The 84,732-nt window shown below is 64.7% G+C and carries 80 protein-coding genes, 2 pseudogenes and 1 riboswitch (1 of these 83 running past the window's edge); of the genes and pseudogenes, 43 read left to right on the forward strand and 39 right to left on the reverse strand.

The genetic code is table 11. The features are described from left to right. The 3 genes from recA to H8A95_RS01365 form a co-directional block, all read left to right on the forward strand. Nucleotides 1–372: the final stretch of a recombinase RecA gene (recA, locus tag H8A95_RS01355; protein ID WP_229181452.1), read on the forward strand. 717 nt of this gene lie to the left of the window's left edge; the window shows 372 of its 1,089 coding nt (coding positions 718–1,089); its start codon lies off the left edge, out of view; the stop codon is at nt 370–372. A 202-nt stretch (nt 373–574) separates the two neighbouring features. Further along, nucleotides 575–1,558 (forward strand): hypothetical protein, encoded by a 984-nt coding sequence (locus H8A95_RS01360; protein ID WP_229181453.1) that lies wholly within the window; start codon nt 575–577, stop codon nt 1,556–1,558. Between the two features lie 83 nt (nt 1,559–1,641). Next, the gene (locus tag H8A95_RS01365; RefSeq protein WP_229181454.1) at nt 1,642–2,640 is read left to right on the forward strand and encodes a hypothetical protein; all 999 of its coding nucleotides are present in this window, start codon (nt 1,642–1,644) and stop codon (nt 2,638–2,640) included. 9 nt (nt 2,641–2,649) lie between these two features. On the opposite strand, the gene H8A95_RS01370 is transcribed toward H8A95_RS01365, so the two are convergent. The 4 genes from H8A95_RS01370 to gcvT form a co-directional block, all read right to left on the reverse strand. Next, complete coding sequence (locus H8A95_RS01370; RefSeq protein ID WP_229181455.1) at nt 2,650–3,081, reverse strand: acyl-CoA thioesterase; 432 nt, start codon at nt 3,079–3,081, stop codon at nt 2,650–2,652. 200 nt (nt 3,082–3,281) lie between these two features. Continuing rightward, nucleotides 3,282–6,155, reverse strand: coding sequence for an aminomethyl-transferring glycine dehydrogenase (gcvP, locus tag H8A95_RS01375; protein WP_229181456.1), 2,874 nt, complete (start codon nt 6,153–6,155; stop codon nt 3,282–3,284). A 22-nt stretch (nt 6,156–6,177) separates the two neighbouring features. Next, complete coding sequence (gene gcvH, locus H8A95_RS01380; RefSeq protein WP_074124812.1) at nt 6,178–6,543, reverse strand: glycine cleavage system protein GcvH; 366 nt, start codon at nt 6,541–6,543, stop codon at nt 6,178–6,180. 19 nt (nt 6,544–6,562) lie between these two features. Beyond that, nucleotides 6,563–7,708, reverse strand: a complete 1,146-nt coding sequence (gcvT, locus tag H8A95_RS01385) for a glycine cleavage system aminomethyltransferase GcvT (protein WP_229181457.1) — start codon at nt 7,706–7,708, stop codon at nt 6,563–6,565. Nucleotides 7,709–7,850: 142 nt separating this feature from the next. After that, a riboswitch (glycine riboswitch) is annotated at nt 7,851–7,943 on the reverse strand. A 201-nt stretch (nt 7,944–8,144) separates the two neighbouring features. On the opposite strand from gcvT, the gene alaS reads away from it, so the two are divergent. Continuing rightward, entirely contained in the window at nt 8,145–10,820 is a 2,676-nt protein-coding gene (gene alaS, locus H8A95_RS01390; RefSeq protein ID WP_229181458.1) for an alanine--tRNA ligase, read from the forward strand. A gap of 11 nt (nt 10,821–10,831) precedes the next feature. Next, nucleotides 10,832–12,082 (forward strand): cyclic nucleotide-gated ion channel, encoded by a 1,251-nt coding sequence (locus tag H8A95_RS01395; protein WP_229181525.1) that lies wholly within the window; start codon nt 10,832–10,834, stop codon nt 12,080–12,082. Between the two features lie 51 nt (nt 12,083–12,133). On the opposite strand, the gene H8A95_RS01400 is transcribed toward H8A95_RS01395, so the two are convergent. From H8A95_RS01400 to H8A95_RS01410, 3 genes are all read right to left on the reverse strand, one after another. Further along, complete coding sequence (locus tag H8A95_RS01400; RefSeq protein ID WP_229181459.1) at nt 12,134–12,643, reverse strand: DUF3455 domain-containing protein; 510 nt, start codon at nt 12,641–12,643, stop codon at nt 12,134–12,136. A 31-nt stretch (nt 12,644–12,674) separates the two neighbouring features. Then, the gene (locus tag H8A95_RS01405) at nt 12,675–13,889 is read right to left on the reverse strand and encodes an NADP-dependent isocitrate dehydrogenase (protein WP_229181460.1); all 1,215 of its coding nucleotides are present in this window, start codon (nt 13,887–13,889) and stop codon (nt 12,675–12,677) included. 217 nt (nt 13,890–14,106) lie between these two features. Then, nucleotides 14,107–15,834, reverse strand: a complete 1,728-nt coding sequence (locus H8A95_RS01410; protein ID WP_229181461.1) for an alpha/beta hydrolase family protein — start codon at nt 15,832–15,834, stop codon at nt 14,107–14,109. 340 nt (nt 15,835–16,174) lie between these two features. Here H8A95_RS01410 and H8A95_RS01415 point away from each other — a divergent pair, with 340 nt between their 5' ends. Then, entirely contained in the window at nt 16,175–17,374 is a 1,200-nt protein-coding gene (locus tag H8A95_RS01415) for a TrmH family RNA methyltransferase (protein WP_229181462.1), read from the forward strand. Nucleotides 17,375–18,037: 663 nt separating this feature from the next. Next, nucleotides 18,038–19,543, forward strand: a complete 1,506-nt coding sequence (locus H8A95_RS01420) for an adenylate/guanylate cyclase domain-containing protein (RefSeq protein ID WP_229181463.1) — start codon at nt 18,038–18,040, stop codon at nt 19,541–19,543. 95 nt (nt 19,544–19,638) lie between these two features. Here the strand turns inward: H8A95_RS01420 and H8A95_RS01425 are convergent, their stop codons facing one another. The 3 genes from H8A95_RS01425 to H8A95_RS01435 form a co-directional block, all read right to left on the reverse strand. Next, entirely contained in the window at nt 19,639–20,409 is a 771-nt protein-coding gene (locus H8A95_RS01425) for an SDR family NAD(P)-dependent oxidoreductase (protein WP_229181464.1), read from the reverse strand. Between the two features lie 34 nt (nt 20,410–20,443). Beyond that, nucleotides 20,444–21,670: an ABC transporter substrate-binding protein gene (locus tag H8A95_RS01430; RefSeq protein ID WP_229181465.1), complete on the reverse strand. Its 1,227-nt coding sequence runs from the start codon at nt 21,668–21,670 to the stop codon at nt 20,444–20,446. Nucleotides 21,671–21,904: 234 nt separating this feature from the next. Continuing rightward, nucleotides 21,905–22,366 carry a PACE efflux transporter gene (locus H8A95_RS01435; RefSeq protein WP_229181466.1) on the reverse strand — a complete coding sequence of 154 codons (462 nt, stop codon included), beginning with the start codon at nt 22,364–22,366 and terminating at the stop codon, nt 21,905–21,907. Nucleotides 22,367–22,452: 86 nt separating this feature from the next. On the opposite strand from H8A95_RS01435, the gene H8A95_RS01440 reads away from it, so the two are divergent. The 3 genes from H8A95_RS01440 (at nt 22,453) to H8A95_RS01450 (ending at nt 25,551) form a co-directional block, all read left to right on the forward strand. Continuing rightward, entirely contained in the window at nt 22,453–23,343 is an 891-nt protein-coding gene (locus H8A95_RS01440) for a LysR family transcriptional regulator (RefSeq protein WP_229181467.1), read from the forward strand. Nucleotides 23,344–23,436: 93 nt separating this feature from the next. Beyond that, entirely contained in the window at nt 23,437–24,165 is a 729-nt protein-coding gene (locus H8A95_RS01445; RefSeq protein ID WP_229181468.1) for an SDR family oxidoreductase, read from the forward strand. A 111-nt stretch (nt 24,166–24,276) separates the two neighbouring features. Then, the gene (locus H8A95_RS01450) at nt 24,277–25,551 is read left to right on the forward strand and encodes a tetratricopeptide repeat protein (protein WP_229181469.1); all 1,275 of its coding nucleotides are present in this window, start codon (nt 24,277–24,279) and stop codon (nt 25,549–25,551) included. Nucleotides 25,552–25,596: 45 nt separating this feature from the next. Here the strand turns inward: H8A95_RS01450 and H8A95_RS01455 are convergent, their stop codons facing one another. Continuing rightward, nucleotides 25,597–26,814 (reverse strand): GGDEF domain-containing protein, encoded by a 1,218-nt coding sequence (locus H8A95_RS01455; protein WP_229181470.1) that lies wholly within the window; start codon nt 26,812–26,814, stop codon nt 25,597–25,599. Nucleotides 26,815–27,030: 216 nt separating this feature from the next. Here H8A95_RS01455 and H8A95_RS01460 point away from each other — a divergent pair, with 216 nt between their 5' ends. Continuing rightward, nucleotides 27,031–28,065, forward strand: coding sequence for a DUF21 domain-containing protein (locus tag H8A95_RS01460; protein WP_229181471.1), 1,035 nt, complete (start codon nt 27,031–27,033; stop codon nt 28,063–28,065). Here H8A95_RS01460 and H8A95_RS01465 read toward each other — a convergent pair. After that, a complete protein-coding gene (locus tag H8A95_RS01465) occupies nt 28,062–28,724 on the reverse strand; it encodes a TetR/AcrR family transcriptional regulator (RefSeq protein WP_229181472.1) in 663 nt (220 codons plus the stop codon). The two genes, H8A95_RS01460 and H8A95_RS01465, sit on opposite strands and share 4 nt — an antisense overlap. 255 nt (nt 28,725–28,979) lie before the next feature. On the opposite strand from H8A95_RS01465, the gene H8A95_RS01470 reads away from it, so the two are divergent. The 4 genes from H8A95_RS01470 (at nt 28,980) to cynS (ending at nt 32,198) form a co-directional block, all read left to right on the forward strand. Further along, nucleotides 28,980–29,522 carry an OsmC family protein gene (locus H8A95_RS01470; protein ID WP_229181473.1) on the forward strand — a complete coding sequence of 181 codons (543 nt, stop codon included), beginning with the start codon at nt 28,980–28,982 and terminating at the stop codon, nt 29,520–29,522. 36 nt (nt 29,523–29,558) lie between these two features. Further along, entirely contained in the window at nt 29,559–30,683 is a 1,125-nt protein-coding gene (locus tag H8A95_RS01475) for an acyl-CoA dehydrogenase family protein (RefSeq protein ID WP_229181474.1), read from the forward strand. Between the two features lie 48 nt (nt 30,684–30,731). Then, nucleotides 30,732–31,610: a sulfurtransferase gene (locus H8A95_RS01480; RefSeq protein ID WP_229181475.1), complete on the forward strand. Its 879-nt coding sequence runs from the start codon at nt 30,732–30,734 to the stop codon at nt 31,608–31,610. A 99-nt stretch (nt 31,611–31,709) separates the two neighbouring features. Beyond that, nucleotides 31,710–32,198: a cyanase gene (gene cynS / locus H8A95_RS01485; protein WP_229181476.1), complete on the forward strand. Its 489-nt coding sequence runs from the start codon at nt 31,710–31,712 to the stop codon at nt 32,196–32,198. Between the two features lie 38 nt (nt 32,199–32,236). Here the strand turns inward: cynS and purB are convergent, their stop codons facing one another. The 3 genes from purB to H8A95_RS01500 form a co-directional block, all read right to left on the reverse strand. Beyond that, nucleotides 32,237–33,667, reverse strand: coding sequence for an adenylosuccinate lyase (purB, locus tag H8A95_RS01490; protein WP_229181477.1), 1,431 nt, complete (start codon nt 33,665–33,667; stop codon nt 32,237–32,239). A gap of 204 nt (nt 33,668–33,871) precedes the next feature. Next, on the reverse strand, nt 33,872–34,762 hold the full coding sequence (locus tag H8A95_RS01495) for a hypothetical protein (protein WP_229181478.1): 891 nt from the start codon (nt 34,760–34,762) through the stop codon (nt 33,872–33,874). 368 nt (nt 34,763–35,130) lie between these two features. Next, nucleotides 35,131–35,955 carry an isocitrate lyase/PEP mutase family protein gene (locus H8A95_RS01500; protein ID WP_229181479.1) on the reverse strand — a complete coding sequence of 275 codons (825 nt, stop codon included), beginning with the start codon at nt 35,953–35,955 and terminating at the stop codon, nt 35,131–35,133. A 113-nt stretch (nt 35,956–36,068) separates the two neighbouring features. Here H8A95_RS01500 and H8A95_RS01505 point away from each other — a divergent pair, with 113 nt between their 5' ends. Then, nucleotides 36,069–37,013, forward strand: a complete 945-nt coding sequence (locus tag H8A95_RS01505) for a LysR family transcriptional regulator (RefSeq protein ID WP_229181480.1) — start codon at nt 36,069–36,071, stop codon at nt 37,011–37,013. A 30-nt stretch (nt 37,014–37,043) separates the two neighbouring features. Here H8A95_RS01505 and H8A95_RS01510 read toward each other — a convergent pair whose 3' ends face one another. Beyond that, nucleotides 37,044–37,367, reverse strand: a complete 324-nt coding sequence (locus tag H8A95_RS01510) for a DUF1476 domain-containing protein (RefSeq protein ID WP_229181481.1) — start codon at nt 37,365–37,367, stop codon at nt 37,044–37,046. A gap of 348 nt (nt 37,368–37,715) precedes the next feature. Here H8A95_RS01510 and purC point away from each other — a divergent pair, with 348 nt between their 5' ends. The 6 genes from purC (at nt 37,716) to H8A95_RS01540 (ending at nt 41,957) form a co-directional block, all read left to right on the forward strand. Then, complete coding sequence (gene purC / locus H8A95_RS01515) at nt 37,716–38,483, forward strand: phosphoribosylaminoimidazolesuccinocarboxamide synthase (RefSeq protein WP_016843454.1); 768 nt, start codon at nt 37,716–37,718, stop codon at nt 38,481–38,483. A gap of 9 nt (nt 38,484–38,492) precedes the next feature. Continuing rightward, a complete protein-coding gene (purS, locus tag H8A95_RS01520; protein WP_029083848.1) occupies nt 38,493–38,735 on the forward strand; it encodes a phosphoribosylformylglycinamidine synthase subunit PurS in 243 nt (80 codons plus the stop codon). A 13-nt stretch (nt 38,736–38,748) separates the two neighbouring features. Further along, entirely contained in the window at nt 38,749–39,330 is a 582-nt protein-coding gene (locus tag H8A95_RS01525) for a hypothetical protein (RefSeq protein WP_229181482.1), read from the forward strand. Nucleotides 39,331–39,334: 4 nt separating this feature from the next. Further along, nucleotides 39,335–40,036 carry a phosphoribosylformylglycinamidine synthase subunit PurQ gene (gene purQ, locus H8A95_RS01530; RefSeq protein ID WP_229181483.1) on the forward strand — a complete coding sequence of 234 codons (702 nt, stop codon included), beginning with the start codon at nt 39,335–39,337 and terminating at the stop codon, nt 40,034–40,036. Nucleotides 40,037–40,041: 5 nt separating this feature from the next. Continuing rightward, nucleotides 40,042–41,019: a tripartite tricarboxylate transporter substrate-binding protein gene (locus H8A95_RS01535; RefSeq protein WP_229181484.1), complete on the forward strand. Its 978-nt coding sequence runs from the start codon at nt 40,042–40,044 to the stop codon at nt 41,017–41,019. 200 nt (nt 41,020–41,219) lie between these two features. Beyond that, entirely contained in the window at nt 41,220–41,957 is a 738-nt protein-coding gene (locus H8A95_RS01540; protein ID WP_229181485.1) for a tetratricopeptide repeat protein, read from the forward strand. Nucleotides 41,958–42,093: 136 nt separating this feature from the next. Here the strand turns inward: H8A95_RS01540 and H8A95_RS01545 are convergent, their stop codons facing one another. Beyond that, entirely contained in the window at nt 42,094–43,071 is a 978-nt protein-coding gene (locus H8A95_RS01545; protein WP_229181486.1) for a DMT family transporter, read from the reverse strand. A gap of 95 nt (nt 43,072–43,166) precedes the next feature. Continuing rightward, complete coding sequence (locus H8A95_RS01550; protein WP_229181487.1) at nt 43,167–43,541, reverse strand: winged helix-turn-helix transcriptional regulator; 375 nt, start codon at nt 43,539–43,541, stop codon at nt 43,167–43,169. 107 nt (nt 43,542–43,648) lie between these two features. Between H8A95_RS01550 and H8A95_RS01555 the strand changes: the two genes are divergently transcribed. Then, complete coding sequence (locus H8A95_RS01555; RefSeq protein WP_229181488.1) at nt 43,649–44,362, forward strand: glutathione S-transferase family protein; 714 nt, start codon at nt 43,649–43,651, stop codon at nt 44,360–44,362. 127 nt (nt 44,363–44,489) lie between these two features. On the opposite strand, the gene H8A95_RS01560 is transcribed toward H8A95_RS01555, so the two are convergent. Continuing rightward, nucleotides 44,490–46,724, reverse strand: coding sequence for an alkaline phosphatase family protein (locus H8A95_RS01560; RefSeq protein ID WP_229181489.1), 2,235 nt, complete (start codon nt 46,722–46,724; stop codon nt 44,490–44,492). Nucleotides 46,725–46,995: 271 nt separating this feature from the next. Continuing rightward, on the reverse strand, nt 46,996–47,487 hold the full coding sequence (locus tag H8A95_RS01565) for a PaaI family thioesterase (RefSeq protein WP_229181490.1): 492 nt from the start codon (nt 47,485–47,487) through the stop codon (nt 46,996–46,998). A gap of 162 nt (nt 47,488–47,649) precedes the next feature. Between H8A95_RS01565 and purL the strand changes: the two genes are divergently transcribed. Beyond that, nucleotides 47,650–49,869, forward strand: a complete 2,220-nt coding sequence (gene purL, locus H8A95_RS01570; protein ID WP_229181491.1) for a phosphoribosylformylglycinamidine synthase subunit PurL — start codon at nt 47,650–47,652, stop codon at nt 49,867–49,869. Between the two features lie 98 nt (nt 49,870–49,967). On the opposite strand, the gene H8A95_RS01575 is transcribed toward purL, so the two are convergent. Then, nucleotides 49,968–50,228, reverse strand: coding sequence for a GlsB/YeaQ/YmgE family stress response membrane protein (locus H8A95_RS01575; RefSeq protein WP_163159026.1), 261 nt, complete (start codon nt 50,226–50,228; stop codon nt 49,968–49,970). Nucleotides 50,229–50,514: 286 nt separating this feature from the next. On the opposite strand from H8A95_RS01575, the gene H8A95_RS01580 reads away from it, so the two are divergent. After that, a complete protein-coding gene (locus tag H8A95_RS01580) occupies nt 50,515–51,030 on the forward strand; it encodes an energy transducer TonB (RefSeq protein ID WP_229181492.1) in 516 nt (171 codons plus the stop codon). 23 nt (nt 51,031–51,053) lie between these two features. Here H8A95_RS01580 and soxR read toward each other — a convergent pair whose 3' ends face one another. After that, nucleotides 51,054–51,491, reverse strand: a complete 438-nt coding sequence (soxR, locus tag H8A95_RS01585) for a redox-sensitive transcriptional activator SoxR (RefSeq protein WP_229181493.1) — start codon at nt 51,489–51,491, stop codon at nt 51,054–51,056. Between soxR and H8A95_RS01590 the strand changes: the two are divergent. Then, nucleotides 51,490–53,819, forward strand: a pseudogene (locus tag H8A95_RS01590) (efflux RND transporter permease subunit); the annotation flags it as partial. The gene soxR and the pseudogene H8A95_RS01590 overlap by 2 nt on opposite strands. Before the next feature lie 3 nt (nt 53,820–53,822). Here the strand turns inward: H8A95_RS01590 and H8A95_RS01595 are convergent. Further along, a complete protein-coding gene (locus tag H8A95_RS01595) occupies nt 53,823–55,007 on the reverse strand; it encodes an acyltransferase family protein (RefSeq protein WP_229181494.1) in 1,185 nt (394 codons plus the stop codon). 188 nt (nt 55,008–55,195) lie between these two features. On the opposite strand from H8A95_RS01595, the gene H8A95_RS01600 reads away from it, so the two are divergent. Further along, entirely contained in the window at nt 55,196–55,369 is a 174-nt protein-coding gene (locus tag H8A95_RS01600) for a DUF1328 domain-containing protein (protein WP_163159033.1), read from the forward strand. Between the two features lie 127 nt (nt 55,370–55,496). Here the strand turns inward: H8A95_RS01600 and H8A95_RS01605 are convergent, their stop codons facing one another. Continuing rightward, a complete protein-coding gene (locus H8A95_RS01605) occupies nt 55,497–55,856 on the reverse strand; it encodes a DUF427 domain-containing protein (protein ID WP_229181495.1) in 360 nt (119 codons plus the stop codon). A gap of 184 nt (nt 55,857–56,040) precedes the next feature. Between H8A95_RS01605 and H8A95_RS01610 the strand changes: the two genes are divergently transcribed. Continuing rightward, the gene (locus H8A95_RS01610) at nt 56,041–56,277 is read left to right on the forward strand and encodes a BolA family protein (protein ID WP_021077843.1); all 237 of its coding nucleotides are present in this window, start codon (nt 56,041–56,043) and stop codon (nt 56,275–56,277) included. Between the two features lie 30 nt (nt 56,278–56,307). Further along, nucleotides 56,308–57,489 (forward strand): low temperature requirement protein A, encoded by a 1,182-nt coding sequence (locus tag H8A95_RS01615; RefSeq protein WP_229181496.1) that lies wholly within the window; start codon nt 56,308–56,310, stop codon nt 57,487–57,489. A gap of 12 nt (nt 57,490–57,501) precedes the next feature. Here the strand turns inward: H8A95_RS01615 and H8A95_RS01620 are convergent, their stop codons facing one another. Genes H8A95_RS01620 through egtB form a run of 3 tightly spaced genes read right to left on the reverse strand, consistent with a single transcriptional unit; the run spans nt 57,502 to nt 60,199 of the window. After that, nucleotides 57,502–57,900 (reverse strand): DUF4345 domain-containing protein, encoded by a 399-nt coding sequence (locus tag H8A95_RS01620; protein WP_229181497.1) that lies wholly within the window; start codon nt 57,898–57,900, stop codon nt 57,502–57,504. Between the two features lie 23 nt (nt 57,901–57,923). Then, nucleotides 57,924–58,892 carry an L-histidine N(alpha)-methyltransferase gene (gene egtD / locus H8A95_RS01625; RefSeq protein WP_229181498.1) on the reverse strand — a complete coding sequence of 323 codons (969 nt, stop codon included), beginning with the start codon at nt 58,890–58,892 and terminating at the stop codon, nt 57,924–57,926. A 53-nt stretch (nt 58,893–58,945) separates the two neighbouring features. After that, nucleotides 58,946–60,199, reverse strand: coding sequence for an ergothioneine biosynthesis protein EgtB (gene egtB, locus H8A95_RS01630; RefSeq protein ID WP_229181499.1), 1,254 nt, complete (start codon nt 60,197–60,199; stop codon nt 58,946–58,948). A gap of 293 nt (nt 60,200–60,492) precedes the next feature. On the opposite strand from egtB, the gene grxD reads away from it, so the two are divergent. The 4 genes from grxD (at nt 60,493) to H8A95_RS01650 (ending at nt 64,051) form a co-directional block, all read left to right on the forward strand. Continuing rightward, nucleotides 60,493–60,825 carry a Grx4 family monothiol glutaredoxin gene (gene grxD / locus H8A95_RS01635; protein ID WP_016843475.1) on the forward strand — a complete coding sequence of 111 codons (333 nt, stop codon included), beginning with the start codon at nt 60,493–60,495 and terminating at the stop codon, nt 60,823–60,825. After that, a complete protein-coding gene (locus H8A95_RS01640; RefSeq protein WP_229181526.1) occupies nt 60,822–61,373 on the forward strand; it encodes an O-acetyl-ADP-ribose deacetylase in 552 nt (183 codons plus the stop codon). The genes grxD and H8A95_RS01640 overlap by 4 nt, the downstream gene beginning before the upstream one ends. A gap of 49 nt (nt 61,374–61,422) precedes the next feature. Next, a complete protein-coding gene (locus H8A95_RS01645) occupies nt 61,423–62,706 on the forward strand; it encodes a serine hydrolase domain-containing protein (RefSeq protein WP_229181500.1) in 1,284 nt (427 codons plus the stop codon). An 82-nt stretch (nt 62,707–62,788) separates the two neighbouring features. Further along, entirely contained in the window at nt 62,789–64,051 is a 1,263-nt protein-coding gene (locus H8A95_RS01650) for a serine hydrolase domain-containing protein (protein ID WP_229181501.1), read from the forward strand. A 116-nt stretch (nt 64,052–64,167) separates the two neighbouring features. On the opposite strand, the gene H8A95_RS01655 is transcribed toward H8A95_RS01650, so the two are convergent. The 5 genes and pseudogenes from H8A95_RS01655 to murI form a co-directional block, all read right to left on the reverse strand. Then, nucleotides 64,168–65,235, reverse strand: coding sequence for a threonine aldolase family protein (locus H8A95_RS01655; protein WP_229181502.1), 1,068 nt, complete (start codon nt 65,233–65,235; stop codon nt 64,168–64,170). 92 nt (nt 65,236–65,327) lie between these two features. Then, nucleotides 65,328–65,945 (reverse strand): 30S ribosomal protein S4, encoded by a 618-nt coding sequence (rpsD, locus tag H8A95_RS01660; RefSeq protein WP_229181503.1) that lies wholly within the window; start codon nt 65,943–65,945, stop codon nt 65,328–65,330. Between the two features lie 319 nt (nt 65,946–66,264). Then, a pseudogene (locus H8A95_RS01665) lies at nt 66,265–66,655 on the reverse strand (cupin domain-containing protein). Between the two features lie 284 nt (nt 66,656–66,939). Next, nucleotides 66,940–67,722, reverse strand: coding sequence for an HpcH/HpaI aldolase family protein (locus tag H8A95_RS01670; RefSeq protein WP_229181504.1), 783 nt, complete (start codon nt 67,720–67,722; stop codon nt 66,940–66,942). Nucleotides 67,723–67,780: 58 nt separating this feature from the next. Further along, on the reverse strand, nt 67,781–68,578 hold the full coding sequence (murI, locus tag H8A95_RS01675; protein WP_229181505.1) for a glutamate racemase: 798 nt from the start codon (nt 68,576–68,578) through the stop codon (nt 67,781–67,783). Between the two features lie 181 nt (nt 68,579–68,759). Between murI and H8A95_RS01680 the strand changes: the two genes are divergently transcribed. Then, nucleotides 68,760–69,323 (forward strand): cytochrome b, encoded by a 564-nt coding sequence (locus H8A95_RS01680; protein WP_229181506.1) that lies wholly within the window; start codon nt 68,760–68,762, stop codon nt 69,321–69,323. Nucleotides 69,324–69,409: 86 nt separating this feature from the next. Beyond that, nucleotides 69,410–70,435 (forward strand): agmatine deiminase family protein, encoded by a 1,026-nt coding sequence (locus H8A95_RS01685; RefSeq protein ID WP_229181507.1) that lies wholly within the window; start codon nt 69,410–69,412, stop codon nt 70,433–70,435. A 62-nt stretch (nt 70,436–70,497) separates the two neighbouring features. Here H8A95_RS01685 and H8A95_RS01690 read toward each other — a convergent pair whose 3' ends face one another. The 3 genes from H8A95_RS01690 to H8A95_RS01700 all read right to left on the reverse strand — a co-directional run bounded on the left by H8A95_RS01690 (nt 70,498) and on the right by H8A95_RS01700 (nt 73,954). Next, nucleotides 70,498–71,670 (reverse strand): M20 aminoacylase family protein, encoded by a 1,173-nt coding sequence (locus H8A95_RS01690; protein WP_229181508.1) that lies wholly within the window; start codon nt 71,668–71,670, stop codon nt 70,498–70,500. Between the two features lie 243 nt (nt 71,671–71,913). Continuing rightward, the gene (locus H8A95_RS01695) at nt 71,914–72,567 is read right to left on the reverse strand and encodes a response regulator (protein ID WP_229181509.1); all 654 of its coding nucleotides are present in this window, start codon (nt 72,565–72,567) and stop codon (nt 71,914–71,916) included. Between the two features lie 16 nt (nt 72,568–72,583). Then, nucleotides 72,584–73,954: a histidine kinase gene (locus tag H8A95_RS01700; RefSeq protein WP_229181510.1), complete on the reverse strand. Its 1,371-nt coding sequence runs from the start codon at nt 73,952–73,954 to the stop codon at nt 72,584–72,586. A gap of 249 nt (nt 73,955–74,203) precedes the next feature. Here H8A95_RS01700 and H8A95_RS01705 point away from each other — a divergent pair, with 249 nt between their 5' ends. The 7 genes from H8A95_RS01705 to H8A95_RS01730 all read left to right on the forward strand — a co-directional run bounded on the left by H8A95_RS01705 (nt 74,204) and on the right by H8A95_RS01730 (nt 79,927). Continuing rightward, complete coding sequence (locus H8A95_RS01705; RefSeq protein ID WP_229181511.1) at nt 74,204–74,971, forward strand: MotA/TolQ/ExbB proton channel family protein; 768 nt, start codon at nt 74,204–74,206, stop codon at nt 74,969–74,971. After that, nucleotides 74,968–75,657 (forward strand): hypothetical protein, encoded by a 690-nt coding sequence (locus H8A95_RS01710; protein ID WP_229181512.1) that lies wholly within the window; start codon nt 74,968–74,970, stop codon nt 75,655–75,657. The genes H8A95_RS01705 and H8A95_RS01710 overlap by 4 nt, the downstream gene beginning before the upstream one ends. Continuing rightward, the gene (locus H8A95_RS01715) at nt 75,650–76,255 is read left to right on the forward strand and encodes a hypothetical protein (RefSeq protein ID WP_229181513.1); all 606 of its coding nucleotides are present in this window, start codon (nt 75,650–75,652) and stop codon (nt 76,253–76,255) included. The genes H8A95_RS01710 and H8A95_RS01715 overlap by 8 nt, the downstream gene beginning before the upstream one ends. A gap of 625 nt (nt 76,256–76,880) precedes the next feature. After that, complete coding sequence (locus tag H8A95_RS43700; RefSeq protein WP_274617361.1) at nt 76,881–77,015, forward strand: hypothetical protein; 135 nt, start codon at nt 76,881–76,883, stop codon at nt 77,013–77,015. Then, entirely contained in the window at nt 77,012–77,605 is a 594-nt protein-coding gene (locus H8A95_RS01720) for a TetR/AcrR family transcriptional regulator (RefSeq protein ID WP_229181514.1), read from the forward strand. Before H8A95_RS43700 ends, H8A95_RS01720 begins: the two co-directional genes overlap by 4 nt. A 106-nt stretch (nt 77,606–77,711) precedes the next feature. After that, the gene (locus H8A95_RS01725; protein WP_229181515.1) at nt 77,712–78,452 is read left to right on the forward strand and encodes a metallophosphoesterase family protein; all 741 of its coding nucleotides are present in this window, start codon (nt 77,712–77,714) and stop codon (nt 78,450–78,452) included. A gap of 20 nt (nt 78,453–78,472) precedes the next feature. Beyond that, nucleotides 78,473–79,927, forward strand: coding sequence for a serine/threonine protein kinase (locus tag H8A95_RS01730; protein ID WP_229181527.1), 1,455 nt, complete (start codon nt 78,473–78,475; stop codon nt 79,925–79,927). A gap of 13 nt (nt 79,928–79,940) precedes the next feature. On the opposite strand, the gene rpe is transcribed toward H8A95_RS01730, so the two are convergent. After that, the gene (rpe, locus tag H8A95_RS01735; RefSeq protein WP_229181516.1) at nt 79,941–80,642 is read right to left on the reverse strand and encodes a ribulose-phosphate 3-epimerase; all 702 of its coding nucleotides are present in this window, start codon (nt 80,640–80,642) and stop codon (nt 79,941–79,943) included. Between the two features lie 251 nt (nt 80,643–80,893). On the opposite strand from rpe, the gene H8A95_RS01740 reads away from it, so the two are divergent. After that, the gene (locus H8A95_RS01740) at nt 80,894–81,733 is read left to right on the forward strand and encodes an EF-hand domain-containing protein (protein WP_229181517.1); all 840 of its coding nucleotides are present in this window, start codon (nt 80,894–80,896) and stop codon (nt 81,731–81,733) included. A gap of 191 nt (nt 81,734–81,924) precedes the next feature. Here the strand turns inward: H8A95_RS01740 and H8A95_RS01745 are convergent, their stop codons facing one another. The 3 genes from H8A95_RS01745 to H8A95_RS01755 form a co-directional block, all read right to left on the reverse strand. Further along, entirely contained in the window at nt 81,925–82,920 is a 996-nt protein-coding gene (locus H8A95_RS01745) for a P1 family peptidase (RefSeq protein WP_229181518.1), read from the reverse strand. A 231-nt stretch (nt 82,921–83,151) separates the two neighbouring features. Further along, a complete protein-coding gene (locus H8A95_RS01750) occupies nt 83,152–84,270 on the reverse strand; it encodes a branched-chain amino acid ABC transporter substrate-binding protein (RefSeq protein ID WP_229181519.1) in 1,119 nt (372 codons plus the stop codon). A 165-nt stretch (nt 84,271–84,435) separates the two neighbouring features. Further along, on the reverse strand, nt 84,436–84,732 hold a 297-nt coding region (locus H8A95_RS01755), incomplete at its 5' end, for an ATP-binding cassette domain-containing protein (RefSeq protein WP_476727251.1).

Below are 84,732 nucleotides of genomic sequence, written 5' to 3' on the forward strand. Positions count from 1 at the left end.
GGCGCGATCAAGGAGCGCGACGAGGTCGTCGGCAACACCACCCGCGTCAAGGTGGTGAAGAACAAGCTGGCGCCGCCCTTCAAGCAGGTCGAGTTCGACATCATGTACGGCGAAGGCGTCTCCAAGATGGGCGAGATCCTCGACCTCGGCGTCAAGGCCGGCATCGTCGAGAAGTCCGGCGCCTGGTTCTCCTATGACAGCCAGCGGCTCGGCCAGGGACGCGAGAATTCCAAGGCGTTCCTGAAGGCGAACCCCGACATCACCGCGAAGATCGAAGCCGCGATCCGCCAGAACTCCGGCCTGATCTCCGAGCAGATCCTCGCCGGCGCGCCCGAGCGCGACGCCGAGGGTGAGGAGCCCACGGAGGAGTAAGTCTCAAGCATGATCCGGAAAAGTGCGAAGCGGTTTTCCGAAAAGATCATGCTCAAACGATCACATCATTTCGCTGCAAGCGGGCGCTGAGGACGTTGAGTTGCCGACGTCTTTGGCGCCCGTTTGGTTTTGTGCGGCGTTCGTAAGGTTGTTGGTCCTCATCTTGCGGTGCTGACGCCGTTGCGCGTAGCCGGAGAGTATCGTGACAAGTCTGATCCTTGCGACCAGCGATCTCGCGAGCTATCGCCTGAGGCAGGCGGGCAGGGCGGATATCGTCGTCGGGTTGAGGCCGCGCTTCGTTTGGGGGCCAATGCCCTCATCAGCTGAGCTTACGCGCTTGCTGGCCGCACGCTCCGCAAGCCATGCCGATTTCGACACCCACTGGCTCGACTTCGCGAGTGCAAGATGGCTGGGCTCGATCGGCAATGACGTCGGTCTCGTCGAGCTGTGCGAGCGTTGCGACGGCATCGAGGTATGGGCTGATCCGCAGCCGAATGATCAGTTGGTCCTGTTCTGGTTGCTCGATGTGCTCCGGCCGCACCGGCACATCGTCTCGAAGCTCAGTCTGGTCCAGACCGATGTCGAGATCGCCAGGTACCCAGGCAAGAACTCGGCGAAATGGCGGTTGCCTGCACTTGCGGTGACCGATGACCGGTTGGAATTGGCCGCTCGCGCCTGGAACGCCTATCGCGCACGGACTCCCGAGCCTTGCTTCGACCTTCTCATGCACGATCTGTCCGCCATACCGCAGCTCCGTGCGGCGCTCATCGCGCTGCTCGAAGAGCTTCCCGGGCGGGAAAGCGGCCTCGGCGCGACCGAGCTGCGGATGCTGGAGCTCGTCGCCGAAGGCGAGACCAAGCCGGGGGTCCTTTCGAGTGAGTTGAACAGAGAACGCGGCGTGTTCGATTTTCAGGAAGCAGACCTGATGCTGGATGGTCTCGCCTATTGTCGATCGCCGGTCCTTGCTGGTTTGCCTACAGCGCGCGCTGGGGCGGATGATTGGAAGGCGCATCAAGAACGAATGTTCAGTCGGCTGTCGGTCACCGATTTTGGCCAGGAGGTGCTGGATGGCGAACTTGACTTCAGCCAGTACAACCCGATCCACCGCTGGTGGGGTGGCACGGAACTGACCAACGAGCGGCTGTGGCGCTGGGACGCTGAGAGCCGCACGCTGATCGTTCCATAGGTTGGATCGACGCGCAGGGCGCGCAAAATTGTCGTCCAGCGAGAGTCTGAGACTTGAATAGACGCGACCCGAGATGAACCGTCATGAGCCGACTTATTCTCACATTCACGGATAGCGGGGCAGGAGGCTTGAAGGCTGCGCGGCTTGCCGATTGCGTTGTTGGCATCGAGCAGCAGTTCGTCTGCGGACGATTGCCGACATCAAGCGAGCTCGACGCCTTGTACGCGCCGCGCGCGGCTTCGCATGGTGCCGAGCCTCACTGGCTGGATAATCTCACCGGAGGATTGGTTGAGGATGCACGCGGCCGGGGCCTTGGACTAATCGAATTTTGTGAACGTTTCGACGCCGTCGATCTGTGGGTCGATCCCGATCCGAACTCGCAACTGCAATTGGCCTGGCTGCTGGACTACCTGCGTCCGCATGTAGGCGTTACATCCAGGCTTGCGATACTCCAGACGGATCACATCATCGGCGCGCAGCAACCGACCGGGTTGACCGCCTGGCAGCCGCGCCTCGCTCCCATCCGTGGTGATCATCTCGAAGCCGCCAGCGCTGCATGGACAGCCTGGCGCGCATTGACCCCGGAGCTCTGGTTCAATTTGCTGGATCAGGGTCTAGGTGCGCTTCCGCGATTACGGAATTCAGTCGTCGCGCTGCTGGAAGAGCTTCCATCGCTTGGCTCCGGGCTTGGCGCGTCGGAAATGCGGATGCTGGAGTTGCTGTCGGCTGGGCATGACCATCCGTACGACTTGTTCCCGGGACAAGAGAAACCCAACGAGCGGCAGACGTTCGGCTATTGGGAGATCGGAGCCTTGCTGGATGGACTGGCTCGTTGCCCGGTACCGGCCATCGGAGGCCTCGATGAGGGGCCATTCGATCTCGACATGCATGAAGACCCTGACCGCCACCAACGCTACAAGCGAAGCCGGCTTGCGCTGACCGGCCTCGGCCAGGCGATCGTCGATGGCGCCGCCGACTTCAGCCAGTACAATCCGGTCCATCGCTGGTGGGGCGGCACGGAGCTGACCAATGACCGGCTATGGCGCTGGGACGTCGAGAGTCGCAGCTTGGTCGCTCCGTAAGGCGTATCACTACGCCAGCGCCTTTTCCCGGCTCGCGATCAGCGCACGCAAGTCTTCCGTCACCGCGACCGACTGATGCGTCTTCTGGTCGGTGGCGACCCAGATGATCTCGCCGGTCGCGCGCAAACCGTCGGAGCCCTTGGCGAAGATCGCAAGCGCGAGGTTGATAGAGGAACGGCCGATCCGCGCGACACGCACGCAAACCTCGATGTCCTCGTCGAACCGGATCGGCGCCTTGTATTCGACGACCGATTTCACCGTGTGAAAGTCGACGCCGGTCCGCGCCACCTCGCCGAGATAGTCGTAGCCGAGCGCGCGGAAATACTCGGTGATCGCCGTATCGAAGTAAGTCAAATAGTGAGCGTTGAACACAACGGCCTGCGCGTCGACTTCGGAGTAGCGGACGCGGAACGGGAAATGAAACCAGAATTCCTCGCGCATGTTTCCTCCTGCCGCGGGCGGCGCTGTTTGTTCTCGTTCGTTCCGCGATCCACTTTTTGCGATCGCGGCGTGCGAGCCGCGGTTTCGGCGGATCGGCGGAGACGACGAATTCTTTTCGTCGCGGCTGACGGGGTGAGCCACGGGGCTCACCCCAGATTTGGGCATCCCGGACGGTGCATGCGTCGGGGAGTTTGCGGCCGCTACTCCGCCGCCTGCGCGTAATCCTCGATCGGTGGGCACGAGCACACCAGATTGCGATCGCCGTAGACGTTGTCGACGCGGCCGACCGGGCTCCAGTATTTGTCGGACCGTGACACGCCCGCGGGGAAGCAGCCCTCGGCGCGGGTATAGGCCCTGTTCCAGGCATCGTCGGCGATGTCGTGGACGGTGTGCGGGGCGTGGCGCAGCGGCGAGGCTTCGATCTTCCAGCGGCCTTTCTCGACCTCCGCGATCTCGCCCCGGATCGCGATCATGGCGTCGCAGAACCGGTCGATCTCGAACTTCGATTCCGATTCCGTCGGTTCGATCATCAGCGTGCCCGCCACCGGGAAGCTCATGGTCGGCGCGTGGAAGCCGTAGTCGATCAGCCGCTTGGCGATGTCGTCCACGGTGACGCCGCTGGTCGTCTTCAGCGCACGCGGGTCGATGATGCACTCATGCGCGACGCGTCCGCGCTCGTTGCGATACAGCACCGGGAAGTGCGGCTGCAGCCTTGCTGCGATGTAATTGGCATTGAGGATCGCAATCTCAGTGGCGCGCGTCAGCCCTTCACCGCCCATCATCAGGATGTAGATGTAGGAGATGGTCAGGATCGACGCCGAGCCGAAGGGCGCGGCCGATACTGGGCCGATGGCGTGTGCTGTCGCGCCGTCGGTCGCGGGATGGCCTGGCAGATAGGGCGCAAGATGCGCCTTCACGCCGATCGGGCCCATGCCGGGGCCGCCGCCGCCATGCGGAATGCAGAAGGTCTTGTGCAGGTTGAGATGGCTGACATCGGCGCCGTAATCGCCGGGCCGGGAGAGCCCGACCTGCGCATTCATGTTGGCGCCGTCGAGATAGACCTGTCCGCCATGCGCATGCACGATGTCGCAGATCTCGCTGATATGCTCCTCGAACACGCCGTGGGTCGACGGATAGGTGATCATGACAGCAGCGAGGTTGGCCGAATGCTTCTCCGCCTTGGCGCGGAGATCATTGACGTCGACGTCGCCGCGCGCGTCGCAGGCGACCACCACGACATCCATGCCGACCATCGCGGCCGAGGCCGGATTGGTGCCGTGCGCGGAGGAGGGGATCAGGCACACCTTGCGGTGCGGCTCGCCGCGCGCCAGGTGATAGCCCCGGATCGCCAGCAGCCCGGCATATTCGCCCTGCGCGCCGGAGTTCGGCTGCAGCGACACCGCGTCGTAGCCGGTGATGTCGCACAGCCACTGCTCCAGCCGCTTGAACAGCGCGTGATAGCCCTTGGCCTGATCGGCGGGCGCGAACGGATGCAGATTGCCGAACGCCGGCCAGGTCAGCGGGATCATCTCGGTGGTGGCGTTCAGCTTCATCGTGCAGGAGCCGAGCGGGATCATCGCGCGGTCGAGCGCGAGGTCGCGATCACTGAGCTTGCGCATGTAGCGCAAGAGCTCAGTCTCCGAGCGATGCGTGTTGAACACCGGATGGGTGAGGAATGCGCTGGTGCGCCGCAGTTCCTTCGGCAGCGCCTCGCGCGCGGCCGCCTCGATCTCGGCAAAGCTGAGCTTGCCGCCGAACACGCGCCACACCGCCTCGACGGTCTCCGGCGTCGTGGTCTCGTCGAGCGCGATGCCGAGCGTGGTCGCGCCGACGCGCAGATTGATCCGCTCCGCCAGCGCGCGGGAGACGATCTCGATCTGTTTTGCTCCGGCCTCGACCGTCACGGTGTCGAAGAACGCCTCGCTGGTCGGCGCAAAGCCGAGCTTGCGCAGGCCGGCGGCGAGCACGGTGGCGCGGCGATGCACGCCGCGTGCGATATGGGTCAGGCCTTCGGGGCCGTGATACACCGCATACATCGAGGCGATCACGGCGAGCAGCACCTGCGCGGTGCAGATGTTGGAGGTCGCCTTCTCGCGGCGGATATGCTGCTCGCGGGTCTGCAGCGCGAGGCGATAGGCCGGTGCCCCACGCGAATCCACCGAGAGGCCGACGATGCGGCCGGGCAGCGAGCGCTTCAGCGTGTCGCGTACCGCCATGTAGGCGGCGTGCGGTCCGCCATAGCCCATCGGCACGCCGAACCGCTGTGCCGATCCGATTGCGATGTCGGCGCCGAGCTCGCCGGGCGAGGTCAGCAAAGCCAGTGACAGCAGGTCAGCGGCGACGATCGCAAGCGCGCCCTTGGCGCGCAGCGATGCGATCGCTGGCCGGAGGTCGCGCACCGCGCCCGATGTTCCCGGATATTGCAGCAATGCGCCGAGCACGTCGGCGTTGTCGAGCTCGGTCAGGGGATCGCCGACCACCAGCGCCCAGCCCAACGGCGCGGCGCGCGTGCGCATCACCGCCAGCGTCTGCGGATGCACCTCCTTGTCGACGAAGAACACTTTCGCCTTGACCTGCGAGTGGCGCTCGGCGAGCGCCATCGCTTCGGCGGCCGCGGTCGCCTCGTCGAGCAGTGAGGCGTTGGCGACGTCGAGCCCGGTGAGGTCGCAGATCATGGTCTGGTAGTTGAACAGGGCCTCCAGCCGGCCCTGGCTGATCTCGGGCTGGTACGGCGTATAGGCGGTGTACCAGGCCGGATTTTCCAGGATGTTGCGCTGGATCACCGCGGGCAGGATGGTGCCGGAATAGCCTTGGCCGATCAGCGAGGTGAACACCTGATTCTGCGCGGCAAGCTCGCTCATATGCGCGAGCGCCTCGGTCTCGCTCAGCGCGCGGCCGAGATCGAGCGGCGCCTTCTGGCGGATCGACGCCGGCAGCGTCTCATTCATGAGCGCCTGCAGGCTCGCGGCGCCGACCGTCTCCAGCATCGCGTTGACGTCGCGCGGCGACGGTCCGATGTGGCGGCGGACGAAATCGGTGGCGGCTTCGTTGATCGGCTTGAAGGGCGCGTTCATGGGCTGATCCTCGGGTGATCCTTTAGGCGGTGTGCGCGGCGTAGGCGGCTTCATCCATCAGGCCGCCGAGCTCGCCCTTGTCTGATATCTTCAGCTTGAAGAACCAGGCCTTGCCGCCGGCATCCGAATTCACCAGCGCCGGCTCGGCCGCAAGCGCCTCGTTGACCTCGATCACCTCGCCGGTGATCGGCGCGTAGACGTCGGAAGCGGCCTTGACGGATTCGACGACGGCAGCGGCCTCGGCCTTCTTCAGGCTGCGGCCGACCTTGGGCAGTTCGACGAACACGACGTCGCCGAGCTGCGATTGCGCGTAGTCGGTGATCCCGATCGTGGCGACGTCGCCCTCGATGCGGAGCCATTCGTGGTCGGACGTGTACAGCGTCGTCATGGGGTCGATCCTTCAGCGTTTAGCGTTTGTAGGTGTTGGGAACGAAGGGCGTGGCGGCGACTTTCAGAGGCAGCCGCTGACCGCGCACTTCGGCGAAAACGGTGGTACCGACCGCGGAGAGCGCAGTCGGCAGATAGCCCATCGCAACCGGCGCATTGAGGCTCGGGCCGAAGCCGCCCGAGGTCACCTTGCCGATTGGCTCGGCCGAGGTGGCGTCAGCAAACAGCGAGGCGCCTTCGCGCACCGGCGCACGGCCGTCGGGCTTCAGGCCGACGCGGCGGCGGGCGGCGCCATCAGTGAATTGCGCGAGGATCTTGTCGGCGCCCGGAAAGCCGCCGGCGCGGGCGCCGCCGCTGCGGCGGACTTTCTGCACCGACCATTCCAGCGCGCCTTCGACCGGTGTGGTGGTCGTATCGATGTCATGTCCATAAAGACAAAGCCCGGCTTCGAGCCGCAGGCTGTCGCGCGCGCCGAGCCCGATCGGCAGCACGTCGGGATTGTCCAGCAGCGCCGTGACCAGGACTTCCGCCTTGTCCGCGGGCACGGAAATCTCAAAGCCGTCCTCGCCGGTATAGCCGGAGCGCGAGACGAAGCAGTCGATGTCGGCGACACGGCGCGGGCCGGCGTCCATAAATTTCATCGAACTGACATCTGCACAAAGTTTGGCCAGCGCCGATTCGGCCTTCGGTCCCTGCAGCGCGATCAGCGCGCGGTCGGCCAGCGACACGATTTCGCAGGCATCGGAGAGATGCGCGCGCAGATGCGCCTCGTCCTCTTCCTTGCAGGCAGCGTTGACCACCAGGAAAAGGTGATCGCCGAAATTCGCCACCATCAGGTCGTCGAGCAGGCCGCCGTCATTGTTGCTGAATTGCGCGTAGCGCTGCCGTCCCGGCGCGATGCCGACGATGTCCTGCGGCACCAGCTTCTCCAGCGCGAGCGCGGCATCAGCGACCTTGCCGGATTTGGCCTTCAATACGAGCTGGCCCATGTGGGACACGTCGAACAGGCCGGCGTCCTTGCGGGTGTGCAGATGCTCTTTCAGCACGCCGGCCGTGTACTGCACCGGCATGTCGTAGCCGGCGAACGGCACCATCTTGGCGCCGCGCGCCAGATGCAGCGCGTGCAGCGGGGTCTGTTTCAGAGGGGAGTTTTCGTGCGCACGCATCACAGGGCCCTCGCGGTTCCCGCCGGGGACCTATTTCCCCTTGAGAAACCTGCAGAAAGCCCCATCTGTCGCTGTGCCTGAGAGTATTATCCCGTCGGCGGACGCAATCGGGGAGAACCCCAGCGCCTCTTTCCAGATGTCAGACGTCACGCGGTCCTTTTGCCTGAGAGTTTCCGGGGCGGTTGCTCCTTCGGCGCCGGCCCAGGACAGGGCCAGTCTCTCCCGACGTGACTACTTACAGGTAGGACCAAAACACGGCCCCGCCAAGGCTGTCAACGCAGCAGGGGCGACTATCAACGGGCTTTGTGCTGTTGCGGCAAGCCCATGATCCGCCTGCACAGTTTCTGGACACCGCAGCTGGCAATGTCTAAAAGCGTTCGGCCGGAAAATGACGCCTTTTTGCGGCTGGCCGGCCCCTTTTTCCGATTGGATGAACATGAGCAGCGTCAACGACATCAGGTCGACATTTCTGAACTTCTTCAAGGAGAACGGCCACGAGATCGTGGCCTCGTCGCCGCTGGTCCCGCGCAACGACCCGACCCTGATGTTCACCAATGCCGGCATGGTGCAGTTCAAGAACGTCTTCACCGGCGTCGAGAAGCGCAGCTATCAGCGCGCCACGACGTCGCAGAAGTGCGTCCGCGCCGGCGGCAAGCATAACGACCTCGACAATGTCGGCTACACCGCGCGCCATCTCACCTTCTTCGAGATGCTCGGCAACTTCTCGTTCGGCGACTACTTCAAGGAGCGCGCGATCGAGCTCGCCTGGAATCTGATCACCAAGGATTTCGGGCTGAAGAAGGACAAGCTGCTCGTCACCGTCTATCACACCGACGACGAGGCGGCGGGCTACTGGAAGAAGATCGCGGGCTTCTCGGATGACCGCATCATCCGCATCCCGACCTCGGACAACTTCTGGGCGATGGGCGACACCGGCCCGTGCGGTCCGTGCTCCGAGATCTTCATCGATCGCGGCGAGCACATCTGGGGCGGACCTCCTGGTAGCCCCGAGGAGGACGGCGACCGCTTCCTCGAGTTCTGGAACCTGGTGTTCATGCAGTACGAGCAGGTGACGAAGGAGGAGCGCGTGGCGCTGCCGCGTCCCTCGATCGACACCGGCATGGGGCTGGAGCGCATGGCCTGCATCCTGCAAGGCGTCGAGAGCGTGTTCGAGACCGATCTGTTCCGTCATCTGATCGATGCGGCCGCATCAGCGCTCGGCCACGGGCCGAACGCGCAGAACGTCGCGTCGTACCGGGTGATCGCCGACCACCTGCGCTCGTCGGCGTTCCTGATCGCCGACGGCGTGCTGCCGTCGAACGAGGGCCGCGGCTATGTGCTGCGCCGGATCATGCGCCGCGCGATGCGCCATGCGCAGCTCTTGGGCGCGAGCGAGCCGCTGATGCATCGCCTGGTCTGGGCGCTGGTCCGCGAGATGGGCCAGGCCTATCCGGACCTGGTGCGTGCGGAGAAGCTGATCGAGGAGACGCTGCAGCTGGAAGAGACCCGCTTCCGCAAGACGCTGGTGCGGGGACTATCGATTCTCGACGAGAAGAGCGCCGGCCTCAAGAAGGGCGACATGTTCGACGGCGATACCGCATTCACGCTGTACGACACCTATGGTTTCCCGCTGGATCTGACGCAGGACGCGCTGAAGTCGCGCGGCATCAGCGTCGACCAGGCCTCGTTCACCGACGCGATGAACCGTCAGCGCGAGAAGGCGCGCGCCTCCTGGGCCGGATCGGGCGAGGCGGCGACCGAGACCATCTGGTTTCCGCTGCGCGAGAAGCTCGGTGCAACCGAATTCCTCGGCTATGAGACCGAGAGCGCGGAAGGCGTGGTCACGGCATTGCTCAAGGATGGCGCCGAGGTCGAGGGCCTCAAGGCCGGCGAGAGCGGCGCGATCGTGCTGAACCAGACTCCCTTCTATGCGGAGTCCGGTGGCCAGGTCGGCGACATCGGCATCCTCACCGGCGAGGGCGTCAAATTCCGCGTCACCGACATGCAGAAGAAGGCGGGCGATCTGTTCGTGCATGTCGGCACGGTGGAGCAGGGTACGCTGAATGTCGGCACCGCCTTGCAGCTCGAAGTCGACCACGCCAGGCGTTCGTCGATCCGCGCCAACCACTCGGCGACGCATCTGTTGCATGAGGCGCTGCGCCAGGTGCTCGGCGATCATATCGCGCAACGCGGCTCGCTGGTCGCGCCCGATCGCCTGCGCTTCGATTTCGTGCATCCGAAGCCGATCACGCCGGAAGAGCTCGCCCGGGTCGAGGACATCGCCAATGATGTTGTGCTCGAGAATGACGAAGTGACGACCCGGGTGATGGGCGTCGACGATGCCCGCGAGGCCGGCGCGCGCGCGCTGTTCGGCGAGAAATACGGCGACGAGGTCCGCGTCGTCTCGATGGGCAAGAGCGCCCGCGAGCACGGCCAGAACGCGCTCGGCTGGTCGGTCGAGCTCTGCGGCGGCACCCATGTTCGTCGCACCGGTGACATCGGCCTGATTTCGGTGACCAGCGAAAGCGCTGTGGCTTCCGGCGTCCGTCGCATCGAGGCGCTGACCGGACGTCACGCGCGCAAGCATGCCAATGATACGATGGCACTGGCGAAGACCGCTGCGGCCGAGCTGCGCACCACGATCGAGGACGTCCCGGCGCGCATCACAGCCCTGATGGAAGAGCGCAAGAAGCTCGAGCGCGACCTGTCGGATGCCAGGAAGAAGCTCGCGATGGGCGGCGGCGGAGCGTCGTCGAACGGCGCCGCCTCCGGCGTTCGCGAGGTCGGCAACGTCAAGCTGCTCGCCCGCGCGGTCGAGGGCGTCGAGACCAAGGACCTTAAGAGCCTGGTCGACGACGGCAAGAAGCAGATCGGCTCGGGCGTGGTCGCGATCGTCGGCGTCACCGAGGACGGCAAGGCCGGCATCGTGGTCGGCGTCACTGCCGACCTGACCTCGCGCTTCAACGCGGTCGAGCTCGTCCGCAAGGGCTCCGAGGTGCTTGGCGGCAAGGGCGGCGGCGGCCGGCCCGACATGGCGCAGGCCGGTGGACCCGACGGCGCCAAGGCCGACGCAGCGCTGTCGGCGATCGAACAAGCGATGGCCGGCGCCTGACGGAGAGGCTGATCGTGGCGACGGCTCCGTTCAAGCCCACGATCAGCGATCCCGGGCTGCGGGGGCGTCTCTACGAGCTGCTCGAACGCGATGACCTGCCGCAGTCGGGCGGCTCGCGGTTTGCCCGGATCATCATCGCTATCATCGCCGTTGACGTGCTGGCGGCGATCCTGGCCTCCGTGCCCGAGATCGACGCGCAGTTCGGCTGGCTGCTGACGGCGATCGAGATCGCGGCGGTGGCCGCTTTCGCACTGGAATATGCCGCGCGGCTCTGGAGCGTGGTCGGCCACTCCCTGCGCGACATGACGCCGCTGCAGGCGCGGCTGGAATACGCCTTCTCGGCGCTCGGCGTGATCGACCTGCTCGCCTTCCTGCCGTCGGCGATTGCGCTTGCGATCGGTGACAAGACCGCGCTGGTGCTGTTCGGCATGCTGCCGTTCCTCAAGCTGGTGCGCTATTCGACCGCGATGCGCTCGCTGCTGGCGGCGCTGCATGCCGAGCGGCGGACGCTGTTCGGCTGCGTGGTGATCCTGACCGGCGCGGTGCTGCTGTTCGCCTCGCTGCTCTATGCCATCGAGCACAAGGTGCAGCCGGACAAGTTCGGCACCATGCCGCAGGCGATGTGGTGGGCGATCGTGACGCTGGGCACCGTCGGTTACGGCGACGTCGTTCCGGTGACGCCGCTCGGGCGGATCGTCACGGTGGTCGCGATCGTAGTCGGCTTTGCGATGATCGCGCTGCCGGTCGCGATCATCTCGACCGCATTCGCCGACGAGGTCCGGCGCCGCGACTTCGTCGTGACCTGGGGCATGCTGGCGCGGGTGCCGCTGTTCTCGCATCTCAACGCCGCCGATATCGCCGACATCATGCGGTTGTTGCGCTCGCAGACCATCGAGGCCGGCGAGGTGCTGGTGCGGCGCGGCGATGCGGCATCGTCGATGTATTTCATCACCGCCGGCGAGGTCGAGATCGACCTGCCGAACCAGCGGGTGCGGTTGTCGGACGGCGCATTCTTCGGCGAGATCGCACTGCTCCGGCGGACCAGCCGCTCCGGCACGGTGACGGCAATGCGCAAGACCAAGCTGCTGCTGCTCGACGCGCAGGACTTCCATGCTCTGGTCGAGCGCATGCCGGCGCTCGCCGCGCATGTCAGGGAGACCGCCGAGGCGCGGCTCGCCGACCCGCTCACGGCCGGTGGCGACCTGGCTGTCGCCGAAATCGCCCAGGCGCCGCACGAGACCGACGGCGGCATCCGCGATTAGTTTTGACGCGTTTTCTTCACGCGAACCCACTTCGCTCGAAAACGCTTTGGTCTAGTCGCGGCGCACGAACACGTAGTCCGCCGAATACGCCGCGCCCTTTAGCGCGCCGACCTTGTCGCAAGCGCCATTGAGCTCGCCGCCTGAGGTATTGATCCGCTGCACGGTGGCGACGCTCGACAGCAGGCCGTTGCCGCGGTGGGAGATCACCTCGAGCTTCAGCCAGGGAATATCCGCAGGGGTCGCGCCGGGCGCGGTGCCGGCGGTACGGGCAGTCACGGCGCTGCCGTCGACATGCTCCCAGTTCGGACCGGCATAGTGGCGGCCGACCGTGCGGCCGTCGGCGATCAGGGTGGCGACCGGTTCACGGAACGACCAGGCGAGCTTGCCGTCGGTGACCGGCTTGCACTCATAGACCTGCACGCCCTCGGCATGGACTGACAGGACCGGGATCTCGCCGGGCGCCGCGACGGCGTCGGGCAAGGGAGGCATGGGATCGGCGGCGAGGGCCGCCGATCCGGTGAGCAGGAAGGATGCGAGCGCTACGGCTCTGACAAGGGCCATGATGAACGCTCGCTATTGCCGTTCGGCGGCCTCAGGCCGCCATCGCCTTGCCGAGATTCTCGGCAACCTTGTCGAGGAAGCCGGTGGTCGAGAGCCAGCGCTGATCGGCGCCGACCAGGAGCGCGAGGTCCTTGGTCATGTAGCCGTCCTCGACGGTCGCGACGCAGACCTTCTCCAGTGTGGTGGCGAACTTCGCCAGCTCCTGATTGTTGTCGAGCTTGGCGCGATGGGCGAGGCCACGGGTCCAGGCGAAGATCGACGCGATCGAGTTGGTCGAGGTCTCCTTGCCCTTCTGGTGCTCGCGGTAGTGACGGGTCACGGTGCCGTGGGCGGCTTCGGCTTCAACGGTCTTGCCGTCCGGGGTGAGCAACACCGAGGTCATCAGGCCGAGCGAGCCGTAGCCCTGGGCCACGGTGTCGGACTGCACGTCGCCGTCGTAGTTCTTGCAGGCCCAGACATAGCCGCCGGACCACTTCAGCGCCGAGGCCACCATGTCGTCGATCAGGCGGTGCTCGTAGGTCAGGCCCTTGGCCTCGAATTCCTTCTTGAACTCGCGGTCGTAGATGTCCTGGAAGATGTCCTTGAAGCGGCCGTCATAGACCTTGAGGATGGTGTTCTTGGTCGAGAGATAGACCGGGTAGTTGCGCAGCAGGCCGTAGTTGAGCGAGGCGCGGGCGAAATCGATGATGGAGTCGTCGAGATTGTACATCTCCATCGCGACGCCGGCGCCGGGCGCCTTGAACACTTCGCGCTCGATCACGGTGCCGTCCTCGCCGACGAACTTCAGCGACAGCGTGCCCTTGCCGGGGAACTTGATGTCGGTGGCGCGGTACTGGTCGCCATAGGCGTGGCGGCCGATGATGATCGGCTTGGTCCAGCCGGGAACCAGGCGCGGCACGTTCTTGCAGATGATCGGCTCGCGGAAGATCACGCCGCCGAGGATGTTGCGGATGGTGCCGTTCGGCGACTTCCACATCTGCTTGAGGCCGAATTCCTTCACCCGGGCCTCGTCGGGGGTGATGGTGGCGCATTTGACGCCGACGCCGACCTTCTTGATGGCTTCGGCGGCGTCGATGGTCACCTGGTCGTTGGTTTCATCGCGGTATTCCATGCCCAGATCGAAATAGAGCAGCTCGACATCCAGGAACGGGTTGATCAGCTTGTCCTTGATGTGCTGCCAGATGATCCGGGTCATCTCGTCGCCATCGAGCTCGACGACGGGGTTGGATACCTTGATTTTTGCCATGACGGGGAGGCCCTCTTGGGAACGGCGCGCTTTTGACGGCGGGGGTGGAAATACGCCTGCGCTATAGCACCGCCCGGGGACGGGCGAAAGCGCACCGGTTATGCACTTTCAGCCCATCATTTCATCGAGAACCGCCATTCTGATGGCGGCTCTCGGTCCACTTTCTGTGACGGGTTTTCTTCACGCGAACCGGTGCCCACTTCGGCTTGAAAACCCTCTAAAACGGGACCTGCGTCGCGGTCCCGGCCACGATGTACCAGGTCACGAACAGGCCCGCGATCAGTGCGCCGGGCAGGCTCGATCCGGTCCGCCGCCAGGTGAAGGTCGCGATCACGGCGACGATTGCGAGCAGCGGCACGAACTGGATCGCGACGATGGTCGAGAGCGGCACGAAGCCGGGGTCCGGCAGCGGGTTGAAGAGCTTTCCGGTCAGCCACAGCGTGCCGTATTGCAGCACCAGCAACACGATGAAACCGAACGTCAGCGCCAGGATGTTGGTGAGGTAGAGCGTCCCTCGCGGGGCACCCATGGTCGAGAAATTCCGGTGCAGCACGTGCAGCGCCACGACGAAAAACGCCGTGAACGGAATCAGATAGATCAGGAAGATGAGGAACTGCTTCGCGCTCATCAACTTGAGTGCAACGATCCAGAACCTGAAGTCGATCTTGAATGCGAGGTCGGCGAGCCACAGCGCGGCGTAGCCCACCGCAACCGAGGCCACCGCGATCACGATGGATTGACCGACCAGCCTGGCCCGGGTGGTGCGCTTCGGGGCGAACGGCATCAGGGCCAGCGTGATCAGGCCGTTGACGATGGCCCAGATCAGGATCTGGTTGGTGATGCCCTGCGGCAGGAATGCACTCGGGGCCACAAAGGTGCCGCCCAGCGCGAAGGCCGGATAATAGGTCAGCGCCGGGATGAAGGCGGCCAGGATGAACGCCGTGGTCCAGCGCCGGCCCTTGGCCGCCTCATGCGGCGGCATGGTGCCGTCGGCCACCGCCGGCAGCCGCAGGCGGGAGAACATCGGCGCTTCCAGCAACCCGTCGAACGTCCCGATCACCAGCGCAACGAAACCGATGAGGGCGATGAGCGTGGCGATCTCCTTGCGGAACCAGATCTGGTCGTCGACCGGACGCGGCGTGCCGCCCTTCAACGTCTTGGCGAACCAGTCGAGGCTGTAGCCGATCGCCTCATGCGAGATGTGCTCGGCCGGATGGGTCATCGCCGGCGTGTACAGCACCCGCGCCGTGCCGGCGGCCGGATCGCCATAGACCTTGCCCGGCTCGACCGCGCCTTGCGTGCCGAACAGCGCCCAGAGTTTCGGGCTCGTGGTGACGTCGCGGGCGAGGTCGACGCCCCACATCAACTCGGGGAATTCCTCGTATTGGGCGAACACCAGCGCAGTGTTGCGCGGCCAGCTCGTGGTGCCCTCGGCGGCGAATGGTTTGCCGGTGGAGGAGCCCTCGAGGACCATCGACTTGTAGTCGTTGGGCATGGCTGCTGCGGCGGCCAGCACGGTCCAGCCGCCCATCGAATGGCCCTCGAGCCCGATGTTGTCCTTGTCGACGAATGGCAGGCCGCGGAGATAGGCGAGGCCGTCAGGCCCGCCGAAGCCGTTGGCGAAGGAGGGCGGGTCGCTGTAGCCGTGGCCGGTCTGGTCGAGCGCCAGCACCACATAGCCGCGGCGGGCGAACTCGATGGCGAAGCCGTCCTGGGTCTCGCGCGAATTGATATAGCCGTGGACGGCGAGGATGCCGGGCGCCGGGATTTGCGCCGTCGCATTCGCCGGGACATAGAGCAGGGCGCTCATGGTGTTGCCCTTGGCGCCCTTGAACCTGACATCCTCGATCCGGATGCCACCTGCAGTCTGGGTAAAGTGGGCGAGCAGGCCCCCCGCCACAATCAAGATCAGGCCCACAATCGCCAGCGTCCATCTGCCCCGCATTATCGTCCCCCCAAGTGCTTCGACCCCAACTGCCTCGCCGTTCAACCGGCGTCTCAAGCGTGCCTTTACAGCTTCGCTTTGGTTGTGGTTGATAGCCTATCCGAAGGCGAAGCGCGCGCAAGCGGCAGCCTTGGTTCTGCGCGATCGGGATTCCGATTGAGGATTCGCAATCGCCGCTAACCCTGTTATCTCCTTGGAGAAATTGGTCCCGCGCAAAACCGGTGCAAAGCTGGTGGATGCTGCTCGATGCAGCCCTTGGGACCTCCGCATGAGATTTTGAATCAGCCGCTTCGGAAGCTGATTCAAAACCTTCAGATGTTGAATCAGAAAGTGAAGTGAGATGTCCGGCACCGACAAGACCAAGGCAGGGCACGACCTTGCCGGTCCCGTCGTCATCCTGGTCGAGCCGCAGCTTGGCGAGAACATCGGCATGGCCGCACGCGCGATGGGCAACTTCGCGCTGGCCCGGATGCGCATCGTCAACCCGCGCGACGGCTGGCCGAACATCGCCGCCGAGCGTGCCGCCGCCGGTGCCGACCACATCATCGGTTCGGTCGAGCTGTTCGACACCGTCGAGCGGGCGATCGCCGATCTCACGCTGGTGTTTGCAACCACCGCCCGCGCCCACGACCAGGCCAAGCCGGTGGTCGGACCGGAAGGCGCAGCGGGCGAGATCGTCCGCCATGTCGCATCCGGCGGCGGGGCCGGCATCCTGTTCGGGCGGGAGCGCTCCGGCCTGACCAACGACGAGGTTGCGCTCGCCAACCGGATCATCACGTTCCCGGTCAACCCGGGCTTCGCTTCGCTCAATCTGGCACAGGCAGTGCTTTTGATGGGCTACGAATGGTTCAAGCTTTCGACCGCGGGCGCGCTGCCGTTCGCGATGCCCGAACGGTCCGAGCCGGCCTCCCAGCACCAGATGCAGGCCTTCTTCGACAACCTCGTCGCCGAGCTCGACAAGGTCGAGTTCCTGCGGCCGGCCGAGAAGCGCGACACCATGCTGGTCAACCTGCGCAACATCTTCACCCGGATGGACCCGACCAAGCAGGACATGCACACGCTGCACGGCGTGGTGATGGCGATCGCCGAGGGCCGCAAGGGTCCCGCCAAGGGCGGCGTGCTCGACGGCGCCCAGGCCACGCGGCTGCGGGCGCTGCTCGCCGAGCAGGGAGGGGGTGGCGCGGTCGCCGACAATTCCAGCACGGTGCGCGGGCTCGCCCGGCTGCTCCGCCGCAACCCGACCGACGCCGAGCGGATCCTGTGGCAGGCGCTGACCCGCGACCGCCGCTTCGCCGGCCAGTTCAAGCGCCAGACCCCGGTCGGCCGCCACATCCCGGACTTCGTCTCCTTCGTGCACCGGACCGCGATCGAGCTGGTCAATCCCGGCGAGAGCGAGGCCATCGCCGCCGACCGCGCCAAGCGCCGCGCCTGGCTCGAGGCCCGCGACTACCGGGTGATCGACATGCAGGTGGCCGATGTCGAGCGCGACCTCGATGCCGAACTGGCGCGGCTGGAGGCGGGACTTCAGCAAGGGCGGTGAGCTTTCGCAGCTTACTGGTCTGCGGTGCAAGAAAGTGATTGAGGGCACGACTCCTTCCACGTGTCGTCCCTGCGAAAGCAGGGACCCATACTCCGCGGCCCACGTTGTGAACGGGACTCGTCGTCCCGCCATCGCACAACGATGCTCATTCGTGGTTATGGGTCCCTGCTTTCGCAGGGACGGCATCGAATTTGTGGCACGGTCGGTCAGCCAAACGTTAGCATTCTCGCGACATGATCTGTCCGAGCTTTGCTCTTTGCATTTCTGATAAAGCGAAATATTTTTGCGCGCGGGGCTTGCGCCGTCGGGCAACTCAGTGATCGGCGCGTGAGGAAAGCCAACTTAAACCTTGAGTCGGCCTCCGTCGGTCGATCTAATGCCGTTGGACCGCGTGGTGACGCGGTGGTTGGACCTGAAAGCGATTGACCGCTCGTCTCGCTGCGAGTTGCGGGGGCAATAGCGTCCATGACCATTCGAAAGAAATTCTTTCTGCTTGCCGGTATCCTGTTGGCGTTGTTTGGGGCCGTCGTCGGCGCGCTGGCATACACTCAAAAGCTCGATCGCGATCAGCTCGCGAACATCTACCAATATGAGCTGCCGTTATCCAATCTGATCGCTGAATTCGACGTCGATACCGACAGATATGAGCTTCGAATCCTGCGCGTGCTGCGCTCGGACTTCACTCCCGACGAACATAAGGCCGCAGCAGCGGAGATAAAGGCGCTGGCGGACGAAATGCGGAGCACTGTGACAACGAGCGACGCCTTGGTAGCGAAAGCCATTCGGGACACGAGCTACGATGCCGATGATCGCATCGCGCTGGCGCGGATCGGCGGAGTCCTCAAATATCTCGAGCGAAGCCTGGAAGAATTCATTACGGTCGGGGAGACGACGCTGGCTGCGGCCCAGGCAGGCAAGCGCGAGGAAGCTCGACAGACTTCTCTCGGGTTCGCCCGGTTTGCCCAGGCTTTTGGTCCCGACCTCTCGCAAATCCGTCACGATCTAAGCGATCTGACGAGCCGATCGACAAACACGGTGCTTGGGCGACAGCGGCTCAACGCGTATCTGAGCTTCGCGTTGTTCGTCGCGGCTTGCGCTCTCGGCCTCGGCATCAGCGCAGTCGGGTCGACGCGCGTCGTTGCCGGCTTGCGGCAACTCGTTGCGAGTACCAGGGCTGTTGAGGTTGGGGGCGATGTCCAACCGGTCTCGATCCGTACCCGAGACGAGGTCGGCGAATTGGCACAAGCCTTCAATCGCATGCTCGAGGAGCTGCGCGAACGCGACCGGCTGAAGGATACGTTCGGGAAATTCCTCGACCCCAGGCTTGTCAGCCGGTTGATCGCCAGCGGGGCCGATCAGGCCGAGCGACGTAACCTCTCGATCTTCTTCTCGGACATCAAGCATTTTACAGGCATCAGCGAGCAGCTCACGGCCGGAACCATCGTCAATCTTCTCAATGAGTATTTCGGCACAATCGCAAATGTCATTCACGCCAACCGCGGGATCATCGACAAATATATCGGGGATGCCGTGATGGCGTTCTGGGTCGCCCCATTCTCGGCAGGAGACGATCATGCCCGCGATGCGTGCTGCGCCGCCCTTGCACAGCAGCAAGCCGTTGCGGTCCTCCGGTCGCGATTGCCTGAAATAACCGGCATGCGGCGGAATGCGCCCGAACTCGTGATCCGGATGGGTATCGCCACGGGCGATGCCGTCGTCGGGACGATCGGATCAGAGGCGGCGCGCTCTTATACGGTCATCGGCGACAGCGTCAATCTGGCGTCGCGGCTGGAGGGGCTCAACAAGGTGTACGGCACCCTGATCCTGATCAGCGAGGAAACCTATCGGCTTGCCCAAGCCGACATTGAGGCGCGAGAGCTCGACTTCATCACGGTGGCCGGCAAGACAGAGCCGGTCCGCATCTACGAGCTCATGGCGCCAGCCGGACAGCTCGAGCCCGCTCAGAGCGAATTGCGCGAAAAGTTTGCAGCTGTCCTTGTCGCCTATCGCAAGCAGGATTGGGACGGCGCGCTGGCTGCGATCGAAGAGTGCTTGCAGATCGCGCCCGACGACGGACCGGCGCAAGCCCTTTTGCAACGGATCGGACTGTTGCGATCCGACCCGCCGGGACCCGCCTGGGACGGGATTTGGCACCATCTGAAAAAGTAGCGGGGATGTTGGCTTGCGCGTTCGGCAGAAATTCCTTCGCGTAACAGTCCTGATCCCTGACTTCGATTTCCTTCGCCTAAGGGTTCTGCAGAAGATCAGGCGGCGCTGTAGCCGCCGTCGACCACCTGCGATGCGCCCGTCATGAAGGACGCCTTGTCCGAGCACATCCAAACCACGGCTTCGGCGATCTCCTCGGGTACGCCCAGGCGACGTACGGGCACCTTGGCGATGATTTCGTCGTAACGTTCGTCCATCGTCTCCTTCGTCATGGGCGTTTTGATGTAGCCGGGATTGACGCAATTCACGCGGATGCCGTCCTGGGCGTATTCGATCGCGGCCGACTTGGTCAGCCCGACGACACCATGCTTGGTCGCCACGTAGTGGCCCGACGTGGCGAGACCGACCAGCCCGGCGATCGAGGCGGTGTTGACGATCGCGCCGCCGCCACCCTGTTTCAGCATCTGCGCGACCTCGTATTTCAGGCACAGGAACACGCCCATCAGATTCACCGAGAACATCTTCGCCACCGAGGCTTGCGTGAGTTCATGGATGCGCTGGCCGGGCGGGCCGACGGATCGCCCGGCCACGCCGGCGTTGTTGAACGCGCAATCGATGCGCCCAAACGCCGATACCGTGCGCGCTACCATGTTGGCGACCTCAGCCTCGTCGGTGACGTCGCCTCGGATCGCGATCGATTGGCCGCCCGCGGCGTTGATGAGCGCGACCGTCTCATCGATGCCGTCCTTTGACAGGTCGGACACCGCGACGCGCGCGCCTTCGCGCGCCATGGCAATCGCCGTTGCCCGACCGATGCCGGAGCCGCCGCCCGTCACCAATGCAGCCCTGCCGTCCAGAATGCCTGCCATGACAAACTCCTCTCGCGCTTTCTCTCGATTGCGATCACGCCTTCGAGATGCCGCCGTCGATCACCGGCCCCAGGATTTCGTAGCGTTCGCCGTTGAAACGGACCAGCTGCAATTGCTCTAGCGGGTAGTAGTCGGTCGGCGAGGTGTTGACCTTGATGCCTGACAGCAAGAGGTCGGATTCGAAATCCTTCAGGTTCGCCGCCTGCTTGATGATGCTTTCGGACGAGACATCGTCGCCGCACTGCTTGAGCACCTGAACCATGACCTGGCTGACGACATAGGCGGTCGCGGCGTAGATGTCGTTCTTGGCGGCCGCCGGATCGTATTTGTCGAGGAAGGCGCGCCATTTCACAACCGCGGGATCGCCGTCCCAGGTGGCATCGACGGGGTCCTTCATGTAGGCGCTCGAGATGATGCCCTTGGAGATGTCGAAGCCCGCAGCCTTCAGGGTCGAGCCCGCGGACGACGCGTTGTTACCGATATAGTGCGTCGGTTGCCAGTTCAGCTCGGCGATCTTCTTGATGCCTTGCGCTGCGAATTTCGGCGTCGTCATGCTCATGAACACGGTGGCGCCGGCGGATTTGCATCGCACCACCTGGCTGTCGATGGTCGGATCCGAAGTCTCATAGGACAGCTCGGCTACGATCGAGGATGTCTTGGCGCCGAGCCCGTCCTTGAAACCCTTCAACACGTCGCGGCCGAAGTCGTCGTTCTGGTAGATGATGCCGATCTTGGCATCCGGCTGCGTCGCCAGCACGTGCTGCGCGAAGGTGCGCCCCTCGATCTGGTAGCAGGGCATGAATCCCATCGTGTACGGGAAATTCTTGTAGTCGCCGAACTTGGTGGCGCCCGAGGCGATGAAGAGGTGCGGGACCTTCTTCTGGTTCATGTATTTCATGATCGCCGCATTGGTGGGCGCACCGAGCGGCGAGAACAGGACATCGATCTCGTCGCCTTCGACCAGCTTGCGCGCCTGCTCCACGGTCTTGGCCGGGCTGTAGGCGTCGTCATAGGTGATGTACTTGATCATGCGGCCGTTGATGCCGCCTTGCTCGTTGATCATCTTGAAATAGCCGCCGGGCGTGCGGCCGATCGACGAATAGACCGCAGCCGGTCCCGAATAGGCATCGATGTTGCCGATGACGATCTCGGTCTTGCCTTTGGCAATCGCAGGCCTGCCGAGCAGCAGCGTGGCTGACGTGGCAGCAGTACCCTTGATGAGATCGCGGCGGGTTGGCCGGGGTGAACGGTTGCTTGTCATTGCATCCTCCGCTTCTTCTTGTTGGCCGTTTTGGCATTGTTGGCCGTTTGACAGCCTCTGACGGGCATCTCCGCGTCAAGCATTCCATGATGCTTGATCCGGATCAGATCAGTTTAAGAGTGCGGCACGGCGGAACTTGTGTGCAGGCGCTACCTTCAGGAATATTGGCGCGGTGTCAGGGTGCGGAACGGCGCGGCGGATCGAGTGATCCACCGCGCCGAATGCAGAGGCCGATCAGGCCGCCAGGGCCCGGCTCGCCGTGCGACCGTGCGCGCTGAGCTCGCGCACCGGGAAGACGCGGTCATAGGCGATGTTGAACACGAACGCGTAGACCAGATAGAACGCGACGATGGAGATATCCATCATCAGCGCGGCCCACAGCGAGACGCCGAGATACCAGGCGACGAACGGGATCAGCAGCACGATCAGGCCGGCCTCGAACAGCATCGCGTGTGCGACGCGGATCGGCATGGTCTTGGCGACACGGCCGGTGAAGCGGACCAGCGCATGGTCGAAGCCGAGGTTGAACAGCAAGTTCCAGATCGTCGCCACCGTCGCCGAGACGACGCCGATGACGCCCATATGGGCGACCGGCTGATTGAACAGCCAGGCGGCCGCCGGCGTGAAGATGGCGATACCGATCAGTTCGAACAGGACTGCGTGCCTGACCCGGTCGGAGAAGGAACGCATAGACATTTTGAAACCCTTTCTTGTCGTTGTGACCGGATTTCTATCTGATATTGTGGGATCATGAAGTTAGATGATATCTGGAAAAGAGATAGATGACCGTTTCCATGGACCAGCTCGAATCCTTCGTGGCGGCGGCCGAGCAGGGCTCGTTCTCGGGTGCGGCACGGCTCCTGAAGAAGGCGCAGTCGGCGGTCAGCACGCATGTCGCCAACCTGGAAACCGACCTCGGCGTTGCGCTGTTCGACCGGGCCGGTCGCAACCCGGTGCTGACCGAAGCAGGCGCGCGGCTCTTGCCCGAAGCAAAGCTGATCCTCGATCGCCGCGAGCACCTGATCGGTGTCGCCAGCAGTTTCGAGGCGCATGTCGAGAAGCGCCTGGTGGTGGCGATCGACGAGCTCTATCCGGAGAGCGCGGTGGGGGAGTTGTTTGCGGAATTCGCGGAGCGATTTCCCCATGTCGAGCTGGAGCTGCTGTTTCCGATCATGGAGGACGTCAGTCGCCTCGTGCTCGACGGCAAGGCCGATGTCGGCGTGATGTGGCGGCAGGAGCATCTGCCGCCCGAGCTCGGCTTCAAGACCATCGGCTGGGTGCCGTTGCAGCTCGTATGCGGCAAGAACCACCCTCTGGCACATGAGCGGGTCGATTGGGAGGAGCTGAAGCGGCATCGCCAGATCATGGTCACGGTGCGCAACGAAGGCACCGAGCGGCACAGGCTTCGGGTCGCAGCCGAGGTGTGGTGGGTCGAGAGCCATTGGGTGATCCTGCAGATCCTCAAGCAGGGCGTCGGCTGGGCGCTGATCCCGGCCCACATCATGGCGAGTTCGCAGGTCGCCGAGGACCTGGCCATTCCCGAACTGGAGTTCGACGAGGGCGCGCATCCCGTCGCGCTCGAAGTGGTCTGGCACAAGCAGCGGCCGGTGGGACCGGCGGCAAAGTGGCTGCGTCGCCGTTTCGCCACGCGACCGCCGATGCTTCGCATGTGACGGGACAGGCGCGCCGCTCATCGCATGGTGAGCTGACATCGCGGCCGCGATGTGTTGCCATGCCCGCCGCAGTGACCTGACGGGGTGGAGACGATGGCGAAGCAATTGGAAGGCAAGGTCGCGGCCGTGACCGGAGCGGCGTCAGGCATCGGACTTGCGAGCAGCGAGGCGATGCTCGCGGCAGGCGCGCGCGTGGTGATGGTCGATCGCGATGCTGCCGCGCTCGAGGCGCTTTCCGGCAAGCACGGCAATGCGGCGATCCCGCTGGTGCTCGACCTGCTCGACCCGAAGGCCTGCGCGACGCTGCTGCCGCGGGTGCTCGAGAAGGCCGGCCAGCTCGATATCCTGCACGCCAATGCCGGCATCTATGTCGGCGGCGACCTCGTCGATGCCGACACCGCCGCGATCGACCGGATGCTGAACCTCAACGTCAACGTGGTGATGAAGAACGTCCACGACGTGCTGCCGCACATGATCGCGCGGGCGACCGGCGACATCATCGTCACCAGCTCGCTCGCCGCGCATTTCCCGACGCCGTGGGAGCCGGTCTATGCCTCGTCGAAATGGGCGATCAACTGCTTCGTGCAGACGGTGCGGCGCCAGGTCTTCAAGCACGGCATCCGCGTCGGCTCGATCTCGCCCGGGCCCGTGATCAGCGCGCTGCTGGCGGACTGGCCGGCGGAGAAGCTTGAGGAGGCGAAAGCGGCAGGCAGCCTGCTGGAAGCCAGCGAGGTCGCCGAGGTCGTGATGTTCATGCTGACCCGGCCGCGCGGCATGACCATCCGCGACGTCGTGATGCTGCCGACGAATTTCGATCTGTAGGCAACATCGCGCCAATACCGTCGCCGGCGCGCCGTTGTGGCGCAGGCAACGAAAGGTTGTGTTGCGGGCAGGGGCTTTGCTACTAGTCTCCCGGTGGGCGTGGGGGACAAAGTGACAGAACGGATAAAACGTGCATTCGCCGCAAAGGCGATGATGATTGCGCTTGGCGTGTTGTTGGCGCCGATTCCGGCTGCTCGTGCACAACTTCTCCTGCCGGCCAAGTGCGCCGTAGCCGGAAATATCAGCCTGGATGATCGCATTGCAGGTTGCACTGCCTTGATCGACGCGATGTCGACCAATTTGCAAGGGGCGATCTCCGCGCATTTTCGACGCGCCACGCTCTATCTTGATAAGGGCGACGTTGATCGGGCAATCGAGGACTACAATTTCGTCGTCGAGCGCGATCCGAACAATCAGATCGCCCTTCTCCGCAGGGCGTGGGCGTATAAACGGAAGGGCGAGATCGATAGAGCGCTTGCCGACTACGGTCGAGCCATCGAACTCGCTCCAAAAGACACCTACGCATACCTGGGACGGGCTGGCGCCCACTTGATCAAGAAGGATGTTGACAGCGCGATCGACGACTACGGCCGAGCCCTTCTAACCCATCCCGACAATGTGGCTGCGTATGTCGGCCGCGGGCGCGCCTACAATCTCAAGGACGAGCCAGATCGGGCCATAGCTGACTGCAATCGTGCGATCGAGATCAGCCCAGAACGCGGGACGGGGGTGGGCCTCATTTGCCGCGGACACGCTCACATCATCAAGGGCGACATCGAGCTGGCATTGGACGACTTCAATCAAGCTATCCGTTTCAATCCAAAAAATCCCCTGCCTTATGTTGGTCGCGCCAGCATCCTTCGCGCTCGCGGCGACCTCGAACTGGGACTATCCAACATCAAGCAGGCGATCGAGCTGACCCCGAACGATCCTCAACTTCATCGCTGGGTGGGGAGCGCTTACTTTCAAGGCGGGCTCCTGTCGGAAGCGCACGACGAGTTCGTCCGCGCCAGCGAGCTCGATCGGAAGGATGTTTACACACTGCTATGGCTCGACCTCGTGCGCCAGAAGACGGGCCAACCAAGCGGACTTGATGAGGCCTCCGGGCGGCTCGACCAGTCGCAATGGCCGGCGCCGATCGTTCGCTTGTTCCTCGGCGCCACAACGCTGGAGGCGGTTATTAAAGCCGCCGACGATGCCAATCCGGTCAAGGTGAAGGGGCAGCTTTGCGAAGCGCATTTCTATGCCGGCGAGCTGGCGCTGGCGAAAGATGCAACGGACGAAGCCGTGCGGCTGCTTCGCCTCGCCGCGGACGGATGCCCGAGGATCTACTTTGAATGGGCGCCAGCCAATGCCGAGCTTCACAAGCTCGACACAAAGCACTGACGACGTTTTGCCGATCGCTGCGCCGCGTTCCTGCCGGATTTCGCCTCAGGCGGCGCCGCGATCGAGCGCCGGCGTTGGGTCCTTCTTCGTCAGCCGGCGCAGCGCCGCCACATTGGTGGCGACGGAGGCCATGCGGCACTGGGCCTTGCCTTCGGACTTGGCTTCATAGAGCGCGGCATCGGCAACCGCCAGCAGCTCCTCGGCCTCGGTGCCGTGTTCGGGCGACACCGCGACACCGACGCTGACGCCGACCTTTGCGAAGATGCCGTCGGCGAGCCGGTAGGGCATCGTGACGGCCTGGATGATGCGATGGCCGACCGCGAGCGCCTGCTCGGCGGTGACGCCGTTCGCCAGCACCACGAATTCATCGCCGCCGAGCCGCGCGATCACAGCGGTCTCCGGCAAAGCGCGCCGCAGCCGCTCGGCCGCCAGCATCAGCACCTGGTCGCCGGCCGCGTGCCCATAGGTGTCGTTGACCGGCTTGAAATTGTCGAGGTCGAAGAACAGCAGCGCAAACGGTCCGCCATTTCCACGAGAGGCCGCCAGCTTCGCGTTCAGCGCGGCGACGAAGCCGGCGCGATTGCGCAAGCCGGTCAGGGTGTCGTGATGGGCAAGATGGCCGTTCTCGCGCTCGGCGCGCATGGTGGCGATCAGCATTTTGTTGAGGCGGAAGGCCGCGACCGTCATCGCCGTGAGATACAGCGGTACCTGCATGACGACGATCAGGAGCAGCGGTTCGCCGGCAAGGGCCGCTCCCGGTACGATCGGGCCGAGGCTGAGCAGGATCATGGTTCCGGCGAGGCGTGGCGCGCTGAAATTGCGGAAGCAGATGCCGCCGACCATTGCGGCCGCCGACAACGAAGCCAGCAGCGCAACCACCCAGTCGCCGCTTGCGAGGCTGATCAGGATGCCGAAGCCGACGCTGGCGCTCCAGGCGACCGCAAGGACGAGGTGCAGATCGGTCGGGGTCGGCCGCTGCTCGCGCGCCGCGCGATGCGCAACCACGAGCACCGCCAGTCGCGAGAGGCAGATGACGAGTTCGAGGACGACCCAGGTGATGAACAGCGCGGTCGACTCGCGAATCGCAATCACGGCCGCGACTGCGACCGTATTGACCGCGCCGGCCGCGAACACCGGCAGCGAGCCGTAGAGATCCCCGATCAGCGCCGCGCGGATGTCATCCGGCACGCCCGGTCCGGCGTCGGCGAGCCAGCGCGTCACGCCCCAGCGCGGCTGGCTGTATCGTCCTTTTTCGGACTGCATTGTTCTTGCCCCGTACTTTCGGTTGGCAAGAAACCTGACCGGCCCTAACAGGTCTCTAAGGTCGGCCCCCGATCGCGCAACGTGCTTGACGAGCCGTAAAGCCTGGCGGCGCCGCCGCGCCATCCCGAAAGCCGCCCGATCATGGCGTGGTCATTCGGCTGTCACCTCGCTCGACTGTGATGCGCCGAGAAGCCGCAACAGCGAGGCGTGGCATCCATGACGTATCTTGGCATTATCTCGACCTGGATCGGCATCGCCGCCTGCATCCTGCAATCAGCGCTGTTCGCCGGTCTCAATCTTGCAGTGTTCAGCCTCAGCCTGCTGCGGTTGCAGATCGAGGCGGACAGCGGCAACAGGAACGCGGCGCGGGTGCTGGAGCTACGCAAAAACTCCAACCAGATCCTGGCCACCGTCATCTGGGGCAATGTCACCACCAACGTGCTGCTGACGCTGCTGTCGGACTCGGTGCTGGCCGGCGTCGGCGCGTTCCTCTTCTCGGCCTTCGCCATCACGCTGCTTGGCGAGATCTTCCCTCAGGCTTATTTCTCGCGCAACGCGCTGGCGATGACCGCGCGGTTTCTGCCGTTCCTGAATTTCTACCGCGTCGTGCTGTTTCCGCTGGCGAAGCCGACCGCCATGGTGCTCGACTGGTGGCTCGGCTCGGAAGGCATCACCTATCTGCGCGAGCAGGATATCCGGCAGATGATCGCCCGCCACGTCATCGCCGGTGGCGACATCAGCAAGGTCGAGACGACCGGCGCCCAGAACTTCCTCGACTTTGACGACATTTCCGTCTGCGACGAAGGCGAGGTGATCGATCCAGCCAGCATCCTCAGCCTGCCGCTCGCCAATCAGCGCTGCGTGCTGCCGAAATTCGACCGTGTCCCCGACGATCCGTTCCTGCGCCGGATCGATGCGTCGGGGATGAAATGGGTGATCGTGACCGATCCCGCGGGCGAGCCGGTGTTCGTGCTCGACGCCCATCACTTCCTGCGCGATGCGCTGTTCAACCAGCTCGAGAGCGATCCGACCGCCTATTGGCACCGTCCGATCATCGTGCGCGACGCCAGGGCGCGGCTTGGCGATGTGATCGGGCTGATGAAGGTGATGCCCGAGACGCCGGGCGACGACGTGATCCAGCACGATTTGATCCTGGTGTGGAGCGCCCAGAAGCGCATCATCACCGGCTCCGACCTGCTCGGACGGCTGTTGCGCGGGATCGCGACCGTGGAAAAGCGATCGGCGGCCTAGACCGCGACCAGCTGCTCCGCCGCGCCGCCCGCGCGCTTCGCCTTCTTCAGCTTCGCCGGCGCGAACAGATTGCCCGCGGCAAGGCCCGCGGTATCGGCAACGGTCGGATCACACGACACCATGGCGGCGACGATGGCGCCGTCGATCAACAGCGCCAGCTGATGCGCAAGCACGGTGGGCTCGGCCGCGCCCATCTCGCCGGCGAGCTTCTCGATATGCGCCAGCACCACCTTCTTGTGCTTCAGCGCGATGTTGCGGAATTGCTTGGCATCCTTGTCGTGCTCGGCGACTGCGTTGATGAAGGGACAGCCGTAAAAGCGTTCCTCGGCGAACCATGTCTTCAGGGCAGGGAAGATCCGCGAAAGCTTGGTCTGCGGATCGCCGCCGCCGGCCTCGATCGCGCCGATGAACCATTCGCGCCACTGCCGGCCTTCGCTCTCCAGCACCGCATGCACCAGATTGGTCTTCGAGCCGAACAATTTGTAGAGCGTGGTCTTGGCGGTTCCGGCCTCGTCGATGATCGCATCGATGCCGGTGGCGTTGATGCCGTTCTTGCAGAACAGATGCGTCGCCGCATTGAGCAGGCGCCCGCGCGCCGATTCATCGTCGCCGGCGGCGAACGCCGCGGCAGGTTTTTTCTTCGAAAGCGATTTGGCCATGCGCGGCAGTAAATCGGAGCGCGGCAAAATCATCAAGTCGCATCTTCAAGCGCGCATCCATGCGCTGAAAATAATCGCCGCCGCGCGGCATTTGCCGGGCGATTGAGCAGACCGGCGCTGATCAATCCGCAGGCAGCCTCGCTTAAGCGCCTGCGCGATTTCACCTTTTGATTTGGTGGCGGACTGGCACGCTTCGTGCAGGAAACAGACCGTTCGGTATCCTGACCATTTCCATCGCTCCCAGGGAGAAAACTGATGACCGCTGTCGCTCAAAAAACCGCTCTGACCGGCTGCCTCGCGCCGATCGACAAAGGCGGGCTCGAGCAGCTCATTGCCAACGGCAAGGCCAATCCGAAAGTGATCAAGACCTTGAAGTGCAGGACGGTCGCCGAGGGCAAGTTCCGTCACGCCAACTACATCCGCAACCTCGCGCCCTATATCGTCGATGAGCCGCCGGGCCTGCTCGGTGATGATACCGCGCCCAATCCCTCCGAAGCCTCGCTCGCCGCGCTCGGCTCCTGCCTTGCGGTCGGCCTGCATGCCAACGCCGTGCATCGCGGCTGGATCGTCAACAAGCTCGAGCTGGAGCTCGAGGGCGACCTCAACATAACAGCAGTGTGGGGCACCGGCGACGTCAGCGAGAAGCCGGTCGGCTTCACCGATGTCCGCGTCAAGGTCGACATGGAATGCGAGGGTGTCTCCAGGGGCGAGATCGATGCGCTGGTGGCCCATGTGAAGAAATGGTCGCCGGTCGCCAACACCTTCACCCGTCCCGTCAATCTCGAGGTCAGCGCTTAAGCGCCCGACCGGCAATTCAAGGTGCGGAGACCGTCCATGAGTTCACTGGCTTTATCGCGGGTCGCAGCTCGAGATCCCGCACCGACGATTACGGGCGAGGTTGCGCGCCTCGCCCGCCAGGAGCTGGCGCCGCTCGCATCCGCGATCGATGCCGGCTCGGTCTATCCGGGTGAATTCCTGCGCCGGCTCGGCGAGGTCGGGGCGTGGAGCAGCCACGTGCCGCAGGAAGGCCCGGCCGACCTGCGCTGGGCCATCCAGTCGATGGCTGCGATCGGCGAGGTCTGCGGCGCCACCGCCTTCATGGCCTGGTGCCAGAACACGCTGGTCTGGTACGTCGCCAATTCCACCAATGTGAAGCTCGCCGCGCGCTTCGGCAATTGCTTCTCCAGCGGACGTGCGCTTGGCGGCACCGGGCTCTCCAACCCGATGAAGAGCTTCTTCGGCATCGAGCGGCTGAAGTTGAAGGGCCGCAAGGTTGACGGCGGCTACATCGTCCGCGGCGCGCTGCCATGGGTGTCGAATCTCGGGCCCGACCATTATTTCGGCACGATCTTCGAGCGCGAAGACGAGGGCAAGGGCGAGTCCAGTGGGACGGTGATGTTCCTCGCCGACTGCTCGGATCCCGCGATCACACTGACCCCTTGCAAGCCGTTCCTGGCGATGGACGGCACCGGCACCTACGGCGTCCAGTTCCGTGACGCGTTCGTGCCGGACGATCTGATCCTCGCCGAGCCGGCTGCGCCCTTCGTCAAGAAAATCCGCGCCGGCTTCATCCTGCTCCAGGTCGGCATCGGCCTCGGGCTGATGCAGGACTGCATCAACATCATGGACGAGGTCCACGCGCCGCTCGGTCACGTCAACCGCTATCTGCCGCAACAGCCGCTGCAATTCCGCGAGCTCCATGCCGAGTTCGAGAAGGAGGCGATGGCGCTGGCACACGATCCCTACAATGCCGACGACAGTTACTGGCGCCGTGTCGTCGCGCTCAGACTGCGCATCGGCGATGCCAGCGTCGCGGTCGCACATGCCGCGATGCTCCATTGCGGCGCGCGCGGCTACCTGATGAGCCACCGCGCCCAGCGCCGGCTGCGCGAGGCCTATTTCGTCGCCATCGTCACGCCCGCCACCAAGCAGCTGCGCAAGATGCTGGCGGACGGCTGACGAGGAGTTCCGGACCACCACAACTGCAACCACAAACAGGAGAGAGCCATGACGGACGTTCTGATCACCGCCGGCGAACTTGCCGAGCTCGTCACAAAAGAGGCGTGTGTCATCATCGACACGCGGAATCCGGATGCCTATGCGGCGGGCCATCTGCCCGGCGCCGTCAATGTGCATGACATCTTCACGTTCCTTGCGACCTCGACGCCGGAAGGCATCCACGAGCTGAAGACCAAGTTCGCCGATGCGTTCGGTGCCGCCGGTCTCTCCGGCAAGGAGACCGCCGTGATCTACGAGCAGTCGATGAACTCCGGCTTCGGTCAGTCCTGCCGCGGCTACTATTTGCTGACCATGCTCGGCTATCCCAAGATCAAGGTGCTGCATGGCGGTTTCGATGCCTGGAAGGCGGCGGACCTGCCGGTCACCACAGACGTTGCCGTGCCGCTCAAGGCCGGCTTTGCGATCGTGCCGGAGGCCGGCGACATCATGATCGATGCCAAGGCGATGCTGGCGGCGGTCGGCAAGCCCGGCGTCGCGATCCTCGACGTGCGCGATGTCGACGAGTGGATAGGTGAGAGCTCGTCTCCGTATGGCAAGGATTTCTGCCCGCGCAAGGGCCGCATTCCCGGCGCGGTCTGGCTCGAATGGTACCGGATGATGAAGCCGACCGGCGAGGGCCCGCGCTTCAAGTCGAAGGACGAGATCCTTGCCGAATGCGCGACCGTCGGCATCTCGCAGACCACGCCGGTCTATCTCTACTGCTTCAAGGGTGCGCGCGCCTCGAATACGTTCCTGGCGTTGAAGAACGCCGGCGTGAAGGACGTGCGCATGTATTTCGGCTCCTGGAACGAGTGGTCGCGCGACGCCTCGCTGCCGATCGACGAGGGCTTGCCGACCGCTGCCGTCGTAACGGGCAAAGCGGCATAGAATCTGCATGTTTGGCGGCGTCCGACGGCGTAAAATGCCGCCGGACGCCGATCAATGCCGGCGTCGGCACTGCGCGCCGATCCCCAAGGAGGAAGCCTCATGAAACGCGAAGACCTCACCGAAAAGCTGCTCGACATCAAGCGCGAGAAGGGCTGGAGCTGGAAACACATCTGCGAGAAGATCGGCGGCTATTCCGAGGTCCTCATCGTCGGCGCGATCCTCGGCCAGATGAAGCTGACGAAGCCGCAGGCGGCGAATGCCGGCGAGCTGTTCGGGTTGTCGAAGGCCGAGATCGCGATGCTCAACGAGGTGCCGATGCGCGGCACCGGCACGCCGATGCCGCCGACCGATCCCCTGATCTACCGCTTCTACGAGATGGTGATGGTCAACGGCCCAGCCTGGAAGGCGCTGATCGAGGAAGAGTTCGGCGACGGCATCATGTCGGCGATCGACTTCGACATGGCGATGGAGCGCGTCGCCAATCAGAAGGGCGACCGCGTCAAGATCACCATGAGCGGCAAGTTCCTGCCCTACAAATATTACGGCGCCAGCGGCAACGTGCCGGAATACGGGTTCAAGGAGGAGTGAGAGCAGGGCGCGATTGCTTCACGCCGTGCCGCTTAGCCTCACAGAATCGTGCCCGGCGCGTAGCTCGCAGCTTCCGGCTTGGCCTTCGCCAGGGCATCGACCTGCTCGGCGAAGTAGTCGACCTGGGCGGCGGCGTCGCCGGAGTTGGCGCGGCCCTGGTCGAGCACGGCCTGCAGCTCGGCTGCGCTCAAGCCGAGACGCTGGTCGGCGGCGAGGCGCTGCAGCAGATCGTTCTGCACGATCTTGCCGGTGCGGAGGTCGCCGATGGCGGCGACGGCGTGCTCCTTGATCGCCTCGTGCGCGCCTTCGCGGCCGGCGCCCTTCTTCACCGCTTCCATCATCACCGTGGTGGTCAGCAGGAAGGGCAGATAGCGGTTCAGCTCGGTCGCGACGACGGCTTCGAACACCTCCATCTGATCGAGCACGGTGAGGAGGGTTTCGAGCAGGCCGTCCATGGCAAGGAAGGCGTCGGGCAGCATGACGCGGCGGACCACGGAGCAGGAGACGTCGCCTTCGTTCCACTGGTCGCCGGCGAGGCCTGCGGCCATCGCGAGATAGCCCTTCAGGATCACATGCAGGCCGTTGATGCGCTCGCAGGAGCGGCTGTTCATCTTGTGCGGCATCGCCGAGGAGCCGACCTGGCCCTTGGCAAAACCTTCGCTGGCAAGTTCGTGGCCCGCCATCAGGCGGATGGTCTTGGCGAAGTTGCCGGGCCCGCTGGCGAGCTCGGTGAGCACGCTGACCGCACGGAAGTCGAGACTGCGCGGATAGACCTGGCCGACGGCATCGAGCGCCTTCGGCAGGCCGAGGTGAACCAGGATGCGCTGCTCGAGGTCCCGTGCCTTGCCGGCATCGCCATTGAACAGGGTGATCTGGTCGAGGCGGGTACCCACCGCGCCCTTCAGGCCACGCGCGGGGTAGGTCTGCAGCACGTCGACCAGGCTCTGATGCCCCAGCAGCATCTCCTCGCCGGACATGGCGACGCGCTTGCCGAGCGTCGTGACCTGCGCGGCCACGTTGTGGGTGCGCGCGGTGAACGGGATGTCGCGCAATTGCTTCGCGCGCTTCGCAAACCGAATGAGCGCGGCGATGCTCTTGGTCTCGACCAGCTGCAGGGCGCGGTAGACCTGCAGCTGCTCGACGTTCTCCGTGAGGTCGCGGCTGGTCATGCCCTTGTGCAGGTGCTCATGACCGGCCAGATCGCAGAACTCTTCGATCCGCGCCTTGACGTCGTGGCGGGTAATGCGCTCCCGCTGCATGATGGACTTGAGGTTGATCTGGTCCTTGACGCGTTCGTAGCTCTCGATCACGCCATCCGGAACCGGAATGCCGAGATCGCGCTGGCCCTTCAGCACGGCGATCCAGTAGTCGCGTTCGAGGCGCACCTTGCCTTCGCCACTCCAGATCGCGCGCATGGCAGGGGAGGCGTAACGTTCGGCTAGGACGTTGGAAATGTGATCTTGGGACATGATTCCGCTCTCTTGGCATTGCCTGAGGCCGGCCGCAAGTCGCGAGCTGTCATGAATCGTCAGGTCTGATAGCGCCTTGGCCGGACTTGCGGTGTTGGCCCCACCATACCAGATCCTCGAAAGCGCCGCCTCAGCCGATCCGGGGCGGCGCTCGTCGCAATGATCATCGGGATCGGGTAGTTCAGGGCCGCCCGGCGTGCAGCCTCAGAGCGAGAGCGCCACGGCGGCCGGTGCGCAGCTGATGCCCGCGCTGTTCGGCACGGCCAGGTCGCTGGTCCAGTTGTCCTCGCCGTCCGTGGTCTTGTACAGGAACTGGCCGTTGGGTCCCTGGTGCAGGATGTACAGCGTATCGTTGAAAACCACCGGCGCAGCATTGCCGATGTTGCCCGGCGTATCGGGGACCTGGCGGTCAGCTCCCCAGCCTTCGTTGCCGTCGAACCTCTTGAAAAGGAACAGACCGCTGGGGTCGTTGAAGAACAGGTAGATCAGATTCTTGTACAGAGCTGCGCCCGGACCGTTGCTGAGGCCTTCCGTGCCGGCAACCGGATTGCTTCGCCAGGTGCTGCGGTCGAAGGTCGCGTACCAGAAGCGGTTCAAATTGCCGGGTTCGCTGGAGCCAGGCCCACGGCCGAACACGTAGAGCGTGTCGCCAAGCACGACCGCGGCCGGCGTGTCCACATTCTGGTAGGCCACCGAGTTGAGGTGGTTGGTACCGGAGGCGTTGACCTCGGACGCGAAGTCGGTGCCGTCATACGTCTTGTACATCAGGTCCGTGCTGCCGGGATTTGAATAGATCAGATAGATCAGGCCGCCATACACAGCGGCGGCAACTCCAGCGTTCACGCCGGCGGTGCCGGGCACCTGGGCTGCCGCCGTCCACACCTCGCCGTCATAGACCTTGTAATAGAGGGACTGGTTGAGCGGGTAGAACACGTACAGGTTGGCGTTGAATACGACGGCCGCCGGCGTGTTGCTGATCCAGATGTTGCCCGGTACCGGGACGTCGCCGCCCCAAGCCTGACCGTTGAAGACGTTCGAATAGAACAGCGGACTATTTCCGACGCCCTTGTGGAAGGAAAACAGCCAGGTCGGCATTCTGAAAATCCTCCATGGCGACGAAACGCCGCCTCTGATGATCGGTGCGGGGATCGACGTGCGCGGAACGGAATCGAATGGATTTGAACGTGCGCGCGCGAGCGTAGTCTTCTACGCCCGATTCACACAATGGTTGTGTGAAGCTGTTCACTCGCCCCTAAGGGAGAATTCGAATTTCTTTGCGCGGATTGAGAATTTCGGGTGCGAATTGGGGAGGGGTCGTTAGGTCCCACGTCGAGGATTGATCCCGAAACGATGCAGTCTCTTCCCGTCATTGCGCGGAGCGATAGCGACGAAGCAATCCATCTGACCGGTGTGCGGTGACAATGGATTGCTTCGCTTCGCTCGCAATGACGCTGATCGTTGAATTATCCCCGGCTGGCCGTGAACATCTCACGCACCTCCTTCACCGGCGCCATGTCGCGCACGAAGCTGAACGCGCCCTGATCCTTCATCTCGCGGGCGCAGCGCAGGAAGGCGCTGAGCGCGTGGCGCTCCATCGCGCCACCGACGCTGATGCGCTTGACGCCGGCGGCCGCGATCTGCTCGACCGTCAGGGTCGGATCGGCAAAGCCCATCACGAGGTTGAACGGCCGCTTCAATGCCGAGACCACTGTCTTGATCGTGCCGATGTCGTAAAGGCCCGGCGAATACAGCACGTCGGCGCCGGCGGCTTCGAAGGCCTGAAGCCGCTTGATGGTGTCGTCGAGATCCTTGCGCCCCCAGAGGAAGTTTTCTGCCCGCGCCGTCAGCGTAAACGGGAAGGGCAGGGTGCGCGCGGCCTCGACGGCAGCCTGCACCCGCTCGACCGCGAGCGAGAAATCGTAGATCGGATGCTGTGGGTTGCCGGTGGAGTCCTCGATCGAGCCGCCGACCACGCCGGCCTCGGCGGCGCGCGCGATCGCCTTTGCCGCAGTCTTCGGATCGTCGGCGCCGCAATTCTCCAGGTCGGCGTTGACGGGCAGGTCGGTGGCCTCCGATATCACCCGGCAATTCTCGATGATCGCATCGAGGCTGACGGTCGCGCGGCCGAGCGTGTTGGCGAGCCCGAGGCTGGTGGTCGCCAGCGCCTCGAAGCCCATCGCCGCAAGCAGCTTCGCCGTGCCGGCGTCCCAGGGATTCGGGATGATGAAGGCGCCGGGCCGCTGATGCAGCTCGCGAAACCGTGCTGCCTTGTCTGCCTGGGTGCGCATGTGAACTCCTGATGGTTGAGGAAAGCGACTGGCGACAGCGATAGGGCGGTTTCGATCATCAGACAAATTTGTTATTCCTCTCAATGCTATCAGCTTTTTGCATGGGGCGAATGATGGACAGCGACGCGCTCAATACGTTCCTGGTGGTGCATCGGCGCGGCGGCATCTCGAATGCCGCCAAGGCGCTGCATCGCTCGCAGCCGGCGATTTCAAGGCGCATCGCGCTGCTGGAGCAGGAGCTCGGCGTGCCCTTGTTCGAGCGGATCGCGGGCAAGATGCAGCTCAGCGATGCCGGGCGGGTGATGGTGCCCTATGCCGAGCGCGCGGTGGCGGCGGCGCAGGATGCCGAGAACGCGGTGCGCGCGCTCTCGCGCGATAATTCCGGCCCCGTCGCGCTGGCGGTGACCGGCACGCTTGCGGGCGAACGGCTCTCGAAAGTGCTGAAGCGTTTTGCCGCCCGGCATCCTGATGTCGCGCTGACGCTGCGCACTGCGACCAGCGCCGAGGTCAGCGATCTGATCCGGCGCGGCGAGGCGACGATCGGGCTGCGCTACGACCGCGACCGCTCGCGCGATCTCGATTGCGAGGTGCTGTTCGCCGAACCGCTCGGGGTGGTCTGCGCGCCGGACCATCCGCTGGCCGGACGTCGCGTCGGCAAGCTCGCCGATCTCAGGGACGAGCGATGGATCGCCTTTCCCGAAGTGCCGGGACGCCGCGAGATCACCGCCTCGCACGTGTTCGCGTTGTTCCTGACGCACGGGCTCGGCGAGGTCGCCTGGACGCCGGTCGACAGCCTCACGGCGCAGAAGCGGCTGGTCGAGGCCGGGTTCGGGATCGCGCTGCTATCACAGAGCAATGCAGCGGAGGAGCTGCGCGCCGCGACGCTCGCGACGATCCGCGTCGGCAATCTTACTGCAAGTCACGAAGTGGTCGCGGTGACGCGGCATGGCGGCTTCCTCAGCGCCGCGTCGCGACGCCTGCTCGATATCATCCGCGCTGACTTCACCAGGGCGAGGGGCACAAATACGTCGCGCCGGAACGGGGTCCGGCGCGCGTAAAAGTCGAGTTGGAACAGGCGTCGCCGGAACTCAGGTCCCCGCCTTCACCTGTGCCGCAGCCACGGCCAGTAGCTCGTCCATCTTGGCGCGGATGTCGCGCTCGGTGATAGCCTGGCCCTTGGCCGTGAGGTCCTTCAGGACCTTGTGCAGCACGTCCTTGTCGCCGGGTTCCTCGAAGTCGGCGGCCACCACGTCCTTGGCATAGGCAGCGGCGGCGTCGCCTGCGATGCCGAGCTTCTCGGCGGCCCAGAGACCGAGCAGCTTGTTCCGGCGCGCCTCAGCCTTGAACTTCTGCTCCTCGTCGAGGGCGAACTTCTTCTCGAAACCTTCCTCGCGCTTGTCGAATTCGTTCATGGCTGAAGTTCCAATTCCCTGCTGAGTGGCGGGCCTTCCGCGCGTTGCGACAGCCCCGATGCGTGCCTAGATAGGAGGGAGGAATCGGCAAGACAACGAGCCGTTAAGCCGCAGGCAAAACAGGCGGAATCGGTCCTTTTTGATAGGGCGGTATAAGTGCCCCGAAACGGGCACTATCGATTGTACTGGATGGCCCAATCGGATAGGTTGCCAACAGGCATGGTTCTTGTTCTGTTTCCAGTGGATTGTTCGGGTTCCAGGCCTCCGCGGCAGCTCCGTCGTGGGTCGTAACCCAAGTCATCCGGAGCACCCAAATCCATGGATTTCAACAAAACACGGTACATCCCAATGAGCCGTCGACGCCGTATTTATGAAGGCAAGGCCAAGGTGCTTTATGAAGGCCCCGAGCCGGGAACCCTGATCCAGCACTTCAAGGATGACGCGACCGCGTTCAATGCCAAGAAACACCAGGTGATCGAGGGCAAGGGCGTCCTCAACAACCGGATTTCGGAGTACCTGTTTCAGCACCTCAACGACATCGGGGTGCCGACCCACTTCATCCGCCGCCTCAACATGCGCGAGCAGCTGATTCGCGAGGTCGAGATCGTGCCGCTCGAGGTGGTGGTGCGGAACGTCGCCGCCGGCTCGCTGTCGCAGCGGCTCGGGATCGAGGAGGGCACCCAGCTGCCGCGCTCGATCATCGAGTTCTATTACAAGAACGACCAGCTCAACGACCCGATGGTGTCGGAAGAGCACATCACCGCCTTCGGCTGGGCCACGCCGCAGGAGATCGACGACATCATGGCGCTCGCCATCCGTGTCAACGACTTCCTCACCGGCCTCTTCCTCGGCATCGGCATCCGTCTCGTCGACTTCAAGATGGAGTGCGGGCGGCTGTTCGAGAACGAGATGATGCGGATCATCGTCGCCGACGAGATCTCCCCGGACTCCTGCCGTCTCTGGGACATCAAGTCGAACGAGAAGCTCGACAAGGACCGTTTCCGCAGGGATCTGGGCGGCTTGCTCGAAGCCTACACCGAAGTGGCAAAGCGCCTCGGCATCCTGATCGAAAATGAACGGCCGGCCGGAAGCGGCCCTGTGCTGGTGAAGAGCTAAGAGGCAATCGTGAAGGCACGTGTGACTGTTACGTTGAAGTCGGGCATCCTCGATCCGCAGGGCAAGGCGATCGAGGGGGCGCTGAAATCACTCGGCGTCGACGGCGTCGCCAGCGTTCGCCAGGGCAAGGTGTTCGACATCGAGCTCGCCGCGACCGACAAGGCCAAGGCGGAGGCGGCGCTCAAGGCCGCCGCCGACAAGCTGCTGGCGAACACCGTGATCGAGAATTATCGGGTCGAGGTCCTGAGCTAGCCGGGCGAGCCAAATGATAACAGCCGCTCCCGTCTCTGCTGGCAGTGACCGTATCTTCGTCCGATCGCTGTTGGTTGCGCTGCTGACGGTTGCCGGGATCGGCGGTGTCTCGGCGCAATCGGCGCCGCCACCACCCTCGGCTACGACCCAGCAGCCGCCGTTCACGGTCAGCGGGTGGAGCTACGAGCGCCGTGGCTCCGACGTGCACATGTTCCGCTGCGCGCAATCGTCCTGCGGTGCGGGTTCCAAGGTGAGCTACCGGTTTTATACCGGCGGAAAGCAGATGACTCTCGACCAGTTCCGTGAGGGGCAGGAGCAGATCATCAAGGCGCTGGAGCAGCGGACGCCCGGACAGCGCATCACGCTCCTCGGCGTCGATGGCGACAAGGGCACAGCGCCGCGCATGTTCAAGGCGCGGCGCCTGACCGTGACGCCCAACGGCGCAAACGAGTATCAGGTCAGCGGCTTGCTGTTCGGCGGACAAGGCGGCTCCGCCAGCCTGATCAGCTCGGCGCGCGACGAAAAGGCCAGCAACGATAATTACGCAAGATTTGTCGCCGCCGTTAAGCTCGTGCTGGCGCCCAAAACCAGGTGATGCAATGAAATCATCCGTTCTCGTCTTCCCCGGCATCAACCGCGAGCGCGACATGGCGCGCGCGCTCAAGCTTGCATCCGGCAATGAGACTTCGATGGTCTGGCATGCCGAGACCGCGCTGCCCAAAGGCACCGACCTCGTGGTGGTGCCCGGCGGCTTCTCCTATGGCGATTACCTGCGCTGTGGCGCGATCGCGGCCCGCGCGCCCGTGATGGACGCGGTGCGCGACTTCGCAGCCTCGGGCGGGCTCGTGCTCGGCGTCTGCAACGGTTTCCAGATCCTCTGCGAGTCCGGGCTGCTGCCCGGCGTGCTGATGCGCAACGCCGGACTGAAATTCGTCTGCCGCGACGTGCATATGAAGGTCGAGCGTTCCGACACCCCATTCACTCGCGGCTACAATGCCGGCCAGGTGATCCGCGTGCCGGTGGCGCATGGCGAAGGCAATTACGAGGCGGACGAGGAGACGCTGAAGCGGCTCGAGGGCGACGGGCGGGTGCTCTATCGCTACTGCTCACCCGAGGGCGTGGTCGACGAGGCTTCCAACTTCAACGGCGCCGCGCATTCGATCGCCGGCATCGTCAACGAGCGCGGCAACGTGCTCGGCATGATGCCGCATCCGGAGAACCACGTCGAAGAGATCATGGGCTGCACCGACGGTCGCGGCCTGTTCGCAGGACTGGTCCAGCAGTTCGAAAAGGCGGCGTAACGGAAATGCTGGGGCGGTGGTGCCTTGCCGCGGCTGCGGCACTCGTCTTCACGACGGCAGCCAGCGCCCAGGATCTCCCGAAGCAGGACTTCCCGAAGCGCCCGATCACGATGATCGTGCCGTTCACGGCGGGCGGCACCTCCGACGTGATCGCCCGCGCGGTGGCCGACCAGATGAGCGCGGCGCTCGGCCAGAGCATCATCATCGAGAATGTCGGCGGCGCCGGCGGCTCGACCGCGCTGACCCGCGCGGCGCGCGCAGAGCCCGACGGCTACACCATCGCGATCGGCAATGCCGGCACCAACGCCGCGACCTACACCATCTATCCGAAACTGTCGTTCACACCCGACTCCTTCGCGCCGATCGCCGTCGTGGCGAAGACCTTCGGCATCGTGGCGCTGCGCAAGGATTTCCCGGCCAAGGACCTCAAGGAATTCATCGACTACGCGAAGAAGAACCCGGGCAAGGTCAATCTCGGCCATGCCGGCGTCGGTTCCTCGAATTACCTGATCTGCAAGAGCTTCGTGCACGCCGCCGGGATCGACGTGCAGCTGGTCGGCTATCGCGGCGCGGCGCTCGCGCTGACGGATGCGATCGGCAGCCAGATCGATGGCGTCTGCGATGCGGCCGCCTCGGTGTCGCAGGCGATCGACGACAAATTGGTGAAGGCGGTCGTGGTCGGCTCGACCGTGCGGCTCGCCTCGCTGCCGGACCTGCCGACCTCGACCGAGGCAGGCTTGCCGGAGTTCGAGGCGCAGGGCTGGAACGGCCTGTTCGCACCGAAGGGCACGCCGCCGGAGATCATCGCCAAGCTCAACGCCGCCGCACGCACCGCGGTCGCGAGCGAGGCGGTGAAGAAGCGCTTCGTCGATCTGTCGACGGTCGCGCCCGATGCCGACGAACTCGCGCCCGAGGTGTTGCAGCAACTCGTGACTCGCGACGTCGCGAAATACCGCGCGCTGTTGGCGGACGACAAGAAGTAGTGCTCGTGCCGCGTACCAGCGGCGACACGGACCATGAACCTGGTCCGTTCCTTCAGCGACCAATGCAGGGATAGTCGCCTCAAGTTTCACAATCTCTTCACGCTAGCGCAGCCGGCACGGCAACCGGGGATTGTCGCAGCGTGCCGGGCACGGTATGACGGAGGCGATTTGGATGGTCTGTCCGGCTCGCTGGGATTCGCATGCCCGTTGCATTGGCCGTATTGCTGCTCGACATCACGCTGATCTACCACGCCTCGCGGACCGGGCGCCTGCAGCCATGGGCCTTCATCATCCTGATGGTGCCGCTGATCGGCGCGCTCGCCTACATCGTCGTCGAACTCGTTCCGGAATGGTGGGGTGGACCGGGTGCCGCACAGGCGCGCAAGCGCGTCGCCAACCGGCTCGATCCGGAGAAGCGATACCGCGAACTATCCGACCGGCTCGCGACGTCGGATACGATCGCCAACCGCGCGGCGCTCGCCGCGGAGTGCCAGAACGTCGGTCGCTTCGAGGAGGCGGAAAGCCACTACGACCACGTGTTGGGACTGCCGCAGGGCGACGATCCGACCTACGCGCTGGCCAAGGCGCAGGCCCAGTTCGCCCGCAAGCAACCGGCCGAGGCGCTGGCGACGCTCGACGCATTGCGCGAGCGCTGGCCCGATTTTGAATCCGCCGACGGACATCTGCTCTATGCCCGCGCGCTCGCCGAGCTTGGCCGGCTCGACGAGGCCCTCGAGGAATATCAGGCGGTGTCGCAGTATTTTCCCGGCGCCGAGGCGCGGGTCCGCTATGGCCTGTTGTTGCAGCTGGTCGGCCGCACCGCCGAGGCGCGCATCGTGTTCAACGAGCTGTTGATCCAGATGCGGCGCGCGCCGAAATATCTGCGCGACGCGCAGGCCGAATGGCTCTCGATCGCCGAGAAGCAATTGTCGGCCTGAGCCGGGTTAGATGTATGTGACGCGTCATTGCGAGCGCAGCGAAGCAATCCATCGTGCCGCAAGTGGAGATATGGATTGCTTCGTCGCTGTCGCTCCTCGCAATGACGTTGATAGGCTGTGTACAAATTATCCGCTTCTACAGTCTTCGGAACCAGCGCTTAATCGCCTCGGCCGGCACCGTCATGGCCGCGACGCCGGCCATGACCAGCACAAGGCCGAGCGCGAGGTTCGACGGCACGGATTCGCCGAGCAGGATCACCGACAGCGCGACGCCGATCGGGATGCGCAGATAGCCCTGCGCGTTCGTGGTGAGGGTGCCGAGCCGCGTCAGGCACATGTAGAACAGCATCAGGCCGAAGGCGCTGGAGAAGATGCCCATCACGACGGTGGCGACCAGCGCCTGCGGCGTCGGGTGCAGTGTCCAGGGATGGTCGACGATCAGGGCGACCGGCAGCAGCACGGTGCCGCCGAACAGCAGCGAGCCGGCCGCCACCACCATCGGATCGTAATCCGACAGCCGAAGCCCGAAGATCGTCGCGCAGGCGAACGAGATGGTGGCCAGCAGGATCGCGATCTCGGCGACAATCTCCTTGCCGAAGCCCGAGAGCGCGTCGAGGCCGATGATCGCGATCGTGCCGGCGAGACCGAGGATCGCGCCGGCGAGTTTAAGCATCGAGGCCGGCTCGTGCCGCGTAATCGCCCAGGTGATCAGGAAGGCGAAGATCGGTGTCGTCGAGGCCAGCACCACGGTGTTGGACGCCGGCACGTAAAGCTGCGCCCAGGTGATTACCAGGAACGGGATCGTCGAGTTGATGGTCTGCTGGAAGGCGAACAGCTTCCAGGCCTTGATGTCGGTCGGGATGCGGATGCCGCGGATGCGTAAGACAACGAGCAGGAACAAGGCCGCCACCAGTGAGCGCGCCGAGATGAAGGTGACCGGCGGGATCGAGCCGAGTCCGATCTTGGTTAGCGGATAGGTCGAACTCCAGCAGCAGGCGAGCGCCAGCAGCAGCGCATAGTCGCGCCAGCCGCGCGCGCCCGGCGCTGACGTGGACGGAGTGGGCGTGATCGCGGGCGCCGTTACGCCGCCCGTGTTCGCTGTGCTCTTCGGCACCTTGATGTGGCTCCCCGCGCGTTGGCGCGCAAGGAAACTGATACTTCGGGACCTCGGTGGAGGCCAGAGCCAAGTTTTGCGGCGCGTTGCGCGGTTCAATCCCGTAATACGGTATTTGACACGACCGGTTCGGCACCTGCGGAGCTCGAATGTCCGCCGCCATCCGACGTCGTTTCCCACCAGTAGCCGAGCGCGTCGATCAGCGGCACCAGCCGGTGGCCGCCCGGCGTGAGCTGGTATTCGACGCGCAGGGGATAACCTCCGAATTCGGTGCGCTCGACGATACCGGCGTCCTCCAGCTTGCGAAGCTCGAGGCTGAGCATCTTGTGCGAGATGGTCGGGTTGTCCCGGCGCAGGTCGCTGAAGCGCTTGGTGCCCTGCTTCAGATAGTAGATCAGAAGCGTCGGCCAGCGGCCGCTCAGGAGCTGCATGACCTCTTCGATCGGGCAGCGGGAGACGAGAGATTTCATGGCGCCTCGTGGTTACAAAAAGGTGCGTAATTTACTTCACCGATGTGGCGAATAGGGTCCGGCTCCGCTGCGCAGCGTGATCGTCTGACATCACCGGAGACCACATCATGGAACCTATCCTTATCTATGGCTTCCCGTTGGGAAGCTCCATGGGGCTCGTCGCAGCCCTCGAATGGCTGCGCAAGCCCTATCGCCTTTGCCGCGTCGACATGCTCGGCGAAATGCGAGATCCGTCCTATGCGCGGATCAACCCGCGGCACGAGACGCCGGCCTTCGTCACGGACCAGGGCAGGGTGCTGACGGAGAACATGGCGATCGCAGCTTGGCTCGAGGCCCGCGACACCGAGCGCCGCATCAGCTTCGACCTGTTGTCGCCGCAGGCCGACCGCATGCATCAACTGATGGCCTTCGTGAACACCGGCTTCACCGCCGCGTTCAGTCCGCTGTGGGCGGCGCTGGAGATGCAGACGCCGAATCCCGCGATGCAGTCTGCGCTGCGGGAGTGGGGAAAGGGCAGCGTTCTGCAACGGCACGACAGGCTCGAGGAACTGATCGGCGATGCGCCGTTCCTGCTCGGCGACCACCCGACATTGGCGGATGGGCTGCTGATCGGTGTCGCGCGCTGGCTCGATTTTCACGCTGTCGCCGACCGCAATCGCTGGCCGAAACTGGCCGGACTTCGCGCACGATTGGAGGCCGATCCGGCCGTGATCTACGCGACGGCGCTGGAGTCGGGCGAGAGTAGCCCCGGGACAGGCGCCTGTGTCGGTCATGTTCGGCTTGCTGAGGTGATCGATCGCTTCGGCGCGCCGACTGCGTGAGGATTGCCGGCCGTGACCGGGCTGAGCACCGGATCACGGCAGCGGATGGGTGATGGCAGACGGCGCCCAGGCGTGAGCCTGAGCGCCGTCTCGGCCTGAAATCCTGGCGCAAGTTGTGGCGCAGGACCTAGCGCAGCACCTCGCTCAGCACCTCGCCATCGACCTGGTGCGGTGTCGCGCCCAGCATCCGGATGACGGTCGGCGCCACGTCGATATTGCGCATGTGCCGCACTACGGCGTCCTTCCGGATCTGCGGCCCCGCGGCGATGAAGGTCGCGCTCATCACCGGGAGCTCGGGGTCGTGACCGTGGGCGCCGTAGAAGTTCGGCATCGACAGCGCGGTGGTTGCCGAGTTGAACGGTGCGTCGCCCTGGCGCGCGACGCCCGGATTTTGCAAGCCGTCGAAATTGTAGCCGGGCGCCATCAGCGCGAACACGTCGCCATAGTCCTGGCCGACGCTCTTGCTGGTGCATTGTCCGGTTCCGGCGTCGCATTGCAGCGGCCGGGTCTCGACGACGGTGAAGATGCGCTGATCCCTGAGCGAGTAGTTGAAGCGCGCATTGGGGTCGATCGCGTTCTTCACCGCATCGGTGATCTGCGCCACCAAAGCCCGGTAGGTCGCCAGATCGACGGTGCCGCCGAGCTCGCGGTTCTGCAGGTTGACGTAGATGTCGGCGGCAGGACCCGAGGTGCGGACCCCGACCTTGCTGGTGTCGATGCCGGCGTTGCGCAGGATGTTGGTGAGATTGACCGAGCTGTGGAACGGCGCGAAGCCGTGATCCGACACCACGACGACGTTGCTGTCGCGGCCGGCCGCATCGGCAATCTGCTTCACCGCCTTGTCGGCGGTCTGGTAGGCGAAGCGGATGTAGGATGCGTAGCGCTTGACCTTGGCCGGATCCTGGTTGGCGCCGATCGAGTTCGGATCGGTCGGGTTGGTGCCCTGTCGCGGATCGGTCAGCAGGAACTGGTGCTCGGAGCCGTCGGGCTGCTCGATATAGACCATCACGAGGTCGGCGTCGGGATGGGTCTTGATCGCGCGCTCGCCGATATTGGCCTGGTAGCGCACGAAGGTCTTCACCATGTCCTCGTACATCGTCTCGATCTCGACGTCGGGGAAATTGGTGAAGCCCGGGCTCAGGCGCTCCGGAATGCGGAAATCGGCCTGCGGACGCCAAAAGCCGATGTTGTTGTTGATGTCGTCGACATCGGCGAGCACCGGCGCGTTGCGCGGGATGTAGTTGGCGCCGTAGCGGGCGAAGCGCACCACCGAGAGATCGGGCGACAGCGCCGAGACGAAGTAGGCGGCACCGACCTTGGCGCCGCTGCCTTCGAAGAAGAACGGGGCGTTCTCGCCGCCGAACTTGACGTAGGCCGGCCCGGTCGAGGGCGCGTGGAACGGTCCCGCGGTGATGCCGCGGTTTTCGTCGAAGAACACCAGCGTGTCGTAGTTCACCTTGCGGTCATTGGTGGTATCGATTGCGGCGACGCGGATCGAATATTTGACGTCGAGCGTCGAGGCGCTGGTGCAGGTCGCGGTCGCCGCTGCGGAGCACGAGAATGTCTCGATCGGCGCCGAGGTCACCAGCACCGGGCTGAACGAGAAATGGCCGGCAGCCTGCAGCGCCGCGACGATGCCGGGATCGGCCGTGAAGTCGCTGCGCGACAGCGTGAAGCCCTGGGCTCCGATGCCGCCGAACGCGCCGAACGGCACCGTGAAGTCGGTCACGCGGGTGGGCTGCGCCGGCTGCACCACGGTCTTGTTGATGGAGATGTCGGCGCCGTCGCCGCCGGGCCAGGTCGCGGTGACGACCTTCTTGCCCTGCTGCCGTAACTGCACCCACAAGGGCTGTGCCGTCGGGTGCGACGACGGCCCGAGCGGGCTTTCGCTGTAGCCGCCGATCGGCGCGGCAAAGCCGCTGATGCTGCTGGAGATCGGCCCGACGATCGGCTGGAACGTGTTCGATGGGATGTCGTTGTGAACCGCCGTCGAACCGGTCGCGATCGCAATATGCGAGACCGCGGTGAGCGAGGGTGACGCCGTCACGTTCTGCAACGCCACAGCGCCGCGGCGGCTGAGCCGGGCGAGGCCGCCGTCGCGCGGCAGCACGCCTTCCTCGATGAATTTCTGGATGAAATCGGGCTTGGCGCCGTCGAGCGAGATCATCACCACGCGCGGCTTGCGACCATGATGGTCGCCGTCATGGTCTTGATCCTGATCTTGATCGTGACCGCGGGAATCGCCAGCGCCGCGATCACCATTGTCGCCGTCCTGGCCGGCGCGCGCAGGAATTGCAGTCCACGCCAGTGATGCGACAAGCGTCATCGCCGACGTGATGGAAACAAACGTCTTCAATTTCATGAGAATGCCCCAACATCGCTGCGCGAATGCACAAACGGAAACCGTTCAGCAATATTCAGGGGCTTGGCTGACGGGCATGTGACGCGTCCGCGACGCCGCGGCGACAGTGCGGCGTTGCGTCACAACTCGCGTTTGCGTTGCTTCACGCCAAGAACGCGCGTGAACACAATGAACTAACGCTCTGCTTTCGATGCAACCGGTGTCGATGTAACGGCTGGATGACGACGCGTGTCCACAGAGCTCGCGTTTTCGAGCGAAGCGGCCGTGAACTTTACGCCGGCGTCTCCGTTGGCGCCTTCCGCTTCACCCGCTTGATGGTGCCGGAGAAGGTGAACAGCGGCCGCCCGGCCGATGTCAGCATGCCCCGCACGAAGATCAGCGACATGCCGGCACGGGTGACTTCCCCGGTGCATTCGATCAGGTCGCCCTCGCGGGCCGCGTCGAGGAATTCCGAGGCGAACGACACCGTGACGCCGGGGCCCTGGAGCACCGAGCCGGCGAGCGCGAACAGGCAGTAATCCGCGAAGGTCATGAAGCAGCCGCCGTGGACGTTGCCACCGCCGTTGAGGTGCTTCTTGGCGACCCGGAACGCGCACGCGATGCGGCCGTTCTCGTCCATGCGATGGTAAAAGGGACCGGAATGGCTCTCGAAATTGTCCCGCGTCCAGGTCCGCCAGCCGGCGAATTCGCCCTCGGTTTCGACGTGCAGGTCGGGTCGGCGGTTGAATGCGGTCTCTAATGCGGTTTTGGCGCGCTCGTTCACGAAATTTGGCCTTCAATTGTCGGGTTCGGGTCCTTAAATCCGATCCATCCCCATTGTGCAAATCCCGCACCCCGCGGCCAGCTGCCGCAAAGCTCTGGACAGGCCGAAAATGCCCCGTAAAAGGCCTTTTCGCCCCCGTTCGATCTACCTATTAAGGGTCCTATGAACGCGCCCAAGAACGAACCGAAGATCACCCCCGAACTCGTCGCCGCCCACGGGCTGAAGCCGGACGAGTACGAGCGCATCCTCAAGCTGATCGGGCGGGTTCCGACCTTCACCGAACTCGGCATCTTCTCGGCGATGTGGAACGAGCATTGCTCGTACAAGTCGTCGCGGATCCATCTGCGCGGCCTGCCGACCAAGGCCCCCTGGGTGATCCAGGGCCCCGGCGAGAATGCCGGCGTGATCGATATCGGCGACGGCCAGGCCGTGGTGTTCAAGATGGAGAGCCACAACCACCCGAGCTACATCGAGCCCTACCAAGGCGCCACCACCGGCGTCGGCGGCATCCTGCGCGACGTCTTCACCATGGGCGCGCGCCCGATCGCCTGCCTGAACGCGCTGAGCTTCGGCGCGCCCGAGCACCCCAAGACCCGGCATCTGGTGTCCGGCGTGGTCGCGGGCGTCGGCGGCTACGGCAATTCGTTCGGGGTGCCGACGGTCGGCGGCCAGGTGCGCTTCCACACCCGCTATGACGGCAACATCCTGGTCAACGCGATGGCGGTGGGCCTCGCCGACGCCGACAAGATCTTCTACGCGGCTGCCTCCGGCGTGAACATGCCGATCGTCTATCTCGGCTCCAAGACCGGCCGCGACGGCATCCATGGCGCCTCGATGGCCTCGGCCGAATTCGACGATGCCTCCGAGGAGAAGCGCCCGACCGTGCAGGTCGGCGATCCCTTCGCCGAGAAGCTGCTGCTCGAAGCCTGCCTCGAGATCATGGCCGCCGATTGCGTGGTCGCGATCCAGGACATGGGTGCGGCGGGCCTGACCTGCTCGGCGGTCGAGATGGGCGCCAAGGGCGATCTCGGCGTCGACCTCGATCTCGACGCGGTGCCGACCCGCGAGACCGGCATGAGCGCCTACGAGATGATGCTCTCGGAGAGCCAGGAGCGGATGCTCATGGTGCTCAAGCCCGAGAAGGAGAAAGAGGCCGAGGCGATCTTCCGCAAATGGGGGCTCGATTTCGCCATCGTCGGCTACACCACGCCAAGCAAGCGCTTCGTCGTCAAGCATGGCGGCGACGTGATGGCCGATCTGCCGATCAAGGAGCTCGGTGACGAGGCGCCGGTCTATGATCGTCCGCACGTCGCCTCGAACGCGCTGCCTGTCATCCGCGGCCAGGACGTCAAGCCGCCGCTCGGCATCGCCGACGCACTGACCAAGCTGATCGGCACGCCCGAGCTGTGCTCGAAGCGCTGGGTCTGGGAGCAGTACGACCACGTCATCCTGGGCAATACCATGCAGCGCCCCGGCGGCGACGCCGCGGTGGTCCGCGTCGAGGACGGGCCGAAGGGACTTGCGCTCACCGTCGACGTCACCCCGCGCTATTGCGAGGCCGATCCGTTCGAGGGCGGCAAGCAGGCGGTCGCCGAAGCCTGGCGCAACATCACCGCCGTCGGCGGCCGGCCGCTCGCGATCACGGACAATCTCAATTTCGGCAATCCGGAGCGGCCCGAGATCATGGGCCAGTTCGTCGGCTGCCTGAAGGGTATTGCGGAGGCCTGCGTTGCGCTGGACTTCCCGGTCGTGTCGGGCAACGTCTCGCTCTACAACGAGACCAATGGCCGCGGCATCCTGCCGACGCCCTCGATCGGCGGCGTCGGCCTGCTCGACGACTTCACCAAGTCGGCGACGCTGGCCTTCAAGGCGGCGGGCGAGGCGATCCTGCTGGTCGGCGACACCCAGGGCTGGCTCGGCCAGTCGGTTTACCTGCGCGATGTCTGCGGCCGCGAGGAGGGCGCTCCGCCGCCGGTCGATCTCGCCACCGAGAAGCGCAACGGCGACGTGGTGCGGGGCATGATCCGCGCCGGCACCGCGACCGCCGTGCATGACCTCTCCGACGGCGGCCTCTTGATCGCGCTCGCCGAGATGGCGATTGCGAGCGGCATCGGCGCGCAGCTGCTGGCGGCGCCGTCTTCGATCGTCCCGCATGCCTATTGGTATGGCGAGGATCAGGCGCGCTACATCGTCACCGTGCCTGCGGCCGATGCAGGCCTCGTGCTGGCCAAGATGAAGGGTGCCGGCGTGCCCTGCGCACGCATTGGCACCACCGGCGGCGAGGCGATTGCGGTCGCCGGCGAGCCGCCTGTAACGATCGAAAGCCTGTCCCGCGCCTTCGAGCACTGGCTGCCGAACTACATGCACGGCGCTGCCGCCTGATCCGGGAGGATCAGGCGCTGCAACGTCAAGCGAACAGGAGCTCAATAGCGCGATGACCCTGTCATCGCGCTATCGCTTTTTGTTCAAGCACGATCGCTTCAGGTCGCGCCGCGGACCGCGCGCCAGGCAAAGATGATCACGCAGGCGCCGATGAAGCCGGCGACGAGATAGCTGATCCATCCTCCGCCGAGCGATACGCCGAGCAGACCCAACAGCCAGTTCGCCAGCGCGGCGCCGACGATGCCGAGGATGATATTCATGAAGATGCCGGTTCCGGTCTTCATGAACATCTCGGCGAGCCAGCCGGCCAATCCGCCGACGATGATTGCGGCGATCCATCCAACTTGAGGGTCGTTCATCTCGGGACTCCCTAGGGTCAAGCAGTCCGGCCAGCATATCTGAGAATCACGTCACTACATGTGACCAATGGCAGGTTGTGCGCAACTTGTCGCCGCGACCGGGCCGGCGGAATGCGCGCGTGAAGGCCCTGTCGGCCTTGACGGTCCGGAGTGCCATGTGATCTTGCTTGGCACGCTGGGGTTGTTTCGTTCGGGCTATCCCGTTCGTACCCGCCACTGGAGATGCAAGATGCGGCGGGAAGGACTGGGGTCGTGGCGACGGAGGACGATCGCCGCTGCACCGATCATGCTGACGCTGATTGTCCTGACAATGGGATTGTCGGCGCGGGCACAAGACGCCGTCCCGAGTGGAGCAGGAAAAGCAATTCCGGGCTCGCCTGCGTCCCGGGCCCCGAAGGCCGACCTTCCCCCACCACTCAACCTCGGAGGCGCTGCCGATCGACGCGGCGAGCCGAAATCGTCCCAATCCGACGGCAAATGGTCCGACAGGCGGCGCTGGTCTGGTTACGCGTCAGCTCTCAACAAAACGGTGATGGACGCAGTAAACGCGAACAGCGCGGTCAAAACCGCACTCAGCTCCGACTACGTCGAATATGAACTGTGGATCGATCGGACCGGACGCGTCACGCGCGTCCGACCCATCAAGTCGCTCGGCGACAACGAGCTGGACGCCGCGCTGCGTGACGAAGTCCTCCTCAAGCTGAACCTCTCGGCGCCGGAGAGCGATATGCCCATGCCGGTCAAAGGGAAAACCGGGAAGATCAATGGCGGGTTTTGGTCGGGGATATCATTGAAGGACTGAGATCGGCGCCTGTCGAGGGGCGCTTACGGCGCTGTGCGCTTGCGCCTGCTTCGCCGTTCAGCGGCCGTGATCAGGATGCGCGGGCCCGGGCCCTGGGCACCGAGCCGGTCGTCGCCGTTGCGCAGCGGGCAATCGGTCACCGACAGGCAGCCGCAGCCGATGCAGTTGAACAGCTTGTCGCGGAGGTCAGTCAGATCGCTGATGCGCTGCTGCAGCGCTTCAGTCCAGGCGCGCATCGCGCGCTCCCATTCGCGCATGGTCGGGGCGCGATCGAGCGGGATCGCCGCGAAGGTCTGCCTGATCTCCTCCAAAGGAATCCCGGCGCGCTGCGCGATCCTGATGACAGCGATGCGTCGCAGCACGCCGCGCATGTAGCGCCGCTGATTGCCGCCGGTGCGCCGGCTCGCGATCAGCCCCTTGCTCTCGTAGAAGTGAAGGGTGGAAACGGCGAGGACCGGCACCGGCGGCGGAGGCCTGGTGCGGCTCGGCGATGTCGCGACGCTCGAGATCGGCGGCGAGAATTACGATTCCAATGCGCGCGACAGCGGCAAGCCCACCGTCTATATCGCGGTGCAGCCGACCCCCGACGGCAACCCGCTGGAGATCGTCGCCGCCACCGCGAAGGTGATCGAAGATCTCAATCGCGTGGCGCCGCCCGGATTGAAGGTCGCCGACGTCTTCAATATCGTGCACTTCGTCAAGGCCTCGATCTCAGAGGTTCAGCACGCGCTGGTCGAGGCAATCGCGATCGTCGTGGTGGTGATCCTGCTGTTCCTGGGATCGTTCCGTTCGGTGCTGATCCCGGTCGTCACCGTGCCGCTGTCGCTGGTCGGCACCGCCGCGATGATGCTGGCGCTCGGCTTCTCCATCAATTTGCTGACCCTGCTCGCGATGGTGCTGGCGATCGGGCTCGTGGTCGACGACGCCATCGTCGTCGTGGAAAACATCCATCGCCACATCGAGGAAGGCCTGAAGCCGGGCGACGCGGCCCTGATCGGCGCGCGCGAGATCATTGGCCCCGTGATCGCGATGACGATCACGCTCGCCGCGGTCTATGCGCCGATCGGCCTGATGGGGGGACTGACCGGCAGCCTGTTCCGCGAGTTCGCCTTCACGCTTGCGGGCTCGGTGGTGGTCTCGGGCGTCATCGCGCTGACCTTGTCGCCGATGATGAGCGCGCAGCTTTTGGGCGAAGCGACCTCGCACGGCCGGTTTGCCCGCTTCGTCGAGCACCAGTTCTCAAAGCTGTCGCGCGGCTACAGCAGACTCTTGGCTGCCACGCTCAAGATGCGTGCAGCGGTGCTGCTGGTGGCGTTCAGCGTGCTGGCGGCGATCGTGGTGCTGTTCCTCGGCAGCCAGCGCGAGCTCGCGCCGTCCGAGGACCAGGGCTATGTGTTCACCGTGCTCCGCAATATGCCAGCGTGGACTACACCACGCGCTCCTCCGACCAGATCGAGCAGCTGTTTCGCTCGTTTCCCGAATACCACGCGAGTTGGTTCATCAACGGGACCGACGGGCAGAACCATGCCTTCGGCGGCATCACCCTGACCGATTGGGACAAGCGCAAGCGCTCCGCCAACGATATTCAGAACCAGCTCTACGGCATGTCCTACGGCGTGCTCGGCGCCAGCGTGACGCCGTTCCAGCCGGCCGCGCTGCCGGCCGCGACCGGCGGCCTGCCGTTCCAGATGGTGGTGCGCTCGGCGGGCGATTTCTCGACCATCTATCAGGAGGTCGAGACGCTGAAGGGCGCCGCCTGGAAGAGCGGGCTGTTCGCCTTCGTCGACAGCGATCTGGCGTTCGACAGTCCGACGGCGCGGATCACGATTGATCATGCCAAGGCCGCCGAGGCCGGCGTCAGCATGCAGACCATCGCCGACACGCTTGCCGTGCTGGTCGGCGAGAACTACGTCAACCGCTTCAACTTCTTCGAACGCTCCTACGAGGTGATCCCGCAGGTGCGGCAGGCTGATCGGGTCACCCCCGAGGGGCTCGGAAACTTCAACGTGCGCTTGAGCTCGGGGCAGATGTTCCCGCTGTCGACGGTGATCAAGGTCAACGTCAAGCCGGAGCCGAACCGGCTGCCGCAGTTCAATCAGATGAACGCGGCGACGATCTCGGCCGTGCTCAAGCCCGGCGTCACCATGGGGCAGGCGGTGTCGTTCATGCAGGCGCAGCAGCTGTCGCCGGGCATGACCGTCGACTGGCTGTCGGACAGCCGGCAATATGTCCAGGAGGGCAACCGCCTGATCGTCACTTTCGGCATGGCGCTGATCGTGATCTTCCTGGTGCTGGCGGCGCAGTTCGAGAGCTTCCGCGATCCCCTGGTCATCATGGTGACGGTGCCGCTCGCGGTCTGCGGCGCGCTGCTGCCGTTGTATTTCGGCTTCACGACGCTGAACATCTACACCCAGATCGGCCTCGTCACCCTGATCGGGCTGATCTCCAAGCATGGCATCCTGATGGTGAGCTTTGCCAACGAGATCCAGCACCATGAAGGGCTCGACCGGGTCGCCGCGATCCAGAAGGCCGCCGCGGTGCGCATGCGGCCGGTTCTGATGACGACGGCGGCGATGGTCGCGGGCCTTGCGCCGTTGCTTTATGCCGACGGCGCCGGTGCGGCGAGCCGCTTTGCCATCGGCATCGTCGTGGTGATGGGCATGCTGATCGGCACGCTGTTCACGCTGTTCGTGCTGCCGACCTTCTACATCCTGATCGCCCGCGACCACCGCGCAGCAAGCGCACCGCGGCTGGAAAGCGTGGCGGCCAGGGACGAGATCGCGGCGTGACCTCTACAGCACGTAGTTGGCGCCCGGCAGCTTGCGCAGCACGGCAGTCAGGGCCCAACTCAGCGCCACGGTGGCCAAGAAGGCGATCGCAGCCTTTGCGATCGCCGGCAGATCCATGTCGAACAGCCAGTATTGCAGCCACAGCACGATCGGATAGTGCACCAGGAACATGCCGTAGGCATCGCTCTGCATGCGGTCGAGCAGCGTCGGCCCCGATGCCTTCGATTGCAGGAAGTAAGCCAGGATCGCGAACAGGATCGAGGCGCTGAACAGCACGTAGAAGCTGCCGTAGATCGCGAGATACCAGCCCGGCAGCGGATCGGGGTTACCGATGATCTGGCGCTTGATGTAGATCATCATCCACATCAGCGCATAGGGGATCAGCGTGATGCCGGTCCAGAACCAGCGCCTCTCGGTCAGCCGTCCGTGCGCGCTAAGCACGCCGCCCTCGAGGTTTGCCGCGCCGATGCCTGCACCAATGAAGAAGTAGCACGCATACAGCAGCACGCGGCTCGCCTGCACCGAGAACGGTCCGAGCTCAAACCAGTAGTTCTGGCCGTAATGGACCAGCATCGGCAGGTAGGCGGCGGCACTGACGATCACGAGGAACAGCCAGAACTTCGAGGGCCGCTGGAATCCCTTGATCGACAGCCGGTTGATCGGCTCGAGCAGAGTAGACGACACGCGATACAGCACGCTGGCCGTCAAGTCGAAGACCATCAAGACCCAGACGAACCAGATCGGGCCGCTCGGCCACGGCCCGAACATCATGGTCTTCTGCCAGAACTCAGAGAAGGTCAGATCCGGCGTCGCGCGCAGCGCGATCGCGTAATAGGCGATCGGGATCACGGTGACGGCGCAGACCACAAACGGCAGGCCGAGCCGCAGCAGCCGGTCGCGCAGGAAGATCAGCCACGGCTTACGGCCGAGTCCCGGCCAGACGAACAGCCCCGACAGGAAGAAGAACATCGCCATGAAGAAGCTGTCGGTGGCGAGCACCACGCAGTCGAAGCCGATCCACGACGTCGGGTCGGTGTGCCCGAAATGGGTGTAGGGGATCACGGCGTGGTGCAGCAGCACGACCAGCGTCAGGAAGGTGCGTGCACGGTCCAGGGCAAGGTTGCGCTTATGGAGCTTCGGTGCTGCCTGGACGTCGACGGCCGGAGCCGCGTGAGCAATCGATTTCATGGTGCCCCCAGCCGGGTCTGCAGCCTGATGTTGCAGTCGGGAACCCGATTCAGCAAGGCCCAATTGTCCCGATTCCGGGGTATCGAGGTCGGTCATCTCAGCGCATCTGTTTCGTTTTGGAACCGGGGTTGGGGGGCGGACGTTATCGGCGGACGCGCAAAGCGCGCGGGGGCTTTGCGGAGCAAGCAATGACACTGTTGAAATGGGCGCTGATCTTCCTGGCTGTATCGATCGTCGCGGGCTTGCTCGGTTTCACCGGCATTTCAGCCGCCTCCGCCGACATCGCGCGCTTCCTGTTCTACGTGTTCGTGGTGATCTTCCTGGTGCTCTTGATCCTCGGGCTCACGATTTTCAGGGTCTAGCGGCGTTCAGGCCGAACACTTCCGTCGTCATGCCCGGGCCTGGCCCCGGGCATTCACGTTTTTCAGGCTGGGTTGGCGCGCGGCGAAGGGCCGGGCTGGGCCCGGCGCTTACGGCAAGCGAGACGGCCTAGGCGACTTCCTCGATCTTCACCTTGTCCGGATAGAAAGCGAGGTGGCCGGTGATCTCGGTCATGGCCGGGAAAGGCTCATCATAGGTCCAGATCGCATTGTCCAGCGTCTTGCCGTTGGCCTTGATGCTGAAGTAGCTCGCATCCCCCTTGTAGGGGCAGTGGGTGGTCCGCTCGGTGCGGGTCAACAGCTCCATGTTGGCGTCCTGCCGGGGGACATATTGCACGGCCGGATAGCTCGCTTCCTTCAGGGTCAGCGCATGGGTGGTCTCGGCGATGACGACGCCGTCGGCGGTGACGCGGACGCGCTTGCCATTGGGCGTGATCGTGATCGGATGGTCGGGGCCGGGGAGCTTCATGATTCTGCGCCTCTTCTGGTCATTTCGGCGTGATGTCTTGTGACCGATTGATGCAGGTTTAAATCGCTGGGAATGGGAATATAGTGTGCCCAGGGATGACCTAGAAGACCTCAGGCGCTAGGTTTTACCTGCATGGCTGCCGAGCCAGCCATGATTCGAACGACCCTGACGGAGGTGGACTGGGATGCCGATGGACGCCCGTGATATCGAATCGATGATCAAGGCAGCGATTCCTGATGCCGAGGTGACGATCCGTGATCTGGCCGGCGACGGCGACCACTACGCGGCCACTGTCGTTTCCGAGTCTTTCCGTGGCAAGTCCCGGGTTCAGCAGCATCAGATCGTCTACCAGTCGCTGAAGGGCCAGATGGGCGGCGTGCTGCACGCGTTGGCCCTGCAAACCGGCGTGCCGGAAGGCTAGGCCCCGGCCAGCGGGCGGGGGCCTCAGGCGATGGCAGACAATCCGCGCGGTGCGATGTTTCGCGTCATCGTGCCGAACCAGCACAGCCGTGTCACCAATGCCGAGCTGTTCTTCGACCTCGTCTTCGTCTTCGCAGTCACGCAGCTGTCGCACACGCTGCTGCACCAATTTACCCCGCTCGGCGCGGTGCAGGTCACGGTGCTGTTTCTCGCGGTGTGGTGGGTGTGGGTCTACACCACCTGGGTCACCAACTGGCTCAATCCCGACCTGACGCCGGTCCGCCTGCTGCTGTTCGTCCTGATGCTGGGCGGGCTGTTGCTGTCGACCTCGATTCCAAGCGCCTTCGAGGGCCGCGGGCTGTGGTTCGCCGGGACCTATGCGGCGATGCAGGTCGGCCGCACGGCGTTCTGGCTGCTGGCGACGCCGCGGCGCCGGACGGCGGTGCGCCACAACGCGATCCGTATCCTGACCTGGTTGTCCGGCTCGGCCGTGCTGTGGATTCTCGGCGGCTTCGCCGAGCACGAGACGCGGATGTGGCTCTGGATTGCGGCGCTGGCCATCGAGTATGTCGCGCCGGCCCTGCGGTTCTGGACTCCTGGCCTCGGTTTTTCCTCGATGGAGGCGTGGTCGGTCGAGGGCGGCCACATGGCCGAGCGCTGCGCCGGCTTCATCATCATCGCGCTCGGCGAGGCAATCGTGGTCGACGGCGCGACCTTCGCCGAGCTGACCTGGACGCCGGAGAATGTCGCCGCCTTCATCTCGGCGCTGGTCGGCAGTATCGCGATGTGGTGGATCTATTTCCACAAGGGCGCCGAGGCCGGCTCGGAGATGATCTCCAAGTCCGAGGAATCCGGCCGCGTGGCGCGGATCGCCTACACCTATCTGCACATGCCGATCGTCGGCGGCATCATCCTCACGGCGGTTGCCGACGAGCTGGTGCTGAAGCACCCCGGCGGCCATGCTGATCTCAACACGATCATAAGCTCGGTCGGCGGCCCCGCGCTGTTCCTGATCGGGACCATCCTGTTCAAATATGTGATCCGCAACTTCCTGCAGCTCTCGCACGGCGTCGGCATCGTCGCGCTGGCGATCACCGCCTATTTCGCCAGCGGGATGTCACCGCTGGTGCTGTCGCTCGTCACCACCGCGATCATGATCGTGGTCGCGGCGTGGGAATCGATTTCGCTGCGCTCGACAGAGGGTGAGGAGTAGGGGCGTCCGCGGCTACGTGCGACCGGCCATCGCCACGCGGTGCTGCCAATAGACGAACAGCGGCGCGCCGATCACTTCGAGCGCGGTGAAGCCCACGAAGGGCAGCGGCGGGGTGCCTACCATCGCCATCGACAGCAGCCGGCCGATGCCGCCGAGGAAGATGCCGCCCCAGACCACGCGGAACAGCACGCTCTCGCTTTCGATGCGCGGCACCAGCCAGAGCAGAGCGAGGCCAAGCCCAAACCAGAGACCGCCGAAGAAGCGCAGATTGCTGTCGAGCACCGGCAGCGCCGGAACGCCTGACGAGGCGTAGAGCGGATCGCTGACGCCGAGCATGGTGATGATGCCGGTCAGGATCGGGACGAGGGCGAGCAGCACTGTGGCGATCTGCAGCGCACGCCGGCCCATCATCGTGCCCCCGTCCTGGTTAGGCGCTAGTCCGCCACGAGCGCATGCACCGAGAACATCGTGTTGGCGTCGGTCCAGCTTTCGCGCACCGTCCAGCCCGCGCTGCGGGCGAGGGCGGTGAAACGCGGGAGCGAATATTTATAGCTGTTCTCGGTGTGAATGCTCTCGCCGGGGCGGAAGGCGAAGGTGTTGCCGAGGATGCGCACGGTCTGCGCCTTGCGGCTGATCAGATGCATCTCGATGCGATGGCGGTCGCGGTTGTAGATCGAGCGGTGGGTGAAGCCCGACAGGTCGAAATTGCCGCCGAGCTCGCGGTTGATGCGCACCAGCACATTGAGGTTGAAGCGCGCGGTGACGCCGGCCGCGTCGTTATAGGCGTCGTACAGCACCCGCTCGTCCTTCTCGAGGTCGACGCCGATAATCATCTGCGCGCCGTGGCCGAGGATCTGGCGCGCGCTACGCAGGAAGGCCAAGGCCTCGCTCGGCTCGAAATTGCCGAGCGTCGAGCCGGGGAAGAAGCCGACCTTCGGCATCGCGGCGACGGCCTCGGGCAGCGCGAACGGCGTGGTGAAGTCGGCCGCGACCGGATAGATGCCGAGGCCGGGGAAATCCTTGCGGAGGCCGTCGGCCTGGGCCTTGAGGAAATCGCCGGAAATATCGACCGGCACGTAGGCTGCGAATTCGCAATGTTCGAGCAGCAGGCGCACCTTGGTGGTGGCGCCGGCGCCGAACTCGACCAGGGCCGCACCATCGGGGATGATCGCGGCGATCTCGTCGCCGCGGTCGCGCAGGATGCCGAGCTCGGTGCGCGTCGGATAATATTCCGGCAGCACCGTGATCTGCTCGAACAGCTCCGAGCCGGTGGCGTCGTAGAAATATTTCGGCGACAGCCGTTTCGGGTGACGGGCGAGATCGCCGATCACATCGCCGGCAAACGCCGAGGTCGCTTCGTCGAACGGATACGCTTTGGCCAAAGCGGCGGCATGCACATTCATGATACTCTCCCGAACGCGCTTACCGACGCGTCATCGATTTCGACAGGACTCAATCAGGCATAGTCGGCGAGGCGTAACCCCGTGAATTGCCAGCGATGGTGCGGATAGAAGAAGTTGCGGTAGGTGACACGGCTGTGACCGGCCGGCGTCGCCAGCGACGAGCCGCGCAGCACGAGCTGGTTGACCATGAACTTGCCGTTGTACTCGCCGAGCGCGCCTTCGATCGCGCGATAGCCCGGGTAGGGCGAATAGGCGCTGCGGGTCCATTGCCAGACGATGCCGTAGGCGTCGTTGAGCAGGCCGGCGCGCGCCGCGACCTCCCATTCCATCTCGGTCGGCAGATGCTTGCCGGCCCAGCGGGCGAAAGCGTCGGCTTCGTAGTAGCTGACATGGCAAACCGGAGCCTGCGGATCGATCGGCTGCAGACCGCCGAGCGTCATGATCTTCCACTCGCCGTCGATCTCGCGCCAGTGGCCCGGCGCCTGCCAGCCCTCGTTGGTCACCGTGCCGAAGCCATCCATCAGCCACAGCGTGGCGGTGGAATAGCCGCCGTCCTTGATGAAGGCGAGCCAATCGGCATTGGTGACGAGGTTTTTCGCGAGCTTGACCGGGCCGACCAGCGCACGATGCGCGGGCTTCTCATTGTCGAAATGGAAGCTGTCGTCGCCGTGGCCGACGGTGTGGATGCCTTCGTTGAGTGTCACCCATTCCTCAGGCCCGCGCTGCGATGCCGGGAAGCGCCACGCCGGATCGTAGGCCGGCGGGATCGGGTTTTGTGCGAAGGCGTGCAGGATGTCGGTGTACATCAGCTCCTGATGCTGCTGCTCGTGATTAAGGCCGACCTCGACCAGCGGCACCAGCGCCGCGAGCTGTTCTGTCGGGGCGGTCTGGAAGAATTTCATCACCTCGGCGTCGACATGGCGGCGGTAGGCGGTGACCTCGTCGGCCGTCGGGCGAGTCAGATGGCCGCGCTGGTGGCGGGCGTGCCGCGGGCCGGCGCTGACGTAATAGGAATTGAACAGATAGGCGTAGTCCGGGTGGAACGGCGTGTAGCCCTTGACGTGCTCGCCGAGCAGAAACTGCTCGAAGAACCAGGTGGTATGGGCACGATGCCACTTGGCGGGGCTCGCATCCGGCATCGACTGGATCAGCTGGTCTTCCGCCGACAGCGGCGCGGCCCGGCGCTCGGTCTCGTCGCGGACCGCGCGATAGGCATCCACCAGCCGCTGCGCGAGCGATCCGGATTCGGAGGACAATGACGGCGGGGTGCCGGGAATGGCGGCCGCGGCAGAGGCTGGTTTCGTCAACGATAATCTCCGATTCAAGGGGAGAACGTTGCTTCGGTAATCTGGTTCCAGACGGACAGTTCGTCCTAGATAGGGGCTCCGTTACGGGAAAAAAGCCTCCCCCATGATGATATTGGGCCCGTCAGATAATCCCGGCTCCTTTTGCGGTGCCGTCCGGCCCCCGCCGCATGCCAGATTTCCGCCATTTTGCTTTGGATGCACAATGGTTTGAGCTACATATATAGCCAGTCACGGGTTAGAAGGGCGGGCCGGCCCGTTAAGGCCTGAGAGCGCCGCCCCCGAAGGAAGCGAAAATGAGCATCGAGCAATTCATCGACAACGAAGTGAAGTCGAACGACGTCGTGCTGTTCATGAAGGGCACGCCGCAATTCCCGCAGTGCGGGTTTTCCGGTCAGGTCGTGCAGATACTCGACCACATCGGTGTCGGTTACAAAGGCCTCAACGTTCTCGAATCCGCCGAGCTGCGCAACGGCATCAAGGTCTATTCGAACTGGCCGACGATTCCGCAGCTCTATGTGAAGGGCGAGTTCGTCGGCGGTTGCGACATCATCCGCGAGATGTTCCAGGCCGGTGAATTGCAGCAGCTGTTTGCCGACAAGGGCATCCCGGTCGACGTGGCTGCCTGACCTTGACGGCGCGCCGGATCGGCAAGGCGCGGCTCGAAGTCATCGTTACCGACATCACGACACTCCGCGTTGACGCCGTCGTCAACGCGGCCAACTCATCGCTGCTCGGTGGCGGTGGCGTCGACGGCGCGATCCATCGCGCCGCGGGCCCCGAGCTGCTCGCCGAGTGTCGCACGCTCCATGGGTGCAAGACCGGCGATGCCAAGATCACGAAAGGCTACCGGCTCCCCGCCGGACACGTGATCCATGCGGTCGGCCCGATCTGGCACGGCGGCACCCAGAACGAGGATGCGCTGCTCGCATCCTGCTATCGCCGCGGCATCGAGCTCTGCCAAGCCGACCAGCTCGCGTCCGTCGCATTTCCGGCCATCTCGACCGGCGTCTATCACTTCCCACCCGACCGCGCTGCCGGCATTGCGGTCAAGGCTGTGGTCGATGCCCTGCCGGCCGCGCCCGGCGTCACGCAGGTGATCTTCTGCTGCTTCTCGGCCCCAAGCGGCGAACTCCATCAGGAGGTCCTGGACGCCTTTGGGAGCCCTTGTGCCTGATGATACCGCCGCTACACTTCCCCGTGATATCCGGGGAGGGATCAATAGAATGCATTCATTTCGTTTGACGTCCGCGGCCGCAGCTGCCGCGGTGGTGCTTGCGGCGCCGGCGTTCTCGCACACCGAAGGCACCTATGAGATTCCGGCGGGTGCCCATTTCAATCCCGACAAGCTCGCCAAGATCAGCGAGTTCTTCAAGAATGAGGTCGCGACCGGAAAGATTCCGGGCGCCATCGTCCTGATTCAGCAGCACGGCAAGCCCGTCTATCACGAGGCGTTCGGCGTGCAGGACGTGGTCAGCAAGGTGCCGATCACGGACAAGACCATCTTCCGCCTGGCTTCGATGTCCAAGTCGATCACCGCCGTGGCCTCGATGCAGCTGCTGGAGGAGGGCAAGTACAAGCTCGACGATCCCGTCTCGAAATACATTCCTTCCTTCGCCGACATGAAGGTCGGGGTCGAGAAGAAGGCCGAGGACGGCACCAAGACGCTCGAGCTGGTACCGCTGAAGCGGCCGATCACGATCCTCGATCTGATGACGCATACGTCGGGCATCACTTACGGCTTCTACGGCGACAGCCTGGTCCGCAAGGCCTACAAGGAAGCCAACATCTATGGCGGTGATTTCGACCTCGCCGAATTCGCCGAGCGGATCGCCAAGCTGCCGCTGCACAACCAGCCCGGCGCGCTCTGGCAATACGGCCATTCCACCGACATTCTGGCGCGCGTGATGGAGGTGACCACCGGCGAGAAGCTCTCGACGATCGAGCAGGAAAGGCTGCTCGGCCCGCTCGGCATGAAAGACACCGGCTTCTTCGTCACCGATCCCGAGAAGCAGAAGCTGATGGCCGAGCCGATGCCGAACGACAGCGATTTCCGGGTCGGCCGGGTCAACGATCCGACCAAGGTCAAGAAATGGGAATCCGCCAGCGGCGGCATGGTCTCGACCATGGCGGATTATTCGCGCTTCGCCCAGATGCTGCTCAATGGCGGCACCCTCGACGGCAAGACCATCATGAAGCCGGAGACGTTCAAGGAACTGACGACCGACCGCGTCGGTCCGGGCTCCGGCGTCGAGCGCGACTTCTTCTACTTTCCCGGCGACGGCTTCGGCTTCGGCCTTGGCATCGCGGTGCGCACCGATCCGGGCACCGCGAAGCCGCCGCCGCCCGGCGATCTCGGCGAGCTGAAATGGGATGGCGCCAGCGGCTGCTATTACATCATCGACCGCAAGCAGGACTTCTTCTTCGTCCTGCTGGAGCAGACGCCGAGCGAGCGCCAGCGTATCCAGCGGACGTTGAAGCAGCTCGTCTATGAAGCGTTGCAAAATTAGAGCGTTTTCGAGTGAAGAAAACGCGTCAAAACAAAAGAACACGAGCATGATCCGATTCAATCGGAGCGGATCATGCGCTCGGATGCGTGGCTACCGCGCGTTCGTCGCGGCACTCGCGCTCGCGTCCATCACGACGGTTGCAAAGGCCGGCTCGCCGGGGCCGGCCGCGCACCGCTTTTCGGCGGAAGGCCTCGCCAAGGTCTCCGCCTATGTCGGGAACGAGGTCGCGACCGGGAAGCTACCCGGTGCGATCCTGTTGCTGCAACAGCATGGCAAGCCGGTCTACTACCAGAATTTCGGAGTCCGTGACGTCGCCACCGAATTCTCGATGAGCGCGGATACCATCTTCCGTCTCTATTCGATGTCGAAGCCGATCACGACGGTCATCGCGATGATGCTGGTGGAGGAGGGCAAGCTTGCCCTCAACGATCCGGTGTCGAAATACATCCCGGCCTTTGCCGACATGAAGGTCGGCGTGGAGAAGCGTGGCGACGAGGGCAAGCCGTCGATGACGCTGGAGCCGCTCAAGCGGCCGGTCACCATCGAAGACCTGATGCGCCACACGGCAGGCTTGCCCTACGGCTATTATGGCGGCGGTGTCGTGAACAAGACCTACGCCGATGCCGGCCTGTTCGACAATGATCCCGACAATGCCGAATTCGTGGCGCGGCTCACGGCGATGCCGCTCGCCGAGCAACCCGGCACGCAATGGGACTACGGCCATTCCACCGATGTGCTCGGCCGCATCATCGAGGTGATAACAGGCAAATCCCTGTTTCAGGTCGAGAAGGAGCGGCTGCTCGATCCGCTCGGCATGAACGAGACCGCGTTCTATGTCGCCGACCGCGCGAAATGGCCGCTGATCGCCGAGCCGATGCCGAAGGATCGCAACCTCAGCCCGATCGCTGACATCAGCGACCCGCGCCAGCCGCTGCGGCGCGAATCCGGCGGCGGCGGCCTGGTCGGCACCATCGGCGACTATGCGCGCTTCTCGCAGATGCTTCTGAACGGCGGCAGCTATCAGGGCCGGCGCTATCTGAAGCCGGAAACCATCGCGCTGATGGCGTCGGATCATATCGGTCCGGAAACCGGGGTCGTGCGCGACAAGAACTATTATCCCGGTCCGAACTCCGGCTTCGGCCTCGGCTTCGCGGTCCGCACCTCGGTGCCGGCGAATACATCCTGGCCGTTGGGCGAGTATCGCTGGGACGGTGTCGGCGGCACGTTCTTCTTCATCGATCCCGCGGACGATCTGTTCGGGATATTCATGGTGCAGACGCCGTCACAGCGCGGCCGGATCCAGCAGGAGCTGAAGACGCTGATCTACCAGGCGATGGGAAGGTAGATCCGGGCAAGACCATCTTCTCGTCATTGCGAGCGAGAGCGAAGCAATCCATCCCGCCACTTGCTGAGACATGGATTGCTTCGTCGCTTCCGCTCCTCGCAATGACAGTGTGGGAGCTACGCCGCGCGAACGATATCCCTGACGTGGCCGATCATTTCCTCGATCTGGGCCGCGGTGACATCGAGATGCGTGCAGGCCCTGATCCGGCCGTCCATCATTGCCAGCGTTACGCCGCGCTTGCGCAGCTCGGTGACCATCTTGTCGCCGGATACGCCGGCGCCGTCGGGCTTGAAGAAGACGAGGTTGGTCTCGGGCGCCTGCACTGCAATGCCGTTGATCTGCGACAGCCCGCGCGCCAGCGCCCGCGCATTGGCATGATCGTCGGCGAGGCGGTCGACGTGGTGATCGAGTGCGTAGATGCAGGCGGCGGCACAGACGCCGGACTGCCGCATCGAGCCGCCGAGCCGCTGCTTCCAGCGCCAGACGTCGTCGATGAAGGCGCGTGTGCCGGCGATCACGCCGCCGATCGGCGCGCCCAGGCCCTTGGAGAAATCGATCCAGGCCGAATCCCAACCGGCCGTCATGTCGCGCGGCGAGATGCCGGATGCGACGGTAGCATTCAGGAGCCGCGCGCCGTCCATATGGGTCACGAGCCCATGGGTCTTGGCGATGCGCGCGACCTCGTCGAGTGCGGCCTTCTTCCAGATCGTACCGCCGCCGATATTGGCGGTCTGCTCGACGCTGACGAGCACCTGCGGCGGCTGGTAGCGGGTGCGTGGATGCAGCGCCGCGCGGAAGGTCTCCGGCGTGAACTGGCCGTCATCGCCCGGCAGCTGCGTGATCTGGAAACCGCCGAGCGCGGCATGCGCGCCGCCCTCGCGGGCGATGATATGCGCGGTCGCGTGCGCCAGGATCTCGTCGCCGGGGCGGCAATAGGCCAGCGTCGCCGCGACGTTGCACATCGTGCCCGATGGCATGAAAACGGCAGCCTCCTTGCCGAGCAGATCGGCGACGCGGGCGCAGAGTTCGTTGGTCGTGGGATCGTCACCGACCTGCTCGTCACCGACCTCTGCCTTGGCCATCGCCTCGCGCATCGCCGGCGTCGGCTTCGTCTGGGTGTCCGACAGCAGGTTGATGCGGACGGCGGGCGCCTTCGGATCGGGCGGGGCAGGGGTGTAGTGCATGATGTTTCTCTCGGTCGATGTGCCGCGACTTTAGCCAAACAAAAAGGCCCCGGCAAAACCGGGGCCTTTCCAAACTCGCAATGCTGAACTGATCAGCGCGAATAGAATTCGACGATCAGATGCGGCTCCATCTGTACCGGGAACGGCACGTCGGTGAGGGCCGGGGTGCGGACGAACTTCGCGGTCATCTTGCCGTGATCGACCTCGAGGAAGTCAGGCACGTCGCGCTCGGGCAGCTGGGCGGCTTCCAGCACCGGCGTCAGCTGCTTGGAGGCTTCCTTGACCTCGATGGTGTCGCCGATCTTCAGCTTGTAGCTGCCGATGTTGACCTTGCGGCCGTTCACCTTGACGTGGCCGTGGTTGATGAACTGGCGCGCGGCGAACATCGTGGCGACGAACTTGGCACGATAGACCACGGTGTCGAGACGGCGCTCGAGGAGGCCGATCAGGTTCTCGCCGGTGTCGCCCTTCAGGCGGCTGGCTTCGACATAGATGCCGTGGAACTGGCGCTCGGAAATGTTGGCGTAGTAGCCCTTGAGCTTCTGCTTGGCGCGGAGCTGCACGCCGAAGTCGGAGAGCTTGCCCTTGCGGCGCTGGCCGTGCTGGCCGGGGCCGTATTCGCGGCGGTTCACGGGGCTCTTCGGGCGGCCCCAGATATTCTGGCCCATGCGGCGATCGATCTTGTACTTCGCCTCACTGCGCTTTGTCATCGCGTCCTCTTTGGATAGCCGTCGCACGAAGCGCCCGGCGTTTTGTCAGTCTAGGGTTTGAGGAGACGCGCCCTCCTGTGTACCGGCCAAAAGGCCTGTACCGACAGGTTCGCCTCGAAAGCTCGGGGAGAACCACGGGTCGCGAAACGCATCGCGGGCCGAAACCGGCCCGCGAGCAAGGGTGGTCTTAAGGAGAAAGTCCGGTTCTGTCAAACAAAACGCGGGGCGTTTTGGGCCGAATCGGCGTCAAAATCGACTATTTCGGCCCTCAAAGGCGATTTCTGGCCGCGCGGACGCCAAAGGCCAAATTTGGTTCGGTTCACGGCGCCGGTTTCGCCAAGGGCTCGCCGGCCTTGACGATGTAGACTCCGAGCACCTTGAGCGGCTTTTCGCCGGAAGTCTTGGCGTCGTGCACCGCACCTTCCGGGAATCTGGTAGGAATCTCCAGCCTTCAGCTTCAACGGCGGCTTGCCGTCGATCAGGAGCTCGAGCTCGCCGTCGAGCACATAGCCGGTTTCAACACCGGGATTGCTGTGACGCCCCGACGCACCCCCGGCCGGAACCTCGGCAATCGCCGTGACCGTGTTGTAGCCCGCGGGGAAATCGACCTTCTGCAGCGGGGTTCGCTTGATGCCGCTCTGTTGCGCAACAGCAGCGCCGGCACCGGCAAACGCGATCACAGTGAGACCAAGCAGCAATTTTCTGAACATGCATTTCCTCCCAACCGGCGGGAGTGTGGCAGCGCGGAATCGCGGCGAAAAGCAGGTGATGTGTGATGTGCGCTTTCGACATTGGGATTAGTCCGTTCATCTAACAGCGCAGGCTGTCGTGAAACTGGACGCGGCCGTGCTTACGCGAAGCCTACAGGCTGTTTAGGCAATTGCGGTGCTGCGCCGCAGGAAGATGCTGCGCGCCGGGCCGCGGTTCCTTCACGACGAAGCCGGAATATTCTTCGGCGGCAGGCGACTGCGCCAAGCGCGTGGTTGGCTTCGCTTCACGCCTGGCGCTTGATCCCGGCGAACGCAGCCGCGATGCCGCGCTGGAACAGCGACCAGTCGAAGCCGAGCGCGAGTGCGAGGTAGCCGCGGTCGATCATCGCGTTGGCCTGCTCGGCGGTGCGCGCGACGCCGCCGATCGGCACGCCGCTCTTCATGATGCCTTGCTCGGCGCGCTGCATCAGCGCGACCACTTCGGGATCGTCAGGCAGGCCGCGCTTGTTGATCGAGGTGGCGAGATCGCCGGGGCCGATCACCGCGAGGTCGATGCCGGGCGTCGCCATGATCTCATCGATCCGGTTCACGGCATCGACATGCTCGATCGTGATCATGCAGATCATGTCGTCGTCGGCGGTCGCCATGTAATCGTTCATCGAGACCCCCCAGCGGAATGGCGCATGAAACGGGCCCCAGAGCCGGTCGCCCCGCGGCGGGTAGCGCACGCTGCGCACCGCTTTCTCGGCGTCGGCGCGATTGCAGATCATCGGAAAGTTGATGCCGAGCGCACCGATGTCCATCGGCGCCTTGGCGAGATGCGGCTCGTTGGCGGCGATCCGCACCATCGGCACGCAGGACGTGCCTGAGGTCGCCACGATCATCGCATGCGCGGTGCCGAGATCGATCGGGCCGTGCTCGAGATCGACGATGATCCAGTCCAGCGACTGCGCCATGATCTGCACGGTCTGGATGCTTGGAATGGTCGCAATTGCGCCGAAGCTCGGGCGCTTGTCGCGCCACTGTTGTCGCAGGCGGTTGAGCGGCGTCAGCGGGGCTGCGGTCAAATGCGATCCTCCTGCGAAGCAAGGACAAAACTAGCAGCACCGCGTGACAGCAAAAGGCTCAGGCCGGGACGCGGCCGCCGAAGAATGGCGTCAGCGCCTCGCTCAGCTTGTGCGGACGCTTCGAGGTGAAGATCATCTCGGCGCCGGCCTCGTCGCTCTCGGTGCCGGCCGGGCCGAGCAGGTCCGCGACGCGACGGGCGATTGCGGGGGCCGGATCGATCCAGTCGACCGGCCAGGGCGCGAGCCTCGACAGCCGTTCCAGCAACAGCGGATAATGCGTGCAGGCGAGCACGACGGTGTCGGTGCGGGCAGGGTCATTGACGCCGGCGCCGACGAAGCAGGGCTCAAGCTCGGCCGCGATGTCCTCATCGCGCACGGTTTGGCCGCTGAGGGCTGCTTCCGCCAGCGAGGCGAGCTCGCCGGAACCGACCAGCGTCACCTCGCAGCCCTGCGCAAAGTCCGAGATCAGCTTGCGGGTATATTCCCGTTTCACAGTGCCTCTGGTGCCGAGCACCGAGACGCGTCGTGTCTTCGACGAGGCGCAGGCCGGCTTGATCGCAGGCACCGTGCCGACGAAGGGCAGGCGGTAAGCGTCGCGCAGATGCGACATCACCAGCGTGGACGCCGTGTTGCAGGCGATCACGACGAGGTCAGGCGCGTGGGTCTCGATCAGCTCGCCGACCAGCGGCACCACGCGGGCGATGATCTCATCCTCGGTGTGGTGGCCATAGGGGAAGAATGCGTCGTCGGCGACGTAAACATAGTGTGCGTCGGGCCGGGCGCGGACAATCTCGCGCAGCACGGTGAGGCCGCCGAGGCCGGAATCGAACACCAGGATGGTTGGGGGAGTGGACACGCGGAAATTCTATCCGAAGCAGGGTTACCATTCAGTTGTCTTTGCCTGCCCGGCCTTTGGGGCCGACAAAAGGCGGTGAAGCCGGGAATTTCATATGGCCTTGGTCAATACCTGCAAGTATCACGGCAAACTATTGCTGCGACGTGTGAAATCCAAACGGGTTGCCGGGGACCAATCGACCATGATCCGCAATACCACCGTGAGCTGGGGCTCGCTCGCCCGCGCGTTCCACTGGGTGCTCGGCATCGCCATCATCGGCATGCTGGCCTACGGCTGGTGGATGAACCACATCCCGGCGCGGGCGGACAAGTTCTTCTACCGCTCGATCCACGCCGACATCGGCTATCTGGTGCTGCTGTTCACGGTGCTGCGGCTGCTCTGGCGCGGCGTCAATCCGACGCCGGCGCTGCCGGCCGACATGCCGGCCTGGCAGCGGATCGCCGCCCATGTCAGCCATGGCGCACTCTATGCCGTCACCGTCCTGGTGGCGATGCTGGGCTGGGCCCATTCCGGCTCCCGCGCCCAGGACTATTCGAGCTTCTTCGGCCTGTTCCACGTGCCCCAGATCACCTCGCCCGACAAGGCGGCGGCGGATGCCTATGAGGGGCGCCACATCTTCTTCGCCTATGTGCTGCTGGCGCTGATCGTGCTGCACCTCGTCGCGGTCGCCTACCACCACTTCGTCAAGCGCGATCGCGTTGCTGCGCGGATGATGGGGGCGGGTGAGGTCGACCGCGCCCGCTAGGCGGGGGCCGGTGTTCCAAAATGATCGCCGGCGCGGGGACAACCGCGCTACCCTGAACAGGGGCGGCCATCGCGGCCGGAACGCTCGTGGACAATCCCGCACTCGATCAAGCGAACTGGCGGATGCCGGACGAGGGCGCGCCGCATGCCGCCACCTGGATGGCGTTCGGCGCCAGCGCGGCGATCTGGGGCGGCAAGCTGCTGCCGGTTGCGCGGGACAATCTCGCCACTATCGCCAAGGCCATCGCGGCCTATGAGCGCGTCAACATGCTGGTGCGCGAGGAGGATCACGACATCGCCGAGCGGCTCTGCGGTCCCACGGTCAGCCTCGTCATTCGACCGGTCGATGACGTCTGGATGCGCGATACCGGGCCGGTCTTTGTGAAGGATCCGTCGGGGCAACTCGGTGCCGTCGGCTTCAATTTCAACGGCTGGGGCAACAAGCAGCGCCATGCGCTCGATGCCGAGGTCGCAGAACACGTGGCCCGGGCTGCGAAGGCGACATTCATCAAGGCCGGCCTGGTGCTGGAAGGCGGCGGCATCGAAGTCGACGGCGAGGGGACCGCCATCATCACCGAGAGCTGCGTCCTCAACCCAAATCGCAACCCGGGTGTGTCCAAGGACAAATGCGAGGCCGAATTGTCTCGCGTCCTCGGGCTGGAGAAGATCATCTGGCTGCCCGGCATTGCCGGCAAGGACATCACCGACGGGCACACCGACTTCTATGCACGGTTTGCCAGTCCCGGCGTCGTCGTCACGGGCCTCGAACAGGACCCGTCGTCGTTCGACCACGCGGTCACGAAACGACACCTCGAGATCCTGCGCGGCGCTGTTGATGCCAAGGGCCGGCGCCTGGAGGTCGTGGTGTTGCACGGACCGTCAACCTGGCGCGCAAAATACGGCAACAAGGATTTCGCCGCCGGATACATCAATTTCTACGTCTGCAACGGCGCCGTGATCGCACCGGAATTCGGCGACGCGGCAGCCGACCGCAACGCGCGCGATATCCTGCGGGAGCTGTTTGCCGACCGCGAGGTCATCCAGCTCAACATCGACGGCATCGCCGCCGGCGGCGGTGGAATTCACTGCACCACGCAACAGCAGCCGCGTTGATGACGCAGGCCGCACCGGCCGCGAACCAATCGCGGCCGGGTTCATGAGCTGCGCGCGTGGCGCTAGCCGGCCGGCATCTGCTTCTCGACCAGGCGCACCCAGTAGGAGGCGCCGTGGCCGAGAATGTTGTCGTTGAACTTGTAGGCGGGGTGGTGGCACATCGGACCATCGCCCATGCCGAGGAAGACGAACGCGCCGGGGCGCGCCTCCAGCATGAACGCAAAATCCTCGGCGCCCATGACCGGCACCAGATTGTCGTTGACGCGGTCGGCGCCGACCACGTCGCGGGCGACCTCGGCGGCGACGCCGGCCTCGCGCGCGTGGTTCAGCGTCACCGGATACATGCGTCCATAATCCGTCTCGGCCGATCCGCCATAGGCCTTGGCGATACTGGAGGCGACCTCGCCGATCCGGCGCTCGACCATATCGCGCACCCCGGGATCGAGCGTGCGCACGGTGCCGCCCAGCGTGACGGTCTCCGGGATCACGTTGAAGGCGCTGCCGGCCTCGAACATGGTGATCGAGATGACCGCCGATTTCAGCGGATCGAGATTGCGCGACACGATCGATTGCAGCGCGTTGATGATCTGGGCGCCGATCAGCACGCTGTCGATCGCCTCGTGCGGGGCGGCGCCGGCGTGGCCGCCCTTGCCGTGCACGACGATCTTCAAGGTGTCGGACGAGGCCAGCATCGGGCCGGGCGTGGTCGCGAAATAACCTTCGGGCAGGCCGGGCATGTTGTGCAGGCCGTAGACCTCCTGGATGCCCCAGCGGGTCATCAGCCCGTCGTCGACCATCGCCTTGCCGCCGGCGCCGCCTTCCTCGGCGGGCTGGAAGATCACGACCGCGGTGCCGTCGAAATTGCGCGTCTCGGTGAGGTATTTCGCGGCGCCCAGCAGCATCGCGGTGTGGCCGTCATGGCCGCAGGCGTGCATCTTGCCCGGGATCTTCGAGGCGTAGTCGACGCCCGACGCCTCCACGATCGGCAGCGCGTCCATGTCGGCGCGCAGTCCGATGGTCTTGCCCGAATTGGACTTGCGGCCACGGATCACGCCGACCACGCCGGTGCGCCCGATCCCGGTCACCACCTCGTCGCAGCCGAACTCGCGCAGCTTCTCGGCAACAATGCCGGCGGTGCGGTGGACCTCGTAGAGCAGCTCGGGATTCTCGTGGAAGTCATGGCGCCAGGCGGCCATTTCATCCGAGAGGGCGGCAACGCGATTGACGATGGGCATGGGAAGCGTCCGTTTCTTGTGATTGCGTAGAGCGGGTTAGCGTAGCGTAACCTGCCGGCTTGTCACGCGAAAGCGACCGTCATCCCGGGGCAATTCGACCCCAATTTCGCAATTGCGAATGCTGCAATCTCGAGATTATGGCCCGAGATTCCGGGTTCACGCGCGGTGCGCGTGCCGGGAATGACGGAGGAGGTCTCAGCTTGTGATCTGCGCCCGATTTTACCGGGCTCACCGGGGCAGCCGCTACAAATTCGCCAGCCCGCATTCGACGGCGAGGCGGACCAGCTGGGCGTCGGTCCGCATGCCGGTCTTGGCCTTGATCAGGTAGTGATAGTTCTGCACGGTCTTGGTGCTGAGGTTGAGGTTGGCGGCGATCTGCTCCTTGGTGCTCCCGGCGGCGAATTGCCTGAGGATCTCGATCTCGCGCTCGCCGAGCTGGTCGAGCGCCGATTTGGTCGGCACCAGGCTCTCCAACGCGAGCACCCGCGCGACGTCGTCGCTCATCGCGTGCTCGCCGCGCGCCACCGAGCGGATCGCCGCGATCAGCTCGGCCGGCTCGCTGCCCTTGGTGACGAAGCCAGAGGCGCCGGCGCCGAATGCCGCCTTCACCTGCGCCGCCTCGCTGTGCATGCTGAAGACGAGGACGCGGGCGTCGGCGTCGCGCGCGCGGATGTTACGGATCGCCTCCAGTCCGCTCGCGCCGGGCATCGAGATATCCATCACCACCACATCGGGCGCGTGCGACTTGAATGCGCGGTAGGCGTTGGCGGCGTTGTCGGCCTCGGCGACGACGCGAAAATCGTCCTGATGCTCGAGCACGCGCCGATAGCCCTGACGGACGACGGGATGATCGTCCACCAGCAGGATCGAGATGCCTCTGGTCGTCACGGTTGCCATCTTCGCGGTCGTCATCTCAGGCGGCGAGCGGGATCGTGGCGGCGACGCTGAGGCCGCGGCTGGCGCGCGCGATCGACAGCGAGCCGCCGAGCGCGGCGACGCGCTCGCTGACGCCGGTGAGGCCGAAGCCGGCCGACTGCGCCACCTTGGCCGCATCGCCGCCACCGTCGTCCTCGACGCGCACCAGCAGCGCATTCTCGGTTCCGGTCCGCCGCTCGATCCGCAGCACGATCTCGCGCGCGGCACTGTGGCGTAGCGCATTGGTCAGGCACTCCTGCGCCACGCGATAGGCGGTGGCTGCGACCGTGCCGCTGATGTCGGCGAGGTCGCCCTGCAAATCGAGCTGGATCATCGGCTGCGTCGTACGCGATCGCCAGCTGTCGACGAGATCGACCAGGCTTGCCTCCAGCCCGAGCTCCTCGGCCGGCGGATGGCGCAAGCGATTCAGCGTATCGCGCAGGCAGGCCATGATGCGGCGCGTCGCCTGCGAGATCATCCGCGCGTCCTGCGAAATTTCGGTGCTGGCGGCGTATTTGTCCCCGGCGCTCGCCTCGATCGTGTTGGCGAAGGCGAGGATCGCGGTCAGGTTCTGGCCGAACTCGTCGTGCAGTTCGCGCGCCAGCGTCCGGCGTTCGTCGCTGCGGATTTCGAGCAGGCGCCGCGTCAGCACCGTGCGCTCTTCCTCGGCCTGCGCGAGGCGGTCGCCGAGATCGCCGACGGCGCGTCCGATCATCGCGAGCTCCATCGAGCGGACGCGCGGCAGCGGGGTCCGGTAATCACCGTCGGCCATGCGCCGGAGCGCCGACACGATCGAATGGGCGGGCGCCAGCGTATGCGCGATCGCAAGCGAGGCGAGCAGCGCGATCGCGAGCGCCATCAACAGCGCGACATGGATGTTGTCCAGGATGTGCTGCCAGGCGAGCGCGATCGCGGCGGCCGGATCGGCGACGGCGCGGACGGTTCCCGCTGTCGCGGCGCGGGCGCTGATCGGCCGCTCCACGGTGGCGTGATCGCCGAGCACCGTCTGCACGGTGGTTGCGAACCAGCGCGGCGGCGCCTTGCCGATGCCCTTGCTCTGGCCGCAGAGCGGCTTCTCGAAGGCGCCCGCCGGTTCGAACTGCACGCAGATCCCGGGCGCGATCAGGCCCATGGTCTCGATGGTGCGCCAGTCCGGCGCCGGCAGCAATTGCTCGCGCATCCGGTTGCTGCGCAGCAGCAATTCGCGCCAGTACAGCGCTTCGAGCGATTGCGACATCCGTTCCGCGGACGCCTCGGTGGCACGATCGACACTGCGATAGGCGTCGATCGTGGCCCAGACGGTGGCTGCGCCAAGGCACAGCGCGACGATGACGAGCAGGCGGGCGACCAGTTGAAGCACGAGGCGCATGCGATCACTCCACGGCCAGAGCATGATCCGAAAAAGTGTGGCGCGGTTTCATGCTCAAACGAGCGGAGCGATGCTAACAGCACCGCTGTTCCCCGCCAATCGCAAGCATGCCAAGCTGTGCAGGTCGGGAAATTTGCCCGACCAAACTTGGGCAGATGTCTTTGGACGGCGGCCGCCGGCTCTGCTCTAACGGCAGGTGAGGTCCTCGCGGAGCCTCATGGAACAATCGCCACAGGGAGCTCACGCAGCATGGACGCCAAGGTCGAGGCTGCGGCCGCACCGGCCGGCACGGACGCGGCGGAGCGCAGCGTCCTGCTGCTCTGGATGATCTTCACCGGCCTTTCGATCTTCGCCGCCTTCCTGCTGTGGCGCTACGGGCTGATCCGTCTCTTGGTCAGTTCCGACCGCACCTACATCTCCAGCGTCATCGCGGTTCTCTACATCGTCACCTGCATCCATTGCTTCTGGCGGACGCGGGCGATCGCGCGGGAAGGCCAGGTGGCGCGGTCCTGCCGCGCGATCCTCGCCGCGCCCGACGGCGCCAAAGCGCTGGCTGCGGATGCGCGCAGCCTGCCGCGAGGCCTCGTCACCGATCACATCAAGAGCCTGGTGCAGAAGGCCGACGCGCAGGCCAAGGGGCGGATCGACCAGACCCTGCTGCTGCGCACGCTGGCCGACCGCCTGCGCGGGTCCAACGGCTTCGGCGCCTTCGTCTCCGACACGCTGATGAAGCTCGGCCTGCTCGGCACCATCATCGGCTTCATCATCATGCTGGCGCCGATCGCCTCGCTCGATGCCGCCGACAAGGTCGCGATGAAATCCTCGATGGGCCTGATGAGCGACGGCATGGCGGTGGCGATGTACACGACGCTCGCCGGGCTGATCGGATCGATCCTGGTTCGGATCCAGTACTATATGCTGGATTCCGCGACCCAGCGGGTGTTTTCCGATGCCGTCGTGCTGACCGAGACGCACGTCACCCCGGCCCTGGAAAATCGCCTCGGTACGACGCCATGATGGATGAGTTCGGCCTCTATCCGCGCGAGGAATCTTTCGATCCCCTTGGTGTCATGCTGTTCAAGGCGCTACAGGTGATCGCCTTCCTGTTCTTCCTGGCGCTGCTTTCGGTGTCGCCGGACTCCAAGGAAGGCAAGATCGAATCCAAGGCGGAGTTCATCATCACGATGGACTGGCCGGATAATCATCCCGACGATCTCGACCTGTTCGTGCAGGATCCCGCCGGCAACATCGCCTGGTACCGGCATCGCGAGGCCGGCTTCCTGACGCTCGACCGCGACGATCGCGGCGGCGCCAACGACTTCATCGTGGTCAACGGCAAGAAGATCGCATCTCCGATCCGCGAGGAGATCGTCACCTTGCGTGGCATCGTCGCCGGCGAATACACCGTCAACGTCTCGCATTTCCAGGCCACGACCGGCGAGCCGGTGCAGGCCAATGTGAAGGTGCAGAAGCTCAATCCGACGGCGCAGGTGATCTTCGACGACAAGCTGACCGTCGATCACACCGGCGACGAGAAGACCGCGGTGCGGTTTCGTCTCGACGCCGAGGGCAAGGTGATCAACGTCGACCGGCGGCCGAAATCGCTGCTCGAGACCTTCCGCAGCAGCTGGCGCAACGGCGCCGACCTCGATCCGAACACCGGCGTGCCGAAATCCGGGGTCAGGGTGCTCCGCAATGATTAGCTTGCAGTCAGTGATCCTCACCATTGCGGTCGCCTACGCGGTGATCGCTGCGCTGCTGCTGATCGTGCTGGTCTATGCGCGGCTGCATTGGTCGCTGAAGGCTGTCGTCATCGTCGTGACCAGCGCGTTCTACTTCGTCAGCTTCGGCGGCATGCGCGGCCTGCTCGGCTGGGCGTCTGCGGAAAAATTGCCGGCCAACTTCAAGCTGCTGTCGACGCGGATCGTGGAGCCGCATTCGCTGGAGGGTGACCCGGGCTCGATCTATCTCTGGGTCGAGGAGCTCGACGAGGACAACCGGCCGAGCGCCGTCCCGCGCGCCTTCCGGATTCCCTACAGCGACGCACTGGCCGAGCAGACCCACACCGCCGACAACGAGATCAAGGCCGGGCATCCGCAAGGGGGGCGGGCGGCGGATTTCGGTGGCGGCGACGGGACCCTCATGGACTTCGTCAGGGAGTACGTCACGCCGAAGACGATCGTGGAGACCACCGGCGGCGATTCCACCACGGGGACGTTCGTGGCACCGCCGGCCGGCGCCCAAGGATCGGTGTTCACGCCGCTGCCACCGCCGCGGATGCCGCCCAAGGACGAGCAGTGATAGGGTGGCGCATTGATCAAGGGATGGCACAAAAATAGGGATCGCCAATAATCAGTCAGAGGCGTGGACAGTAGTCATCCGGAATTCCTCAATCCCCTGAACGGTGTATCCTGGGGATAACCGGGGCTAGATTTTATCCCGAAGCCATTTTCCCGGCAAAGGGGCCGCTGCGTGAGGCGGCCCCTTTCGATTCCGGCATATGGTTCCGGTGCGGCGAGGCGGCCTTACAGCACTGTCAGGAACGCGATCGCGAGGACCATCAGCCAGCCGACAATGACCAGCGACGCCACCGCGCCTGCGGTGATCTTGGCGATCTCCTTCAACGTCATCGGACGATCCATGTGAGCCTCCCGGGTAGCCCTGAGGCGGGACGTAGGTACGGATTGGCAGGTCGCTCGGCTGCTCACGAAACGTTGTTAGCATCATACGGCCGGCGGCAGGGCCGGTAGGCCGGCCGGACCGCATAGCTGTCATCTCGCAAAGTTTGTCTGACAGATATTGAAATCTGTCAGCGGGATGGTGTATATACTCAACAGCCCAATGGGAGGAGGGCGCCCGGCGGCTGTTCCGGCGTTTTGGCCGGGACAACGGGACTTTAATTTGATTACCTCGAAGGACTACCTCCATGACGATAGAAATCTTTCAATTGACCACCCAGATTCAACAGTGGCTCAACCTTCGCGTCGCCCGTCACTTGGCTGCCCAGGCCGCCAAGTTCACCCGCGGGCAGGACAGCGATAACCAGACGGTAAACGCATGAACGAGGCGGTGGTTTTGACACCCGAGCGGATCCTCGAGGCAACTGAGGATGTCTTGAGGCGCTTCGGGCTGACCAAGGCCACCGTTGTGGACGTGGCCCGTGCGCTGGATGTCAGCCACGGCAGCGTCTACCGTCACTTCCCCAGCAAAGCCTCGCTGCGCGACGCTGTCGCCAAGCGTTGGCTGGACCGCGCCAACGAGCCGCTGTGCAAGCTCGCAGCCGGCTCGGGCCCCGCGCCGGAGCGGCTGGAGAAATGGCTGCGCACCGCCTTCAACATCAAGCAGAAGAAGGTCTGCGACGATCCGGAGATGTTCGCGACCTACCTCGCGCTGGCGCAAGGCGCGCGCGAGGTGGTGGAAGCCTACAAGGACAAGCAGGTCGATCTGATCGCGAAGATCCTGTCCGACGGCGTCGCGCAGGGCGAATTCGAGATCGATGACGTCAAGACGACGGCACGTGCCGTGTTCGATGCGACCGTCCGCTACCATCACCCGGCGCATGCCGAGGAATGGGCCAAGCCCGAATGCCCGTCGCGGATCGACGCCCTGATCGCCCTGCTGCTGCGGGGCGTGCGGGTGTGCAAGCACTAGCCGATCGTTCTTCCGACATCCTCTGACTACCTGGTGCCTTTGGCCCGATTGCGGGCCCGGGGCCGCGTGTGCTTGATATCGGGCAGGATAAGTCACGCGGACCACGATGCGGCTTGCACTCTTTGCCGATATTCACGCCAACCGGCAGGCCTTCGCCGCCTGCCTGGATGCCGCGCGGGCGCGCGGCGCCGAGCGGCTGATCTGCCTCGGCGATATCGTCGGTTACGGCGCCGATCCCGAATGGGCCGTCGACACGGTGGTGGACCTGGTCGCGAAGGGCGCAGTTGCAGTACGCGGCAATCATGACAATGCGATCGGCGTTCCCAGCGACAGCATGAATGCCGACGCGCAGGCCGCCATCGACTGGACCCGCAGCCGGCTCAGCGGCGAACAGAAGGCGTTCCTCGCGGGCCTGCCGATCATGCGCGAGGAGGACAACCGCCTCTACGTGCATTCCGAGGCCTCGGACCCCGCGAAGTGGCGCTATGTCCGCGACACGTCAGATGCCGCGCGCAGCATGATGGCGACCGAGTTGCAGATCACGTTCTGCGGCCACATCCATCGTCCCGGTCTCTACTCGATGTCCTCCACCGCGAAGATGACGAGCTTCGTCCCGACCTCGGGCGTCGCCATCCAATTGCTGACGGGCCGGCGCTGGCTTGCGGTGCTCGGCTCGGTCGGTCAGCCGCGCGACGGCGATCCCGCCGCGTCATTTGCGATGTTCGACACCGCGAGCCGCGAGATCACCTATCACCGCGTGCCTTACGACGTCGCGACCGCCGCAGCGCGGATCAAGGCGGGCGGCCTGCCGCTCTGGCTCGCCGACCGTCTGTCGCTCGGCAGGTGACGCCAGTGGTTGCGCTGACGATGCAGCCGGGCGCCGAGATCGATGGCTTCACCATCGGCGAGCGGGTGCACCGCGGCGGCATGGCGACGCTGTGGACCGTCACCCATCCGGGCATCAATGTTCCGTTGCTGATGAAGGTGCCGCTGACCTCTGAGGGTGAGGATCCGGCTGCAATCGTCAGCTTCGAGATGGAGCAGATGATCCTGCCGCGGCTGTCGGGGCCGCACGTGCCGGCCTGTTTCGGCACCGGCGACTTCGAGCGTCAGGCCTATGTGGTGATGGAGCGGATCCCCGGGCAGACGCTCTACAAGCGGCTCGACGCCCTGCCGATCGCTTACGAGGAGGCGAGGGTGATCGGCGGCAAGATCGCGACCGCGCTCGCCAGCCTGCACCGGCAGAACGTCATCCATCACGACATCAAGCCGAGCAGCATCATGTTCCGCGAACGCGGCGAGGCGGTGCTGATCGATTTCGGCCTCTCGCATCACCAGCATCTGCCCGACCTGTTGCAGGAGGAGTTTCGCCTGCCTTACGGCACCGCGCCCTATATGGCGCCGGAACGCCTGCTTGGGGTGCGCGACGATCCGCGCAGCGATCTGTTTTCGCTCGGCGTGCTGCTCTATTTCTTCACCACCGGCGTCCGCCCGTTCGGCGAGACCGAGACCCTGCGCGGCATGCGCCGGCGGCTGTGGCGCGATCCCTATCCGCCGCGCAAGCTCAAGCCCGACTATCCGCCGTGGTTGCAGGAGATCGTGCTGCGGTGTCTGGAGATCGACCCCGCGGCGCGCTATCCGACCGCGGCACAACTCGCCTTCGATCTCGGCCATCCAGAACAGGTGAAGCTCACCGCGCGGGCGCAGCGGCTCAATCGCGATCCGCTGCTTACGGTCTGGCGTCGCCGCTTCAATCTCGGCGCGGCGCCGCCGCAGCCGAAGTCCAATGTCGCAGCGCAGCTCGCATCGAGCCCGATCGTCGCCGTCGCGCTCGACATCGGCGAGGGCGACGGGGCGCTGAACCAGACCATTCGCACCATCGCCGAGCAGGTGCTGTCGACCTCGCCATCGGCACGGCTCGCCTGCGTCAACGTGCTGAAGCTCAATCGCCTGGCGATCGACCGCAGTCATGACGAGCAGGGCCAGAACAAGCACGTCGATCGACTGGTGGCGCTCCAGCACTGGGCGCGGCCGTTCAGGCTCGGGGATAACCGGCTGACCGTGCATGTGCTGGAGGCGATTGATCCCGCAGCCGCCATCCTGGAATTCGCCGCGGTCAATCTGGTCGACCACATCATCATCGGCGCGCGGCAGAACTCGATGCGGCGCGCGCTGCTCGGCAGCGTGTCCTCGAAAGTCGCTGCGGAGGCGCCATGCACGGTGACCGTGGTGCGGCCGTCGCGCCTGTTGTCACAAGCAGACGGCGAAGAGGCGGCGGACCAGGCGGCGAATGCCGCGGTCACGCCGCCCGCAGTATTTTAGCTTCGCCGGACGATCAGATCGCTTCGCCGCGCGCCTCGGCCGCCGCATGGCGGATTGCGGCGATGTTGGTCTTGTAAGCCTCGACCGTGCCGCCCTTGAACACGGCAGAGCCCGCGACAAAGGCGTTGGCGCCGGCGGCGGCGAGCTGGCCCGCGACGTCGGGCGCAACGCCGCCATCGACCTCGATGTCGATCGGACGGCCCGCTGTCATCGCCCTGACGTCGGAGATCTTGCCGATCGCCGAGCGGATGAAGGCCTGGCCGCCGAAGCCGGGATTGACCGACATGACAAGCACGAGGTCGATCAGGTCGAGCACATATTCGATCGCGCTCGCCGGCGTTGCCGGATTGAGCGAGACGCCGGCCTTCTTGCCGAGCGCGCGGATCGCCTGCAGCGAGCGATGCAGATGCGGGCCGGCTTCGGCATGCACCGTGATGTGGTCGCAGCCGGCCTTGGCAAAGGCCTCGAGATAGGGATCGCAGGGCGAGATCATCAGATGGGCGTCGAAGATCTTCCTGGTGTGCGGCCGCATCGCCTTGATGACGTCGGGGCCGTAGGAAATGTTCGGCACAAAATGTCCGTCCATCACGTCGAGATGGATCCAGTCGGCGCCGGCCTGGTCGACGGCGCGGACCTCCTCGCCGAGCTTAGAGAAATCCGACGCCAGGATCGACGGAGCGATAACGAGGGGACGCGGGGTGAATGACTGAGTCATAGCGCAGTTCCGAAAGACTTCAGGGGGCGACGGGTGATCCCGCCTAACATGCGCAGGCGTGGCGGGCAATGCGAGCCGACGAAGCCTTCGAGCGGGAAAATTCTGCCGCCGGCGGCAGCTCTTGCCGGGTGCCCGGAGCCCGTATCGATGCGCCAAGGCCTGGTTTTATTGGGTTTTTGCCATGGCACACCCTTTGCTCAGCCACTGATCAGCGTTTGAGCCGCCGGGCGCGGCCTTGTTGGAGTATTGCCATGTTATTTGCCATTGGCGCTGCGTCATCCGCCATCGATCTTTTGAGCTCGCTGATGTCGTCGAAGTCGACGACCCAGACCGGCAGTTCCAGTCAAGGCAGCCAGTCGACGGGGCTGTTCGCCCCCTCGACCACGACATCGACGTCGACCAGCAGCAGCACCAGCGCCGGATCGGGCTCTGCCACCCAGCAGATTTCGCCGCAGACCATGAGTGCGCTGCTCGACGCGCAAAGCCAGACGCAGACCACGGCATCGACCAGCACGGCTTCGACCGGCACCACGTCGACCAGCCAGTCGGCTGCGTTGAAGGATCTGTTCTCGCTGATCGACGCCGACGGCAACGGCCAGATCACAAAGACGGAATTCGAGAAGGCGCTCGGCGCCGGCGGCACCAACATTGCGCAGGCCGACGATGTGTTCTCCAAGCTCGATAAGAATGGCGACGGCAGCGTCAGCCTCGACGAGATGTCGCAGGCGTTGCAAGGCCACAAGGGCGGCGGCCATCACCGCCACCACATGGAAACCGGCTCGACCGATGGATCCGGCTCCAGCAGCGGCTCGGGTGGATCGAGCTCCGATCCCTTGATGCAGGCGCTGAACGGCGCCACCTCGACGTCGGTGACCAACAGCGACGGCTCGACCACGACGACGACGACCTATGCCGACGGCTCCAAGGTGTCGATGACGATGCCGGCCACGGCTTCCACCACCAGCAGCACGACCTCATCCTCCGCCAGCAGCAACGCGACCTCGTCCTACAATTTCATCGAGCAGCTGATCCAGCGCCAGTCGCAGGCGATCTCGGCGCAGGCTGCGTCGTCGCTGTCGGTCAGCGCGTAACTGAGGCGGCACGACCGCGAGCTCCACGCCTCGCCCCGCGTGCGGGGAGAGGCCGGAACGCGTCGCCAGATGCGTTCCGGGTGAGGGGGAGTCTCCGCGAGTCCGTCTATCACCCTCGATGCGGAAGCAGCCCCTCACCCCAACCCTCTCCCCGTAAGAACGGGGCGAGGGAGCACACTGCTGCCGCGGCCCTAGCCGAACCGATCCTGCCAGCTCGGCAGTGCGCCGGGGAAGGGCAGTGCGGTCGCTGAATGGACGCCGCGTGCGATCGCGCGCGCCACCGTATTGGCCGCGATCGCTCCGAGCTTGGTCAGGCCGAACAGCGGATCGACCGGTTTGGCGCCGGTCGCCGCGGCGAACACCACATCGCCGTCGAGCGGGGCGTGCACCGGATAGATCGCGCGCGCCATGCCGGTCTGCGCGATCATCGCAAGCCGCCGCGCCTGCGGTTTTGTCAATTGCGCGTCGGTCACGACCACGACGAGCGTGGTGTTCTCGGCCGCCGTTGCGTCCGCACCGCCCTTCAGCCGCGGCGTGAGCATGTCCTGACTGAACGAGGGCGGCAGGCCGCGCCCGCCGAACTCGCCGCCCATCTCGAACGGCGCCGCCCAGAACCACGGACCGTGGCCGACCGTGACGCTGCCGACCGCGTTGACCACCGCAAGCGCTGCGACCTTGACGCCGTCGTCGGTTGTGGCCGACGCCGAGCCGAGGCCGCCCTTGAGGTTGGCGGTGGTGGCGCCCATGCCGGCACCGACGCTGCCGAGCGCGAAGTCATCGGCGGCCGCGTTCGCCGCGGCATAGCCGAGATCGCGATAGGGCGGGAAGCGCCCCCACGCCTTGTTGCCGCCGTTGAGCAGGTCGAAGCAGATCGCGCCGGGCACGATCGGGATCACCGCGTCGCGGATGCGAAAGCCGCGGCCGCGCTCGGCGAGCCAGGCCTGCACGCCGCCGGCCGCATCGAGCCCGAGCGCGGAGCCGCCGGACAGCGTGATGGCGTCGATCGCCTCGACGACATTATGCGGGGCAAGCAGCGCGTCCTCGCGGGTGCCGGGACCGCCGCCGCGGACATCGATCGAGGCGACCGCCGGCCGCTCGAACAGGATGGCGGTGACGCCAGAGGCGATCACGGCGTCGTCGGCGTGGCCGACGCTGACGCCGGCAATATCGGTGAGAAGGTTTTTCACGATGCGTCCATCCGCCTGCTGTCCGATCGATCCGGTATAGCAGCCGCGCTACCAAAGCAAAACGCCCCGGCGGACCGGAGCGTCTATTACTCTGTCCCCGTCATTGCGAGCGAAGCGATCCATTGTCACCGATTACGCGGAAAGATGGATTGTTTCGTCGCTTCAGCGCAAAATTGCTTTGCAATTTTGTCGCCGAGCTCCTCGCAATGACGGCGAAGGATGGGAAGCGGCTCAGGAGCCCTTCGGATTGATCTCGGTGTAGTTTCCCTTGGCGTCCCACTTGTAGACGACATAGTCGATCGCCTTGATGTCGCCCTTGGCGTCGAAGGCCATCTTGCCGAGCACGGTGTCCCACTCGCCGGCCTTGATGGTGGCCATCACCTTCTTGGCGTCGGTCGAGCCGGCCTTGGCGACGGCCTGGGTCCACACCTGCATCGCGGCGTAGGTGTAGAGCGTGTAGCCTTCGGGATCGATGTTCTTGGCCTTGAACTTCTCGACGATCGCCTTCGCGGTCGGCTTGTTGCGCGGATCGGGGCCGAAGGTGAACAGCGTGCCCTCGGCGGCGGGGCCGGTGATCGAGGCGAACTCCTTGTCGTTCATGGCGTCGCCCGCCATCAGCACGGTCTGCAGGCCCTGGTCGCGCATCTGACGCAGGATCAGGCCGGCTTCCTGATGGTAGCCGCCGACATAGACCAGATCGATGTTGTCGCGCTTCAGGCGCGAGACGATCGAGTTGAAGTCCTTGTCGCCTTTGTTGTAGGACTCGAACATCTTCTCCTGGAAGCCGGCCTTGTTCAGCGCCTTCTTGGTCTCGTCGGCGAGGCCTTTGCCGTAGGTGGTCTTGTCGTTCAGGATCGCGACGTTCTTGCCCTTGAAGCTTTTCATGATGTAGTCGGCGGCGACCAGGCCCTGCTGGTCGTCACGGCCGCAGACACGCGCCACGTTCCAGAGCTTGCGCTCGGTGAACAGCGGGTTGGTCGAGGCCGGGGTGATCTGCAGCACGTTGGCGTCGGCATAGGCCTCGGAGGCCGGGATCGACGACGACGAGCAGAAGTGGCCGGCCACGAACGGAATCTTCGCGGAGCCGATCTTTTCGGCGATCGAGCGCGCCTGCTTCGGATCGCAGGCATCGTCGTCGGCTTCCAGCGCGAGCTTCTTGCCGAGCACGCCGCCGGCGGCGTTGATGTCGGCGACCGCCTGCTCGGCGCCGTTCTTCATCTGCCGGCCAAAAGCGGATTCGGAGCCCGTCATCGGGCCCGCGACTGCGATGGTGATGTCTTGCGCGAACGCGCTCGCCGATAGTGCGAACGACGCGCCCAGTGCCAGGCCGATCAGCTTCAGTGATTTCATGAGACGTCCCTCGTGGTCGTTGCCTCTTGCGGAAGGGCCCGGCACGCCGGGCCCCAAAACCGCGGGCATTCTCGGCTGATTTCGCGGCGAAGTCACCGGCAATTTTCAGGCAAATCGACGCTGCATCAGCTGCATCTTGCTGCAGGGGCGGCACGGAACGTGCAGCTAGCCGCGGCGGCCGCCTTCCAGATAGGCGGCGCGGATTTCCGGGCGCTGCAGCAATTCGGCGCCGGTTCCTGCCAGCGTGATCAGGCCGTTGACCATGACATAGCCGCGATGGGCGAGCTTCAGCGCGTGGTTGGCGTTCTGCTCGACGATCAGCACGGTGAGGCCGTCCTGCCGGTTCAGCGTGCGGATGGCGTCGAAGATCTGCCGCGCGATCAGCGGCGCGAGGCCGAGCGACGGCTCGTCCAGCATCAGGAGCCGCGGCCGGCTCATCAGGGCGCGGCCGATCGCCAGCAT

The organism is Bradyrhizobium oropedii (assembly GCF_020889685.1).
GTDB lineage: Bacteria > Pseudomonadota > Alphaproteobacteria > Rhizobiales > Xanthobacteraceae > Bradyrhizobium > Bradyrhizobium oropedii.

Coding starts and splice junctions, on each gene's coding strand:
- H8A95_RS01365 (WP_229181454.1), top strand. CDS start 1,642: ATGAGCCGACTTATTCTCACATTCACGGATAGCGGGGCAGGAGGCTTG.
- H8A95_RS01370 (WP_229181455.1), bottom strand. CDS start 3,081: ATGCGCGAGGAATTCTGGTTTCATTTCCCGTTCCGCGTCCGCTACTCC.
- gcvP (WP_229181456.1), bottom strand. CDS start 6,155: ATGAACGCGCCCTTCAAGCCGATCAACGAAGCCGCCACCGATTTCGTC.
- gcvH (WP_074124812.1), bottom strand. CDS start 6,543: ATGACGACGCTGTACACGTCCGACCACGAATGGCTCCGCATCGAGGGC.
- gcvT (WP_229181457.1), bottom strand. CDS start 7,708: ATGCGTGCGCACGAAAACTCCCCTCTGAAACAGACCCCGCTGCACGCG.
- alaS (WP_229181458.1), top strand. CDS start 8,145: ATGAGCAGCGTCAACGACATCAGGTCGACATTTCTGAACTTCTTCAAG.
- H8A95_RS01400 (WP_229181459.1), bottom strand. CDS start 12,643: ATGGCCCTTGTCAGAGCCGTAGCGCTCGCATCCTTCCTGCTCACCGGA.
- H8A95_RS01405 (WP_229181460.1), bottom strand. CDS start 13,889: ATGGCAAAAATCAAGGTATCCAACCCCGTCGTCGAGCTCGATGGCGAC.
- H8A95_RS01410 (WP_229181461.1), bottom strand. CDS start 15,834: ATGCGGGGCAGATGGACGCTGGCGATTGTGGGCCTGATCTTGATTGTG.
- H8A95_RS01415 (WP_229181462.1), top strand. CDS start 16,175: ATGTCCGGCACCGACAAGACCAAGGCAGGGCACGACCTTGCCGGTCCC.
- H8A95_RS01425 (WP_229181464.1), bottom strand. CDS start 20,409: ATGGCAGGCATTCTGGACGGCAGGGCTGCATTGGTGACGGGCGGCGGC.
- H8A95_RS01430 (WP_229181465.1), bottom strand. CDS start 21,670: ATGACAAGCAACCGTTCACCCCGGCCAACCCGCCGCGATCTCATCAAG.
- H8A95_RS01435 (WP_229181466.1), bottom strand. CDS start 22,366: ATGTCTATGCGTTCCTTCTCCGACCGGGTCAGGCACGCAGTCCTGTTC.
- H8A95_RS01440 (WP_229181467.1), top strand. CDS start 22,453: ATGACCGTTTCCATGGACCAGCTCGAATCCTTCGTGGCGGCGGCCGAG.
- H8A95_RS01445 (WP_229181468.1), top strand. CDS start 23,437: ATGGCGAAGCAATTGGAAGGCAAGGTCGCGGCCGTGACCGGAGCGGCG.
- H8A95_RS01455 (WP_229181470.1), bottom strand. CDS start 26,814: ATGCAGTCCGAAAAAGGACGATACAGCCAGCCGCGCTGGGGCGTGACG.
- H8A95_RS01460 (WP_229181471.1), top strand. CDS start 27,031: ATGACGTATCTTGGCATTATCTCGACCTGGATCGGCATCGCCGCCTGC.
- H8A95_RS01465 (WP_229181472.1), bottom strand. CDS start 28,724: ATGGCCAAATCGCTTTCGAAGAAAAAACCTGCCGCGGCGTTCGCCGCC.
- H8A95_RS01470 (WP_229181473.1), top strand. CDS start 28,980: ATGACCGCTGTCGCTCAAAAAACCGCTCTGACCGGCTGCCTCGCGCCG.
- H8A95_RS01475 (WP_229181474.1), top strand. CDS start 29,559: ATGAGTTCACTGGCTTTATCGCGGGTCGCAGCTCGAGATCCCGCACCG.
- H8A95_RS01480 (WP_229181475.1), top strand. CDS start 30,732: ATGACGGACGTTCTGATCACCGCCGGCGAACTTGCCGAGCTCGTCACA.
- cynS (WP_229181476.1), top strand. CDS start 31,710: ATGAAACGCGAAGACCTCACCGAAAAGCTGCTCGACATCAAGCGCGAG.
- purB (WP_229181477.1), bottom strand. CDS start 33,667: ATGTCCCAAGATCACATTTCCAACGTCCTAGCCGAACGTTACGCCTCC.
- H8A95_RS01495 (WP_229181478.1), bottom strand. CDS start 34,762: ATGCCGACCTGGCTGTTTTCCTTCCACAAGGGCGTCGGAAATAGTCCG.
- H8A95_RS01500 (WP_229181479.1), bottom strand. CDS start 35,955: ATGCGCACCCAGGCAGACAAGGCAGCACGGTTTCGCGAGCTGCATCAG.
- H8A95_RS01505 (WP_229181480.1), top strand. CDS start 36,069: ATGGACAGCGACGCGCTCAATACGTTCCTGGTGGTGCATCGGCGCGGC.
- H8A95_RS01510 (WP_229181481.1), bottom strand. CDS start 37,367: ATGAACGAATTCGACAAGCGCGAGGAAGGTTTCGAGAAGAAGTTCGCC.
- purC (WP_016843454.1), top strand. CDS start 37,716: ATGAGCCGTCGACGCCGTATTTATGAAGGCAAGGCCAAGGTGCTTTAT.
- H8A95_RS01525 (WP_229181482.1), top strand. CDS start 38,749: ATGATAACAGCCGCTCCCGTCTCTGCTGGCAGTGACCGTATCTTCGTC.
- purQ (WP_229181483.1), top strand. CDS start 39,335: ATGAAATCATCCGTTCTCGTCTTCCCCGGCATCAACCGCGAGCGCGAC.
- H8A95_RS01535 (WP_229181484.1), top strand. CDS start 40,042: ATGCTGGGGCGGTGGTGCCTTGCCGCGGCTGCGGCACTCGTCTTCACG.
- H8A95_RS01540 (WP_229181485.1), top strand. CDS start 41,220: ATGCCCGTTGCATTGGCCGTATTGCTGCTCGACATCACGCTGATCTAC.
- H8A95_RS01550 (WP_229181487.1), bottom strand. CDS start 43,541: ATGAAATCTCTCGTCTCCCGCTGCCCGATCGAAGAGGTCATGCAGCTC.
- H8A95_RS01555 (WP_229181488.1), top strand. CDS start 43,649: ATGGAACCTATCCTTATCTATGGCTTCCCGTTGGGAAGCTCCATGGGG.
- H8A95_RS01560 (WP_229181489.1), bottom strand. CDS start 46,724: ATGAAATTGAAGACGTTTGTTTCCATCACGTCGGCGATGACGCTTGTC.
- purL (WP_229181491.1), top strand. CDS start 47,650: ATGAACGCGCCCAAGAACGAACCGAAGATCACCCCCGAACTCGTCGCC.
- H8A95_RS01575 (WP_163159026.1), bottom strand. CDS start 50,228: ATGAACGACCCTCAAGTTGGATGGATCGCCGCAATCATCGTCGGCGGA.
- H8A95_RS01580 (WP_229181492.1), top strand. CDS start 50,515: ATGCTGACGCTGATTGTCCTGACAATGGGATTGTCGGCGCGGGCACAA.
- H8A95_RS01595 (WP_229181494.1), bottom strand. CDS start 55,007: ATGAAATCGATTGCTCACGCGGCTCCGGCCGTCGACGTCCAGGCAGCA.
- H8A95_RS01600 (WP_163159033.1), top strand. CDS start 55,196: ATGACACTGTTGAAATGGGCGCTGATCTTCCTGGCTGTATCGATCGTC.
- H8A95_RS01605 (WP_229181495.1), bottom strand. CDS start 55,856: ATGAAGCTCCCCGGCCCCGACCATCCGATCACGATCACGCCCAATGGC.
- H8A95_RS01610 (WP_021077843.1), top strand. CDS start 56,041: ATGCCGATGGACGCCCGTGATATCGAATCGATGATCAAGGCAGCGATT.
- H8A95_RS01615 (WP_229181496.1), top strand. CDS start 56,308: ATGGCAGACAATCCGCGCGGTGCGATGTTTCGCGTCATCGTGCCGAAC.
- H8A95_RS01620 (WP_229181497.1), bottom strand. CDS start 57,900: ATGATGGGCCGGCGTGCGCTGCAGATCGCCACAGTGCTGCTCGCCCTC.
- egtD (WP_229181498.1), bottom strand. CDS start 58,892: ATGAATGTGCATGCCGCCGCTTTGGCCAAAGCGTATCCGTTCGACGAA.
- grxD (WP_016843475.1), top strand. CDS start 60,493: ATGAGCATCGAGCAATTCATCGACAACGAAGTGAAGTCGAACGACGTC.
- H8A95_RS01645 (WP_229181500.1), top strand. CDS start 61,423: ATGCATTCATTTCGTTTGACGTCCGCGGCCGCAGCTGCCGCGGTGGTG.
- H8A95_RS01650 (WP_229181501.1), top strand. CDS start 62,789: ATGCGTGGCTACCGCGCGTTCGTCGCGGCACTCGCGCTCGCGTCCATC.
- H8A95_RS01655 (WP_229181502.1), bottom strand. CDS start 65,235: ATGCACTACACCCCTGCCCCGCCCGATCCGAAGGCGCCCGCCGTCCGC.
- rpsD (WP_229181503.1), bottom strand. CDS start 65,945: ATGACAAAGCGCAGTGAGGCGAAGTACAAGATCGATCGCCGCATGGGC.
- H8A95_RS01680 (WP_229181506.1), top strand. CDS start 68,760: ATGATCCGCAATACCACCGTGAGCTGGGGCTCGCTCGCCCGCGCGTTC.
- H8A95_RS01690 (WP_229181508.1), bottom strand. CDS start 71,670: ATGCCCATCGTCAATCGCGTTGCCGCCCTCTCGGATGAAATGGCCGCC.
- H8A95_RS01695 (WP_229181509.1), bottom strand. CDS start 72,567: ATGGCAACCGTGACGACCAGAGGCATCTCGATCCTGCTGGTGGACGAT.
- H8A95_RS01700 (WP_229181510.1), bottom strand. CDS start 73,954: ATGCGCCTCGTGCTTCAACTGGTCGCCCGCCTGCTCGTCATCGTCGCG.
- H8A95_RS01705 (WP_229181511.1), top strand. CDS start 74,204: ATGGACGCCAAGGTCGAGGCTGCGGCCGCACCGGCCGGCACGGACGCG.
- H8A95_RS01710 (WP_229181512.1), top strand. CDS start 74,968: ATGATGGATGAGTTCGGCCTCTATCCGCGCGAGGAATCTTTCGATCCC.
- H8A95_RS01715 (WP_229181513.1), top strand. CDS start 75,650: ATGATTAGCTTGCAGTCAGTGATCCTCACCATTGCGGTCGCCTACGCG.
- H8A95_RS43700 (WP_274617361.1), top strand. CDS start 76,881: ATGACGATAGAAATCTTTCAATTGACCACCCAGATTCAACAGTGGCTC.
- H8A95_RS01720 (WP_229181514.1), top strand. CDS start 77,012: ATGAACGAGGCGGTGGTTTTGACACCCGAGCGGATCCTCGAGGCAACT.
- H8A95_RS01725 (WP_229181515.1), top strand. CDS start 77,712: ATGCGGCTTGCACTCTTTGCCGATATTCACGCCAACCGGCAGGCCTTC.
- H8A95_RS01730 (WP_229181527.1), top strand. CDS start 78,473: ATGCAGCCGGGCGCCGAGATCGATGGCTTCACCATCGGCGAGCGGGTG.
- rpe (WP_229181516.1), bottom strand. CDS start 80,642: ATGACTCAGTCATTCACCCCGCGTCCCCTCGTTATCGCTCCGTCGATC.
- H8A95_RS01740 (WP_229181517.1), top strand. CDS start 80,894: ATGTTATTTGCCATTGGCGCTGCGTCATCCGCCATCGATCTTTTGAGC.
- H8A95_RS01750 (WP_229181519.1), bottom strand. CDS start 84,270: ATGAAATCACTGAAGCTGATCGGCCTGGCACTGGGCGCGTCGTTCGCA.